General features: G+C 57.8%; 110 protein-coding genes, 1 tRNA gene and 1 riboswitch (2 of these 112 cut by a window edge). Of the genes, 39 read left to right on the forward strand and 72 right to left on the reverse strand.

From position 1 onward, the window contains the following. Positions 1-111, forward strand: partial view of an O-acetyl-ADP-ribose deacetylase gene (locus JN12_RS02040; protein ID WP_145017579.1) — the 3' portion only. It extends 408 nt beyond the left edge of the window; only the last 111 of its 519 coding nucleotides appear in the window; its start codon lies off the left edge, out of view; it ends in the stop codon at positions 109-111. A 389-nt stretch (positions 112-500) separates the two neighbouring features. Beyond that, a complete protein-coding gene (gene dtd / locus JN12_RS02045; protein WP_145017580.1) occupies positions 501-941 on the forward strand; it encodes a D-aminoacyl-tRNA deacylase in 441 nt (146 codons plus the stop codon). Between the two features lie 55 nt (positions 942-996). Here dtd and JN12_RS02050 read toward each other — a convergent pair whose 3' ends face one another. Beyond that, positions 997-1,497, reverse strand: a complete 501-nt coding sequence (locus tag JN12_RS02050) for a chemotaxis protein CheX (protein WP_145017582.1) — start codon at positions 1,495-1,497, stop codon at positions 997-999. A 110-nt stretch (positions 1,498-1,607) separates the two neighbouring features. Between JN12_RS02050 and JN12_RS02055 the strand changes: the two genes are divergently transcribed. The 5 genes from JN12_RS02055 to JN12_RS02075 all read left to right on the forward strand — a co-directional run bounded on the left by JN12_RS02055 (position 1,608) and on the right by JN12_RS02075 (position 6,603). After that, complete coding sequence (locus JN12_RS02055; RefSeq protein ID WP_145017584.1) at positions 1,608-2,471, forward strand: TIGR02757 family protein; 864 nt, start codon at positions 1,608-1,610, stop codon at positions 2,469-2,471. A 44-nt stretch (positions 2,472-2,515) separates the two neighbouring features. Then, on the forward strand, positions 2,516-3,379 hold the full coding sequence (locus JN12_RS02060; RefSeq protein WP_145017587.1) for an NAD(P)-dependent oxidoreductase: 864 nt from the start codon (positions 2,516-2,518) through the stop codon (positions 3,377-3,379). Between the two features lie 148 nt (positions 3,380-3,527). Further along, on the forward strand, positions 3,528-5,327 hold the full coding sequence (gene typA / locus JN12_RS02065) for a translational GTPase TypA (protein WP_145017589.1): 1,800 nt from the start codon (positions 3,528-3,530) through the stop codon (positions 5,325-5,327). Positions 5,328-5,461: 134 nt separating this feature from the next. After that, positions 5,462-6,205 (forward strand): outer membrane protein assembly factor BamD, encoded by a 744-nt coding sequence (locus tag JN12_RS02070; RefSeq protein WP_145017591.1) that lies wholly within the window; start codon positions 5,462-5,464, stop codon positions 6,203-6,205. Continuing rightward, positions 6,205-6,603 (forward strand): nuclear transport factor 2 family protein, encoded by a 399-nt coding sequence (locus JN12_RS02075; RefSeq protein WP_145017593.1) that lies wholly within the window; start codon positions 6,205-6,207, stop codon positions 6,601-6,603. Before JN12_RS02070 ends, JN12_RS02075 begins: the two co-directional genes overlap by 1 nt. Before the next feature lie 4 nt (positions 6,604-6,607). On the opposite strand, the gene JN12_RS02080 is transcribed toward JN12_RS02075, so the two are convergent. Beyond that, on the reverse strand, positions 6,608-8,209 hold the full coding sequence (locus JN12_RS02080; protein WP_145017595.1) for a diguanylate cyclase domain-containing protein: 1,602 nt from the start codon (positions 8,207-8,209) through the stop codon (positions 6,608-6,610). A 156-nt stretch (positions 8,210-8,365) separates the two neighbouring features. Continuing rightward, entirely contained in the window at positions 8,366-9,976 is a 1,611-nt protein-coding gene (locus JN12_RS02085; RefSeq protein ID WP_145017597.1) for an ammonia-forming cytochrome c nitrite reductase subunit c552, read from the reverse strand. Between the two features lie 264 nt (positions 9,977-10,240). Here JN12_RS02085 and JN12_RS02090 point away from each other — a divergent pair, with 264 nt between their 5' ends. Both JN12_RS02090 and JN12_RS02095 read left to right on the forward strand, forming a co-directional pair. Beyond that, entirely contained in the window at positions 10,241-10,777 is a 537-nt protein-coding gene (locus JN12_RS02090; protein WP_145017599.1) for a DUF4337 domain-containing protein, read from the forward strand. Between the two features lie 22 nt (positions 10,778-10,799). Further along, positions 10,800-12,095 carry a nitrite/sulfite reductase gene (locus tag JN12_RS02095; RefSeq protein WP_145017601.1) on the forward strand — a complete coding sequence of 432 codons (1,296 nt, stop codon included), beginning with the start codon at positions 10,800-10,802 and terminating at the stop codon, positions 12,093-12,095. A gap of 155 nt (positions 12,096-12,250) precedes the next feature. Here the strand turns inward: JN12_RS02095 and JN12_RS02100 are convergent, their stop codons facing one another. After that, positions 12,251-17,641: a CxxxxCH/CxxCH domain c-type cytochrome gene (locus JN12_RS02100; RefSeq protein WP_170241814.1), complete on the reverse strand. Its 5,391-nt coding sequence runs from the start codon at positions 17,639-17,641 to the stop codon at positions 12,251-12,253. 405 nt (positions 17,642-18,046) lie between these two features. On the opposite strand from JN12_RS02100, the gene sucC reads away from it, so the two are divergent. Beyond that, positions 18,047-19,204, forward strand: a complete 1,158-nt coding sequence (gene sucC / locus JN12_RS02105) for an ADP-forming succinate--CoA ligase subunit beta (protein WP_145017606.1) — start codon at positions 18,047-18,049, stop codon at positions 19,202-19,204. Between the two features lie 14 nt (positions 19,205-19,218). Continuing rightward, on the forward strand, positions 19,219-20,115 hold the full coding sequence (sucD, locus tag JN12_RS02110; protein WP_145017608.1) for a succinate--CoA ligase subunit alpha: 897 nt from the start codon (positions 19,219-19,221) through the stop codon (positions 20,113-20,115). Positions 20,116-20,214: 99 nt separating this feature from the next. Here the strand turns inward: sucD and JN12_RS02115 are convergent, their stop codons facing one another. The 19 genes from JN12_RS02115 to JN12_RS02210 all read right to left on the reverse strand — a co-directional run bounded on the left by JN12_RS02115 (position 20,215) and on the right by JN12_RS02210 (position 37,680). After that, positions 20,215-21,003 (reverse strand): glycosyltransferase family 2 protein, encoded by a 789-nt coding sequence (locus JN12_RS02115; RefSeq protein ID WP_145017609.1) that lies wholly within the window; start codon positions 21,001-21,003, stop codon positions 20,215-20,217. Next, positions 20,982-21,830: a glycosyltransferase family 2 protein gene (locus tag JN12_RS02120; protein ID WP_145017611.1), complete on the reverse strand. Its 849-nt coding sequence runs from the start codon at positions 21,828-21,830 to the stop codon at positions 20,982-20,984. The genes JN12_RS02115 and JN12_RS02120 overlap by 22 nt, the downstream gene beginning before the upstream one ends. Positions 21,831-21,835: 5 nt before the next feature. Beyond that, on the reverse strand, positions 21,836-22,042 hold the full coding sequence (locus JN12_RS02125; RefSeq protein WP_145017613.1) for a hypothetical protein: 207 nt from the start codon (positions 22,040-22,042) through the stop codon (positions 21,836-21,838). A 7-nt stretch (positions 22,043-22,049) separates the two neighbouring features. Further along, the gene (locus JN12_RS02130) at positions 22,050-22,418 is read right to left on the reverse strand and encodes a HepT-like ribonuclease domain-containing protein (RefSeq protein WP_145017615.1); all 369 of its coding nucleotides are present in this window, start codon (positions 22,416-22,418) and stop codon (positions 22,050-22,052) included. Further along, entirely contained in the window at positions 22,415-22,705 is a 291-nt protein-coding gene (locus JN12_RS02135; RefSeq protein WP_145017617.1) for a nucleotidyltransferase family protein, read from the reverse strand. Before JN12_RS02135 ends, JN12_RS02130 begins: the two co-directional genes overlap by 4 nt. A gap of 132 nt (positions 22,706-22,837) precedes the next feature. After that, on the reverse strand, positions 22,838-23,773 hold the full coding sequence (locus JN12_RS02140) for a glycosyltransferase family 2 protein (RefSeq protein WP_170241815.1): 936 nt from the start codon (positions 23,771-23,773) through the stop codon (positions 22,838-22,840). A 15-nt stretch (positions 23,774-23,788) separates the two neighbouring features. Beyond that, positions 23,789-25,639 carry a glycosyltransferase family 2 protein gene (locus tag JN12_RS02145; protein ID WP_211360485.1) on the reverse strand — a complete coding sequence of 617 codons (1,851 nt, stop codon included), beginning with the start codon at positions 25,637-25,639 and terminating at the stop codon, positions 23,789-23,791. Between the two features lie 229 nt (positions 25,640-25,868). Continuing rightward, the gene (locus JN12_RS02150; protein ID WP_145017623.1) at positions 25,869-28,010 is read right to left on the reverse strand and encodes a glycosyltransferase; all 2,142 of its coding nucleotides are present in this window, start codon (positions 28,008-28,010) and stop codon (positions 25,869-25,871) included. A 5-nt stretch (positions 28,011-28,015) separates the two neighbouring features. After that, positions 28,016-28,462 carry a hypothetical protein gene (locus JN12_RS02155; RefSeq protein ID WP_145017625.1) on the reverse strand — a complete coding sequence of 149 codons (447 nt, stop codon included), beginning with the start codon at positions 28,460-28,462 and terminating at the stop codon, positions 28,016-28,018. Positions 28,463-28,476: 14 nt separating this feature from the next. After that, positions 28,477-29,478, reverse strand: coding sequence for a glycosyltransferase family 2 protein (locus tag JN12_RS02160; RefSeq protein ID WP_145017627.1), 1,002 nt, complete (start codon positions 29,476-29,478; stop codon positions 28,477-28,479). A 396-nt stretch (positions 29,479-29,874) separates the two neighbouring features. After that, positions 29,875-30,261: a GxxExxY protein gene (locus JN12_RS02165; RefSeq protein WP_145017629.1), complete on the reverse strand. Its 387-nt coding sequence runs from the start codon at positions 30,259-30,261 to the stop codon at positions 29,875-29,877. 181 nt (positions 30,262-30,442) lie between these two features. Further along, positions 30,443-31,255 carry an ABC transporter permease gene (locus tag JN12_RS02170; RefSeq protein ID WP_145017631.1) on the reverse strand — a complete coding sequence of 271 codons (813 nt, stop codon included), beginning with the start codon at positions 31,253-31,255 and terminating at the stop codon, positions 30,443-30,445. A 54-nt stretch (positions 31,256-31,309) separates the two neighbouring features. Beyond that, positions 31,310-32,095 (reverse strand): ABC transporter permease, encoded by a 786-nt coding sequence (locus JN12_RS02175; protein WP_145017633.1) that lies wholly within the window; start codon positions 32,093-32,095, stop codon positions 31,310-31,312. Continuing rightward, positions 32,085-32,870, reverse strand: a complete 786-nt coding sequence (locus tag JN12_RS02180) for an ABC transporter ATP-binding protein (protein WP_145017635.1) — start codon at positions 32,868-32,870, stop codon at positions 32,085-32,087. The genes JN12_RS02175 and JN12_RS02180 overlap by 11 nt, the downstream gene beginning before the upstream one ends. Before the next feature lie 6 nt (positions 32,871-32,876). Then, on the reverse strand, positions 32,877-34,121 hold the full coding sequence (locus JN12_RS02185; protein WP_211360486.1) for an ABC transporter substrate-binding protein: 1,245 nt from the start codon (positions 34,119-34,121) through the stop codon (positions 32,877-32,879). After that, complete coding sequence (cysC, locus tag JN12_RS02190) at positions 34,114-35,997, reverse strand: adenylyl-sulfate kinase (protein ID WP_145017638.1); 1,884 nt, start codon at positions 35,995-35,997, stop codon at positions 34,114-34,116. Before cysC ends, JN12_RS02185 begins: the two co-directional genes overlap by 8 nt. Continuing rightward, positions 35,997-36,920 carry a sulfate adenylyltransferase subunit CysD gene (gene cysD / locus JN12_RS02195; protein WP_145017640.1) on the reverse strand — a complete coding sequence of 308 codons (924 nt, stop codon included), beginning with the start codon at positions 36,918-36,920 and terminating at the stop codon, positions 35,997-35,999. The genes cysC and cysD overlap by 1 nt, the downstream gene beginning before the upstream one ends. A 218-nt stretch (positions 36,921-37,138) precedes the next feature. Continuing rightward, positions 37,139-37,465 carry a type II toxin-antitoxin system PemK/MazF family toxin gene (locus JN12_RS02205; protein WP_145017644.1) on the reverse strand — a complete coding sequence of 109 codons (327 nt, stop codon included), beginning with the start codon at positions 37,463-37,465 and terminating at the stop codon, positions 37,139-37,141. Beyond that, complete coding sequence (locus JN12_RS02210) at positions 37,462-37,680, reverse strand: antitoxin MazE family protein (RefSeq protein WP_342795396.1); 219 nt, start codon at positions 37,678-37,680, stop codon at positions 37,462-37,464. The genes JN12_RS02205 and JN12_RS02210 overlap by 4 nt, the downstream gene beginning before the upstream one ends. Before the next feature lie 237 nt (positions 37,681-37,917). On the opposite strand from JN12_RS02210, the gene JN12_RS02215 reads away from it, so the two are divergent. The 4 genes from JN12_RS02215 to JN12_RS21195 all read left to right on the forward strand — a co-directional run bounded on the left by JN12_RS02215 (position 37,918) and on the right by JN12_RS21195 (position 39,329). Continuing rightward, the gene (locus JN12_RS02215; protein WP_145017648.1) at positions 37,918-38,127 is read left to right on the forward strand and encodes a hypothetical protein; all 210 of its coding nucleotides are present in this window, start codon (positions 37,918-37,920) and stop codon (positions 38,125-38,127) included. Then, on the forward strand, positions 38,117-38,494 hold the full coding sequence (locus JN12_RS02220; RefSeq protein ID WP_145017651.1) for a type II toxin-antitoxin system VapC family toxin: 378 nt from the start codon (positions 38,117-38,119) through the stop codon (positions 38,492-38,494). Before JN12_RS02215 ends, JN12_RS02220 begins: the two co-directional genes overlap by 11 nt. Positions 38,495-38,814: 320 nt before the next feature. Next, positions 38,815-39,036 carry an addiction module protein gene (locus JN12_RS02225; protein ID WP_145017653.1) on the forward strand — a complete coding sequence of 74 codons (222 nt, stop codon included), beginning with the start codon at positions 38,815-38,817 and terminating at the stop codon, positions 39,034-39,036. Beyond that, a complete protein-coding gene (locus JN12_RS21195; RefSeq protein ID WP_145017655.1) occupies positions 39,021-39,329 on the forward strand; it encodes a type II toxin-antitoxin system RelE/ParE family toxin in 309 nt (102 codons plus the stop codon). Before JN12_RS02225 ends, JN12_RS21195 begins: the two co-directional genes overlap by 16 nt. A gap of 331 nt (positions 39,330-39,660) precedes the next feature. On the opposite strand, the gene JN12_RS02235 is transcribed toward JN12_RS21195, so the two are convergent. Then, positions 39,661-39,948, reverse strand: a complete 288-nt coding sequence (locus tag JN12_RS02235) for a type II toxin-antitoxin system RelE/ParE family toxin (protein WP_145017657.1) — start codon at positions 39,946-39,948, stop codon at positions 39,661-39,663. Further along, positions 39,939-40,190 carry a CopG family ribbon-helix-helix protein gene (locus JN12_RS02240; RefSeq protein WP_145017659.1) on the reverse strand — a complete coding sequence of 84 codons (252 nt, stop codon included), beginning with the start codon at positions 40,188-40,190 and terminating at the stop codon, positions 39,939-39,941. The genes JN12_RS02235 and JN12_RS02240 overlap by 10 nt, the downstream gene beginning before the upstream one ends. Positions 40,191-40,461: 271 nt before the next feature. On the opposite strand from JN12_RS02240, the gene JN12_RS02245 reads away from it, so the two are divergent. Continuing rightward, positions 40,462-40,692 carry an addiction module protein gene (locus JN12_RS02245; protein WP_145017661.1) on the forward strand — a complete coding sequence of 77 codons (231 nt, stop codon included), beginning with the start codon at positions 40,462-40,464 and terminating at the stop codon, positions 40,690-40,692. 106 nt (positions 40,693-40,798) lie between these two features. Here the strand turns inward: JN12_RS02245 and JN12_RS02250 are convergent, their stop codons facing one another. From JN12_RS02250 to alr, 32 genes are all read right to left on the reverse strand, one after another. Next, entirely contained in the window at positions 40,799-41,227 is a 429-nt protein-coding gene (locus tag JN12_RS02250; protein ID WP_145017663.1) for a putative toxin-antitoxin system toxin component, PIN family, read from the reverse strand. After that, positions 41,224-41,487 carry a type II toxin-antitoxin system Phd/YefM family antitoxin gene (locus JN12_RS02255; protein WP_145017665.1) on the reverse strand — a complete coding sequence of 88 codons (264 nt, stop codon included), beginning with the start codon at positions 41,485-41,487 and terminating at the stop codon, positions 41,224-41,226. The genes JN12_RS02250 and JN12_RS02255 overlap by 4 nt, the downstream gene beginning before the upstream one ends. A 331-nt stretch (positions 41,488-41,818) precedes the next feature. Further along, positions 41,819-42,139, reverse strand: coding sequence for a helix-turn-helix domain-containing protein (locus tag JN12_RS02260; protein WP_145017667.1), 321 nt, complete (start codon positions 42,137-42,139; stop codon positions 41,819-41,821). Beyond that, a complete protein-coding gene (locus JN12_RS21290; protein WP_281287705.1) occupies positions 42,136-42,267 on the reverse strand; it encodes a hypothetical protein in 132 nt (43 codons plus the stop codon). The genes JN12_RS02260 and JN12_RS21290 overlap by 4 nt, the downstream gene beginning before the upstream one ends. Continuing rightward, complete coding sequence (locus JN12_RS21295) at positions 42,264-42,452, reverse strand: hypothetical protein (RefSeq protein WP_211360487.1); 189 nt, start codon at positions 42,450-42,452, stop codon at positions 42,264-42,266. Before JN12_RS21295 ends, JN12_RS21290 begins: the two co-directional genes overlap by 4 nt. 76 nt (positions 42,453-42,528) lie before the next feature. Further along, positions 42,529-43,581, reverse strand: coding sequence for a hypothetical protein (locus JN12_RS02270; protein WP_145017669.1), 1,053 nt, complete (start codon positions 43,579-43,581; stop codon positions 42,529-42,531). Positions 43,582-43,596: 15 nt separating this feature from the next. Then, the gene (locus JN12_RS02275; protein ID WP_145017671.1) at positions 43,597-44,628 is read right to left on the reverse strand and encodes a glycosyltransferase family 2 protein; all 1,032 of its coding nucleotides are present in this window, start codon (positions 44,626-44,628) and stop codon (positions 43,597-43,599) included. Then, positions 44,628-45,566, reverse strand: a complete 939-nt coding sequence (locus tag JN12_RS02280; protein ID WP_145017673.1) for a radical SAM protein — start codon at positions 45,564-45,566, stop codon at positions 44,628-44,630. Before JN12_RS02280 ends, JN12_RS02275 begins: the two co-directional genes overlap by 1 nt. Positions 45,567-45,569: 3 nt before the next feature. Then, positions 45,570-46,304, reverse strand: a complete 735-nt coding sequence (locus JN12_RS02285; protein ID WP_145017675.1) for a hypothetical protein — start codon at positions 46,302-46,304, stop codon at positions 45,570-45,572. Between the two features lie 202 nt (positions 46,305-46,506). Beyond that, positions 46,507-47,382, reverse strand: coding sequence for a sulfotransferase family protein (locus tag JN12_RS02290; protein ID WP_145017677.1), 876 nt, complete (start codon positions 47,380-47,382; stop codon positions 46,507-46,509). A 112-nt stretch (positions 47,383-47,494) separates the two neighbouring features. Further along, positions 47,495-49,150, reverse strand: coding sequence for a bifunctional glycosyltransferase/class I SAM-dependent methyltransferase (locus JN12_RS02295; protein WP_145017679.1), 1,656 nt, complete (start codon positions 49,148-49,150; stop codon positions 47,495-47,497). Then, on the reverse strand, positions 49,147-49,518 hold the full coding sequence (locus JN12_RS02300) for a RapZ C-terminal domain-containing protein (RefSeq protein WP_145017681.1): 372 nt from the start codon (positions 49,516-49,518) through the stop codon (positions 49,147-49,149). Before JN12_RS02300 ends, JN12_RS02295 begins: the two co-directional genes overlap by 4 nt. 22 nt (positions 49,519-49,540) lie before the next feature. Beyond that, positions 49,541-50,872 carry an ABC transporter ATP-binding protein gene (locus JN12_RS02305; RefSeq protein ID WP_145017683.1) on the reverse strand — a complete coding sequence of 444 codons (1,332 nt, stop codon included), beginning with the start codon at positions 50,870-50,872 and terminating at the stop codon, positions 49,541-49,543. A 131-nt stretch (positions 50,873-51,003) separates the two neighbouring features. After that, positions 51,004-51,945 (reverse strand): radical SAM protein, encoded by a 942-nt coding sequence (locus JN12_RS02310; RefSeq protein ID WP_170241818.1) that lies wholly within the window; start codon positions 51,943-51,945, stop codon positions 51,004-51,006. Positions 51,946-51,958: 13 nt separating this feature from the next. Beyond that, a complete protein-coding gene (locus JN12_RS02315) occupies positions 51,959-52,543 on the reverse strand; it encodes a class I SAM-dependent methyltransferase (protein ID WP_145017688.1) in 585 nt (194 codons plus the stop codon). A gap of 129 nt (positions 52,544-52,672) precedes the next feature. Further along, entirely contained in the window at positions 52,673-53,368 is a 696-nt protein-coding gene (locus JN12_RS02320) for a hypothetical protein (protein ID WP_145017690.1), read from the reverse strand. Between the two features lie 46 nt (positions 53,369-53,414). Then, positions 53,415-55,247, reverse strand: a complete 1,833-nt coding sequence (locus JN12_RS02325) for a beta-propeller fold lactonase family protein (protein WP_170241819.1) — start codon at positions 55,245-55,247, stop codon at positions 53,415-53,417. 195 nt (positions 55,248-55,442) lie between these two features. Then, positions 55,443-56,417, reverse strand: a complete 975-nt coding sequence (locus tag JN12_RS02330) for a glycosyltransferase family 2 protein (RefSeq protein WP_145017693.1) — start codon at positions 56,415-56,417, stop codon at positions 55,443-55,445. 192 nt (positions 56,418-56,609) lie between these two features. Further along, complete coding sequence (locus JN12_RS02335; RefSeq protein WP_145017695.1) at positions 56,610-58,817, reverse strand: hypothetical protein; 2,208 nt, start codon at positions 58,815-58,817, stop codon at positions 56,610-56,612. A 407-nt stretch (positions 58,818-59,224) separates the two neighbouring features. After that, a complete protein-coding gene (locus JN12_RS02340) occupies positions 59,225-59,962 on the reverse strand; it encodes a cytochrome c3 family protein (RefSeq protein WP_145017697.1) in 738 nt (245 codons plus the stop codon). A gap of 320 nt (positions 59,963-60,282) precedes the next feature. Continuing rightward, positions 60,283-61,383: a 6-bladed beta-propeller gene (locus JN12_RS02345; protein WP_145017699.1), complete on the reverse strand. Its 1,101-nt coding sequence runs from the start codon at positions 61,381-61,383 to the stop codon at positions 60,283-60,285. A 62-nt stretch (positions 61,384-61,445) separates the two neighbouring features. After that, the gene (locus JN12_RS02350; protein ID WP_145017701.1) at positions 61,446-62,444 is read right to left on the reverse strand and encodes a cytochrome c3 family protein; all 999 of its coding nucleotides are present in this window, start codon (positions 62,442-62,444) and stop codon (positions 61,446-61,448) included. Positions 62,445-62,474: 30 nt separating this feature from the next. Continuing rightward, positions 62,475-63,338 (reverse strand): cytochrome c3 family protein, encoded by an 864-nt coding sequence (locus JN12_RS02355; protein WP_170241820.1) that lies wholly within the window; start codon positions 63,336-63,338, stop codon positions 62,475-62,477. 299 nt (positions 63,339-63,637) lie between these two features. Further along, complete coding sequence (ccsB, locus tag JN12_RS02360) at positions 63,638-64,492, reverse strand: c-type cytochrome biogenesis protein CcsB (RefSeq protein WP_145017705.1); 855 nt, start codon at positions 64,490-64,492, stop codon at positions 63,638-63,640. 38 nt (positions 64,493-64,530) lie between these two features. Further along, complete coding sequence (gene resB / locus JN12_RS02365) at positions 64,531-65,889, reverse strand: cytochrome c biogenesis protein ResB (RefSeq protein ID WP_145017707.1); 1,359 nt, start codon at positions 65,887-65,889, stop codon at positions 64,531-64,533. Between the two features lie 159 nt (positions 65,890-66,048). After that, complete coding sequence (locus JN12_RS02370; protein ID WP_145017709.1) at positions 66,049-66,321, reverse strand: cytochrome c7; 273 nt, start codon at positions 66,319-66,321, stop codon at positions 66,049-66,051. Between the two features lie 120 nt (positions 66,322-66,441). After that, positions 66,442-66,954 (reverse strand): 5-(carboxyamino)imidazole ribonucleotide mutase, encoded by a 513-nt coding sequence (purE, locus tag JN12_RS02375; protein ID WP_145017711.1) that lies wholly within the window; start codon positions 66,952-66,954, stop codon positions 66,442-66,444. Between the two features lie 106 nt (positions 66,955-67,060). Then, positions 67,061-68,335: a phosphoribosylamine--glycine ligase gene (purD, locus tag JN12_RS02380; RefSeq protein WP_145017713.1), complete on the reverse strand. Its 1,275-nt coding sequence runs from the start codon at positions 68,333-68,335 to the stop codon at positions 67,061-67,063. A gap of 31 nt (positions 68,336-68,366) precedes the next feature. Next, a complete protein-coding gene (gene purH, locus JN12_RS02385; protein WP_145017715.1) occupies positions 68,367-69,932 on the reverse strand; it encodes a bifunctional phosphoribosylaminoimidazolecarboxamide formyltransferase/IMP cyclohydrolase in 1,566 nt (521 codons plus the stop codon). A gap of 101 nt (positions 69,933-70,033) precedes the next feature. Beyond that, the gene (locus JN12_RS02390) at positions 70,034-71,362 is read right to left on the reverse strand and encodes an ASKHA domain-containing protein (RefSeq protein WP_145017717.1); all 1,329 of its coding nucleotides are present in this window, start codon (positions 71,360-71,362) and stop codon (positions 70,034-70,036) included. After that, a complete protein-coding gene (selD, locus tag JN12_RS02395) occupies positions 71,349-72,386 on the reverse strand; it encodes a selenide, water dikinase SelD (protein ID WP_145017719.1) in 1,038 nt (345 codons plus the stop codon). Before selD ends, JN12_RS02390 begins: the two co-directional genes overlap by 14 nt. Before the next feature lie 23 nt (positions 72,387-72,409). Continuing rightward, the gene (gene alr / locus JN12_RS02400) at positions 72,410-73,558 is read right to left on the reverse strand and encodes an alanine racemase (RefSeq protein ID WP_145017721.1); all 1,149 of its coding nucleotides are present in this window, start codon (positions 73,556-73,558) and stop codon (positions 72,410-72,412) included. 137 nt (positions 73,559-73,695) lie between these two features. Beyond that, positions 73,696-73,800: riboswitch (TPP riboswitch) on the forward strand. Positions 73,801-73,860: 60 nt separating this feature from the next. Between alr and thiD the strand changes: the two genes are divergently transcribed. Together thiD and thiC are read left to right on the forward strand one after the other, a co-directional pair. After that, on the forward strand, positions 73,861-75,300 hold the full coding sequence (gene thiD / locus JN12_RS02405) for a bifunctional hydroxymethylpyrimidine kinase/phosphomethylpyrimidine kinase (protein WP_145017723.1): 1,440 nt from the start codon (positions 73,861-73,863) through the stop codon (positions 75,298-75,300). Positions 75,301-75,381: 81 nt separating this feature from the next. Then, positions 75,382-76,689: a phosphomethylpyrimidine synthase ThiC gene (thiC, locus tag JN12_RS02410; protein WP_145017724.1), complete on the forward strand. Its 1,308-nt coding sequence runs from the start codon at positions 75,382-75,384 to the stop codon at positions 76,687-76,689. A gap of 264 nt (positions 76,690-76,953) precedes the next feature. On the opposite strand, the gene JN12_RS02415 is transcribed toward thiC, so the two are convergent. Together JN12_RS02415 and JN12_RS02420 are read right to left on the reverse strand one after the other, a co-directional pair. Further along, the gene (locus JN12_RS02415; protein ID WP_246125722.1) at positions 76,954-77,934 is read right to left on the reverse strand and encodes a rhomboid family intramembrane serine protease; all 981 of its coding nucleotides are present in this window, start codon (positions 77,932-77,934) and stop codon (positions 76,954-76,956) included. Positions 77,935-78,015: 81 nt separating this feature from the next. Continuing rightward, positions 78,016-79,437, reverse strand: coding sequence for an aldehyde dehydrogenase family protein (locus JN12_RS02420; protein WP_145017726.1), 1,422 nt, complete (start codon positions 79,435-79,437; stop codon positions 78,016-78,018). A gap of 230 nt (positions 79,438-79,667) precedes the next feature. Between JN12_RS02420 and moaA the strand changes: the two genes are divergently transcribed. From moaA to JN12_RS02435, 3 genes are all read left to right on the forward strand, one after another. Continuing rightward, positions 79,668-80,645 carry a GTP 3',8-cyclase MoaA gene (gene moaA, locus JN12_RS02425; protein ID WP_145017728.1) on the forward strand — a complete coding sequence of 326 codons (978 nt, stop codon included), beginning with the start codon at positions 79,668-79,670 and terminating at the stop codon, positions 80,643-80,645. Positions 80,646-80,675: 30 nt separating this feature from the next. Continuing rightward, complete coding sequence (locus JN12_RS02430; protein WP_145017730.1) at positions 80,676-81,116, forward strand: MOSC domain-containing protein; 441 nt, start codon at positions 80,676-80,678, stop codon at positions 81,114-81,116. A gap of 62 nt (positions 81,117-81,178) precedes the next feature. Beyond that, a complete protein-coding gene (locus tag JN12_RS02435; protein WP_145017732.1) occupies positions 81,179-82,021 on the forward strand; it encodes a HesA/MoeB/ThiF family protein in 843 nt (280 codons plus the stop codon). An 8-nt stretch (positions 82,022-82,029) separates the two neighbouring features. Here the strand turns inward: JN12_RS02435 and JN12_RS02440 are convergent, their stop codons facing one another. Both JN12_RS02440 and JN12_RS02445 read right to left on the reverse strand, forming a co-directional pair. After that, positions 82,030-82,869: a DUF2182 domain-containing protein gene (locus tag JN12_RS02440; protein ID WP_145017734.1), complete on the reverse strand. Its 840-nt coding sequence runs from the start codon at positions 82,867-82,869 to the stop codon at positions 82,030-82,032. Beyond that, on the reverse strand, positions 82,866-83,489 hold the full coding sequence (locus JN12_RS02445; protein ID WP_170241821.1) for a DUF1326 domain-containing protein: 624 nt from the start codon (positions 83,487-83,489) through the stop codon (positions 82,866-82,868). Before JN12_RS02445 ends, JN12_RS02440 begins: the two co-directional genes overlap by 4 nt. Positions 83,490-83,728: 239 nt before the next feature. On the opposite strand from JN12_RS02445, the gene JN12_RS02450 reads away from it, so the two are divergent. The 3 genes from JN12_RS02450 (at position 83,729) to JN12_RS02460 (ending at position 86,114) form a co-directional block, all read left to right on the forward strand. After that, positions 83,729-83,804: transfer RNA gene (locus JN12_RS02450), tRNA-Thr, on the forward strand. Between the two features lie 64 nt (positions 83,805-83,868). Beyond that, complete coding sequence (locus JN12_RS02455) at positions 83,869-85,704, forward strand: bifunctional homocysteine S-methyltransferase/methylenetetrahydrofolate reductase (RefSeq protein ID WP_145017738.1); 1,836 nt, start codon at positions 83,869-83,871, stop codon at positions 85,702-85,704. Then, the gene (locus JN12_RS02460; RefSeq protein WP_145017740.1) at positions 85,701-86,114 is read left to right on the forward strand and encodes a hypothetical protein; all 414 of its coding nucleotides are present in this window, start codon (positions 85,701-85,703) and stop codon (positions 86,112-86,114) included. The genes JN12_RS02455 and JN12_RS02460 overlap by 4 nt, the downstream gene beginning before the upstream one ends. Positions 86,115-86,123: 9 nt before the next feature. Here the strand turns inward: JN12_RS02460 and JN12_RS02465 are convergent, their stop codons facing one another. The 5 genes from JN12_RS02465 to JN12_RS02485 form a co-directional block, all read right to left on the reverse strand. Continuing rightward, positions 86,124-87,323 carry a sensor histidine kinase gene (locus JN12_RS02465; protein WP_170241822.1) on the reverse strand — a complete coding sequence of 400 codons (1,200 nt, stop codon included), beginning with the start codon at positions 87,321-87,323 and terminating at the stop codon, positions 86,124-86,126. A gap of 123 nt (positions 87,324-87,446) precedes the next feature. Next, positions 87,447-87,866 (reverse strand): nickel-responsive transcriptional regulator NikR, encoded by a 420-nt coding sequence (nikR, locus tag JN12_RS02470; protein WP_145017744.1) that lies wholly within the window; start codon positions 87,864-87,866, stop codon positions 87,447-87,449. Between the two features lie 10 nt (positions 87,867-87,876). Continuing rightward, a complete protein-coding gene (locus JN12_RS02475; protein WP_145017746.1) occupies positions 87,877-88,695 on the reverse strand; it encodes a metal ABC transporter permease in 819 nt (272 codons plus the stop codon). Positions 88,696-88,763: 68 nt separating this feature from the next. Next, the gene (locus tag JN12_RS02480; RefSeq protein WP_145017748.1) at positions 88,764-89,525 is read right to left on the reverse strand and encodes a metal ABC transporter ATP-binding protein; all 762 of its coding nucleotides are present in this window, start codon (positions 89,523-89,525) and stop codon (positions 88,764-88,766) included. Between the two features lie 216 nt (positions 89,526-89,741). Next, entirely contained in the window at positions 89,742-89,951 is a 210-nt protein-coding gene (locus JN12_RS02485) for a GSU3473 family protein (protein WP_145017750.1), read from the reverse strand. A 185-nt stretch (positions 89,952-90,136) separates the two neighbouring features. Here JN12_RS02485 and JN12_RS02490 point away from each other — a divergent pair, with 185 nt between their 5' ends. Next, entirely contained in the window at positions 90,137-91,834 is a 1,698-nt protein-coding gene (locus tag JN12_RS02490) for a methyl-accepting chemotaxis protein (RefSeq protein ID WP_145017752.1), read from the forward strand. An 83-nt stretch (positions 91,835-91,917) separates the two neighbouring features. Then, positions 91,918-92,319: a secondary thiamine-phosphate synthase enzyme YjbQ gene (locus JN12_RS02495; protein WP_145017754.1), complete on the forward strand. Its 402-nt coding sequence runs from the start codon at positions 91,918-91,920 to the stop codon at positions 92,317-92,319. Positions 92,320-92,411: 92 nt separating this feature from the next. On the opposite strand, the gene JN12_RS02500 is transcribed toward JN12_RS02495, so the two are convergent. The 4 genes from JN12_RS02500 to JN12_RS02515 all read right to left on the reverse strand — a co-directional run bounded on the left by JN12_RS02500 (position 92,412) and on the right by JN12_RS02515 (position 95,386). Further along, on the reverse strand, positions 92,412-93,716 hold the full coding sequence (locus JN12_RS02500; RefSeq protein WP_145017756.1) for a pyridoxal phosphate-dependent aminotransferase: 1,305 nt from the start codon (positions 93,714-93,716) through the stop codon (positions 92,412-92,414). Between the two features lie 210 nt (positions 93,717-93,926). Continuing rightward, positions 93,927-94,550 (reverse strand): SH3 domain-containing protein, encoded by a 624-nt coding sequence (locus JN12_RS02505; RefSeq protein ID WP_145017758.1) that lies wholly within the window; start codon positions 94,548-94,550, stop codon positions 93,927-93,929. An 8-nt stretch (positions 94,551-94,558) separates the two neighbouring features. Continuing rightward, positions 94,559-95,023: a WbuC family cupin fold metalloprotein gene (locus tag JN12_RS02510; RefSeq protein WP_145017760.1), complete on the reverse strand. Its 465-nt coding sequence runs from the start codon at positions 95,021-95,023 to the stop codon at positions 94,559-94,561. Between the two features lie 9 nt (positions 95,024-95,032). Continuing rightward, the gene (locus JN12_RS02515; protein WP_145017762.1) at positions 95,033-95,386 is read right to left on the reverse strand and encodes a VOC family protein; all 354 of its coding nucleotides are present in this window, start codon (positions 95,384-95,386) and stop codon (positions 95,033-95,035) included. Positions 95,387-95,544: 158 nt separating this feature from the next. Here JN12_RS02515 and JN12_RS02520 point away from each other — a divergent pair, with 158 nt between their 5' ends. The 8 genes from JN12_RS02520 to JN12_RS02555 all read left to right on the forward strand — a co-directional run bounded on the left by JN12_RS02520 (position 95,545) and on the right by JN12_RS02555 (position 105,802). Beyond that, a complete protein-coding gene (locus JN12_RS02520; protein WP_145017764.1) occupies positions 95,545-97,158 on the forward strand; it encodes a thiolase family protein in 1,614 nt (537 codons plus the stop codon). A gap of 7 nt (positions 97,159-97,165) precedes the next feature. Beyond that, positions 97,166-98,239, forward strand: a complete 1,074-nt coding sequence (locus tag JN12_RS02525) for a GGDEF domain-containing protein (RefSeq protein ID WP_145017766.1) — start codon at positions 97,166-97,168, stop codon at positions 98,237-98,239. A gap of 105 nt (positions 98,240-98,344) precedes the next feature. Further along, positions 98,345-99,436, forward strand: a complete 1,092-nt coding sequence (gcvT, locus tag JN12_RS02530) for a glycine cleavage system aminomethyltransferase GcvT (RefSeq protein WP_145017768.1) — start codon at positions 98,345-98,347, stop codon at positions 99,434-99,436. 78 nt (positions 99,437-99,514) lie between these two features. Then, a complete protein-coding gene (gene gcvH / locus JN12_RS02535) occupies positions 99,515-99,886 on the forward strand; it encodes a glycine cleavage system protein GcvH (RefSeq protein WP_145017770.1) in 372 nt (123 codons plus the stop codon). A 101-nt stretch (positions 99,887-99,987) separates the two neighbouring features. Beyond that, positions 99,988-101,325, forward strand: a complete 1,338-nt coding sequence (gcvPA, locus tag JN12_RS02540) for an aminomethyl-transferring glycine dehydrogenase subunit GcvPA (RefSeq protein WP_145017772.1) — start codon at positions 99,988-99,990, stop codon at positions 101,323-101,325. Continuing rightward, complete coding sequence (gene gcvPB / locus JN12_RS02545) at positions 101,316-102,755, forward strand: aminomethyl-transferring glycine dehydrogenase subunit GcvPB (RefSeq protein ID WP_145017774.1); 1,440 nt, start codon at positions 101,316-101,318, stop codon at positions 102,753-102,755. The genes gcvPA and gcvPB overlap by 10 nt, the downstream gene beginning before the upstream one ends. A gap of 169 nt (positions 102,756-102,924) precedes the next feature. Further along, positions 102,925-104,706: a DUF4388 domain-containing protein gene (locus JN12_RS02550; RefSeq protein WP_145017775.1), complete on the forward strand. Its 1,782-nt coding sequence runs from the start codon at positions 102,925-102,927 to the stop codon at positions 104,704-104,706. Positions 104,707-104,731: 25 nt separating this feature from the next. After that, positions 104,732-105,802 (forward strand): type IV pilus twitching motility protein PilT, encoded by a 1,071-nt coding sequence (locus tag JN12_RS02555; RefSeq protein WP_145017777.1) that lies wholly within the window; start codon positions 104,732-104,734, stop codon positions 105,800-105,802. 100 nt (positions 105,803-105,902) lie between these two features. On the opposite strand, the gene JN12_RS02560 is transcribed toward JN12_RS02555, so the two are convergent. Beyond that, positions 105,903-106,697 (reverse strand): IclR family transcriptional regulator, encoded by a 795-nt coding sequence (locus JN12_RS02560; protein WP_145017779.1) that lies wholly within the window; start codon positions 106,695-106,697, stop codon positions 105,903-105,905. 359 nt (positions 106,698-107,056) lie between these two features. Between JN12_RS02560 and JN12_RS02565 the strand changes: the two genes are divergently transcribed. The 3 genes from JN12_RS02565 to JN12_RS02575 all read left to right on the forward strand — a co-directional run bounded on the left by JN12_RS02565 (position 107,057) and on the right by JN12_RS02575 (position 108,522). Beyond that, positions 107,057-107,284, forward strand: a complete 228-nt coding sequence (locus tag JN12_RS02565) for a ribbon-helix-helix protein, CopG family (RefSeq protein ID WP_145017781.1) — start codon at positions 107,057-107,059, stop codon at positions 107,282-107,284. Beyond that, on the forward strand, positions 107,284-107,613 hold the full coding sequence (locus tag JN12_RS02570) for a helix-turn-helix domain-containing protein (protein ID WP_145017784.1): 330 nt from the start codon (positions 107,284-107,286) through the stop codon (positions 107,611-107,613). The genes JN12_RS02565 and JN12_RS02570 overlap by 1 nt, the downstream gene beginning before the upstream one ends. Positions 107,614-107,691: 78 nt before the next feature. Then, positions 107,692-108,522, forward strand: coding sequence for a lipoate--protein ligase family protein (locus JN12_RS02575; protein ID WP_145017786.1), 831 nt, complete (start codon positions 107,692-107,694; stop codon positions 108,520-108,522). Positions 108,523-108,575: 53 nt separating this feature from the next. Here JN12_RS02575 and JN12_RS02580 read toward each other — a convergent pair whose 3' ends face one another. Next, positions 108,576-112,175, reverse strand: coding sequence for a DUF748 domain-containing protein (locus JN12_RS02580; protein ID WP_145017788.1), 3,600 nt, complete (start codon positions 112,173-112,175; stop codon positions 108,576-108,578). 83 nt (positions 112,176-112,258) lie between these two features. Here JN12_RS02580 and lipA point away from each other — a divergent pair, with 83 nt between their 5' ends. Beyond that, positions 112,259-113,167 carry a lipoyl synthase gene (gene lipA, locus JN12_RS02585; protein WP_281287706.1) on the forward strand — a complete coding sequence of 303 codons (909 nt, stop codon included), beginning with the start codon at positions 112,259-112,261 and terminating at the stop codon, positions 113,165-113,167. A 688-nt stretch (positions 113,168-113,855) separates the two neighbouring features. Continuing rightward, positions 113,856-115,343: the 5' portion of a multiheme c-type cytochrome gene (locus tag JN12_RS02590; RefSeq protein WP_145017792.1), read on the forward strand. Its footprint extends 180 nt past the window's final position; 1,488 of the gene's 1,668 nt are visible here — the first part of the coding sequence; its start codon is at positions 113,856-113,858; its stop codon lies off the right edge, out of view.

A 115,343-nucleotide genomic window follows, 5' to 3' on the forward strand; every position in this document is an offset into this window, starting at 1 on the left:
GCCGAATCTGCACTGGAGCGCTATCAGGAACTGGAGCGGGTGGTATTTGTTCCGTTCGGCGCAGAAGCAGAAGCCGCCTACAGGCGCACGGCGCGTCATGCACCGGAATGACACACCCTGGCCACTGTCTCAAAACGACAAAAGGCCGGTCAGATGACCGGCCTTTTGTCTCGTCACCATGGGTAACGACAGACAGTGACCCAGCAGGCTCATTTTGACTTGCGGCCGAGTACAGAAACATAGAGCATGAACAGAACTCCGATCCCGCCAAAGAACGCGCAGGCCATCACCAATCCGAACTTGACCGACTCCATACCGTGTACCTCCGTCAAAGTGATTGTGTTAAATCCGACTATATCAATAACTACTAATCCGTCAATCCTAATATGCTGTTTCTATTTAAAATATTTTCACAATACTGTTTTACCTAATCACATTTTCCCGCTGGGCACAGCCGTATATCTACCAGCAACGACAGATAACAGTATTTCGGAGGCATCATGAAAGCAGTGATTCAGCGTGTCAGCGAGGCACGGGTGAAAGTGGACGGGGTCACGGTCGGAGCGATAAATCGGGGGATACTGGTGCTGCTCGGTGTTGAACGGGGGGATGAAGAGCGAGACGCCGATTGGCTGGCACGAAAGATCGTAGAACTGCGGATCTTCGAGGACCAGACTGGCAAGATGAATCTGTCGGTGCAGGAGATCGGCGGGGGGCTCCTGGCAGTATCCCAGTTCACCCTGGCTGGGAACTGCGCCAAAGGGCGGCGACCATCCTTCGATACCGCAGCCCCTCCTGACGAAGGGAAACGGTTGTACGACTACTTCGTGGACAGGGTCGGGGAAACCGGAACAACTGTGGCAACGGGGATTTTCCAGACCGACATGCAGGTATCGCTGGTGAACGACGGACCAGTGACGTTTATTCTGGAGAGCCGTTAGAGGATCGAAAAGACTGATCAGTCCTCAACTTTGGCGCACGTTTTTTCCTATTTCCTCACATATACACCATCACACAGAAGGAGATCGTCCCCTCGGTGTTCTTGAACGGAATGGTCACCCCCTTGCACTGGACATTGACACTGGGCGTCTCGGGCTCGGGCTGGGGAGGCTCGGCAAGGGGACGCAGCTTCCCGGAAACCACCAACGGCAAACCCAGGGCAACACTGCCGTACTGCTCGTGGTACTTGGTCTTGAAGGCGCCGGCGATATTGTTTGCCAGTTCGCCGAAGGCGTCGCGGATATCGTCCCCGCTCGGATCGTCGCACATGAGCATCTCTCGCGCCACGTGCTGGGCCGTATCGTTGTCCGAGGCACAAAGAATGTATCCCACCCGGTCTCCGGCCACACCGACGATGCTGATGACGTCCGATTCCACCGGTTCCAGCTTTTTTTCCACCTTTCCCGCCAGCAGGTCGATGTTCAGGTAGCTCTTGAACGTGTCCTGGGTGGCGGACATGATGGTGAACATGATCTCTTCAAAACTGATGCTGCTCACGCTCTCCCTCCTTTTACCATTGGTGCCGGTCGATTGCTTGTGATACTTTATCATCCGTCTGTTCAATGTCCATCGGCCGTTCGACGGCCAACTTAAACGAATGCAAACGAATGCATATAAAGAAACTCCTCGATGGGCTCTATGCGGCCCGCTCTCCAGCGCACCTGGCCAACGACCCGCTCGCCTTCTGCCACCGCTACCCCGACCCGGCCGATCGGGAGGTGGTCGGGCTGATTGCCGCACTGTTCGCCTACGGCCAGGTAAAGATCATCCGCAGCAATCTGGAAAAGATCTTCGCGCCCATGGGGAGTGCGCCACGCCGTTTTCTGGAACAGCTTGAGCCGCGGAAGGCCCTCAGCATCTACAGCGGCTTCAAGCACCGTTTCAACGACGATCGCGATCTCTGCGCCCTGCTTCTGGCCATCAGGACCATACTGGAGTCGGCCGGCTCCATCGAGGCGTTCTACCTGGCGGGACACGATCCGTCGGCCCCTGATGTGACCGAATCCATGGCCTCCTTTACGGCCCGGGTCCTGGCGCTCGACTATGCCCCCGTCTTCGGTGCACCGGCCATCCCCGGCGATTCCTATTTCCCGTTCCTTTTCCCCTCACCGGCAGCGGGAAGTGCCTGCAAGCGGCTCTGCCTCTACCTGCGCTGGATGGCGCGCCCGGAGGATGGGATAGATCTGGGCCTCTGGCAGGGGATAGCCCCGGCGCAACTGATCGTGCCGGTGGATGCCCATATCCAGCGAATCTGCCGCTTCCTCGGCTTCACCGACCGCAAGCAGGGGGATTGGCGGATGGCCCGGGAGATTACCGCAGCTCTGAGGCAATACGATCCGGTCGACCCGGTCAAATACGACTTTTCCCTGTGCCACCTGGGCATCTCAGAAGGGTGCGACGGCAAGGATCTGACCAAATGCCTCACCTGCTCCATTGCCGGGATATGCAGGCTGGGGCTGGGGCAGGCCTGAAGGTACTGGAAAAGGCAAAAACAGAACTTCACAGGAGGATTTTCATGCAAACATTCGGCTTCATCGGCCTCGGCATCATGGGGAGCGCCATGGCGAAGAATCTGCTGCGGGGAGGCTTTCCGGTGACCATCTGGAACCGGTCCGCCGACAAGTGCGCCGAACTCGTCGCCATGGGGGCGCAGCAGGTGCCGACCCCGGCCCGCGTGGCGGCGCAGTGCAGCATCACCTTTGCCATGCTGGCCGACCCGGCCGCTGCCGAAGCGGTCTGTTTCGGCCACGACGGCGTGCTCGACGGAATAGGTGCCGGCCGGGGATACGTGGACATGTCGACCGTGGACGATGGCACGGCACAGCGGATAGCCACCGGCATCGCCGCCAGGGGGGGCCGCTACCTGGAGGGACCGGTTTCCGGGAGCAGGAAACCGGCCGAAGACGGCAGCCTCATCATCCTCGCCGCCGGCGACCGCTCCCTCTACGACGAAGCTTTGCCCGGCCTGGAGAAAATGGGCAAAAAGATCCTCTATCTGGGAGAGGTGGGAAATGGTGCCCGGATGAAGCTCGTGGTCAACATGATCATGGGGGGGATGATGGCCACCTTTTGTGAAGGACTGGCCCTTGGCGACAAGGCCGGCCTGCAGGCTGGCGATATCCTGAAGGTGCTTGCCGCCGGCGCCTTGGCCAACCCCATGTTTCAGCTCAAGGGAAGCGCCATCGGCCAGGGGAATTTCGCCCCGGCCTTTCCGCTCAAACATATGCAAAAGGATTTGCGCCTGGCCGTAGCCCTTGGTGACCGCCTGGACCAGCCGCTTGCCAGCGCTGCCACGGCCAACGAGGCCTTCAAACGGGCAAAGGCGGCCGGATTGGGCGACGAGGATTTCTGCGCCCTCATCAAGACGATCACGACCTGACAACGGCGGGCGCATGGCACCCCTCCAGCATCCCACTGTTTTCAAAGAAAAATTTAACTTGCTTTTTCTCCCCATTACCCCCATAGTTGCAAGGTTTTGACGGGCTCCTGCCCGTCTTTTTCTTTGTTGAACAGAAAAGGGGTATTCCATGCAGGAACTGATTCGCAACATAGCCATTATCGCCCACGTCGACCACGGCAAGACCACGCTCGTGGACGCCATGCTGAAGCACGCCGGGGTTTTCCGGGAAAACGAGGCCATTACCGAGCGGGTGATGGACTCAAACGATCTGGAAAAGGAGCGTGGCATCACGATCCTCTCCAAAAACCTGTCAGTCCACCACGGTCGCTACAAGATCAACATCGTCGACACCCCGGGCCACGCCGACTTCGGCGGCGAGGTGGAGCGGGTTCTCACCATGGTCGACTCGGTGCTCCTGCTGGTGGATGCCCTGGACGGCCCCATGCCCCAGACCCGTTTCGTGCTCAAGAAGTCCCTCGACCTGGGACTGAAGCCGATTGTCGTCATCAACAAGATCGACCGTCCCGGCGCCAGGCCGAGCGAAGTGGTGGACATGGTCTTCGACCTGTTCTGCGAACTGAACGCAACGGATACCCAGCTGGACTTCCCCATTGTCTATACCAGCGCCAAAATGGGGTACGCCAAGCTGGATATGGCCTCGGAATCCACCAGCATGGAGCCGCTCTTTGCCGTGGTGGAAAGCAACGTTCACCCCCCCAAGGGTGATGCCAATGCACCGTTCCAGCTGCTGGTGACCAACATAGACTACAACGACTACATCGGCCGGATCGCCACCGGCAAGATCTACAACGGCAAGGTAAAGACCGGCGAGACACTGTCAGTTATCAAGCGGGATGGCAGCAGCACTAAAGGCCGGATCAGCAAGCTGCTCGGCTACGAAGGGCTGAAGCAGGTGGAAATCGCCGAGGCAGTGACCGGCGACATCGTCACCATTGCCGGCTTCGACGAAGTGGGCATCGGTGAGACCCTGGCCAGTGCGGAAAACCCGATTGCCCTGCCCTATGTGGCCATCGACGAGCCGACCATCAGCATGAACTTCATCGTCAACAGCTCCCCCTTTGCCGGTCGTGAAGGGAAAATGGTCACCTCCCGCAACATCCGCGAACGGCTGGACAAAGAGTTGCGCACCAACGTCTCGCTACGGGTGGAAGACACCGACAACGCCGATACCTTCAAGGTCTCGGGCCGTGGTGAACTACACCTGTCAATTCTCATCGAAAACATGCGCCGCGAAGGTTTCGAGATGGCCGTCTCCAAGCCGGAGGTAATTTTCCGCGACGTGAACGGCCAGAAGCTGGAACCGATGGAATATCTGGTAGTGGATGTGCCGACTGAGTTCCAGGGGGCGATCATCGAGAAAATGGGACCGCGCAAGGGGGAGATGACCTCCATGCAGCCGATGGGTGAATTCATCCGCCTCGAATTCATCATCCCGGCCCGCGGCCTCATCGGCCTGAGGAGCGAAGTCCTTACCGATACCCGCGGCACAGCGGTCATGACCCACACCTTCCACGACTATGCCCCCTACAAGGGGGAGATTCCCGGCCGCAAAAACGGCGTCCTCATCGCCATGGAGCTCGGAGAAACCACCGGTTACTCACTGGACGGCCTCCAGCCCCGCGGCATCCTCTTCCTCGGCCCCGGCATCGAGGTCTACGGCGGCATGATCATTGGCCAGCACGCCAAGGACAACGACCTGGACGTGAACCCCTGCAAAGGGAAGAAACTCACCAACGTCCGGGCCTCCGGTACCGACGACGCCCTCAAACTGGCGCCACCCCGCATCCTCACGCTGGAGCAGGCGCTGGAGTTCATCGACGACGACGAACTGGTAGAGGTGACCCCCAAGTCGATTCGTCTCCGCAAGAAGGAGCTGGAGCCGACCAAAAGGAAGAGGAAAGGCTAGGAACGAGGAGCGGGGTTAAAGGACTGGCAATATCTCTTTGAATTGTATCCTTTATCCTCGCTCCTCGATTCTGTTGACTTTCCCCGTCTTTTTCACTACGTTCAGCAGGAATCCAATCCCACAACGAGGGTCTCATGCGCCATAGCCTGCTGCGGAGTAGTGTCCTATCCTTCATCCTGTTCACCCTCTGTGCCTGCGCTAGCACCGGACCGGTTCAGCGGTCGGCCCAGGAGCACTTTCAGGAGGCCGAAGATCTCTATTCCTCCAAACACTACGAGGATGCCGTTGCAGAATGGAAGCGGGTCAAGGAGACCTACGCCTCGCCCGAGCTGACCACCCTGGCGGAACTGAAGATTGCCGACGCCCAGTTCGCTGCCGGTACCTACATAGAAGCAGCCGCCTCCTACGAAGAGTTCCGCAAACTCCATCCGACCCACGAGAAAAGCGCCTACGCCCTGTATCAACTGGGGGTCTGCCAGTACAATCAGATTGCCGGTATCGACACGGACCAGACGCCGGTAACGAATGCCATATCCTACTTCGAGGAGTTTCTCCGCAAGTATCCCAAATCGGAATACGTGCAGGACGCTACGGAAAAGCTGGAGATTGTACGACAAAAGCAGGTCCAGTACGAAACCTACGTCGGCAGCTTCTACTATCGCAGCGGCAAGTACCCGGCTGCCATCAAGCGCCTTTCCGAAGCCCTCCAGCGCTTTCCCCAGGCCCTCCACGACGAAACCCTCTACTACCTTGGTGCCGCCCATCTCCGCAATGGCGACCGGGACAAGGCCCGTGACAGTTTCAACCGCCTGGCCAAGGACTACCCCACCAGCAGGTTCGTGAACGAGGCCAGAAAGACGATGGACAAGTATTACTGATGCACCGGCTGATCGCCGTGGCGCTCTTTATCCTCGCGGCCTGCAACGACGGCAGTGCCGACCGTAAGGCGGTGTCCCTTGTGGCGACCGGCCGCTACCAGGCCCTCACAACCAGAAACGTCGGTCTCTACCTCACACTCATCTCCCGAACCTACCACGACAAAGAAAAAGACTACAACGGGAAGGCCAGGGAGCTGGCAGATACCCTCGTCAACAGCGATGGCTTCGCCTACCGGGGAACGATCGAAGAGATCGACGTCACCGGCGACCACGCCGTCGTCAGGGGAGCCTACACCATGCGGGTCAGGATCAAGGGGCAAACGTTGGCACTTCAGGGCAAAGAGACGATCCGATTACAGCGGGAGGCAGGCGGCTGGCGTATTACGGGAGGATTATAGCGTGTCAGCCTTTGCGATGACAGACATGCCGGGACTTGTTCTGATACATCTGCTTGTCAGCCAGTTTCAGGGCATCGAGAAGCGTTCCCGGCTGCACGGCGATTGCCATCCCCAGAGAGAGACTCAAAAGCGCCCCATTACCGTTCGCCACCTGCTCGGAAAGACTGGAGCGGACACGCTCCAACGCTTTTGATACAGCCGCTTCGTCCGCACCGGGAAGCAGGACCACGAATTCGTCCCCGCCGATCCTGGCGACCATGTCTTCACCCCTGAAGACCGAAACGAGCACCCGTCCCGCCTTCTGCAGGATTTTATCCCCGGCAGCGTGTCCCAGCGTATCGTTAATCTGCTTCAACCCGTCCACATCGATCATCACCACACCGACGGGAAAGAGGCGGCTACGCTCCAACCGTTCCAGTTCTTCCTCGAAGTAAAGCCTGTTGTACAGGCCGGTCAGCGGGTCATGGGTGCTGAGATAGCGGAGCTTCTCTTCGGCCTGCTTCCGTTCGCTGATATCCCGGATCACCCAGATGGTTTCGGCACCGTTGAACACGGTCAGGGAAACTTCCTGCGGAAAGGTGCTGCCGTCCTGACAGGTGCCATAGGCCTCACCTCGCCATTGGCCATCCCTGCGCAAAGCCGGGATTGCTTCTTCCTCCAGCCTTTGCCGCTCCTCGTCCCCATAGAAGATATGCCAGCTTTTTCCTATCAACTCTTCGTCTGAAGAATAACCGTACAGGGCAATCTGGGCATGGTTGAGAAAGAGAATCCGTCCACCGTCGCCGGTGATCACCATGCCGTCAATGGAGCTCTCCATGGCGGCAAGCTGCTTGCGGATTACGATCTCCGCCTCCTTGCGGGCCGTAATATCCTCGCAGGTGGAGATGGCAGCTATCGGCGTCCCGGCCTCGTCATTAAGCAGCGTGGAAATGATATAGGCGGGGAAGAGACTGCCGTCCTTGCGTTGGTTGACGCTCTCACGGTGGTAACTGGCATCGCCGGACGGACCATGATGCGGCGTGTAGGGTCGCCAGGTTCGTTCAGGGGCCATGGCCCGAACATTGAGACCAATGAGCTCTTCAACGGTATAGCCATGCATGGCCGCTTCGGCAGGATTGGTAAATATGATCCTACGCTCCATGTCGCAAATCGTCACCCCGATGGGCAGGGTTTCGATGGCCTTTTTCAGGAGGGTCAACTCCTGTTCCGACTGTCGCCGCTGGCGTCTGATGTCGGCCTCGGCAAGTTCCCGCCGGATAACCGGACCGAGACGGGTCAACTGTCCCTTGAGAAGGTAGTCACCTGCACCGGCACGCATCGCCTCGACGGCAGTCTCCTCCCCCATCTTCCCGGAAATCATGATAAACGGGATATCCAGCCCTTTTTGCAGAATTATCTTGAGGGCCTCAAGCCCGCTAAACTGGGGCATGACGTAATCGGAGAGGGCCACATCCCACGACTGGCCATCCAAGGCGGCTTCCAGTTCGGTACTGGTCTCAACCCGCTCCCACACCACGGTAAATCCGGCCTTTTTCAGTTCCCAGACCAGAATTTCCGCATCGTCGCGGGAGTCTTCTATTATCAGGACACGGAGCGCAGTTTCCACTTTCCATCCAGTTCATGTTGGCACATAGGCGAGACCGGCACGTGATCAGGTGTATCAAATAATCCCCCAAAAGCAACGATCAATGCAAGAGATAAAGACAAGTGCCCGGGTTGTTACCATCCCGGGCACTTGTCTGCTGGCAGTTATGATCGGATATTACTTTGCCTTCGGCTCCATGGCGTCTTCCAGCACCTTCACCCCATCCTTGGCCGCCTTGATGGAACCGGTGAGGGTGTCGCGGGCCAGATCCGGGTTATGGAAGCCGTCGGAGTTCTCGGCGGTCCAGAATTCCCAGAGGACATGGGCCTCTTCATGCTTCCCGCGGGCCTTGGCCAGGGTCTCTTCCGGCACCCCGGCCCGCTTGGCCGTGGCATAGGTATCGATCAACTTGCCGATCCAGTATTCGGCCTTGCGCATCTTCCCCTTGGTGTAGTTCTGTATGGTCTCGATCTGGTACAGCTTCTGCTCGACCGTGTATTTCGGATGGCAGCTGAGGCACGCCTCCTTGATGTGGTTCTTGGGGCGGATCACGCCGTGGGTGGAGAACAGCTTGCCATTTTTACCCTTCTGCTTCGGCATGTGGCACTGGTGGCACTGTACCCCGGCCTTGTCGTGGACACTGCCGGCAAAGGTCTCGGCCTCCGGGTGCTGCATCTTAATCAGGCGGGCACCGGTGACGGCGTGCTTGAAGTCATAGAAGTCGAGCTTTTTGTAGTGGGCCAGCAGATCCCTGGCGTTTTTGAGCGGCATGTGGTTGGTCCGCTGGTCGTCGTATCCCACCTTTTTGCCGTCCGACCACTGACTGCCCGTTCCACAGGCATACTCCACGTGGCACTGGGCGCACATCATGCGGGAATCGGTCTTGCTCATGACGCCAATCTTACGGAAGCCCCGGAAATCCACCTCCTTCAGGTCGGTCTTGCCTCCTTTGGCAAAAATATTGCCGGCCGGGTCTTTGCCGATGGCCTGAATGAGGGCGTCACGCACCACCCGCGGCTGGGTGCCGTGGGGATCGTGGCAGTGAATACAGCCGACCGGGTTGTTGGTGTCCCTGGCCACGTCGTTAACGTTAGATGTGCGGTCCCACTTGGCCTTCGGGTCCTTGTCCCCCATAAATTTCCACTTCAGGATGTGGTCGGAGGTCTTGCACTGGATACAGGTCGGGTTGCCGGCCATGGCCGTTTCAGGGAGATTGGTCTTCTCACCCTTGTCCACCAGCACATCCCAGGTCTTGCCCGGCTTGTCATACCCCTTCCACCCCTCTTTATACTGGTAACGACCACCCTGGAAACGGTCGACGATGAACTGGTCGGTAACCATGAAGGCGTGACCGCGGGGCTCGTTATGCTCGATAGTGAACCCGTAGGGCGCCAGCAGTTTGTCCTGTTGGGGCGAGCGGCCGGTGGGCGTCCCCTTCTCCTTGCGGGCCGCCGCTTCGTGGTTCGTCTTGTAGAAACTGTCGTACTGGTCTTTGTGGCACTTGCCGCAGAGTGCCTGGTCGATCGTGGTAACGGGCTTGACCTCCCCCTGGCTTTCCACATGTTTTCCCAGGTTGCCATGACAGACACTGCAACCCAGCCTGGCATGTTTCGAACCTTCCTTCAGCGCCTTGATCTCGTCGTGGCACGTGTAGCAGGTATCTCTGCCCGGTTCCTGTGCCGTGGCAGCAGGCTTCCCCTTGGCCGCGGCAGACAGGTGAGGAATTGTCACTGCGCTGGCCAGCGCTGCTGTCCCGCATACCAGAACAAAAACCTTCTTTGCGTTCATGCTCATCTCCTTTCCGATTTTATGGACACTGACACTATACTACTTCTCAATACGTCGGGATGGTTGCACCATTAAAAGCTATCAACTTTTACCGAAATGGCAACCCATCCCAAGCGCTTTACTTGACTGCCAAAAAATTACCAATACTTCATTGAAGCACCTTTACGTAAGTCAAAAACAACCTGACGCTTCCGGCCATTTACCTGAGTTCAATTTTGTGTATAATGGCCGCATCGTTTGCGCATACCCTCTCGGAGAAAACTCATGAGTGATGACAAGAAGGACCCCTGGCTCAATTATCTTGCCCTGTCAACGGTAGTCCTGGCGGTCTGCGCTACGCTTGCCACCTTCAAGGCCGGCGGGTACTCAACCCGTTCCGTCATGAGCCAGACCCAGGCATCCGACCAGTGGGCCTATTTCCAGGCAAAGAGCGTCAAAGGATACCTTTATGAAATGAGCAGGGAAAAACTGGAACTGGAACTGAAATCCATGTGGGGCAAGGGACAACGGGGCAGATCCGCAGAGTATGAAAAGATGATAGCCGAGTATGGCAACAAGATAGCAAAGTATGACGTGGAAAAGAATCAGATACAAAAAGAGGCAAAGCGGTTCGAAAGGGTCAGGGACGACGCGCAACGCCATGGGCAGGCCTTCGGTATCGCCGTCATCTTCCTGCAGATTGCAATCCTTCTCTCCTCGATAGCTGCCCTGCTCAAACAGAAATTGGTCTGGCTCCTCGGGCTTGGCATCGGTATTGTGGGGATCGTTTCATTCACCAACGGATTTTTGCTGTTCATGTAGCTGATACCAAAGTGGAGCAATAATGCCGGGCAATCTTCGGGAATTGCGCATCAATGGAATTTACACTCAACGGGACGGCCGCTACATGCAGCGGATCAAGCTGGCTGCCGGCCGGATCACGGCCCGACAGGCCGTAACGGTGGCGGACATCGCCGATGCCTTTGCCGGCGGCAGGGTGCACCTGACGACCCGCGGCAGCATGGAACTCCACGACCTTACTGACGCTGCCCTGGCAGATGTCGGCACACGCCTGGCCGAGGCCGGCCTGGCTACCCGGGGTTCCTGCGGCGGCGCGGTCAGGGGAATATCCTGCAGTTCAACCGGCACACGGAATATCCCGACGGTACAGGCCTTCTGTCAAATACTTCACGACCACTTCACCGGCAACCCGGAGTTCGAGGATCTCCCTAAAAAATTCAAGATCAGTGTGGATGCGGGCTATTTCGGCGCCCGTCATCTGATCCAGGACGCCGGTCTGGTCCTGACGAGGACAGATGGCCCGATCTCCTATTACGATCTCTGGGCCGGTGGAGGCCTGGGGCGTGAGCCCAGGCCCGGATTCCTGCTGTTCAGCGGGGTTCCGGAGAATTCGGTCATTCCAATCATCGAGGAGATCATCCGCACCTACCGTGCACACACACCTGCCGGCAAGCGGCTCAAGCACCTTATCGCCACGAACGGTGAAGAGGGATTCCGCGCCCTCCTGAAATCTCCCCGCACCGAACCCATCCAAACCGGAGCCAACGCCACACATTCCGGTACACCGTCCCGGAATGAGGCATTGATCCGTATCGAGGTCGGCATCTTTGCGGGAGAATTGAATACGGCCACGCTCCGGGGCGTGGCCGGTATCGCAACGGGCTTCGCGGATGGCATACTGGCGGTGACCGCTGACCAGAATATCACGATGTATGTCAAGACCATCGAACAGGCCACAACTACCTGTGCGCAACTGACCGATCTGGGACTGAGCGGCACCACACCGGAAGAGAAGGTTGTGTTTCGCATCTGTCCGGGAAACCACGACTGTCGAATGGGGCTCGCCCCAACACGCACGATAGCGAGAGAGCTGATCAGTCGCATGAACTCTTCCTCTTGCCACCGTTCCTGGGCAGTGGCAGGCTGCAATAACTCCTGCTCCCAGCCACAGCTCGCCGATGTAGGCATCTATGCTTCGCGTATCGCAAAAGAAGCGGACGGCTCCCAAACGCCCCGTTTCACGGTGCTGACCCGCAACGGCGACCAACCTTTTGCCGTGCCCACCCACCGGGATATCACCTTTGATGAGCTTCTCAGCGCAGTGAACACGCTCGCCTGAGCCTTACCCGCCTTTTCTCAACCTTTTTGTTCATGCATCCGTGCGTCCCGGACCCACGTCTCCGTTGACGTATAAAAAAAACCCCCTGTCCGTTTCCGAACAGGGGGTTGATCGTTGCCGGGAGTCCTTTCGGACTCCCGGCAGTTGCGGCATTATCAGAGCCTGGTATGGCAGCTGTCGCAGGTGACGGTGGTCGAGGTCCAGGTAACCGTCTGACCGGCGTGGCAGGCCACGTTGGAGCAGCTGCCACCGCTGTACGAGGCCGTACCGAAGAGTGTGGTCTTGGCCAGGTCGTAGGAGCTGGTGTAGTTCTTGTAGCCCCTGTTGCGCGACCAACCTCCGGCCGTGGCAGCGGTGTAGCTGTCGAAGCTGCCGTTCCTCAGCTGGGCCTTGGTGGCGATGTTGACCGCCGCGAATTTCACATCGGCGCTGCCGTTCACGTGTGCCGACAGGTCGGCGATCTCGGCGTTACCTCTGAGGGTAGCGGTCGTGCCGTTGTGGCAGGTGACGCAGATGCTGTTCTTGTCGTTGTAGGATACCGAAACGGTCCTGTTGTGACAGATGTTGCAGTTAATGGTCGTGGCACGGTTGCCGGCGCCGTGGGCGGCGTTGACTGTTGGTTGATTGTACGGCGGCGCCTTCGCCAGCTTGCCGCTGGTCCCGCTGAAGGTGTTGTCGTAGTGGATGCCGACGGCATGGGCGGAGTGAGCCGCCGTGGTCGGCTGGTTGCCGTGGCAGTTGGCGCAGCGGTCGGCGTTGGTGAAGCTACCGGTCCAGACCGGAGACTTTCCGTTGGTGCCAATGACCAGCGGATTTTTGCCATCGCTGTGGCAGTAGACCACATCGCAGGTCTTGTCGCCGTTGTAGACACCGTTATTGGTGCCGTTGGTGTTCTTGTTCTTCAGGGTGCCGGCACCGGCGATCGGCGTCAGTACGACGTCGACCGTGCCGTTCATGTGGCTGGCACTTTCGGCGATCGGGTGACAGTTGGCGCAGCCAAAGCCGTACGGAGTGGTTGGTCCGCTGCCGGCGCCGGTGGACCGGTTGGCAGTGAAGTTATCGAACCCGGGGATGCTGGAGAGCGCGATCTGGCCCATGTGGCGGTTGTGGGCGCCGGAGAGGGTTGGGTGGCAACCGTCGCACTTGAGGATGGAGCCCCACTGTACGGCGACATTATTGGAGCCGGCGTTGTGGCACGAGATGTTGGAGCAGGTGCCGGTGGACTGGGCCCAGGCAAACGAGACGCCCTTGCCGGCAATGACGTTCGGTGTCTTGTTCAGGTGATAGGAGGCAGCGGTGTAATCCTTGAACTTGCTGGCGGTCACGGCATCCACCGTCTTGGCATGGCAATAAGCGCAGCCGGTGGTGGTGGTGATTCCCAGGTAGTTGACGTGGGTCGGGTGGCTGTTGGCCGTAGCGGTGCCGGCACCGCCGTTGGCGTAGTCCGGCGCCCCGAAGCCGCTGGTGCCGTGGCAGCCGTTGCAGGAGAGGGTCTGGGTGCTGTTCCATGCCTGCGGGTTCACGTAGACCAGGGCACCCGGGTTACCGTTCGAGTGACAGTAGACGTTGCTGCACTGCTTGGTACCGACGGCGTACTTGGCGCTCCCGCCGCCGCGGACCGAGGAGAAGTCGACGAACTTGTTCACGTGCTTCGTCTTGTCCGCAATCGTGGTATTGTTGCTCACGGTCTTGGCGTGGCAGTCAACGCAGTTGAAGCCGTTGTTGAGGCCGATCATGCCGTTGTTGGTCGAGTTCATGTGCTTGTCGTGCTTGCCGGAAAGCCCGGTCGCCGTGGTCCCGGTCTGCTTGGTGTCGTGACACTGGACGCAGGTCCCGGTGCTCGCAGTGGTGGACCAGGCCACCGAGGTCAGGCCGTTGCCTCCCTGACCGTTGCTGTGGCAGTAGGTGGTGTTGCAGCCGGTACCGCCGGCCGAGTAGTTGAAGCCGTTGTCGCTGCCGGCCAGGGTGCCGTAGCTGTAGCTCCCCTTCATGGTCGCCGAGGTGAAGGCGAAGAAGACCTGGGCCACGCCATTGGCGTTGGCCGGACCGTTGGCATGGATCGCCCCCTTGGCGGCGCTGTGGCAGCTGCCGCAGGAGAAGCGGTAGGCACTGGTGCTGCTTACGTTGCCCGAGTAGGTGAGGTAGCTGGCAGCCACCGTGGTAGAGGCATAGTGGATGCCGTGGGCGCCGGGCAGGACGTTGTTGGCCGAGTGGCAGGCGTTACAGGCAAGGGACGCGGAGCCCCAGGCCGGCGAGGCGGCCGTGCCGTGGCAGTAGGTGGCGGAACAGGTGGAACCGCTCCAGGTTCCGGTCTTGCCGCCGAGCGCATTGAAGATGACGTTCGGGCTGCCGTTCAGGTGGTAGGAGGCAGCGGTGTAATCCTTGAACTTATTGGCCGTAGCCAGGTCTGCGGTCTTGACGTGGCAGGTGGCGCAGCCGGTGGTGTTGGTGATGTTCAGCTTGGTGACGTGGGCCGGGTGGCTGTTGGCCGTAGCGGTGCCGGCACCGCCGTTGGCGTAGTCCGGCGCCCCGAAGCCGCTGGTACCGTGGCAGCCGTTGCAGGAGAGGGTCTGGGTGCTGTTCCATGCCTGCGGATTCACGTAGACCAGGGCACCCGGGTTACCGTTCGAGTGGCAGTAGATGTTGCTGCACTGCTTGGTACCGGCGGCATACTTGGCGCTCCCGCCGCCGCGAACCGAGGAGAAGTCGACGAACTTGTTCACGTGCTTCGTCTTGTCGGCAATCGTGGTGTTGTTTCTCACGGTCTTCCCGTGGCAGTCGATGCAGCTGAAGCCGTTGTTGAGGCCGATGATGCCGTTGTTGGTCGGGTTCATGTGCTTGTCGTGCTTGCCGGAAAGCCCGGTCGCCGTGGCCCCGGTCTGCTTGGTGTCGTGGCACTGAACGCAGGTCCCGGTGCTGGCAGTGGTGGACCAGGCCACCGAGGTCAGGCCGTTGCCCCCCTGACCGTTGCTGTGGCAGTAGGTGGTGTTGCAGCCGGTACCGCCGGCCGAGTAGTTGAAGCCCTTGTCATTGCCGGCCAGGGTGCCGTAGCTGTAGCTCCCCTTCATGGTCGCCGAGGTGAAGGCGAAGAAGACCTGGGCCGCGCCGTTGGCGTTGGCCGCGCCACCTGCGTGGACCGCCCCCTTGGCGCCGCTGTGGCAGCTGCCGCAGGTGAAACGGTAGGTGGTGGTGGTGCTCTGGTTGCCCGAGTAGTTGTAGTAGCTCCCGGTTGATACCGCAGTGGAGGCGTAGTGGATGCCGTGAGCGCCGGGGAGGCTGCTGTTCGCACTGTGGCAACTCGTGCAGTTGGTGCTCCCCACGTTACCCCAGGCCGGGGTTGTATTGGCACCTCCGTGGCAGTAGGTGGCGGAACAGGTCTTGGCACTGGTGCTGTAGGCACCGGAATAGGTGCTGAAGGTGCCGTTGAAGTTGGAGAGCCGGGCATTGACCGTCCTGTCCAGGTGGTCGTTGCTGCCGCTCACCAGTTGGCCGGCGGTGGCACTGGCCGTGGTGCGGTGGCACTTGTAGCAGTCGGTTGCCGCCGGGTTGTGCTTCTGGTGGCTGTTGGCCGTGTAGGCGCCGGCCCCGCCGCTGACGTAGTCGGGGAAGCCCTGGGCGGTGGTGGTGCCGTGGCAGCCGTTGCAGCTCAGGACTGAACCGCTGGTCCAGGTCGGCGGGGTGAGGTAGGTTCCCTTGCCGTTGGAGTGGCAGTAGAAGGTGGCGCAGGATACGTGCGAGCCGGTGGCTACGGTGCTGTGGCCGGCATTGGCGCCGGTGTAGTTGATGTAGCCGTTGGCATGGACGGTCCGGTTGGCCAGGGTCCGGTTGTCGGTATTGGTGATGGTGGCGGCGTGGCAATCCTTACACTTGAAGCCACCGCCGGTGGTCGACTTGTTCAGGTGGTTGGTATGGGCACCGGAAAGGGCGGTGGAGGAGGTGGTCTCGTTGCCGTGGCATCCGGTACAGTCGGTCGGAAGCGTGCTGCCCCAGGTCGGCGTGGTCGAAATGTGGCAGCTGACGTTGGAACAGGTACCGAAGCCGTTGCCCGGGGTGTTGACCGCCTGGCTGTAGGCGGCGGAAGCGCCCCAGGTGGTGTTGAAGCTGACGTCGATATTGCCGTCGGCATGCTTGGCCGTACCGGAGCCGGCGCCGTTGTGGCAGTCGGAGCACTGGTAGCTGTAGATGGCGATATGCTTGCGGTGCGTGCCGGAGCTCATCGGGGTGAAGGCCGTTGCCAGACCGTAGTGGCACCCCGTACAATCACTCGGCAGCGGTCCGCTTCCCCAGGTGGGTGTCTTGTATGAAGTCGCACCGCCAGTACCGTTGGGAGACTGGACGTTGCTATGGCAGTAGATGTTGCTGCAGGTGCCGTAGGCAACGCTCGGCGCCAGGTTGCCGGTGCCGCCGCTGACGGCGAGGGAGCCGCCCGAGGGGGTATAACCGCGGCTGGCTGTGCCGGAGAGGGCGGTGAGGTCCCACCCAACGCTACCGTTGACATGGGCGTTGCTGGTGATGCTGCCATGGCACTTGTCGCAGGTGAGGGAGAGACCGCCAGCGTTGTTGCCGGCGTGGCGGGTGTGGCTGCCTGCTGTCGGGGCGCTGGCTGCGGTGGTGCCGTGACAGGCGCCGCAGGCCTTTTGGGTCCCGTCGGTGACCGACCAGTCAGCAGTGCTCGCGGAACCGCCGGTCAGGGTCGAGCCGTGGCAGTACAGCGAACAGGTGGATGTGCCGGCAGACTGGTTGATCGTGGTGCCGACGGAGTTCGTGTTCCAGGTGTAGCCGTTGGTCAGGTTGGCGTTCAACTGCCCATTGTAGGTACCGGTCGTGACCGGGGTCGTGCCGAAGGTTGTCCAGTTGGTGTTATTGATGGCAAAGCCCAGTTCGATCTTCTTGTAGGTCGGTGTATTGTGCTGGGCGCCGTTGTAAGCGTTGTGGCAGGTCTCGCACTTCATGCTCAGGGCGTTGTGGGCCGTGTGGGCGCCGGACTTGGTAGCCGGAAGGGCGCCGGTAGCGGGCGATGCCAGGCCACCGGGTCCCGGAGTGGCACTTGCGGGCGGGTAGCCGTGGCAGGTGCCGCAGGATGGGGCAAACGCCGTATTGTGCGGGTGGCACAAGAGACAATCGGTATTGTTGGCCTGTTGGTGGTTCAGCTCGGTCTGACCGGTCGTGTTGTACCGGTGGTACTTGGTCTGGGTATGGCAGACCTCGCAGATCCTCTGGGAGGTGAGGTGACCGCCGGCATCATTACCGAAACCGGTCACGTTGTTGAAGACGATCGACTTCGGGGTGGTGGTGCTCACGCCGATGAAGGTCGCCATCGACTGATTCACCCGCTTGATGTTAGTGGTCGTCTTGTTGTGGCAGGTGGTACAGGTAAACTGACCGTACTTACCGCCGGTGACGCCCCAGCCACCGTTGCCGCTCCAGTACGTGGAGTTGGTGTTCAGGCTGTTGTGCGTAAGGGTGGCACCAAAGCCCCCCCCTCCCCAGAGACAGACAACCAGAACCACCAGCCATCCCATAACTCTGCTTCTGCTCTTTCCCATGATAAGCTCCTTTTTCTCGGTAACCTTGAAACACTTCTGCATACTTTGTATTCATTAAAAAATGCGTGCTAAAAAAACGTTGTATGCCGGAATCCCTGCCTGATAATTCCGTGAAATAACCGTCCACCTCTACACTGCATCGCCGAACTGTCCACCTAACACATTACAATCGCTGAATGTTTCGCGGATACAGCCAGTTGCGTGAGTACAAGAAGTAGCACGACACATGCCACCTTTTCTATAACGACAGAATGTTGGTGGTTTTTTTGAACAGGTTCTTGTGTTTACGGGTTAATCGTCTATAACCTTTAATACTTATTAAAACTAATTTTCAAAACCCGCTTGCCCAGATTGTTTTTTACTGATATTGAATTAGTTCATCCTGACTAAAAAGGAGTGAAGAGCATGAACATTCACGAGTACCAGGCAAAGGAGATCCTGGCCACGTACGGGATACCGATCCCGCGGGGCCGGGTGGCGCTCACCTCGGACCAGGTGGAACGGGCCGCCAAGATGATGGGGGGACGCTGCGTGGTCAAGGCCCAGATCTACGCCGGTGGCAGGGGCAAGGCCGGTGGCGTCAAACTGGTCCACCACCCGGAACAGGCCCAGGAGCTGGGCAAGGAGCTGTTCGGCAAACGGTTGGTCACGCCGCAGACCGGGCCGGAAGGTCTCAAAGTCCGCCGGATCCTCGTCGAGGAGGCGGTGGAGATCGCCCGGGAGTTCTATCTCTCCCTGACCCTGGACCGGGAGAGTTCCCGCTACTGCCTGATCGCTTCGGCCGAAGGGGGGATGGAGATCGAGGAGGTGGCCCAGAAGTCGCCGGAAAAGATCCACGTCCTGAACATCGACCCCTACATGGGGCTGCGCCCCTACCAGGCCCGCAAGATCGCCCTGGCGCTCGGGCTCACCGGCAGCCTCTGCGAGGACTGCGTCGAGCTGATCCTCAATCTGTACAAGGTGATGCTGGACAAGGACTGCGCCCTGGTGGAGGTGAACCCGCTGGTAGTCACCAAGGCCGGCTGGCTCATGGCCATGGATGCCAAAATCACCTTTGACGACAACGCCATCTACCGTCACCGCGAGTATCCGGACATGGTGGACTACTCCCAGTTGGACACCCTGGAGATCAACGCCGGCAAGTACGACCTGGCCTACATCAAGCTCCATGGCAGCATCGGCTGCATGGTCAACGGTGCCGGCCTGGCCATGGCCACCCTGGATGTGCTCAAGGAGTACGGCGGCGAACCGGCCAACTTCCTGGACGTGGGGGGCGGGGCGACCCGGGAGAAGGTGGCCGAGGCGTTCAAGATCATCCTCCAGGATCCGGACGTGAAGGGGATCTTCGTCAACATCTTCGGCGGCATCATGCGCTGCGACGTCATCGCCCAGGGGATCATCGAGGCGGCCTCCGAGGTTCAGTGCGCCCTCCCCATTGTCGTCCGGATGGACGGCTCCCAGGTGGAGGAAGGAAAGCGGCTCCTGGCCGAATCGGGACTCAACGTCCAGACCGGCGACACGCTGGGTGACGGGGCGGAGAAGATCGTCGGGATGTTGGGATAAAACGGAGAAAAACCATGTCCATACTGTTGAACAAAGAGTCGAAGATCCTCGTCCAGGGAATCACGGGCCGCAGCGGCCTGTTCCACACCCAGCAGTGCCGGGACTACGGCAGCAAGATCGTTGCCGGTGTCACTCCGGGCAAGGGGGGTATCCACATAGAAGGTATCCCGGTCTTCAATACCGTCGATGAGGCGGTCCGCTACACCGGCGCCAACGTCTCCATGATCTTCGTGCCCCCCCCGGGAGCTGCCGACGCCATCCTGGAGTCGACTGCAGCCGGCATCGACCTGGCGGTCTGCATCACCGAAGGAATACCGGTGCGGGACATGGTCCCGGTCAAGCGGATGCTGGAAGAGAGCAAGACCAGGCTGGTCGGCCCCAACTGCCCGGGGGTCATCACCCCGGGCGAGTGCAAGGTCGGCATCATGCCGGGCTACATCCACAAGCCGGGTAAGATCGGCGTCGTTTCCCGCAGCGGCACCCTCACCTATGAGGCGGTCAAGCAGCTCACCGACCTGGGGCTCGGCCAGTCCACCTGCGTCGGCATCGGCGGCGACCCGATCATCGGCATGAAGTACATCGATGTCCTGAAGCTGTTCAACAGCGATCCGGAGACCGAAGCGGTGTTCATGATCGGCGAGATCGGCGGCGGTGCCGAGGAAGAAGCGGCCTACTGGATCAAGGAGCATATGAAGAAGCCGGTGGCTGCGTTCATCGCCGGGGTCACGGCCCCGCCGGGCAAGCGGATGGGCCATGCCGGCGCCATCATCACCGGCGGCAAGGGAAAGGCCGAGGACAAGATCCGGACCCTTGAGGAGTGCGGTGTCACCGTCGCCCCCAGCCCGACCAAGATGGGGAGTGCCATGCAGGAGGCGCTGAAGGCCGGGCCGAGGATAAAGGGGCGAGGATAAAGGTTCGAGGTTCGAAGCAATACACAAACGGCCGTCTGCTGCAACCAGCATGGCGGCCGTTTCGTCTTTATCATTTAACCTCGTTCCTTCATCCTGCCTTCACGGTTTCAACAGCAGATACAACAGCCGCGTCCGCAGGCCGAGGAGCCGGTGGATCGCCAGGGCGACCGACCCCCGCCACCCCAGGGTAGCGGAGTGCTCCCTGGCCGTGGCCAGGGCGGCAGCCAGCTGTTCGCCGGTCCGCATACTACCCTTGGCCGCGCCGTGCACCCGGAAGTCGGCCAGTTCGTCCGGTAGCACCACCGGTTCGGCAACCGCGGCAAACCTGAGCCAGAGGTCGTAGTCCATGTCCAGGTCCTTCGCCGTATCGAGCACGCCGGCACGCTCCCACATCCCCCGGTTCCAGAAGGTCGCCATCTGGGGGACGAAGTTCTCTGTCAGGAGCTTCAGCCGGGAAAACCGCCCCCCCCGCCAGTTCTTGTACCTGACGATCAGGCTGGTAATCGGCCTGCCGCTCCCGTCGATCATCCCGGCCCGGCCGTAGAGCCAGGCCGGCCGGCCGTGATCCAGACGGCCGGCAATCCGTGCCAGCGCTCCGGGCCGCAGCCGGTCATCGGAATTGAGCCACCCGAGCAGCTGCCCACGGGCCAGTGCCATCCCCCTGTTCACCGCATCAGACTGCCCCTCGTCCGGCTCGAAGATCAGCCGCAGCCGCTCGCCGTACCCCTCCCTGAGCCTCTCCAGCAGCTCCCAGGAGCCGTCCGTGGAGCCCGGGTCCAGAACCAGGAGCTCCACCGCCACCCCATTCTGGTCGAGGACCGACCGGACCGCCTCCTCCAGGAACGGGGCCTGATTGTATGACGGCATCACGATAGATATGAGCGGCATAGAAGGTTCCAGGCGAGAACAACCCGCCGTTTGATCTGCAGCCAGGGCCTGAACTCGATCCTGAAGTCGGTCAGGCTGGCGCCATGCTTGCGGTACTGCATCGTGATCTCCGGGACGAAGGCGGTCGTGCCGATCCGCTCGCAGAGCTGGCCGAGCCAGATGTCGTGCATCGGAATCCGGCGGGGAAACGGCAGCGCCCGGTCGAGCAGATCGCGGGAAAAGGCCATGCAGCAACCGAGATAACGGTTGTCATAGAGGTTCTTCCAGAATCCCGGACCGGCCTTCAGCTTCCGCAGCACCGACGGGTGGATCATTGCCTCGTTCTCGTCCACCACCCGGGCATCCAGCACCACCAGATAGGGCCGCCGCGACTCCCCGGCAAAACAGTCCCGCACCACGGCCAGCTTGTTATCCAGCCAGACATCGTCCTGGTCGGCGAGCACCAGTATATCACCGCGAGCCTGCTTGAGGGCGAACTCAAAGTTGAAGATCGGGCTCAGGAAACGGTTTCCCGTGAAGAGGCGGATGCGCGGGTCTGCGAAGGAGCGGACGATCGCCACGGTCCCGTCCGTGGAGGAGTCGTCGGCGATCACCAGTTCGTCGCCGTCCGCCAGCTGGGGGAGGATCGTCTCCAGTTGGCGGTGGAGGAACCGCTCGCCGTTGTAAGTGGCCATGCAGACGGAGATCATGACGTCAGGGACCGGGAACGGCCGGAAGGGGAAGGTGCGAATACCGGCAGGAATTCGGCCGGCGTGAGTACCTCGACTCCCCATACGAGCCAAGGTACCACTGCCGCAGAAAGCCGTTGAACGAGTCGAGTCGGGCATATACCTCAAGCCCCCCCCCGCTGGCCCGGCGTCAGCCGGTCGCGGTAGCGGTCGAGGAAGCCGGCGCCCTGGCCCAACACAGTGCAGCCATCATCCCGCACCAGCAGTTGCCAGTCGGCGTGGGTCTGGTCCAGGAGGGAATCGAGTGGTGCAGGGAGACAGGATACCCCGCTGTAGGTGGCGAGGAGGATAGAAAGTGCGTGCTGCGTCACGGTGCTGTCATCTTTCGGGGTGGGACTCTGTCAATTGGGAAACCTGTTCAGCCATGCCTGGCAGATCATACCGGATAGTCTTCCAGACAATTTCCATGTCAACCATGAAGTAACCGTGTGCCAACGCATTACGCATTTCGTAGGCTATTACCCACGGCACTTCAGCATGTTCGGCTGCAAAATCCGGGTGGTAACGCTCCACATTGCGTGATGCTTCACCGATAATTTCAAAATTGCGGATTACCGCATCCTGGGTCTTTTCGTCCCTCAGAAACTCTTCCTCGTCCATGCTCCCGACATAACGGTTGATGCGCTCAATCGCTTCAAGGATGTGACACAGATAATCCCTGACTCGGAGTTGGTCGGCTCGGCTCATAATGGCCTTGCCTCTTTTATTACGCGGTCACGAAAGCTGGCGGGCAGAGCCTTCGGAGTCAGCACATCCACCTGGATACCGAGCAGTCTGCGCAGTTCAAACCTGATAGCGCCGATGTCCATCAAGGTAGTCTCCGGGGTAGGATCGACCAGGAGATCGAGGTCGCTCTCTTCGGTGTCGTCGCCGTGAAGTACGGAGCCAAAGACACGGATATTCAGGACGCGGTGGCTCAATGCAATGCTGCGTACTTGTTCACGATGGGCTTGCAGTGCCACGGAGGGCTTCATTGCTGAACACCTTTCCTCATATCTTTTAATCCAATGTTTATTACCGTACCCGGCTTTGGGCCACTTTTCAAGCATTCATCCCCAACAACACCTATCCAGGCTCGGCCGTCAGTCCGGTTTCACATGCATTTATCATCCTATCACCAGCCGTCCCACATTCCTGATTATGCCGGTATAAAAGAAGCGGTACTTCAAGAGGTACCACCGCCGGAGGAACCCGTTAAACGAGTCGAGCCGGGCGTAGACTTCCAGCATCTCCCGCTGGGCCGGCGTCAGCCGATCGCGGTAGCGCTCCAGAAAGGCGGCGCCCTGGCGCTGGAGCCGGGTTATTATTGCCCGCGTCTCCGGCCGGCAATGCAGCTGGCCGACAATGTCCCGCACGTTGAACGGCCGGGCACCAATGTCGTTTGCGCCGTGCTGCCGGTACAGTACCATCGGCACCGCAACGTGGCCAATTACACCAAACGCCGTTGCCGCAAGCGCCAGCCACCAGTCGTGCATTACTGCCTCGGGAGGTATCGGCAGGGCCAGCTCAAGCAAGGCACGGTTGATCATTACCGTGCAGCCGGTCACCGTGTTCTGTACCAGGAGCCGGTTCAGCGCCTTCCCGCCAACCGGATCGGAATGCTGGAAACGCCAGAGGGAATCGGCTACTCCACGCAGTGCTTCATCAACCACGGCCAGATCCGTATGTACCATCAACGGGGTCGTTTCTCCGTGGCTCTTCTCAAGCCTGCGCATCTCCGCCAGGGTCTGCTCGATCTTGTCCGGGAGCCAGACATCGTCCTGGTCGCAGAACATCAGGTAGTCGCCATCGGCCCGGGCCATGAGGGCGGCAAAGTTGCCACGGGCACCGAGACTTCGCCCTTCGCCGGGGACAATGGTTATCCTGTCGGGGAGCTGAGCCTGGTATGCGCGAAGGATTTCGGGGGTCGTGTCCGTGGAGCCGTCATCACGCGCCAATAGCCGCCAGTCGGCAAACGTCTGGCCAATGATGGAATCCAGCTGCTCTATCAGGTAGTCGGAGCCGTTGTATGTGGCGAGGAGTATGTCGATCGTTGGTTTCACAGAATAACCCAGCCCTCAGCTCCGAGCTTCTTCCCACGGCTTATCGACACGAGGCGGCCAGGCAAGGCTGAAGTCAGCCATTTCCAAGGTCAGGTTGGGATTGTAGTAAGGGTCGTTGAAGAGGAGCGCGCCCCACCGCTGCTGCATGTATTCGATCTCTTTTTCGAAGCGTGCCTTTTTTTCGGGTGTATCCTCATGGCCACGGGAATACGACTCGTGGTGATAGAGTCTGGCCATGGGGGTCCAGAGGTTGCGATAGCCGGCCTCTCTGACCTTCAGGCAGAAATCGATGTCGTTGAAGGCAACCGCCAGATTTTTCTCGTCCAACCCACCGACCTCGGTGAATATCTCCTTGCGCACCATGAGGCAGGCGGCGGTTACCGCCGAAATGCCCTGGGGCAGGATCAGGCGCCCCCAAACATCGACATAATCCTTGGGGGAGCCCTGATAGGCATGACCGGCAACTCCGCCGATTCCCAGCACTACCCCGCCATGCTGGATACGGCCATCGGGGTAGTAGAGCTTTGCACCTACAGCGCCGATCTCGGGTCGTATGGCATGCCTCACCATGGTTGTCAGCCAGTCTGCAGAAATTACTTCGAGATCGTTGTTGCAGAGGCAGATAAGGTCACCTTGCGCCTGCCGCACGGCATAGTTGTTGACCGCTGAATAATTGAAGGGGGCGTCGTACGGCAAGATCCTGATCCGCGGGTCTCTGCGCAATTCGGAAAAATAGCGGATCGTTTCCGGCTCAGCCGACTGGTTATCGACAATGATCAGCTCGAAATTCTTATAGCTGGTCTTTGCGATGATACTCGACACACAGGTCTTCAGCACCTTGACGCAATCGCGAGTAGGAATGATGATCGAGACCAGGGGAAGGATTGAGGGTAAGGGATAGGTGACGAAGTACGTAGTCGACCGGTCTCCCTTGCTCACCTCGATTTTGGGGTCGATCTTGGCGAAATGATCCTTGAGTGCCTTGATCCCTGCATTTTCGGCATATGATTTCTGGCTGGTCGAAACAGCGGTCGACCCTTTTATCGCCCGCCAGTGGTAAAGGATCTTGGTGATATGCCTGATGTTGGCGGCAGTACTGGCAGCTGAACAACGAAGACACAAGTCGTAATCCTGGCTCCCTTCAAACCCTTCCCGGAAACCGCCTACCTTGCCGACAAGCGATCTTCTGTAGGCGGCAAGGTGGCAGATGTAATTCTGGGAATAAAAGAGGTCGGGGTTCCAGTCCGGCTTAAAGAACGGCTGGAAGCGGCAACCATCTTCATCAATCTTGTCTTCGTCGGAATAGACGATATCGGCATCCGGATAGCGGTTCAGTTCCACCGCGATCATGTATAGAGCGTCGGGGGTAAGTTCATCGTCGTGATCAAGGAGCGCCACGTAGTCACCAGTCGCCAGTTCCAGAGCGCTGTTCGAGGCCGCGGATATGTGTCCGTTGTTTGTCCGAAAAATGCCCCTGATTCGCGGGTCCAGACTCTGGTACTCCTCAAGGATGGGCCTGACATGGGAAGCGGTCGAGGCGTCGTCGGCGATACAGAGTTCCCAATTGGGATATAGCTGTGCCCGTACCGAATCGATGGCCAGACGTAACCATTTTTCAGGGGTGTTGTAGACCGGCATCAGGATGGAAATCAAGGGTCTGTAGGGAAGCTGCTCAATATGGTCAGCAATCTTTTGCCGCTCGTTCTCGCCGAGGATATCGAATGTCCGCAACCATTCCGCATACATCAAATCATTTTCATTTCGTACGTTGCTGACTGCCGCAAACACGAGGCCCGTCTTGCTGCCGAGCCAATCGGCGATACGGCGCACGGGGCCGGTAACGCGCCAACTTAAGGAATCATGCATCGCATTCAGCTGCTGCTGCAAGTTACTGACACGAAACTCGCAGCATTTCAGTCGAAGCTGAGCTGATTCGAGCTGTCTTTTCAGTTCGCTGACAGTTGACGGTCCTTCTTCATCTGGACCGACATGCTTCTTATAGTTATGATTCTGTTGGGTCATAGAAGATATCGAAGGAAAACAGATTATTCTTTTTAAGAATGCTAGGCCCTACAATAGTCATAGAGGAGTTCCATCAACCCAGCAGGTTACTTTTCCTAAGAAAATAATTTATATCAGTTGCGTGATCAAAGAATTTTTCGTAGCAAATTGATTTAAAAAGATCCTTAACTTTTGTATTAAAGCTGGATCTACTGAATTGCATTGCTTTTAAAGCAGAGCCTTCTGATACTTTTTTGAGCTTAACACTGTCATTAACAATAATTACAGTATTACTGATAAGATCATAGATATCATTGAATAAATACCCTGAAACACCATGTTCAACTATTTCTTTTTGACCACCACCATTAAATACAACTGGAACACAATAATTTTGCATAGCCTCAACCGTAGTCATACCAAAATGCTCCCTCAGATGAGGATTATCCTCACTCAATCCACATGCATGCCAAAATATTTTAGATTTGGCATATAATTGCTTAAGTTCAATTAATCCCAAATTTGTCATTATATTTATTTTTAAATCTGCATTTTCTGATACTATTTTTTTCAGCTTTTCCAGATATGGATTCTCACTGATAGTTCCCCCAGCTAAACATAAGGTCCATTTTTCTTTTACATTAATATCTAAAGCGCATAATTGGATAAATGCATTGATCATTTCTAGTTGTTTCTTAGATCCGCCAGGTTCGAATCTAGCAACTGACAGAATTATATTTTCCTTGATATCCGGGATCATATCATTTTGCATATCTACAGATGGGTAAAGAAAATTATACGCTTCAATGTCCCACCTTTTAAGTGTCCACTCCGACCCATACTTACTATTATTGATTACATAATCATAGTTATCGGCATAAAAATATCTGCTACGTTCAGCATCAGGAAAATGACAGATGAGAATAGACACAGGGGATAATGGGTTTACCTGCACAGCCATATTGGCATTTACGAATATATCATACCCTGCGGAAACTTCAGAAATCGGCTCTAACGGGTTTTGTGGTGCCTGAGTTGCCAGATTTGGGTCAATGATCTCATCCCCGAGATTGTCGTAATAAGGCAAATGAATAATCTTCAGCTTAACACCCTCAAGTGACAAGCCATACCATCTTTCCAAGTCATGTAGAGCAATTTCGCGATTCCCGATATAGGTGACGTTGTAATTCTCCTTGTTCAGCTCTTCGGCAATCGTTGCGGCATAACGTTGGCCGCCTCCAATAACATGCATGACATGGTCATAAATCGCAACCTTGATCGGTCTATTAAAATGATGAATTTCAACCCGAGCAATGATCTGCTGAATATCTTGCGGGTTAATAAACTGTTGCAAGTACTTATTGATCTGCAATAAACCGGTCCTTAATCTATCAACATCATCTACTGCAAATAATTTGACAATAATCAATGGCATAATGTCCTTGATTATCTCCATTTCTCCATTCAGGTGTAGTTGGGAGTTTAAGAGAGATTCCCCCAATTGATCCGAATGATACCTCGCTACATACAGAAGTCTATTTCTATTACTGAGCAGATAGGCAAGGTAGTTGTTTCCGCTGCCATGAAATTTATGATAAACAACGCTTTTATAGCTATACATCAGTTTAAAACCACTAGCCATACAACGCTGAGCAATTTCTACATCCTCATAATACATGATATAATCTTCATCATAGAGGCCTAATAGCTCAAGACACTTTTTATTCCACAGAATTGATCCGCCACATATTCCATCACTGACACAAATTTTATCATATTGTCCCTTGTCAATTTCGTTAATACCCAGATCCATATAATAGTAATCACCAAGCGCTTTATGGCCAACACTATTGATAGTTTTACGATCTTCGAACATTATCTTACTTCCTACAGCGGCAACGTTATCAAATCTATAAAAAACTAACACCATTTCCATAAGCCAATTTTTGTCAACTTCCATGTCGTTGTTCAAGAAACCAACATAATCACCAGATGCAGATTCAATAACTAAATTAAGAGCCCTGGCAAAATTATTGTCGCAATTAATTATTTTTACATTATTATAATTTGAAGCCATAAATTCCACAGTTCCATCAGTAGAGCCATTATCAACCAGAATTAGTTCGAGCCTCTCACTTGGGTAATTAATATTACCCAATGACTTGAAGAGCTTATCGAGATATTTCTTGCCATTGTAATTTACAATACCAATCGTACATACAGGAAATGATTTCATAAATGTTACCGCTTATGACTTTCTAGTTGTTTTTTTATTAACTGCACTTCTTGATATATATCGTTTATTTTAATTTCAACCTCAGACGTCAAAACTACTTGTTTATTATTGATATTTGACAACAACATATTTATTTCATTCAGTGCATTTAATATTTCTACATTAAACTGTCTTTGCCGATCAGTCATAAAACTCAAAAAATATAGAATAATTTCCCCTGTAAACCGTGCCACATATCCTAATATTCCAGAAAAGCCAGCCATAGGTGTCACTGTTGCACCAAAATCTGAAATTGTGCTTGCATGATTCAAGATATCGTTAATTTCAGCAATAACTTGCTGTGTATCTAAATTAATATCATTTTTCAAATTACTGCCGATGATTTTTCGTTGAGTAACGGCGTCATTATATACACGTTTGAGCAATTCGAGTTTAATGTCATGATTGTTCATTTAGTTACCCCGCTTTAAGGTTTTCTGCAAAACATTAAACATTTATCAACTATCTTCCTGACAGGTTCGGTAAGTTTCCAACTTAAAGATTGCTCCATAGCACTCAAAGAGTGTTCCACATAATTCAACTGCACAGAAAGTTCAACACACGTTTGCTCAGCAGTTTGTAGATTCGTATTTGTTTCATTTAATTGTTTATACGAGTCGCCCAGTTTTCCATGCATCAGCTTTAGTTCATTCCATGCGGCCCAGAGTTGTGGCTGTAACGCGGACAACTCTTCCACATAAGAAATTAGCTTATCCCTTCCTTCACTCCCCCCATGTCTGTTGATCACCAAGCAGGCGTCCACAATGGACTTGGGGGCTTGAGCATGGGTCTTGGCATCAGCATGGACGAGACTCACTGAAAGATTCTCAGGGATGGGAACGAATACAAATTTTTTGGCAATGCGAAGCCAGAGATCGAGATCCATCGCCAGGTGCAAAGACTCGTCGAGCGGGCCGCATTGTTGCCAGGCTTCCCTGGTAAATAAGCAAGACGGCTGGCAGAAGTAGCGGTCAACGAACCGATACAAGGATTCGAGTGTCACCGGAAAGGGCTCAACCAGGTTAACCTTCCCCGTCTCTTCATACAGCATCTCCCCGGCTCCAACCACCGCCCCGGCATCGGGATTGGCGGCAAACGCTTCCGCAACCGTCTGCAGCGTCCCCGGATGATACCAGTCATCGGAATTCAGCCACCCGAAGATCTCCCCGGTCGCCCGCGCAAACCCCTTGTTGATGGCATGGCTCTGCCCCCGGTCCGGCTCGCTCACCCAGTACGCCAGATGCTTTTCGTACTTTCTGATGATCTCCACCGACTCGTCCGTGCTCCCGCCGTCGATGATGATGTACTCCAGGTCCGGGTACCCCTGTTCGATCACCGACAGGATGGTCTTTTCCAGGTACTTCCCCTGGTTGTAGGAGGGGGTGACAATCGAGATTTTGGGATAACGATCAGCCAGATCCTTGTCCATCAGTTGGGTTACTCGTCCTTCCCGTTATTGAATTTCTTCTTTAACTGCAAGGACCTTGCCTTCGCCTGCAGTCCTGATGCCATCTGACAAAACAGCCCGAATTTGCGTGGCTTTCCACGTACGTGTCCAGCCTGATCAGTGATCCACTCGCAAGATTGCAGGATAGTTAATGATCCAGCAACGAAAAGCACGCAGCACCTTCCGCGATATTGCCGATAACAGCGACGTCCGACAGTATCAACCGCAAATGGACGCCAATGAACGCTGATAACACACATGCTTCGAGTGCCAGTGAAAAGATCGGCACCATATGGTCACGTACGATAATGATCTCTGGCTCATTCGCGTGAATCTAGCGTGCATCAGCGGTCAAACCCGCCCCAAATGCTGATTCTATTACACTGAATCCACCAATGTCTGCCTAAAGTCGTTCACGATCCGTTTTATTTCAACTCTGGTTCCACCAAAATTTATCAGCAAGCAGACTGAAAGCCTTGTAGCCTTCAGGTAATTGATACACTGTGCAACGTGGACTGGGTCAATAGCCTTGACTGATTTCAGTTCAACCAGCACGGTAGAATCTACCAGAAGGTCGGCAATGTAGTCCCCAACAACGATCCCGTCATACAGCACTTGAATTGGCTGTTGCTGACGAACAGGGACGCCCGCCTTCATCAACTCATGGGCAAGCGCATTTTCATATACCTTCTCCAGAAACCCTGTTCCCAGGGTATTGGCAACTCTGTAAGCACAGCCAATTATGGTTTCAGTACTATCGCTCATAAATATTTTCCATTAGCGTGAATCTTCCGTCCGGTTCGTTTAACCGCAGATGAACGCGGATGAACGCCAATAGGTAAAAACATTAAACCGGACGACGTTACCCTCAGTGACCACGATGATAACCTCGGCCTCGCTTAGATCTGACATTAGCGTGTATCTGCGTGCATCAGCGGTTAACTGTCTATAAAACGTCCGCGAAGTGCGGCCGTAACCTCCGGAACACCACCGCGCCGACCACGAAGATGCAGCCGGTGACGGCCCAGTAGTAGAGGGTCAGCATGGGGTGGCTCTGCCAGAACCAGGTGTGATAGATGAAGCTTTCCCGGTACCCTTCCACGAGGTAGTAGACCGGGTTCAGCTTCACCAGATTGAGGTATTTCACGGGGAGCATCTTGGCGGACCAGAAGATGGGGGTGACCCAGAAGGCGAACTGGAGGGCCATGGAGACGATCTGCCCCATGTCGCGGAAGAAGAGCACAACCGAGGAGGTGAGCCAGGAGAGCCCGAGCAGGAGGACGATGGCCGCGAACAGGTAGTACAGGATCTGCAGGACATGAAGGGTGAGGGGTAAAGAGTAGAGCAGAAACATCACGACAATGACGACGACAAAGAAGAGATGGAGGACGAGTGCGGAGAGGATCTTGACGATGGGTAGCATACCGACACTGAAGTTCATCTTCTTCAGCAGAAAGGCATTGTCCAGGACTGCGCTGGTGGCACTTGCCAGGCATTCGCTGAAGAAGAACCAGGGAATGATGCCGCAGAGCATCCAGAGCACGAAGGGGGTATTGCCCGCTGGCTGGGACTTGAACCCCACCTGGAAGACGAACCAGAGGATGACGATATAGACCGTAGGATGAACGAAGGCCCAGAGTATCCCCAGGTAGGAGCCGAGATACTTGGTCTTGAAGTCGCGCTTGGCCAACTCCAGAATCATCTGGCGACGGGAGAGGAGTTCGGTGATAAAGGCAGAAAATATACGGATGAATGGCATTGTGTTGAATATAGCCCGCGCCTCTAGCGGGAGTCAAGGCAGATTCCCCTCAAGTTACCCCACTCCCCAGCGCCGGTGGACAAATTCCTCACCCATCCGGAAGAGCAGACGGTCGGTTATCAGGCCGATGCCGACAATGATCAGCATTGCCGCGACCACCAGGGCCATGTCGTGCAGTTCACGCCCGGTCATCAGGGTGGAACCGATGCCGGTGGTCACATAGAGGAGTTCGGCAGCCATGAGAGACCGCCAGGCAAAGGTCCAGCCGAGCTTGGCCCCGGTCACGACGGAAGGAAACGATGCGGGAAACAGCACATAGCGGTAGAAGCGCCAGCCAGTTGCCCCGAGGATCGGGGCGGCACGTAGATAGGGGGTCGGAATTGTCCTGACCCCGTCACGCACGGTTAGGGTAACGGCCATGAGCGACCCCATGATGATGACAAACTGCATGGCCGCCTCGGAGAGGCCGAACCAGAGCACTGCCAGCGGTAGCCAGCAGATGCTCGGTAACGCCTGCAGCCCGATGGCCAGGCTCCCCACCGTGTCGTCCAGCAGCCGGATACGCCCCAGAAGCAGGCCGAGGGGGATGCCGATCGCGAGCGAAATGCCGTAGCCGATGCCGAGCCGCACCAGGCTGGCCAGCACAGCAGTCGGGAGGGTCCCGTCGGCAAGACCGCCCCCAAGGGCCAGCACCACCTCCGCCGGCGCCGGAAAGATGAGCTCGTTCCAGATCCCGGCAGAGGCCAATCCCTGCCAGATACAGACCAAAAGGAGCAGAAAGGCGGAGCGGACAACACCCTTCCGCAACCGGTCCCGCCAGTACCATCGGTCACCGGCCATTGACACCTCCGGCCTCTCCCGCCCGAAGTACTTCCCGGCGCAGGTCGTCGCGAATCACTGAGGCGATCGTCACCACCTCCAGGTCCTCCAGGTAGCGGTTGCGGGGAAGGCCGATCGGATACTCCCGCAGGATACCGCCACCCTGTGCCGCCATCAGGACCACCCGCGTACCGAGTCGCACCGCCTCCCGCACGTTGTGGGTCACAAACACGATGGTCTTGCCGGTCGCCTGCCAGACCTCTTCCACCGCCTCGTGGAGCATGTCCCTTGTCTGGGCGTCCAGGGCGGCAAATGGTTCGTCCATGAGCAGGACATCGGGGTCCATGGCCAAAGCGCGGGCCAGGGCCACCCGCTGTTTCATCCCGCCGGAGAGCTCGGTCACCCAGGCATTGGCGAACCGGGCCAGATGCACCGTCTCCAGCAGTTCCATCCCTTTCGCATGCTGGGCAGTCGGTTCGACGCCCGCCATCCTGAGCCCGAAGATCACGTTCTGCAGGACATTCAACCAGGGATAGAGTGCCGGTTCCTGAAAGATAACGAACCGGGACGGGGACGGGCCACTGACCCGCACGCCGTTCACCAGCACCACGCCGTCGGTCGGGGCCTCGAACCCGGCAATGACGTTCAGGAGGGTGGTCTTGCCGCACCCCGAAGGGCCGACGACACAGAGAAACTCGCCGTCGTTGATGGTGAGATCCACGCCGGTCAGGCCGTGGACCGGTCCGGACTGGCCTTGATAGGTCTTGGCTACCCGTTTCAGTTCAACCAGAGCCATGAAGGTTCAATTCCCGCGGACCGCGGGGAGCGACCGCGCTTTCAGGAGTTCGTTGAGGAGGGTCACATCCACCACCCCCCGGAGCCCCACGCCAAGGTCGGTCCCACGGGGGAGGTAGCCAAGTTCGAGGGCCCAGCGGGCGGAAGTGGCAAGCGGTCCGGCCAGGGGGTCATGGGTAATCTGCACGCGACCGAGCGCCTCGGTCAGGGTCTGAGGGGGGAGCGGCCTGCCTGCCAGCCGGGCAAGCTGCTCGTTCAGCTTCTTTCCGGCCTCTGCGGGATGCCCGTTGATCCAGGCCGTCACCTCCAGATGGGCATCGAGAAAGCGCCGGACCTGTTCCCGGTTCCGCTCGTAAAACGCCTTTCGCACCACAACCACGGCGGTCGGAAACCTATTGTCGGGCCAGAGGGAGCGTTCGTCGAGAAAGATCCGTCCCCCTCCCTCCCTGATGAGCCTCGTCACCCACGGTTCCGGGACCCAGGCGCCGGCAAGTTTCCCCTGCCGGAACAGCATGAGGATGTCGGCATTTTTGATCGGCGCCACCTGGACGTCTTTTCCCGGCACCAGTCCGTTACTCTTCAGCCAGCGCCGCAGTGCCACGTCCTGCGTATTGCCGAGTTCGGGCGAGGCGATCCGCTTCCCCCTGAAATCCTGCGGCCGGCTCACGGTGGAAGTGGCCGGCACCACCAGTGCCGCGCCGCCGCTCGCGGCGCCAGCTATGACCCGCAGCGCCTTGCCTTTGGAGCGGAGGAACAGGTTCACCGCCGGGTTCGGCCCCACATAGGCGATGTCCAGCTGACCGGCAATCAGGGCCTCCATGGCGGTCGGCCCGGCGTTGAAGACCTTCCAGTCAACCGGGTTCCCCAGCCGCTGGTCGAATGTGCCGTTGGCCCGCCCGACCAGGGCCTGGGCATGGGTGATATTCGGGAAATGGCCGATCCGCACCGGTTCGACAGCCGATGCGCTGCCGGCAACGATGCAGGCCAGCATGAGCGCCAGGATCAGCGGAACCGCTTTCAGCCATGACGCGAGCCCTTCCCGACCCCCTGAGCACCGGGCGTCCCGTGGAGCGACTGTGCCCGAGCACCAGCCGCTGTAGGCGAAATGAAGCAAAGCCGGCCCATCGTGTCTGAACCCGTCAGGGTGAGTTGATGGGCCGGCGCGAAATGAGCCGTACAGCGGCGGGGCGAGTGGCACGCGGAGCGCAACGGGACGCCTGGTGCTCACGGACCCATGCAGCAGCTTACCCATGAAGAACCCCCTCCAGCCGCTCAAGCAGCAGGGCAACACCCTGCTCCACCGAGTATGTCTCCGTATCGATCGTCAGTTCCGGCTGTTCCGGCGGCTCATAGGGTGCGGAGATGCCGGTAAAACCGGGCAGTTCGCCGGTACGGGCCTTGCGGTAAAGCCCCTTGGGGTCACGACGTTCACATTCAGTAATGCTCGTGCTGAGAAAGGTCTCAACGAACCGCTCCGGGCCGATGATCTGTCGCGCCATCTCCCGGTCTTCCCGAAACGGGGAGATGAACGAGGTAATCACGATGAGGCCGGCCTCGTTTATCAGCCGTGCTACCTCCGCAACCCGGCGGATGTTTTCCGCCCGGTCGCGCGGCGAAAAGCCGAGGTCGCGGTTGAGTCCGTGCCGCACGTTGTCGCCGTCCAGCACGAAACAGGGGTGCCCCGCCTCGATCAGCCGGCGCTCCAGGGCAAAGGCCAGGGTCGACTTCCCGGCACCGCTGAGTCCCGTGAGCCAGAGGGTGATGGGGCGCTGCCTGAGCACTGACTCCCGCAAGGCCGGTGTCACCTGCCCTTCGTGCCAGACCACGGTGCGGAGGGGAGGAACGGACCGCTCCGTTTTCAGTTCCGCATCGTAATCGGTCCGGTCGACGATGGTGGCTGCCCCCAGGGTATCCCCGGTGGAGACGGACACTACGATAAAGGCGCCAAGCGCCCGGTTCTTCCGGTACTCGTCGGCAAAGAGAGGCCGATTGAGGGAGAAACGCGCCCGGCCGATGTCGTTAAGAGACAGGCAGTCCATTTCCTCTCGCCGCAGGCTGTTGGGGTCAACCCGGTAATGGATCGCTTCACAGCGCCCCTTCACCCAGGTAGTGGCCTGCTTGATCCAGTAGACCTCACCCGGCTGCAGCGGCTCGTCGCCGGTCCAGACCAGCATCGCCTCCAACTCCCGCCGCTCCGGCGGTACATTGCCGGGATGGACCAGGATATCCCCCCGGCCCACATCCAGATCATCCTCCAGGGTCACGGTCACCGACTCTCCCGCTACCGCGCGGGAGGCGGAGTTCATGCCGACGCCCACCGTTGCGATACGGGTGCGAAAACCGGAGGGAAGCACCATCACCTCGTCGCCGGCGCGGAGCACCCCCGAGGCTACCCGGCCGCCGACACCGCGGAAACTGCCGGAGAGATGGATCACCCGCTGGACCGGCAGGCGGAAGTCGATCAGGTTCCGGTCACCGGCTACGTACACCTCCTCCAGATGTGAGAGAAGCGGGGGACCGGCATACCAGGGCATGTTCCCCCCCTTGTGCACCAGGTTCTCCCCGCTCACGGCACAGACCGGGATGAACTGGAGATTGGCCAGCCCCAGCCGGACGGCGAACTCCCGGTATTCTTCCTCGATCTCCCGGAAGCGCTCCTCGCTATAGCCAACCAGGTCCATCTTGTTGATCGCCACCACGAAACGGGGTATCCCCATGAGGGCACCGATGAAGGCATGGCGTTTGGACTGGGTGGAGACGCCGAGCTTCGCGTCGATGAGCAGCACTGCCAGATCGGCCTGGGAAGCGGCTGTGGCCATGTTCCGCGTGTACTGCTCGTGGCCCGGCGCATCGGCGATGATGAAGCGGCGGCGGGATGTGGCAAAATAGCGGTAGGCCACGTCAATGGTGATCCCCTGCTCGCGCTCGGCCCGCAGGCCGTCGGTCAGAAGGGAGAAATCGAGCTCCGCGTCCAGGTCGGCGCCGGGCCGCCGAAGGGAAGCCACGTGGTCGTCGTACAGGGCGCCGGCGTCGTACAGGAGCCGTCCGATCAGAGTCGACTTGCCGTCGTCCACGCTGCCGGCCGTGAGAAAGCGGAGGATCCCCTGGTCGTGAGTCTGCGCCGTCATCAGAAGTACCCCTCCCGCTTTTTCCTCTCCATGGAGCCGTCCCGGTCGTGGTCGATGACCCGGGTGGTCCGCTCGGACAGGCGCACCTCTTCCAGCTCCCCGATGATCTCCTCGACGGTGGCGGCCGTCGACGCCACGGCCCCGGTGCAGGGGTAACAGCCCAGGGTGCGGAACCGGCAGAGCCTGATCTCCTTCCGTTCACCGGGGTTGAGCCGGGTGCCGTCCCCTATCGGGATCAACTGGCCGGACCGCTCCACCACCTCCCGCTCGGCGGCGAAATAGAGGGGAACCACCTCGATCCGTTCGCGGGCGATATAGCGCCAGACGTCCAGCTCGGTCCAGTTGGAGAGGGGGAAGACCCGCATGCTCTCCCCGGACTGCAGGCGGGTGTTGTAGAGCTGCCAGAACTCGGGCCGCTGGCGGCGCGGGTCCCACTGGCCGTGGCTGTCGCGAAACGAAAAAACCCGTTCCTTGGCCCGTGAACGCTCCTCTTCCCGCCTCGCGCCCCCCAAGACCATGTCATATCCACCATCCCGCAGGGCATCAAGCAGGGCCTGGGTCTTCAGGAACCCGCAGCAGCGGACCGTCCCCATATCCCACGGGTTGACGCCTTCCGCCAATGCCTGGCGGTTTGTGTGGACACGGAGATCAAAGCCGATCTCCCGCGCCATCCGGTCGCGGAAGGCTATCATCTCCGGGAACTTGAGGGAGGTATCCACGTGGAGGAGCGGAAAGGGGACGGAGGCAGGGTAAAAGGCCTTACGGGCCAGGTGGAACATGACCGACGAATCCTTGCCGATGGAGTACATCATCACCGGCCGCTCGGCCTCGGCGGCCACCTCGCGGATGATCTGGATCGCCTCGGCCTCCAGTTCGTCAAGCAGGGTCAACGTAAGTCGTTCGTTCAACACGGCTCCCCTCATCGCGCAATTGGTGAAATACGTACCGGTTGAATTGACGCCGAATCGTGCAGGTGGTCGAAGTTGGAAGGCCTGAAACTGTTCAGACGGTCATGATTCCCGCTCCGTACCTGGAGAGCCGGGCATCAACCGTTACGAGCATCATCCCTTCGGCCCGCGCCCGGGCGATCAGAATCCGGTCATCCAATGTCCTTCAAAGCGCCGCTAAAGCGACGTGTGTGCTAATCAGCCACCCCTACCCACAGGGCCAACAGCCTGGTGATCTCGCTCATCTGCTTTTCAGTCAGTCTGCCGATGACCTTCACCGCCTTTCCCCCGGGGACAGTCATGATTTTGTCTAGTTGAACCTGTGACGCCTCCTGAAGGCCATTCTCATGCGACGGCTCAACAGGATAGCGAAACAATGGTGTCTGCTGCAGATGTGTTGTCAGAAAACAGAGCGTAATACTCGGATGTTCTGCAAACAGACGCGACTGGACGATCAATGCCGGCCGAGGCTTGCCGTAATCGCCGGGAGTTGCAACCAGCACCAGCTCTCCCCGCCTCACTCCTCGCCCCAGTCGGCAATTTCGGCCAGCATCTCAATATCTATCAGCTCATCACGGTCGTGCTCGATCATGCTCGACTGCCGGCGACATTCTTCGGCAAAGCCAGGCAGGGAAGGATCAGGCACCCATATCTGCACCGGTTTCAGCCCGGATGATTTAAGTCGTTCCCGATAATTTCTAACTCGCTCCCTTACAGGATTTGAACGCATTGCCATCACCTTTTCATGCCGCTATTGTTAAGACCACCCACAAGTTACATGTAACAGTGACCAACCTTCCTGTCAACCAATCTCGAGCCGAACATCTTCCTTCATGATCCTCTTCGCCCTATCCCCCTTCACCGTCTGATCGCATCAATAATTTTCCTCAGCGGCGCGGTCAGGCGCCAGGAGAGGGATTTGACTATCGTTCCGACTACGGGTATAGTCGTTGGGCACAAAGGAGAAATCGTCATGCCTGCAAAAGCCAATCAACTTGACCTTACACCTCTCCCTGCATCATTACGGCGCGAAATAAGGGATTTTTATCAATTCCTGCTTGCCCGTAGCGGGCAAAAAAAATCTCTTCAAGCTCCCAAATACTCATTCAGTGACATCTGCGGGCAACTCTCCTGGAAAGGCGATGCGGTAGCAGCCCAACGGAACATACGAGATGAGTGGTAGCCGCCGGTTTGTACTCGACACAAACGCAGTAGTTGCGCTTCTGGCTGGGAACCGTGATTTGGCGCATCGTCTTGAATCCGCTGAGTATGTCGGGATATCAATCATCTCCTATCTGGAATTCCTCGTATTTGAAGGACTTACCGATACCGACCGTAACTGCTTTGCCCGTTTTTGCGAACGGGTGGAAATTGTGCCTCTCTTACATGACAAAGCGCTAACCGGGTTGACGATCGATCTCCGTCAGGAATACAGGCTAAAACTACCGGATGCGATCATTGGTGCCACCGCATTATTCAAGCGTGCAACCTTGCTAACCAATGACACCCATTTCAGCACCATAGACAGGCTGTCCATTCAGGCATGTTAAGCCTCGCCCTCCTCCCCGTAGTCTCCAATTTTGAATCACGAATCCAGAGTCACGAGTAACAGCCTTTCCAGTAACCAGTCACAGATTCTACGCAGTGGCGCGGTTCAGGCTGCGGATTCCCCGCACACCACATCTGCGTGTATCAGCGTGCATCTGCGGTTAAATGCCCTTCTTACGCGACTCCCGACTTCGGGGAGTGCCCCTGGATTGTGACGAGAATGGCAGAAAGTCTAACCTGCCCCCAAGGGATGACCCCGCCCCTTCACAGATCCATCGACATGTGATAAAGTTTAATGCATTCAGCTTGTAAGGAGATCCAAATGCAAACAATTAACCCTCAAGAAATTCTTTCATTGAGCATCCCTGAGCGGATTCAACTAGTAGAAGACCTTTGGGATAGCATAGCTGCGGACCAGAATGCCGTTGAAATCACCGAAATGCAAAAACACGAACTGGATAAGCGACTTGCAGACTATGCTCTCAACCCTGATGATGGCGACACCTGGAACGAAGTACGAAAAAGGCTATGGCACGCGTTGTGACCTACACCGTCATTGTCAGAAAAGCTGCGGAAGCTGACATGGGGGGAGCTGCACAATGGTATGAACATAAAAACCAAGGGCTTGGAAGTGAATATCTTCGTGCAGTCGAGAGTTGCATCGCCTCCATATCCAGACACCCTCAACAATATCCAATTGTTTACAATAATATTCGTAGGTCGCTGCTCAGGCGATTCCCGTTCGGCATATTCTATCTGACCACATCAAAATCTGTCATTATAGTCGCCTGCCTTCACGGAAAGAGGCATCCAGCCACGTTTAAATCCAGGACATAATTCATCCCGATCGTAATGTCCCCACCATTTCAGTTTTCCCATCCCCCATTCCGCCTGTCTTCACCCTTCACCGCCTTTCCCAGTCACGAGTTACCAGTCACAGACTTTCCGCAGTGGCGCGGTCAGGCGCCAGGAGAGGGAGGATTCGAGCGGCTCTGGACGCTCCGGCCGCTTTCGCAGGGCGGCGATGGTGGCGTCGCGGCTTGCACCCTCGAAATTTCCGGAATTTTCATGAATGTCCCCGGAATCGCCGCGATCATTATCCGCCCTGTTCAACGGTTAAAATAAATCTGGATGTCCCGGTTTCCTCAGTTTTCTCGATTGGCATCTATTACGGGAAGTTTTGTATGTCTTGAGCTGCGTGGAAGACGCGCAGGATAAAGATGACCTCTTTGTCGATTGAATATATGACAATGTAGGGGAATTCTGGAAATATCAGTTCACGTGTTCCGTTAATCCGTCCGGGCTTCCCACTGGATGGATGCTCGGAAAGCTGATCAAAGGTTCTCTTTACTATCTTGAGTACGGTTTTTGCGGCAGCGGCAGGGTTATCTTGAGCAATGTACCGTTCGATAGCATCAAGATTCCTTTCAGCTCCGTTAGTCCATTCTACTCGCAAGCCTTTGCCTCCCATTTGGCAAGAACGGTTTCATGGGAGGTTGTCTGTCCTCTTTCCACCTCATTCAAACCTTCAAGGATGCTTTTAATCTGCCATTCATTCAGTTCGAGGTAATGGGTTATGGCTTCTTCAATAACAAATGTTTTGGAACGTCTGGTTGCCGCGGCAAGAAGCTCGATTCTTTGCTTCATCCCTGCCGGGAGCCTGAAGGATATGGTGTCTCTTGCTGTTGACTTTTGCATGAGAGAGTCTCCTGAATGGGTTACTGCATTACAATGCAATACACCTTACCAAGATACACTATATACGTCAAGAATCCTTGGTTCTTTCCAACCGCGGTTCCCTTACGTGCTCATCTGCGTTTATCAGCGTCCATCGGCATGTCGGTAAAAGGCGTGACTACGTCAGGCGCCAGGAGAGGGAGAAGTCACCATACCGCCGGTTGCTTTGAGACCTTATGTATTGTAAAGTGGTCGTCAGAAGCGAACTATCTCCTTTAAGGAGGGCACAAGAATGCCGGTAAAAGACATCGCCTCGTTTGAATCTGATGCATTAACGCTCCCGGCCACACAGCGGGCCATACTGGCCAAACACCTTCTGGCAAGCCTGGATGATCTTGAGGAACGGGAAATCGAACAGATGTGGCTTGATGAAGCAGAGCGCAGATACCAGCTTCACAAAGATGGATCATTATCGTCACGTGACGCCTTTAAAGCGATAGCCGAGGCACGGAAGCGCTTGTGAGCAAATTCTTACGCGACTCCCGGCTTCGGGGAGTGCCCCTGGATGGTGACGAGAATGGCAGAAAGTCTAACCTGACCCCAAGGGATTCTGCTCCGTGATGTCCGGATCAGGGATGCAGTTTTGTCTGGACAAGAAACTCTGCCGGGGTAACGATTCTTATGCCGCTGAAGGCCTTGAGGTCGGTCAGGTGATGGTCACCGGAAACGATGAAGTCGGCCCGACCCTCCACGGCGCAGATTAGGTATTTGGTGTCGTCGGGATCTGCGGCAAGTGGTGCAATCGGGAGGGTGCCGTCGGTGAACAGCGCCACTGTCCGAATTTTCGCCATGAAATGGCACAACTCTTCGGCTGACGCAGCAATACGACAGCTTATCTTGGGATAGGCGAGAACCCGCAGAATTTCGTCGCAGATCGCCTCGGAAATTACCAGCAGCAGTTTCTCCTCGCGCACCAGACGCATGATGACATCCGGTGTGGAGCCGGGCTTGAGCAGTGCACTGATAAACTGGTTGGTATCGAGCACAACCCGGATCATTGTCGGGCTGCCTCGAGCGCCTCTGCAAGATCTTCGTCAATAGTGCCCGCATCGCCGCTGACGCTCCCCTGAAGCGCCTCGTACAGACGGAAAAACTCCTCCCGTTCCTGCTTCATACTGAGATATTTCTCAATCGGTATGATGGCGACCAGCGGCTTCCCCGCCCGTTCAATGATATACTCGTCCGACTTGAGCACGACCTCGTTCATGACCTGACCCAGATTCTGACGTGCCTTGATGGCGGAAACTGTTTTCAGCATAGCTGTCTCCTATGATCATAATGGTTGATATAACCATACCAAAGGAATGTTCACGGAGCAAGTAAATCAATTTGCAACAGAGCTGTCGGATCATTCCCCATTAGCGCGCATCGGCGGTCAACTCTGCACGCCAAGCCTTTCTTCACCATCCCGTTCCCCTCTCCTCGATCCAGCCAGCGCCATAACGCCCGACAACTTTCACCACACGCTGAAATTTTGTCCCCAGATCCCTGCCCTGCTTATATCCCTACCAATTGTGTGCTGCAAAGTGTCAAACTTCGGTGTCCCGGTTTCGTTCCCTGTCTGGCCCCGGAATCTGCAGTGGACATTGCTATGTCGCCAGTTGCTTTAGCCGGGTCAGCGTGTCGGGGAACTTGCGAACCAGCAGTATGAGGGCAGCGGCCTGGTCGTTTGGCTTGGCCCGCCCCTGCTCCCATTTTTCAAGGGTGCGGGGGGAAACATGCAACTGATCCGCGAAGACCGGACGCGACAGGTTGAGTTTCTCCCTCGTGTCCCGGATGATCTCCGGCGTAACCTCCGGCATGGTCCTCTGTTCAACGGAGTACGTCTTGAGGGTGATCTTGCCGTCAAGATGCCGATTGATCTCATCGATCCCCTGCACCAGTTCGGCAAACAGATTACGCTTTTTCATCGGCTCCATGCCTCCACCAGCTTTTTGAGCTGTTCTTTTTCCTTTGCCGTCAGATCGCTTACTTCATTCTTGCCGTAAATGTTCAGCAGATAGATGTGGCCGTGGCCGGTTCTCCAGTAGCAAATCACCCGCACCCCGCACGTTTGCCTTTCCCGTGCGCACTCCACCGGATTTTCCTGATTCCGCCGGTTCCCTTGATGATGTCGCCGGCATCGGGGCGATCCTTCAGGTGGGCTTGCAGCTCGCCGTGCTCTTCATCGGAGAGGTACTCGGCAACTATGCGGCTGTAATGTGCCGTCTCGATAAATAGCATAATTCACTATACCCTTTTAGCGTACCCCAGACAAGATAGTTCAGCGTTCCCCGCCCCTTACTCTTCAATCCTCGTTTCACCGCCGTAACGCATCGAGGATTTTCCGTAGCGGCGCGGTCAGGCGCCAGGAGAGGGAGGATTCAAGCTGGTCGAGGCGTTCCAGGCGTTTTTGCAGGGCGGTGATGGTGGCGTCGCGGTTTTTCTCAGATTCACCTTTCAGATCTTCAACCGAACATTTCAACGTTTCGATTTCTCCAGCAGCAGCGCAACATTCTCTTCTTCTGTCAATCATGTACCGCCGCATCGATTCAAACTGATGCATGCCGATAGTTACCCGACTGCCATTTGCTCCCTGACAATCAAAAACAACCCGACTGGCATTATCAAGAATGTACTGTAGAACAACAAAACTAAAAATGGTGATTTCATTTGATCTCGACACTTCCAACAAACCTGTTGCCAGTTCCGGATCGAGGTCGAATGACTCTGATATTTTTTGTATTTCACGTATCAGAATCTTACCAAATTGTTGAAAATGATCGGGTGCCCATTTGGTTTCGTGCCAGACATGGTAAGCCAGTGGCGAGACTATTTCCTTGCACGGAATGCCCCGGATCAATGGGACCATCGGCGCCCAATAATCCCACCATGGTGCGCCAAGACAGAATTCCGACGGTGGATAACAGGCAAGAATAGACCGGTCGAAAAAGAAAAAATCGAACCCTACGAAAAATATCTCGCCGTCGCTGTCTTCTGGTGACGTGACATCAATCCGGGAGCCAAAAAGAAAAGAACCGCGTGACTCTCTGCTGATGAACTCTTTGAAATCTCCGTCAGCACGCAGAAAAATGTCTGAATTGATAATGCCACAAATGTCAGCACCTGATTCAGTCAAAGCCCTGCATACGTCGTCGAAATAGACAAACGGCTTGCCGGTAAGCTGCTCTGCTGTTCTGTCTGCTGACACAAAGGAAACAGAAGGGAAATATTGTTGAACTGCTTTGATCTCAGAAGAAGAGTTGATGGAAATGACATCAAACCCCAGAGCCTGCCAACTGGCAATGGCTGACTGCTGGAGTTCGATATTGCGGGGAACGATGCTGGTGGCAACAACTAAGCGTGTTGGCATATAGACACTCACTCTTCACAGCTTTTTAAACAGATCCAACATCTTTCTCATCGGGGCAGTCATGCGCCAGGAGAGAGTTTGTGTCAATTTTTCTGCTAACATCAGTCTGTTAGACAATTCTTCAAACTCAGTCCTTAACCTTGAAGTCACTATTTCCAATGAATCTTTTTCTCTCTGAAGGAAGGAATAGGTCTGATGAGATGAAAAATTCGGCCGCTGACCGGGAGGCAACAGTTCATTGTAGAAATCCCTCATGGCTGCATAATCAATTTCAACAGGAGATGCCGCATCAATGATCGTACCAGTCCCTTCGTTTGTTACCACAGATGTTTCTTCGCGGACAACGGCGTCAACCTCCTCCAGGTATCTGTCCATTGAATTTACCGCCTTCTGGTTCCCATGGCTTCTGTACCCGCCCAGAAGGGCGTTAACAGAATAGATCCGAGCATATCTCGAAAACCTGACCCACAACTCAAAGTCTCCGGCATATCCCAAATCCGAACGGATATACCCACCTGCACGCTCCCAGAGCGAGCGGCGCCAGAAGGTACTCTCCTGCTGCATCCAAGGCACATCGTTTCTCATTTTCAGAAACTGATCGCGGCTGTACGTCATTAGTGAGGCACTGAGGCCGATCAGCTGTCCGTCCTTGTCCCAACAGGTATGCCTGCCGGTGAGCCACTCTATTTCAGAATGATCGGCAAAAACATACGCCGCCATGAACAAGGCGTTTGCATGATATTTGTCATCCGAATTCAACCAGGCCATGACCTCGCAGGAGCTACGGCAAAATCCGTTCTGTATTGCGGCATACTGGCCGTCATCGGGCTTGCTCTGCCAGTAAGTGAGGTATTTTTCGTATCTTTTGATGATCTCTACGGAACCGTCGCTGCTGCCGCCGTCCATGATGATGTATTCCAGGTTGGGGTAGTTCTGGGAAAGGATTGAGTCGATGCACTCTTCGAGATACTCTCCCTGATTGTAGGAGGGGGTGACGATTGTGATGGTAGGAAGTTGGCAAGTTGTCTGTTGAACGCCTGATTTCATTAGCCGGCTCGAAATCGGGTTTTTACTTTAGTAACCAGACGCTTGAACTTGGAGAGAGTCCGCTCGTTTTCGCCAAGAAAAATTTCACGTTGTGAATACCCTTTCTTCTGGCATTCCTGCAGATACAGGTCGTGAAAAAAGTAGTTGTAATTACAACCGCACGACTTGTTCGGGCATTTTTTCATGTCGCGCAAGAGGTAGTGGGAAATTCCAGGGAATCCTTCTTCGACCAGCGAAACGTTATTCCCTGTCTTTCTTGTTGTACACCACAAATCATATTTCAAAGTCCCGTTAGCCTCTATCAGGAAATAGAAATACCCCAGCGTGCATCGCTTGCCCAGAGAACGATTAAAGCTTGCAGAGGATATTTTCTCTCCATCGACAACTTTGCCGTTATCAGTCCAGGGGGGAATGAAGGTCTGATACTGTATGGTCAAACCGGTTTCGTTCTGAATCCGGGCCAGTTCAGCAAGATCTTTGCTGGTGAGCCCGTTATCAACCTGGGAAATAGTTACGGGTAGTTTCTGTTTGTATTCATTGACAACCGAAATAATATTGTTTATTTCCCGCTCACTTCTTAGTGCAACGTGAAGGCTGACCCCAACCTGTGAAACATACGGCGCTATTCGTCTGAACCTATCAACAGCCCGCAAGTTTGTGATAAGGCGAATCTCGATGTTGCCAGCGGCAGCAAGCAGACGAACTGCCTCCTCAATTCTTACGGCGACAGTCGGTTCTCCTCCGGTTAAATTAACAATGACTTTTTCAAACTCCTGACTGACATCGACCAGTTTTTGAGCAACTACAATCTCAGCCCCAGGCCTATAAAGCATTTTAAGAGAGTTTTTGTGTGAGTACTCTCCCTTATTCACACAATATGGGCACCTGAGATTGCAGTTATCAATAACAACCCATTCAAAAAAACCCAAAGGTCGCACTAGTTACCTCTTGAAAAACTTTCTTACAAGTAAATTAAAGAGTGCCTCTTTTTGATATTCACAGCACCATACCTTTTTCACTATTTCATCAAGATATTTTTTGTCGTTCTTGATTTCAGAAGGGTGTCGCAGTGGGAAATCCATAGATTCCGATTTCAAACGTGCCGTAGGGTAATTCGGATCATGCGTATGCGTTGCGTTCTCACCGAAGCCGACATTCGTGACCATGTTTTTTGAAGGTATGATTGAAAGCATATTGTATTTCAGCTGATGGTAAACCCATTGGTAATCCCATGTCGCAAATCCGTCGAGTAACCATGAAATTCTTTCATCCCAGTATTGTATCCAGTTGATATCCAGTTCAAAGTAATTGCCGACATTAAGTTTTCGATACAGCCATAGCTTCCTGAATTTCATTTTTTTCCAATACAGCAAGTCATAATCGATCTTATTAGCCACCCTCCTCCAGGTAGCCCAACCCCACATGTTCATGAACCGCGAAAAGCAGTAGCTGAATTCACATCCGGAATAGGCTAGATTGCTACCGTTTATAGAGTATATCCTGTTGTCATTGTGATAACGGTTCAGCAAATCTTCACAATACGTGAAAAAGCTGTGGTCAGGAAGGCAGTCGTCCTCAAGGATAATTCCCTTTTCAACGTTTTCAAAAAACCAGCTTATTGCGGTGGACGGGCCAAAGCGGCAACCGAGATTTCGTTCCTGGAATAATGTTTTCACGTCACATTCCCAGTCAATTGATGAAACGACCTTTCGAGTCTCTTCACAACGTAACCTGTCAGTCACAACAGCATCCCGTGGGCCATCAGCGGCAATGAACAATTGTCGAGGTTGTGCCTGGCGGATCGCTTGGAATACTTGTGAAGCTGTTTCTGGGCGATTGAATATGATGAACAATATTGGAGTTGATAACATCGGTAGCTTAGGTGTAACCGAGGGATTTTAAAAATTTCCCATAATGTTTTTGAATATAAACTGTTTCTTCATCTTTAAAATGTTCTTTCCATCTACCAATACTGCTATCATCGATGCTTTTCTTATGTTCAAGGTCGTATGTTCCAGCTTCCCACTTTGGGAGCGTATGATTAAATTTACTGTAATTTAATATTTCAGGTTCAAAATCAACCCCGATGAAATCGCATACTACTTTCAAAGTACTTTCAGGCTTAGTAACAAGGTCTTCATACTTGATTCTTATTTTTATTTTATCTTTTTCATCGAGCAGTTTCCTTATCTTCAGCTCCCAGTCGTACCAACGCTTAAAAGCATTTAAATGGTTCAATTCACCATAATCATCTATTGCTCCAAAGACTTGACTCTTATTTTCCACTAGAGAACAGGCTGAATCTCTTCCATCTCTAAAGATATGTATATATTTAGAGATGGGGTATAAAGAAAGGAGAAATTCTAGATATTTTATATCTTGCGGTGTCTTTAACACCAGGATATCTTTATTCTTATTACGAATTATTGGAGTAAATATTTCAGATATAAAACATCTTGTGGCATGCAGTATAATATTTTCATCAACATCAGGCAGATTTTGCACTGGACCCCATTTATCATCTACAAGAAACTGAGATAATTGTCGTACTGAGTTATCGCCATAACCACCAAGTATCCAAGGTGTTTCTGATGGCGCTACAATTTTGCTGTGACTGTCAAGGATAATTCTTAATAATGTTGTTCCAGACCTAAGAACTCCGATAATAAAAATCGGGACGAGTGGTTTATTAATAATATTAGTTTTCAGATGATCTATATTAATTTTTTTTCGCGATCTAAAAAAACTGATCATATCTTCCACCGTTAAAAGGTTAAATTAATTTATTCCTGCGACTATCTCTTGCGCAATCAAAACAATTAACTAACTACAATCTATAAATAGCATCGATAACTATATGATATGTCTAAATATCAAGTCGCCCCAGCAATGTAACCCTGCGTTTCTGACTATAGTCGTCTAAGTGTAACAATCCTATTGGTACGGGGTCTGGTATTGTCAACTCCTCTAGCTTGAATCCTAGACCTTCCAGTACTGACACCAATCGCTTCAGACTCGGCACTTTTTTGTAACTAGTTTCAGCAATGCCATCGAATTTCCAACCACCTGGCTCTTGAATATATTTTTCCTCCTCTTCAACCCTCGTATCAACTAGAATTGCTTCACGAGTCATCGACCGTAGAAACTCTAGTAGGTTCTCATAATTGGGAATATGATACAAAATCCCACAGCAGAGAGTGAAATCAAATGGACCACGTCTACGAATCTTATCCCAAGTTTCCAGATCACAGACATTTCCATGAATAAATTCCCAATCACCTTGAGGTAAAATACGGTTTTGTTCCCAGAAGAGTTGTCCCTGACGCACTGTGTCCAAACGGCCTTCAACCCCTAAAAACCGCGAGGCGCCTAACTGCACGTACTTTGATGACCAGTACCCACAGTTGCTTGCGATATCAAGAAGAGATTTCCCGTGGAAATCATATCGCTCCTTTACCAGATCAATCCATATTTTACCCATATACTGTACACGGCTTCTCAAGCCTTCTGCTGACTCCCTAGAACCTATTCCTGGCACGACTTCAATGCCAGCAATCCTAAGAGGATAATACCAAGGATTCAGTGCCTCTATTTGCCCTTCAAGCGACTGCCCAACCGGGATAGGATGCATGTATTTGACTTCCTCTGGCGGGAAGACGGACTCAAAGTAATTACGATGAAACGTGTAGACCTCCCTTTGAGTTACATCTTGTGGCAGCGCTTTGGTAAACTTCTCATCCCAATCACGACCGTAATGTTCAAGAAAGTAGTTCGCTGCAAACTTCCTTGCGCTATCTTCGTATTCTTGACGACTCACCACATTTTTAGTCTTCCCATAAGTGGTGCCTCCGAGATGTTCAAACTGTACAATGTCGCAATAAGCCAGTGCCCATTTCCCTGTAGAATAAATTTTATATGATAATTCGTGAATAGCTCCCCAGCAGTAACGAAAATCTGGATTTAAGAAACCGACTTCTCGTAACACCTCTCCACGCACCATAAGTGACAAATATTCACAGACAGCGACTTTGCGAAAATCTTGCCCGATTTGAGGACATGCGCCGGGATATTCCTTTCCTACACCCACATTGGTTGGGCTCATAAGCCCCAACTCAGGATGTTCTTCCATAAGTTTCACCATGCGAGTCATGGCCAACGGTTGGCCATCAAAACGAAGGTCATTCATCATCACCCAATAGTAACGATAGTTGGCAGCTACTGCTGCTTGGCGAATGCCAACGTTGTGTGCGTAACATTTCCCACGGAAATGGGTATCTTCATATTCGATTGTTGTATAGGGGCTTCGTCCTTCGGGTTGCGAGCCGATATCGACCACATAAAGGTCAAATGTCAGATTACTTTCATTGCTGAATGCGAGGATCTGCGCGCAAAGGTAATCGGTCAAATCGCGCCGATCACGATTGACAATAACAAATGCAACATCCTTGACAGGTTTTTCTGCAAAAGAAATGGGCAGTAACTGTCCTTTTGAATCCCAAATCCTGCTAGCAATATTAATCATGAAGGCTCTTCCTCCCGGTGAACCACTTTATTTGCAACGTCTTGTTCTTTGAGTTGTCTGGAAATCTCCTCAACCAGTATATAACTCCTATGTCGCCCTGAATTACAACCGAATGCAAAAACCTGTGACTGATCCAATGGAGCAAGCATTTTTATAAGAGGCACGACATATTTTAGAAACTCTATAACTGAAGGTTGCTGCAAAACGTAATCACGCATTTCATCATCAGGGACTGCAAAAAAACCCCATTTCGATTCTCTTGCCGGATTCTTGATAAACCCAACATCGAAATAGTAATTAGCATTAGGGATACCATATTTAAACCCGAATGACATAAGCTTCACAGATACTTTGCCTTTTCTTGACATGTTTACCGCCCTGAATATGTTTTCAAGAATGAATATTTCTTACACTGACCTTTGGCTCGAGATTCACTATCGAACTTGGATGTTGTAAGCAGTCACCTACCACAGTAAATAAAATTTGATCATCTAGCAAATCATAATTAGTTTCGACTGTCCCTAAACCAAAAGATAAGAAATATTTTCCCGGTGCCAACCACATACGGATGTCAACTAAGCTTTCAAGTAGATCTCCATGTTTTAGTTGTCTTATTTCAATTTTTTGAATATAGCTATTGACACCAAATAAAAATAATCCCTTAACGTCTTTAATTGGGTACCCAAAGTATATTGCATCAAGATCACCATAAACAATTGCTCTCGCAAACAAAGTATAGCGATCCCCTGTTGTTAGAGTAGTAACTAATTCTCCATGTATGTCTCTTATTCCTGCATCGATAATTTCGGCCTTTTTTGTTCCATTCCAGTTTTTTAACTTTTCTTCTGCTATCCGCTTTACTTTTAAATCGCAGGCTGCCACCGCTGTTTCTCTAATATCCAAACTATAATTATCAACTCCACAAATACGCTCAAAATTGTTAAGTTCGTTTTCAAAATTATCGACTTTATCTCTTACTATGTCATCACCGAGCATCATTTCCTGATAGGTTCTAGTGACAGTTTTAGGCACTCCATACATCTTAATAGCCCCACTATCCATTAATAGTGCTTTAGAACAAAGCATATTTATGCTATTGATGTCATGTGAAACAAATAATATGTTTTTCCCCAAATTAGAGAACTGCTCAATTTTTGAATAACACTTCCTCTGAAACTTTATGTCGCCAACACTCATCGCCTCATCCACAATCAAAATATCCGGATCTACATTGATTGCCACAGCAAACGCCAACCTAACGAACATTCCACTGCTATAGGTCTTTACCGGTTGATATACGAATTCGCCGATATCGGCGAAGGAGAGAATAACATCTAACTTCTCTTCCATTTCATCACGCGTGTATCCCATGAGCATGCCATTGAAGTAGACATTCTCGATTCCAGAGAGCTCTGGGTTGAACCCAGCGCCAAGTTCTAATAGGGCTGATACCTTGCCGTTTACAGTAACATTGCCGATAGAAGGTGTAAGCACACCGGTTAAGATTTTCAGCAACGTAGATTTACCAGAACCATTTTTGCCGATGATGCCTACGGATTCACCTTTATTGACCTCGAAACTGACATCTTTTAAGGCATAAAAATCGTGGTGATATTGCCTACGCAAGGGGTGAAGTGATTCCTTCAGGCGATCAACAGGGGTGTTATAAAGTTTGTATACTTTTGAAAGACTTTCTACTTTTATTACAGTGTCTTTGGACATCAATACATCCAGTCTTACGGCAATAATAGTCCTGAAATCAGGCTTCTCATGTCACAGAATCATAAGTTGGGATATAACATGACCTATTTGGGGCTACAAAGGCGAAGGAGAAAATTTGTACACAATGGATTTTAACGAAAACGCTTCCAGTATGAAGCATCCCATTTATCACCAGACTTGAGAACCAGATTACGATCTTCCGCCCAAGCATTAGAATCAATACATTCTCTGCATGGAGATTCCTTTTCCAATATACTGCGACTTCGTGTCTCTTCCCAGGCTTTGGATTTGAATAACTCTTCAAGAGTTGCATCGTTGATGTTTCCAATAGTCAATTCCATTTCAGTGTCTAGATTGCATGGGGAAACATTCCCTTGCCAATCTATTGCGGCAAAGCGCTGACCCCAAACATTGCAAGGATGAGGTTTTAGAAGTGGATCAGAGATCTTGCCCCCATAAGTCAACAAACGTTTGGCTCTTAATTCATCCATTGTGCCAAATAATGGAACCCACTTCTCAACATACAAAGGTAGTTCATCAATATTAATTGAACTTACTGTATAGACATGCCTGGTTGATACATGATTTGAAAGAGAATGCCACCATCGAACTTTTTCATCGATCAGGTCTAGGCGGTTACCTTCATATCTAGTCCCCTCTAAATCTAGAGCGAATTCTGCAGGACGTACAATTCTATAAGTTTCTTGTGTTGCAGCATCTACACTAAAGCGAACTTGGTTGAAAGGAACATCAATTAATGCATTTAGTATTTCACGTGTGGCACATGACAAATTGGTATTGATTGATAGGTAAAGGCTACTTCGTTTAGCCTTCATATATGCCAAGATATCCATAAATTGAGGATGAAGCATTGGTTCGCCAAAAAAAGCTATGCATAATTCTTTGGTATTTTTCTGGCAATCGTTAAATATTTTCTTGAATAGATCAACGCTCATATTGCCAATCGCCCTATCGAGACTTCTATGAGGACAACTGTAGCACGAATAGTTACATTGGTTAGTGATTTCAGGGGTAACCAAGTCAATTATAAATTTACTATCAAATACACTCACTAATATTATCCTTTTAAGCTTTAACTTTTACCAACACTGCATTTCTCTCTACTTGATCAATCTGCTGATACCTGCCTGATGCTAATGCTTCATCAACTATCTGCTTAGGGCCTGTAAATGGCGGTAATGTGTCGTGTATAGCAATTATTCCACCTACAGGAACAAACGATTCCCAACAATCAAAATCAATCTTTGCACCCTCGTAAGTATGATCGCCATCGATCCATAATAATGAAATCGGCTTAGAGGTGTCCCATGCCTTTGAAGCTTCTAAACTAGACAAATTTACAAGACGAATAGTTTCAACTACATTTGCTTTTAACATATTACGAAAAAATTGAACTCGGTCTTTAGAGCCAAATTCGTGTCCAAATATTCCTTTTGAATAATCATGCGGCTCAATACAATACACTGGTATTGATAAACCTGTCGCTTGGACAGCTAAGGCCAAGGCTACGCTTGTTCGGCCATGATAACTTCCAATTTCTACAATACAGCCCTTATTTATGTTACGAGCTAACGTATAGAGATTTGCGCACTCTGCAGCAGAAGTATTACTATGCTCAATAGACATGATTATTTTAAGATATTGTTCCAAGCAATCCTCCTTTGGAAATAAAACTGAAGATTGACCACTTAAAAAGGGGAGGCTTCATAAGCCCTCCCCTTTTTAGTATTAAAGCACAATTTTTGCACTATTAGCATTAAAACACAAATAATTACACTATTAATATGCTGTGAATGCTGTCCTCATCCATGAGTTAGTAGCTGTACACAGGTACAAGAAACCGGTTGACGGACTAAGTATCATGTCACCAACAGTACAAGGGGCGTTGCTTGCCGGAGCAGCAGGTTGATTCGATATTCTCAATCTGCCATCACTGGTGATCCTGAAGCGCTCCAGACGGGTTGCAGCATTTGAACCTGTCCAGAATGACATCGCCGTAGGAGCTACCCCATTGCTAGTTGCACCGTCTACCCCGAAGATAAATGATGCTGTAGGCATATACCAGTTGCCTGAAAGGTTAGTGGCATCATAAGGTTTTGCATGAAAAGCAGCTATATTGTCACCATTTTGAAGATTTGAAGGAGTTGCCTCCAAGCCTCTACTTCTATTAATTGCAATAACGGCAGCTGCAATATCAGTAGTGTGCTGTGCAATCGTTAGGCCTCGTGTTAGACCTGCGGTAGGTGCTGATTCGGTCAAATGCAACGCAGACAAAGGATTTAACGTTCCGAATCCGAAGGTCTTGGTGCTGTTATTGAACACCATATTGGGTCCAGTTACGTTTCCAGCATCATCCACCTTAAACACCGGCGTCCCGGTAGAGTTATTCACAATCAGCTTATCCACCGCCGAGGCAGTGCTCGCGATGCTCAGCAGTGCCACCAAAGTGAGTACCATTTTCCCGACTGTCTTCATAACGTCCTCCCTTTTGTTCCGATCTAGTATTTAGTTCTTCGTGAGATTACTGGATCACAATCATGTCGGCAACGATAGCGTTGCTCTGGATGGTCAACGAACCAAGTCGCGTGTAGTTGCCGGCGGTCCGGGTCGCGAAGCCCATGTCGTCCCAGCCGCCGCTCAGGGTCACCTGGGCCGTACTGTAGTTGGCCACAATGTTGTCAACCAGATAGAGCGTGTCGTAATTCTTCACCACTTTGATGGTCTGGCCGTTCGCTGCTGCCTGAAGGGCCGCGCCGATGGTCCCGATATACGCACCGGTCTCGGCGATCATGACCTTGTCCTGCGGCGGCTTGTTCTGGAAGGTGATCTGGACGTTCGTTGCCGCATTCAGTGTAACGGTACAGCTGCTCACAAACGGGGAGACACCGGCACAGGCCCCGCCCCAGGAGGCGATGGAACGACCCGGATACTGGGTGAAGTCGGCGTTAATAGTCACCTGGCTGGCGGTGGGGTACTCGGCTGTCATGATGCCGCTGGTGATGTCGATACCGGTCGGAGTCGTATAGACCCGTCCGCCGAGGTTCATCAGCTCAACGGTGAGGGGCTGCACATTCTTGCTGGCAGCAGTGGCGAACTTGACCACCAGGGTCTGGTTGGCGGTGATATTAGTGATGTCAATGCTGGTCCCCGCCCCCTTGGCAACACCGTTCAGGGTGACGCTGTCGACAACGGAACCGACTGCCGGAGTGAAGTAGAAGGAGCGACCATAGGCGGTCACCGGAATGGCGCCAACACCCGGGGCTACGGTTCCGGTACCGGTGCCGGTGGCGTCGATACTGGCATTCACCACATACGGATAGGCCGGGCTCATGAAGTTACCCATGCTGGTCGGCTTGACGCCAACCGGCACCGAGTTAAGAACGCTACCGGTTACCGCATCGAGTACCGATACGGTACCGGCCTGGTAGTTGACGATGTAGAGCTTGCTGCCGTCTGGCGTCACCGCAGCTCCCCAGGGCTGAGAACCAACCACGGGGGCAGGGGTGGTCAGAACCGTGTCGTTAGGCGTTGACCCGGTATTAATGAATGTCACCTTGTCAAGGACGCTGCTCGGGGTATAGGCAAACTTGTTGGCCGCCACCGGGTTGACAGCCACGCTGACCGGGGCCGTAGCAACGCTGAGTTTGACCTTGAGCGCCCTGGTGGCGGTGTCGATCACCGCAACGCTACCGGAGTTAAAGTTGGCCGCATAGAGCTTGGCACCGTCCGGACTGAGCGCCATCCCCATGGGGTAGTCGCCCGGATCGAGCGCAATCTCGCCGGCCTTGGTGTAGACGTCGGTGACGTCGTTGGCATTGACGACCGCAACCTTGCCGGTACCGGCATTCGCCACGTAGACCGTGTTGCCGGCGGCGTTGATCACTACCCCTTCGGGCACCGATACGGCCACCTTGCTGTCCAGCGTGACCTTGGCCACTTCGGCTGCGGCACCGGTATCGAACAGCTTGCTGACATCGATCACGGTCAGGGTGTTATTGTTGTTGTCAGCCACGTAGAGACGTGTTTCCGCGGCATTCACCGCCAATCCACCAGGCTTGAGAGAAGTGTTCAGCGTCTTCACAACCGTGTTGGTGGCAGTGTCGATGACGGCGATCTTCAGGGAATCCTGGCAGGTGACATAGGCATGGACACCATTCGGGCTCACGGCTACGGCATAGGGATAGCTCGGGGTCGGCAGCGGAATTGTGGCTGTCGCGACGGGCGGCACGGCACCAGTATCGATCACCGTTACGGAATTGCCCCCACTGTTTGCGATGTATGCAAACGGGGCGGCAGAGGCAAGGCCCGCATACATCAGCAGACTAAACATGGTGACCAGTAACCTGAAATACATAGCGTCCTCCTCAGGCATAGCGAAAATACGCTCTAATCTTTTCAACATTTCAGCAAAAATTACGCCAAGCCAATTGACTGTTCACCGCTCACGTGAGACGGCTAATTTCCCTCGACATTTTGGCCGGCCCGGCAACTGCATTGAAGCAAAATCTCTCCGAATGACCGCAAAGCTACGTCAAATAACGTGGCCGTTTCACAACCTCGGTTGTCCCAACGCCTTGACAACCCTGAGTTGCACCGCCCGTTCTCCGTTGCCGTCCCGCTCATACCGGGGACAGCAGAGGCCGGCAACCATCCCCGCCCCATAGCAAAGATGAAGTGCCGGCAGGGTCCAGAGCAGATGCAATCCGCTGCCGACGAGGCGAGCCGCGCATCCGGCCACGACCGCTTGACAGGCAACCAATGCCAGGTAACCGACAAGCGGCCACCAGACGGGCCACGGCGACATACTAAATAAAAGCGTTATAATGTATACCAGAAAGAATACTGGAAGGAAACTGGCAATTTTGCCTTGCCGGGTAATGCGGGTCTGTTCCCCCCGGCCCCGGCCATAGGTGTACAGCTGACGGAGATAGGCACCGGCCGTGGCCCGCTGGCTCCGATGTACGGCCAGGTCGGGATCATGGAGCAGAGCGTGCCCCCCGGCCTTGAGCCGGTCCATCAGCTCGTTCTCTTCGTTGGGGTAGAGGCGCTCGTCCAGACCGCCGGAGTCGATGAAGACCTTCTTCCTGAAGGCAAGGTTGCAGAGGATCAGCTCGGAGTCATCGGTACGCCGCACCATACCGGTCCGGCGATAGCGATTGCGCACGCTCCCGCCGCCGAGCGGCGATGAAAGCGTCAGACCGAATGCCTGTTGCAGCGGGGAGTCGTTGTCCGGCGTGAGCGAAGGACCGCCGACCGCTGCCACAGCTGGATCGGTGAAATGACGTGCGAGCCTCTCCAGATTGTCCGGCTCGACGAGCGAATCGTCGTCGAGAAAGTAGAGTATCTCGCCCCGTGCCTCGGCTGCCGCCCGATTCCGCTGGCAGCTGGGCCGTCTCCCTTCCGCGATAATGACCTCGTAGCGGTCGGCCGGATACGTGACGTCACGCAGAGGTACGAGTGCCCGGACCGTACCGCCTGGTTTGACCGGAAGAATGATGGAGATGGTGGGCCGGCTGTCAGTCATGAAGGGCATTGGTAACGCAAGACCGCAAGGATATCCCCCCTCATAACCCCTCCCTGCCTCTCCTTATCTTAAGGGGAGGTGGATTGCATTCCCCCTCTTAAGTTAAGAGGGGGTGAGGGGGAGTTACGCCGCATGTATAGAAAAACGGCCGGGATTACCCGGCCGCCTCGGCTTCTCTGTTGTGCCCAACCGTCAGAAACTCTTTTTGAGCGCTGCCGCGAGGCGGTTCTCCACGCGCTTGTCGGACGAACGTTTTGCATAGGTGTAGTCGACCGTTGCGTCGAGCAGCTTCATGTTCGCAGCGAGACCGAGCCCGTATGCCTGGGTCAGATCTCCGTTCTGAAGAGTGTAGGTGGCGCGGCCGTTCAACGAGATACGGGCATACAGGTAGTAGGTGCCGGCCAGGGTCAGGGCCTTCCTCGGTGTCTCACCGTTGTTCTGGAGATAGGCCATCTCCTCGTAGAGGTCGGCCACTTTCCGGCTTACGCCGCGGCTCCCCCAGATATAGTAGGTCAGCCGCTGCGCGGCATCTACAAACTTGTAGGTGGTCCCGGCGCTCTCCCGCTGATTCTGTTGCCCGCGAAAAGTGGCCTCCACGGTCCGGTTGGGCTTGTAGACAATTCGCGAATTGAATTGGATATCCTTGTCCCCGTTATCCTGCATGGCCACGGATCCGCCCAAGCTGGCAGCATAGGTTGGCTGCGTGTAACTGACGCCTGCGGAGACAGAGTTGGACATGGTGTCATTGCCGTTGGACTCGAACTGGAGATAGTTCGTGCCTGACAGGTCGGCGGTAAAGCGGGCAACCGGTGTCCAGGCAACGGAAGCCGTTGTGGACAGGCGCAGGAAATTCGAGGACGGGGTAGTCAGGTTGGTGACGGTACTAAGGGGGTTCTGGCTCTGGGCAACCGTGGAACTCGTAAAGCTGGTGGTGGAGGCAGCGTCGTTCTTCCCCTGGGTGATAGTCTCCCGAAGGGAGAGTTTCCACTGGGATGACGGTTGATAATAGGTGTGCATAAGCAGGTCCTGGTTATAACTGTACTCTCCGTTCCCCCGGTTGTATCGGGTGCGGAGCGCATAGCTGCCCGCCATGTTCAGCGTTCTGGCAAAACGGGAGGTGCTGACGGTCTCCAGGGTCAGGTCCCCGCCAACCTCACCCCCTCCTGCGGAATCCGATTTATTGATCAGAGAAAGGATAGATGTCAACGTGAAAGGACTGCGCTTGAACGTATTGAGCCGTGCGGACAGATTGTCCTCACTCGACCGGGATTCCTGCGATACCCCTCCACCGGAGTGCTGCTCGGTGGCCGAAACGGAAAAACTCCAGTCGGTGTCCGCCCCCAGAACACCATTGACGTAAAGCGGCAGCCGCACTATCTCTTCGGGTGCCCCTCCTCCGACAATCTTGCGGTTGTAGTTCGAAAAGAACTTGGCCTCCCACAACCGCCGTGTGGCCATGCCGAAAATGTTCAGGTCGAACTCTTCCTCGTTCTTGTCGGAAGCACCGTATTTTACCTGCTCGAAACGTGCGTCTGCCGACAACTTGATCCAGTTGGTGAACTGTATCCATTTGCGACGCTGATACTGGTTTATCGTCCCGAACAGGATCTTGGTTCTGTCATAACTATTATCAGGGTGGTAGTTATCGGTGAAACGGTTGCTCTGGTAATGCAGCCAGGTATCGCCAATGCCGCCGGCGGAAACGCTGAAGCGGTTGGAGCGCGAATCGAGCCTGGCCCCCCCTTGCGTGTTACGGCTTACCAGGTCCCAATAGTTGACATAAATGGCCGGAACTCCGGCCAGGAGGTCGCCGAACGTGCCCCGGGAGCGCCCGTCCTTGTTGGCGATGACAAGGTTCACCCCGCTCTCGATATTGGTTCCGCTTTGACTGATATCCGTCGGAAGATTCGGCGCAATAATCCGCCTACCGTCGCTCAGCTCCGGCAAGGTGTCGTTTACGAAACTGTTGTTATTAATATCGCGGCTGTATGCTGTGAGCTCGAACGGCGAGGTGGGGGGGTTAAGGGTAAAAGTACCATCAAAGAGGGGCCGGCCACTGCGCACGGACTGGTCGGTCCCGCCGCCGGGGTGGCTGAGCGAGGCATCGATGGACGACCATTCATAGCCAACGGAAAGATTGTAACTGGCGTGGCTCTCGATGCGCGCCTTGCCGTTCATATGATACAGCAGGGAATACTTCTGGACAAAAGTGCTGGCCTCCAGCACCTTGCGGCCGTTCTCCGCGGCATCGTAGCTGACATAGCCGAGCTCTGCACTGCCGGAAAGCCCCTGACGTGTCACATGACCGTCGCCAACGCGGGCACTGACGGGCATTGCCACGATCATCGGCACGGTGAGCCCGCCAATCAATACCAGCGTCGCACGTTTGAGCATCTTCATTGCCATCCTCTCCACACCTCAAGGCTCGCAGAAGAATAGTTCCGGCTACTTGCCGCGTTACTGCCATCAACAGTGCAACGACCATACCCAACGAGTACCATCCGCAGCGACTTCATCTTTTCCCCATTACTGGCAAGGGATTCCCGCTCACTAAAACGAGATAATGAGCCTCTTCTTAGCCGCAATCCGTTCTTTTCACGGACCATTCCGGCAAAAGCCCGACCCCGGCGTCGCATGTTCAGGTGCAATGCGCCACCAACCAGGCTGCCGGATAAAACCGTACCGGGCAACCAGCTACGACAAGGCGGAGAGGATGTAACACGATTTGCCGGTGGAAGCAAGAAGTCTAACAATAAAAAGGAGGGTGGTTGCCCACCCTCCTTTTCGACATCCAGCAACTGCCCGGCTTACTTGTTGTGGCAGCCCAGGCAGAGCTTGGAACCGGCGTTGGTGTCACGCAGGAACGGGTTGTTGTAGTCGTCGTGAACCGAGTGACAGCTGGAGCACTCAAAGCTCTGGGTCGCGGAACGGGCCGACTTGTAGAGCGGGAATTTGGTGCCCTGGAGACCGTTAATCCAGTTTGTGGTAACAGTGGAAAGATCGCCACCGCCATTTTTGTATTCAAAGTTAACCGGGTGGGTGGTCTTCAGCACGGAACCATCGGTGCCGCCTCTGAGCAGGTTGGCCTTGGCAGTACCGGGGAGACCGGTCGTAAAGGAGGTAAGCGCAGTTGCTTCCACTGTGGGAAGGGCAGTCGGGATGTTGACCAGCATGGTGCCACCCATGGAACTACCGTCATGACAGCTCATACAGAAGAGGGAGATACTGTCCGAGGTGAAGCCGGATTTGTTGGAAATGTTCTGCATGCCGAGACCGGAGTACAACTGATAGGTAATGGTGAATTGGGATTGATTGCGGTTCCAGATCGGGCCGCCGGCAGTGGAGGAGTTGTGCGGGGTGTGGCAGTAGATACAGATCTGGGTACCGGTTGTGCTGTGCAGGTTGCCGGTACCGGTCTTGGACAGGTTGTGCTTGGAGTAGACAATCGACTTGCCCGGGGCGGTGTTCGGGTCGATGGCCAGGGCTGCGGTACTGGCCATGGCGACGAGTGCTGCGGCTGCGATGAGTGCTAGTGCTTTCTTCATCTTCTTCTCTCCTTTTTTGTTTTTGGCCTTGGTGGCCCACCTTATTAATGCTGGTTCAGATTCAGCAATCCGTATGCCAAACGTCCCCGCCTTAAATAACCCGCTATATCGCTATTGTCTTAGCACAATTAATGCCAGCCAACCACAACCAGACTATCTACCTATAATCACTACAGCCGCCAAGATGGAGCAACTGAGTCAGTGCGTAAAGGTACGCAGTATGCTCACCACCTACCGCCAAATCACCAACCCAAAAATTAGCCAACACAAATTTGAGCATTCCAAATAGCGTCTCCCCGGCCGCTTAATGACGGAGCGGGCTACTTCAATTCGAAGCCGGGTATCGGATTTTTCCTGATGAAGTCGTCGGACAGGTACTGGATGACCTGGAACCGCTTATTCATGGAATCCACCACATAGATGACGTCATTGGCGTCAATCGTGATCCCCTGTGGGATGAGAAAGCCGTATGGCACGCTGCGTCCCGTTTCCAGCACGGACCCGCGGGCACCGACGGTGAGCAGATAGTCGCCGGTTGTGCTGAAGACCTCCACCTTGTTCCCTTTGCCGTCAGTCACATAGACATGGTCCTCGGAGTCGACAGCAACGGATTTGATCTGTTGGAACTCACCCGGGTTATCGCCGCGCACCCCGAACTTGCGCAGGAACTTGCCGTCGCCGTCAAAGACCTGAATACGGGCGTTGAACGCATCGGCAATAACGATCTCCCCTTTACTGTTGATGGTAATAGAGGAGGGGCGGTTGAACTGACCGTCCTGATCGCCGGACTTGCCGAAACTGCCGATCAGCTTCCCCTCGGAGGTCAGGAAGTACACCGTATCCCCCCTGGTATCGACACAGAGAAGTCTCTTGCGCTGCCGGTCCCAGGCAAGCGCGCCGCCGCTCTTCATGGTGTTGGCGTAGGCGATTTCGCGGACCGGCCGTTCGGCGCCGTCAAAAACGGCTATCATTTTCCGGTCCACATCCAGCACGTAGAGGTTGCCGCTGTCGTCCAAGGCGATGTTGGTAGGCCGTACAAAAAGTCGTTGCCCTTTCTCTTCACCCAGCAAACGGACATTCTGTTTTTTAAGATCGAAAATCACTACTCCCGGAAGGGATGTGTCGGTGATGAATACCCGCCCATCCGGGGCAGCCTTGATGTCGAGCGGACTATCAAGGGCAATGCCGACCTCCTCGCCGACAACATTGGCAAGGAAACTGCTCAGGCCGCCTTTTTTCTGAAAGGCGCTGTCATCCATATAGGCGTTCAGCCATTCAAAGCGGGGCCGCTCCGGGAGACGGGGGAAGAAGTATCTTCGTTGCTGCACCTGCTGGGTTGTGGTTGCGCATCCGCCCAGCGTGCCGGCCAGTACGACTGCGACCGCACCATACAGCATCAACCTGAAAAGTATGTTTCTCATGGCGTTCACTCCTTTTCGTATCTCGCGCTTCTATGCTAACGGCTTCATCGTACATTGGTCGGTTATTTGCGGTGGCAGAACTGACACAGCATCATCCGGTCGTCGGTATTGCTCTGGAAATAGTAGCGGACATCAGCTCCATGGGGGTTATGGCACGACGCACAGGAAAGCGTCTTCCCCTTCCGGTTCGGATTGAGGTCCTGACGCTCACCCAACGGGTGTCCGCTAGCCCCCCCCAGCGACATGGTGTTGACATGGGGCGTTCTGCCGATCTCTTCGTGACAGGAGAGGCAGAGCTGGTTGATCGGCTGCCGAAGCTGGGCCGGGTTCGGGCTTCCATGGGGATCGTGGCAGACCTCGCAGTAGCCTGCAGCAACCGGGCCGTGCAGATATTTCCATTTTTTGAGTTTAGCCGCCATATCCATGTGGCATTCTCCGCACAGGAGCGCATCCCGCTTGGTGGCTGCGTAACGGGGTTGCCCCTGCAGCGAGTGGCAATACACGCAGGAAAAGGAGCCGACAGGGCCGTGAACCTGTTTCTGGTCCATCATGCGGCGATGGCAGGTGAAGCAGGGATTGTTCCGATCCGGACCGGCAGTTGCCTGGGCAGCTGTCGGCCGCATGTTGTGGCACGGCGTACAGAGGGCGTCCTGCTCGGGCAGGTGGAGAATGCTGTGCACATATTCGGCCGGAATCGGCAAGGGAACGTCTTTTGGCGTATAGAAAATCTCGGCGGTAGCGGTTTCGAGCAGGCGGTCGCCGGCCAGCAGGTCAATCCGCAGCGTATTCTTTCCTTTGTCCCACAGCGGCTGAAGGATCAGGAAATCCCGGAAAAGCCTCTGGTACTCCGAGCTGCCTACGTTCAGAGGCTCGCTGGTAATGCCGTTCACCGTCACTTTGACATGGGTAGCATCCAGGGTATTGAACTTGATGACCAGATGATCGGCCCGGTCCACCCACCCCTTGTCCCTGGGATAGATGAGGGACACCGTTGAGTGGGCTACTCCGGCCTGCAGCATCAACAATACGGCACATGTCAGTATGCGAACTATCCGCCCCATGGATTCCTTCTGTTACCCCAGATTCGATAGCTATTCGTTCATAACCGGCGAAAGACGGTCGTACATTCTGGTCTTGTGGCAGCCAACCATACAGGTCCCACCGGCCACCCCCCTGGTATAGGAAAGGGGAATTTCCCATCGGCCATACCCGGTAATCCTCCGCTTGAGGAGAGATGGCTGGGAGGAGGCATGGGGATCATGACAGACTTTGCACGAGCGACCATGGTCGGGCAGGTTGACATGCGCTGCATGGAGGTTCAGGTCGCCATTGCGAAAAGCGGTCCGGCTGAGGGTGCGCTCCTCCTGGGCCAGTAAAGGGGTATGACAGCCATAGCAGAGGGCATACTGGTCGTCTCTGTACGGAAGATACATTCCCTCCGCGTAATGACGGACCAACAACCCTTTTTCGGCGGAAGCATGCGGCGTGTGACACCCCATGCAGTCGCCTTCGGCAACCGGCTGGTGGACTGATTCGCCCTCGGCGATGGACTTCCTGTGACAGTTGAAGCAGAGAGAAGCGCCCCGTTCCTTCAGCAGGCGACGGTTGGAAGAGTGGTGAGGTTCGTGACAGCCCAGACAGTCACCCGCGGCAACCGGGGCATGGACAACCTTGCCGGTGATCGCGGCGTGATGACAGGTGACGCACAATTCCGTTACCGGCGATTTGAGTAATTTTTTGAAGCGGGAGCGGTGGACCTCATGACAGGCTCCGCATTCTCCGGCAGCAACGGGATTATGCACGCTCCTGCCGGCGAGGAAGGTGCTGTGGCAGGTTTTACAAAGCTTTGTTCCGCCTTCGACCAACTGCACCGAAGCGGTCATCTGAGGGTGCCGCCTGCCCGGCACCAGGGCGTGACACCCCAGGCATTCACCAGCCGTCGCCGAGGGGTGCACCGAAACTCCGGAAACCTTGTCCGGATGACAACTCCTGCAGACAGGCTCTTCAGCTGCCCCGACTGAGGGCACCAACACAAGGATCAGTGCAACCACTAAAAGCAGCTGTAGCGCAGAGACGCCAAGGCGCAAAGACAACCTGCTCGTTCCGATGGCCGGACGGTGCATCCAGTCGGTTAATCCGCCTTGCATCTGATCTTCTGTGCGTCTCTGCGTCTCTGCGTCATTAATCTGCCGTATGATGTGCGACACTGCAAATGTACCACTCTCCCGATCCGTTTTCGCTCTGCTGCTCCCGGCTATCTCCCGCCGCCGTAGCTATGCAGACCGGAGAGGAACAGGTTGACCCCCAGGTAACAGAAGATCGTGGCGGCAAACCCGATGATCGAAAGCCAGGCGGCACGCTTGCCGACCCAACCGCGGGTGATCCGGGCATGGAGAAACGCTGCGTAGATGAACCAGACGATCAGGGACCAGGTCTCCTTGGGGTCCCAGCTCCAGTACGTACCCCAGGCGTAATTTGCCCAGGCAGCACCGGTAACTATTCCCAGGGTGAGCAGCGGGAACCCGATCATGATCGAACGGTAGTTCAGGTCATCGAGAATTCGCGTCGAGGGGAACATGGCGATAATGCCGCCGGCCGACGGATTCGCGGCCTCGGTCTCCTGGCCGGCCTTGATCAGGTACATGATGGAGATGCCGCAGGCCACGGCAAAAGCGGCATAGCCGAGGAAGCAGGTGATGACATGATAGAGGAGCCAGTTGCTCTGCAGCGCCGGCACCAGCGGCTCAATGCCGCTGTTGAGCCCGAGCTGCGCCCAGGTCATGCCGAAAAGCGCGAACGGCACGACAAAAGCGCCCACCACCCGGTATTTGTACTTCATCTCGATGACGCCGTAGATCAGGATGATGGTCCAGGAAAAGAACACTACCGATTCGTACAGGTTGGAGAGCGGGGCATGACCGTGCCCCAGGTCGTAGGACTCTTTCCAGCGCAGCAGGATGGCCGCCGTCTGGATGAGCCAGCCGGCGTAGGCGACGAGGCTTCCCGCCAATCCCACCCCCTTGCTCTTCGTGGCGAGAAAGGCGAAAAAGACCAGCATGGAGACCATGTAACAAATGGTCGTAATGTTAAAAAGCATGGAACTGGACATCCGTATTTCCTCCCGGTGTTGAGGGTCTGAAGTATGCGCTACAGCTGCTTGATTCTGCCGACAAGGGCCTCGAATTTCCCCTGAAAGGCTGCCGGGTTCTTGCTGGCGCTCCCGCCGAGGACCACGCGCCCGCCGTCAATCCTCACCCAGTAGCGATCGTGGGACATGAAGAAGGCCATACCGATGCCGGCAACCATAAGTGCACAGCCGAGCCAGACGATCCAAACCCCCGGGTCCTTGGCCACCTGCAGACCGGTGTAGAGTTTAACGTCACCCCCTTCATAGGCAATGAGCTGGCTTCCGCCCCGCTGCTGCTCGACCTCGGGATGATCGCGGAACACGATAAACGTTTCCGGCTGCTTACCCGGCAGCGTAACCTCTACCTTGGCGGCGGGGCCGGAATACTGGGGCATGAATTGGGTGACATTCTGGGTTGCCTCGACAACGACCAGGTACCCCCCGCCCGGCAGGGAAATCCGCTCCCCGGTCCGCCCCATGATTTTCACCGCCGGCCCGCCGCTCCGCGACTGTACCGAAAGGTGATGGAGCGCCCCCTCCTCGGCCTGGCCGTAGCTGGACTGGTAGAAGGTGATCCCTTTGTAGGAGAGCGGGTCGTTCACGATAACCGGAATATTGACATACCCCGGAACCGGCTTCCCGTTTTCCAGGATGGTCAGCACGCTCTTGAACTCCCTGGGTGCCCCGGTGTTGTAGTACGAGACGGTAAACTTCTCGCAACGGACCGCAAAGCCGAGCGGGACCGGTTTTTCGGTGCGGGTGTACACGGTATCGGCGGCAACTCCTTCCGGAATCTGGACAAAGGCCTTGTAGCCGAAGAAGGAGCCGATGAGCGCCCCGACGAAGATGAAGATGATACTCAGGTGGGTAACATAGACACCAAGGCGGCAGTAGGGATTTTTCTGGGCAAAGAGATACAGCACCCCATCCCGTTCTGTGAGCACCGGTTGCGAGGCCTGGCCCCGCAAGGCAGCCTTCAGCTTTTCAGCGATCCCCTTTGCATCACCCTGCATCTTGAATTCATGGGTGTTGGCCAGTGAGCGCTCAAAGTTCTCGTCCATGATCAGCGTCGGTTCGGAAATGATCTTCCAGACCCGGGGCAGCCGCTTGATGGAGCAGGCGATCAGGTTGACGGTGAACAGGTAGAGCAGGAGGATATACCACCAGGAGTGGTACATGTCGAAGAAACCGAGGGTTTGATAGACTCTCAGCTTGGTTTCGCTGATGGTCTGCAGGTACTCGGGAGGGATGTTTCCCTGTGGAATTATCGTACCGATGATGGAGGTGATCGCCAGCGAGATGAGCAGGGATATCGCCAGCTTCAGGGAACAGAAAAAGTCCCAGAGAGATTGAAGGAAGCCTTTCTTGCCGGTGGTCAATGCCGTCTCCTTACCATAAAGTTAATGAGGCCCCTGCCTCGACACAAGCAGCGATTATATAAGAAATTGATCCGAAAAAGAAATCAGATTTTTGTGGCACAAAAAAAGGGATAACTTTCGTTACCCCCTTTTCGTGCAACCGTTATTATGATCAGACGATTACTTCTTGTGGCACTCGCCGCACTTGGTCGGGCCCTTCTTCCCTTCTTCATGGCACCCCTTGCAGGTCTTGTGAGCAAAGTCCTTGCCGAACCCTTCGATCTTGCCGGGACCCTTTTCGTGGCACTTCTTGCAGTCCTTGAGCAGTTCCTGGTGCTTTTTGTGCGGGAAGGAAACATTGCCATTCTTGGCCGGGAGGCTGATGACGTCGGCAGCCATGGCGTTGACGGCGAAGGCGAGGGTCAGGGCGAGTGCGGTTACCATTTTCTTCATAATTGTGTTACCTCCTTGCAGATGACTTGAATGATTAAAGCGTGCAAAATTTATACATGGTGCTGGTGTTTGTCAAGAAAAAAACCTTAAAATATCGCTAAATCAAGACATTAAGATTCGTCACGGGTACTTTTGCAACCGAACCTGCAGTTCGCTGTCCCTGGCCTCCACCTCGGCAGCCATCCGCTGCCGGTATGCATCCAGCTTCTCCAGCAGAGCGGGGTCTGCAATGGACAGCATCTGCACGGCAAGAATTCCGGCGTTCTTTGCGCCGGCCTTGCCGATGGTCATGGTTGCCACCGGAATGCCGCCCGGCATCTGCACCATGGCGTAGAGGGCATCGACGCCGTTCAGCGCCCCGCCGCCGATCGGCACACCGATGATCGGCAGCACGGTTTCCGCCGCCACCACACCGGCCAGGTGGGCGGCCATGCCGGCACCGGCGATGATCACCTTGATCCCCTGTCCAGCCGCCCCCGCGGCCAGGGCAGCCGTCTTGCGGGGCGAACGGTGGGCCGAGGAAACATGCATGGCGTAGCCGACACCGAATTCGGTCAGCACCTTGGCCGCCTCCTCCATGACCGGCAGGTCGGAGTCGCTTCCCATCAGAATAAGTACTTGTGCATTGTTCATCCAGATTACCTCGTGAATATATTCTGTGAGACGTAAGACGCTGGATGTAAAACGTGAAAGTCCGTTACGTCCAACGTCTTGGGAGCGGCCTTGCGGCTGGCGATAGTTACGAACGCCCCAGGGCCTTTTTACCGATATCCCCGCGAAAGTGGACCCCGTCCCAGCTGATGGCCGCCACCCCCTGGTAGGCCCGATCGATTGCCCCCTGTACCGTGTCGCCCAGGGCAGTCACCCCCAGCACCCGGCCGCCATTGGTGACGAAGTTCCCATCACGCTCCGCGGTTCCCGCATGGAAGACAAAGAGGTCGGAAATCTCCGCAGCCGCATCGAGCCCCGTGATCGTGTCCCCTTTCCGGTAGTCGCCGGGATATCCCGGCGCGGCCATGACCACGCAGACCGCCGCCTTGTCGTGCCACTCGATGGAGACACCGGAGAGATCGCCATCGGCAATCGCCAGCAGGACCGGAACAATGTCCGATTTCATCCGCATCAGGAGCGGCTGGCACTCGGGGTCGCCGAAGCGGGCATTGAATTCAAGGGTCTTGACCGAGCCGCCGTCGATCATGAGGCCGGCATAGAGGACCCCCCGGTACGGCCGCCCCTCGGCCGCCATGCCGTCGACGGTGCGCCGCATCACCTCGACCATGGCCTTCTCGTGAATGGCCGGCGTCACCACCGGCGCCGGTGAGTAGGCTCCCATCCCCCCGGTGTTGGGACCACGGTCCCCATCGAACACCGCCTTGTGATCCTGGGCACTGGCCAGGGGGATGATGTTCCTGCCGTCGGTGAAGGCGAGGAACGAGGCCTCCTCGCCCCGCAGAAACTCTTCGATCACCACCCGCGAGCCCGCATCGCCAAAGGCATTGCCGGAAAGCATTTCCCGCACCGCGGCAACGGCCTCGTCCCGGGTCTGAGCCACCACCACCCCCTTGCCGGCAGCCAGGCCGTCGGCCTTGACCACGATGGGTGCTCCCAGCCTGTCGATGAAGGCAATGGCCGGCTCCACCTCGGTGAAGACCTCATAGGCGGCGGTCGGCACATTGTATTTGTGCATGATCTCCTTGGCAAAGGCCTTGCTGGCCTCGATCCGGGCCGCGTTACGCCGGGCTCCGAAAACCTTCAGACCGTACTCCTCAAAGAGGTCGACCAGCCCCAGGGAAAGGGGGAGTTCGGGGCCGACCACGGTCAGACCGATCCCCTCCTGCCTGGCAAAGGAGAGCAGCCCCGGCAGGTCATCCACCGCAATGGGGACATTCTCGGCGATCCGGCCGATCCCAGGATTGCCGGGGGCGCAAAAAACCTTGTCCACCAACGGAGACTGGGCGATCTTCCAGACCAGGGCGTGCTCACGCCCGCCGCTGCCTATTACGAGTACTTTCATCGGTATCCCCCGTCTCCTGTTTTCTTAATCATCAGTGCCTGAAATGCCGCATGCCGGTGAACACCATGGCCATCCCGTGCTCGTCGGCGGCGGCGATCACCTCGCTGTCCCGCATGCTGCCGCCCGGCTGGATGACGGCGGTGATGCCGGCGCCAGCCGCATTGTCGATGCCGTCGCGGAACGGGAAAAAGGCATCGGAGGCCATGACCGCCCCCTTGACCTCCAGGCCGGCGTGCTCGGCCTTGATGGCGGCGATACGGGCCGAGTTGACCCGGCTCATCTGGCCGGCACCGACGCCGACGGTTGTCCGGTCCTTGCCGTAGACGATGGCGTTGGACTTGACGAACTTGGCCACCCGCCAGGTGAACAGGAGGTCCTGCAGCTCTTTTTCGGTCGGCGCCCTCCTGGTCACCACCTTCAGCTCGCCGGTGAGGGAGAGGTCGGCTTCCTGCACCAAAAGGCCGCCGCAGACCCGTTTGAGGTCGATACGCGATGCCGGCTTGGCCGACCACATGCCACACTCCAGGAGCCGGACGTTCTTCTTGGCCGCCACCACCTCGATGGCCCCCGGCAGCACCTTCGGCGCAATGATGACCTCGACGAACTGCCGGTCGACGATCGCCTTGGCCGTTGCCTCGTCCAGGTCGCAGTTGAAGGCGATGATGCCGCCAAAGGCGGATTCGGTGTCGGTCGCATAGGCCCGTTCGTAGGCCTCCAGCACGGAGGCACCAAGGGCCACGCCACACGGGTTGGCATGCTTGACGATGACGCAGGCCGAACCTTCGCCGAACTGTTTCACGCACTCCAGGGCCGCATCGGTGTCGGCGATGTTGTTGTAGGAGAGCTCCTTCCCCTGCAGCTGGCGGGCCGTGGCCACCGACGCCTCGCCGGCCTGTCGCTCAACATAGAAGGCGGCCGACTGGTGGGGGTTTTCACCGTAGCGCATCCCTTGCGCCTTTTGGTACTGCAGGGTCAGGGTGGCGGGATAGGGATCGACCCCCTCGCCCAGGCGGCTCCCCAGCCAGTTGGAGATGGCACCGTCATAAGCGGCGGTGTGCTGGTAGACCTTCACTGCCAACTGAAAATTGATGGCCTTGCTGACCGTGCCGCCGTTGTCCGCCATCTCGGTCAGGACCCGCCGGTAATCGGCCGGATCGACCACCACGGTCACATCGGCGTTGTTCTTGGCGGCCGAACGGAGCATGGTCGGTCCGCCGATGTCGATGTTCTCGATGGCATCCTCCATGGAGCAGTCGGGCTTGGCCACGGTTGCCTCGAACGGGTAGAGGTTGACCACCACCATATCGATCGGCTCGATGCCATGGGCTTGCATGGTGGCCACATGTTCCGGATTGCTCCGCATCCCCAGAAGACCGCCGTGGACCTTGGGGTGGAGGGTCTTGACCCGGCCGTCCAGCATCTCGGGGAACCCGGTGAACTCGGAGACGTCCTTGACGGTCAGCCCCGCCTCACGCAGGAGCTTGGCGGTACCGCCGGTGGAGAGGATCTCAACGCCGTAGCGGGCCAGCTCCTTGGAAAACTCGATGATGCCCGTCTTGTCCGACACGCTGATCAGGGCTCGGGAGATCTTTGCCATCGTTCTCATGCTCCTTTTATCTGGTAGATAGATTCTTGCGAAATGTGAACTGATGAAATGAGGTCCACGAAATAGTTTTGGTTACAACGTCTGGCGTTTATTCAAACTGGTTCGAGCCGGGGAAAGTTCATCTCGGCGAGAAAGCGCCGCTCAAATACCGGGTTCCCGGAAAGGGGGATGATTGTCAATGAAGCGGCAAGTTGTTCGACAGCTGCACAAGACGCAGAACGGAGGGTTTCCTCAACACCGGCAAGGGCACCCTCCGTCACGAATCGGGCCACTTGTACCATGTTTTCCGTGAAAATTCCAACGCTTTTTAGCCCAACCGGGTTGAGGGAAACGCCGAACGAGCCGGTCAGAACCACCTCCGCGAGGTCTGCGGCCTCTATCCCCGCCCGGTCCAGCAAAACATCGATACCGGCCCGAATGGCAGCCTTTGCCAATTGCACCTGCCGGATGTCCCCCTGGGAGAGGTAGACCATGGATGCGGCGTCCCGGTAGACGACAAAGGCGGACTCTCCCCCCAGTTCCACGATCCGGTTCGCCAGGTTGGTCCGCACCTCGGCCGGCAACAGGAGCTGCCCCGTTACATCCACCACCCGTTCGGTCAGGAGAAGCATCATGGTGTCCAATACACCGGAACCGCAGAGACCACGGGGAGTGCCGTCCCCTATCGTCTCCCAAACCAGGCGTGAGCCGGCCATTCTGACCGAGCGGATCGCCCCGTCGAGGGCCGCCATGCCACAGGCAAGGTTGCCTCCCTCAAAGGCCGGCCCGGCCGCCGCGGAGGTGGCATAGAGCCGCCCGCCCGCAAGCAGGGCTATTTCGCCGTTGGTGCCCAGGTCTAAGAAAAGCCGTGACTGGTGACTGGTGACTGGTGACTGGTCCTCACGACGGCCTCCTTCACCCGCGTCGGTCCTCGCTCCTCGTACACCGAGGCCGTGGAGAAAGGCCACCAGATCGCCTCCGACGAAACCGCCCGGCGACGGGAAGACGTACAACGGGACGTCCAGGCCCCAGCCGAGCGACCGGGCGGGAACCCGGTGGCTTGAGGTCACCCGCGGGCGGTAGGGGGGAAAGGCGAGACTCTCCACCGGCAGATCCAGGAGAAGATGGGACATGGTGGGGTTGGCGGCAATCACCACCTGCGTCACGGCCGTTGCCGGCAGCCCGCTACGGGAGAGCAGTTCCTCGATCAGCCGTTCCAGCTCGGCGTTGACCAGGCGGGAAAGGGTCCGGCGCTCGGCCTCGCCCCGGCAGGCATACTCCAGGCGGCTGATGACGTCGGAACCATAGGGGCGCTGGGGGTTCATGCCCCCCTCTCTGGCCAGAATCTCGCCGGAAACCGTATCGAGAAGGGAGGCGGCAATGGTGGTGGTGCCCAGGTCAACGGCAACGGCCAGAGAACGGGATGCGTCAGGCGAGCTCAATGGCGGCCTCCCCCAGGGGCACGACCTCCCCTATAGCGACGGCGAAGAGACCCTCGTCCCGGGCAACGGCCAGGAAACGGTCGGCATCGGCCGGGGCCAGGGCGATCAGCAGGCCGCCCGAGGTCTGGGGGTCGTAGAGGGGGAGCAGACGGTCGGCTCGACCATCGCCGGCAACGAACCTGGCGTAGTGGTCCCGGTTGCGGTAGCAGCCGGCCGGCACCATGCCGTCGGCCACCAGGGCCGGCAAACCGGTCATGAGCGGCACCTGGTCGATTGCCAGCCGGATCGTCACCCCGCCGCCGGTCGCCATTTCAAAGGCATGGCCGATGAGCCCGAAGCCGGTCACGTCCGTGGCCGCATGGGCCCCACATGCCGCCATCAGCTCCGCGGCCCGGCGATTCAGGGTGGTCATCCAGCGGATAGCCTCGGCCTCGGTATCCGCGTCGACCATCTCCGCCTTGATCGCCGTGGCAATGATGCCGGTCCCCAGCGGTTTGGTGAGGATCAGCCGGTCACCGGGCAGCGGGGTGGAGTTGCGGACGATCCGACCCGGATCGATCAGACCGGTCACGGCCAGGCCGTACTTGAGCTCGTCGTCCTCCACCGTATGCCCCCCCACCAGGCAAACCCCGGCCTCCCGGAGCATTTCGGCCCCGCCGGCCAGGATCTCCCGCAGGACCGTACCGGGCAGACTGCAGGCCGGGAAGAAGACCAGATTCATGGCCGTCACCGGCCGTCCCCCCATGGCATAGACATCGGAAACCGCGTTGGCCGCAACGATCCGGCCAAAGGTGTGCGGGTCGTCCACAAGCGGCGTGATGACATCCACGGTCTCCACCAGGGCGCAGTTCTCCGTCAACCGGTAGACCCCGGCGTCATCGGCCGTTTCCGGGCCGACCAGCAGATCGGGGTCGCCGGACCGGCCGATTCCCAGCAAAGCATCTTCCAGGCCCGCCGGGCCCAGTTTTGCCGCTCAACCGGCCGCTTTCACCATGGCAGTGAGTTTTATCTTCTTGCTGGTCATTTGAAACCTCAGTGTCTTGTGTCTTACGGCTTATAAATTCTCGGCACCCGCTTGCTGATGCCGCAGAATATCTCGTAGGGGATGGTGCCGGCCCAGGCACCCAGCTCCTCTGCCCTGACGACGTTACCGGCGCCGTCCTCCCCCATGAGGACCACCTCGTCCCCCACGGCCACGCCGGGGATCTCCGTCACGTCCAGCATGATCCAATCCATGCACACCGTGCCGGCCACCCGGGCCCGCTGCCCCCGGACCAACGCCTCGCCCCGGTTGGTGAGGGCGCGGGGGTAGCCGTCCGCGTACCCCACCGGCACGCTGGCGATCAGGGTCCGGCCCGGTGCCCGATACCTTCGGGCGTAGCTGATGCAGGTTCCCTCATCCACCCATTTGAGCAGGGCGATCCGGCTCTTCAGGCTCATGACCGGCTTCAGGTCGAGTCGGCCGGCAAAGTCCGTGGACGGCACGGAACCGTAGAGGGCAATCCCGGGCCTGACCAGGGTGCAGTCGGGAAGAGACCTGCTGAACAGGCCGGCGCTGTTGGCGATATGGACGAAGGGGGGTGAAAACCCGGCCGCACTGGCCGCCTCCAGTGCCTGAAAGAACAACCCGGCCTGCTGCTCGGTGTAGCGGTCGCCGTCCGCGTCCAGTTCATCGGCAGAAGCGAAGTGGGACACGATCCCTTCCAGCTCCAGGTTGGGAAGATCCCGCAGGGCGGCAAAGAACTGGGCCGTCTCACCCGGCGATATGCCGAGCCGCCCCATCCCCGTATCCACCTTGACGTGCACCCTGGCTTTGCGGTAGAGCCGGCGGGCCACCCCGTCCAGGGTTTCGGCCTGCTCCAGGGAAAAGAGGGTGGTGGAGAGGTTGAAGCCGACGCACTTCTTCTCCTGGCCGGGGTAGATCCCCCCCAGCACCAGGATCGGCCGGTCGATGCCGCTTTTTCGCAGCTGAATTCCCTCGGCCAGAAAGGCGACACCAAAGGCGGTCACCCCCAGGCGCTCCAGTTCCTGGGCAATGTCCATGAAACCATGGCCATAGGCATCGGCCTTCACCACCGCCAGGATGCCGCATCCTGCTGGCACCGCCTGCCGGACTTGGGCAAAGTTGCCGCGCAAGGCCGCCAGATCGATCTCGGCGTAGGTGGGACGGCTGTCACTGAGAAAATCGTTGATCATTGCTATATCCAAGAAGAGAGCGAATGGCGTTCGTACACGGACGATTTTTTCTACCACCACCGCCTTCCGCTGTAAAGGCAAATTCCCGAAAAGCCGTTGACTTTACACTGCGATTCCAGTAGGGTACCCTCACAATCGATGCCAGCTGGGGGAGTTCGCAAGAACTGAGATGGAGCCACGGCCCCAAACCCTTTGAACCTGATCCGGTTAATCCCGGCGTAGGGAAGCGGCCAGAAAACCTCTACCGTTCGTCTATTTCTGGAAGCCGCGACCCGCAATCGCGGCTTTTTTTGTGCCATCTAATGAATACACCAGCAGACGCCATACGGGGACTTTACCTCATCACCGACCACGGTGACAACCTGGTCGCACGGGTCGAAGCGGCAGTTCGCGGCGGTGTGCGGGTAGTGCAGTTCCGCTCCAAGACCCACGCCCCGGAGGAACGGCTCACTCTCGGCAGCGCCCTGGCCCGCCTCTGCCGCGAGCAGGGGATTCCGTTCATCGTCAACGACGACCTGGAACTGGCCTGCCGGTTGGATGCGGACGGCGTCCACCTCGGCCAGGACGACGGCGACCCGCGGGCTGCCCGCGCACGGCTGGGTGCCGGCAAGATCATCGGGGTCTCCACCCACAATCGGGACGAAGCCCTGGCGGCCGAAGCGGCCGGCGCCGACTATATCGGCCTGGGGGCCATGTACCCATCGGGCAGCAAGGATATCGAGCATCTGGCCGGACCGGCGGCCGTGGCCGTTGTGAAGGCGTGCGTCACCATCCCGGTGGTGGCCATCGGCGGTATTACCCGTGACAATGCCGCGCCAATCATCGATGGCGGTGCCGACAGCCTGGCGGTGATCTCGGCCGTCCTGGGAAGCGCCGACCCGGCCCTGGCCGCGGCCGAACTGGCGCTGCTCTTCAACCGCCGGCAGCCGTTCCCCAAAGGGAGCGTGCTGACCGTGGCCGGGAGCGATTCCGGCGGCGGGGCCGGCATCCAGGCCGACCTGAAGACCATCACCCTGCTCGGCTCCTACGGTGCATCGGTCATCACCGCCCTCACCGCCCAGAACACCCGGGGGGTCACGGCCATCCACGGCGCACCTGCCGCCTTTGTGGCCGGGCAGTTGACAACGGTACTCAGCGACATCCCGGTGGACGTGGTCAAGACCGGCATGCTCTTCTCCTCCGAGATCATCGCCACGGTTGCCAGGCAACTTGCCGCCTTCCACAAACGGTTGGTGGTAGTCGACCCGGTGATGATCGCCAAGGGGGGGGCAAGTCTGATCGATACTGACGCCGTGACGACCCTGAAGCGGGAACTGCTCCCCCTCACCTACCTCCTCACCCCCAACATCCCCGAGGCAGAGGCATTGACCGGGCTGGCCATCGGGGATGAGACGGGAATGGAGGCGGCCGGCCGGGCGATTGGCGGCATGGGGGTCGCAAATGTCCTGATCAAGGGGGGCCACCTGGCCGGTGCCGAGGCGACGGACCTCCTTTTTGACGGACAAGAGTTCAAACGCTTCACGTCCCCGCGCCTGGCCTCGACCAACACCCACGGCACCGGCTGTACTCTGGCCTCGGCCATCGCCACCTTCCTGGCACGGGGAGAGCCGCTCCCCATGGCAATCGCCAGGGCCAAGGAGTTCATCACCGCGGCCATCCGCCTGGCCCGCCCGCTGGGAAGCGGTCATGGGCCGGTGAACCATTTTGAAGCAGCACGGGAAGCAAACCTCGGGAGATGCTAGACGCTGGATGTAAGACGTAAAGGCTTTTACACCTCGCGTCTCACGTCTCGCGTTTCACTGATTCAAGACAAGGAGTATCACATGGCAACCACGCAATTGGAATACGCCCGCAAGGGGATCATCACCGACAAGATGACGCAGGCCGCTCTTGCCGAGGGGGTTACCCCGGAGTTCATCCGCGACGGCATCGCCGGCGGCAGCATCATCATCTGCCACAACGTGAAGCATGCCAACGGCGTCCCCCTGGCAGTGGGGACCGGTCTGCGCACCAAGGTGAACGCCAACATCGGCACCTCGGCCGATGACCTTGATATCGCCAAGGAGCTGGAAAAGGCCCGCGTTGCCGTGAAGCACGGCGCCGACGCCATCATGGACCTCTCCACCGGCGGCCCGGTGGACGAGATCCGGCGGGCCATCATCGCCGAGACCAACGCCTGCATCGGCAGCGTCCCCCTCTACCAGGCAGCCCTGGATGCGGTCCGGACCAAGAAGAAGGCCATCGTCGATATGACCGTGGACGATATCTTTGCCGGCATCATCAAGCATGCCGAAGACGGGGTCGACTTCATCACCGTCCACTGCGGGGTGACCCGCAGCACGGTGGAGCGGATGAAGAACGAAGGGCGGCTGATGGATGTGGTCTCCCGCGGCGGCGCCTTCACCGTGGAGTGGATGGCCTACAACAACAAGGAAAACCCGCTGTTCGAGCACTTCGACCGGCTCCTGGAGATCGTCAAGGAGTACGACATGACCCTTTCCCTTGGTGACGGTTTTCGGCCCGGCTGCCTGGCCGATGCCACCGACCGGGCCCAGATCCACGAGCTGATCCTCCTCGGCGAGCTGACCCAACGGGCCGTGGCAGCAGACGTGCAGGTGATGATCGAGGGTCCCGGACATGTCCCCCTGCACCAGATCCAGGCCAACATCCTCCTCCAGAAGCGGCTCTGCCACGGCGCCCCGTTCTATGTGCTGGGACCTCTGGTCACCGACATCGCTCCCGGCTACGACCATATCACCTGCGCCATCGGCGGGGCCATTGCAGCGGCGGCCGGCGCCGACTTCCTCTGCTACGTGACCCCCAGCGAGCACCTGAAGCTCCCCAGCGTGCAGGACGTGCGTGACGGGGTCATCGCCTCCCGCATTGCGGCCCATGCCGCCGATATCGCCAAAGGTGTGAAGGGAGCCATGGCCAAGGATATCGCCATGGCCAAATGCCGGAAAAAGCTCGACTGGGAAGGGCAGTTCAACCTGGCCCTCGACCCGGACAAGGCGAGGCAGCTGCGCGCCGAATCGGGCGTTGCCGACCACGGCGCCTGCACCATGTGCGGCGAGTTCTGTGCCTACAAGGTCATGGACGACGCCATGGAGCGCCAGCGGGTGAACGGCTGAAGGACGAATTTGTCAGATTGCGTCCCGTAGGACCCAAGGGCCTAAAGGACAGAATGCCCGTAGCCCGGCGATTTATCGCCGGGTTTTCGTGAATGGCTCATGATTTTCGTCACGTACGTGACTGAAGGGACGGTAATCCATTACCGGGGGATGAATCCCCCGGCTACATGCATTCTGTCCCGATGGGACGTACGCGAATGAGACAAAGCGGATTAGCAGCTTCATCGCGTAATGCATTGTTTTTTTGTCACGTTACGGCATACGTCAGACATAGACGATCGCCACCCCCCAGGCCGCCACCACGGTGCCAGCGCCGGCCAGCACCAGCAAAGCGTTGACCAAAGGGCCGGGCCGGCCATACCTATTGATCAGAAATTCACCCCCCAACCCGAAACCGATCCCGAACAGAAACCCGAAGAAGTGCGCACCCAGATCGGTCTGCGTCCCTTCCGTCCCGAGCAGACCGAGGAGCGCCAGGGCGGCAGCCGCCGGCAGGGTCCACCGTTTCGACGGAAACTGCCGGTAGCGGACCACGCTGATGGCGGCCAGGCTCCCGACTGCGGCGAACACGGCAGTCGAGGCCCCGACCGAGACATGATCCGGCTGCTGCACCAGGGTGTTGGCCGCGTTGCCGAGGATTCCCGAGCAAAGGAGCAGGCACCAGGCAACTCCCGACCCCAACTCGCGGCAGAGGCAGACGATGAAGAACCCGCCGATGGTAAGGTTACTGAAGAGGTGCAGCCAGTTGGCGTGCAGGGTGAGGGCCGTGACGGCCCGCCACCACTCGCCGTCCAGCATCCTGGCGGCATCGGCGCTGCCGATGGCGTACCAGTCGACGTAACGGTAACCGAACCGGCTGGCATCCAGCTGAGTGATATTGTGGAAGGTTGCCAGGAGCAGCAGGACCGACAGGGTCACCAGGGTGTTGTTGTACTGGACGGGCGTGACCGGGGCAGGAGGTGGCCAGTTGCGGTTCCGCTCCTCGTACTGGCGTAGTTCGCCGAGGGCCAGCGGGTACGCTTCAAGCGGCACCAGCAACTGCCAGCCGGTTCCACAGGGGGCGGACCGGTAGGGGACAGTGCGGGCCTGAAGCACCAGTGTCCAGAGCTGCAGCTGCCGTTCGGAAAGGATGGTCCCCCCGTCCTCGCCCAGATCCGCGGGTATCGCCCGCCATCCGTCCTCGCCTGTTCCGGGGTCACCGGTCACCGTCTCCATGACGGATACTATAATGACTGCTTCGTGCATTTACCATGGCACGGGCAAAAAAAGAGCCAATTAGGGCAAATCCCCCCTCGTCCCCCTTTCTTAAAGGGGGGGAACTGCCCGCTACCTGAACTGCATCGCCTTGACCTCCAGGAACTCTTCCAGCCCGTACCGTCCCAGTTCCCGGCCGTTTCCGGACTGCTTATAGCCGCCGAACGGGGCGAGCGGGTTGAAGGAGCCGCCATTGATATCAACCTGGCCGGCCCGGAGTTGCCGGGCCACCCCTTCTGCCCTGGCAGCGCTGCCGGACCAGACGGCACCCGCCAGGCCATAGACGGTAGCGTTGGCGATCCGGATCGCGTCCGCCTCGTCCCGATAGGTCATGATGGACAGGACCGGGCCGAAGATCTCCTCGCGGGCGATGGTCATTCCCGGCACGACCCGGCCGAAGACGGTCGGTTGGACAAAATACCCCTTTGTCAGTCCTGCCGGCGGTTCCAGGCCGCCCAGGAGGAGTTCCGCCCCTTCCGCGATCCCGCTCCGGATGTACCCCAGCACCCGCTCCCGCTGGGCCGCTGAAACCAACGGACCGAGCTTGGTCTGCTCATGCAGGGGATCGCCGGGAGTGTAGGCGGCTGCGGCCTCTGTAGCCAGGGCCGCTGCCTCGGCATAGAGAGACTCCGGCACCAGGAGCCGCGTGTGGGCGGTACAGGTCTGCCCGGAATTGAGGAAGCAGGCCCCGACCGTACCCTTGATCGCGGCTGCCAGGTCGGCATCATCGAGCACGATGGCAGCCGATTTACCCCCCAGTTCCAGAGCAACCCGCTTGACCGTTTCCGCAGCCAGCGCGGCAACGCGTTGACCGGCCCGGACGGAGCCGGTGAAGGAAACCAGGTCCACCTCCGGATGACGGGCCAGCGGTTCGCCAACGGCTTCGCCGGTGCCGCTCACCAGGTTGAAGACCCCGGCAGGCAGGCAGGCCTCCTGGATGATGTCGGCCAGGATGAACGCCGAAAGCGGTGCGACCTCGCTCGGCTTCAGGACCACACTGCACCCCGCCGCCAGCGCCGGAGCGACCTTGGCTACCACTTGGTGGAGCGGATAGTTCCACGGCGTGATGCAGGCCGCCACCCCGGCAGGCTCCCGCACCACCAGTGAATTACCGATCCGCTCCTCGAAGCGGTACTCGGCCAAGAGCTTCACGTAGCTTTCCAGGACAACGGCCGGCAACCCCGCCTGAATGCGGCGGGAAAGCTTGAGCGGCATCCCCACTTCGTCGGTTATGGTCCGGGCGATCTCATCCTGGCGCGCAATAAGCCCCTGAAGTATCTTCCCGAGCACGGCTGCCCGCTCCGCTACCGGCGTTCGCGCCCAGCCGGCGAAAGCGGCGCGGGCGGCAGTCACGGCCCGGTCAACCTCCCTGCTCCCGGCAGCGGGAACCCGGCCGATCACGGTTTCACTGGCAGGATTTACCACCTCGATCTGCTGCACGGACCCGGGAGTTTCCCAGATGCCGTTGATGTACAGTGTGGAACGGTTCTGCATTGCGTCGCCCTCCTCGAAATGGTTTCTTGCCCAGCAAGCCTTAAACAATATAACATAGGGTATGAAAAATTTCAGAATACGGCGCGATGACGACTTGCACAAAGCGACCATCCCCATTGTACCGCAAAAAGATCAGATGACTTTATTGTTCTAAACTGGTACTGTAATACCATTAATCACCTGGGACTCAAAAAAGGTACGATCCGAAAGCATGAAAGGAGTGGCTACCCATGCGACTCATTGATTCATTTGGACGGAAAATCAACTATCTGCGGCTCTCCGTTACCGATCGCTGCAACCTGCGCTGCAGTTACTGCATGCCCCATGAAGGAATCCACAAACGCCCTCACGCCGAAGTGCTGAATTACGAGGAGTTGTTCACCATCGCCCGGGCCAGCGTGGAGATCGGCATCGAAAAAATCCGGATTACCGGCGGTGAACCGCTGGTCAGAAGGGATATCATCCCGTTTCTCTCCCGCCTGGCAGCAATTCCCGGTCTCAAGCAACTGGTCCTCACCACCAATGGCGTTCTGCTGGACGAGATGGCAGTTCCGCTCCGCGATGCCGGGGTCCAGCGCCTGAACATAAGCCTCGACTCCTTTCGGCCCGAGATATTCTCGCGCATCACCCGTCGCGGAGACCTTGCCCGCGTGCTGACCGGCATCAAGGCCGCCGAGGCGGCGGGATTCCCGATCAAACTCAATGCCGTGGTGATGCGGGGGATCAACGACGACGAACTGCTCGATTTTGCAGCCCTGACCCTTGAACGCCCGGTCAAGGTCCGCTTCATCGAATACATGCCGACCATCAAGGAACCGGGCTGGCAGAAGCTGGTCGTCCCAGGGGAGGAGATCATCAGCCGGGTGAGCGCCCGCTACCCGCTGAGCCAGCTCGCACAGGGAGAGCTCTCCGGGCCGGCCCGTGAATTCAGTATCGATGGGGCAAAAGGAACCGTCGGCATCATTACCCCGCTCTCCAGCCATTTCTGCGGCGAATGCAACCGGATCAGGGTCACGTCGGCCGGAATGGCCAGGAGCTGTCTCTTCAGCGACAGCGAAACCGACCTGAAACCGTATCTGGCCGACAGCGATCCGACCCGGCTGACCGAGGCGCTACGGTCCATCGTCGGCGCGAAGCCGGGGAGCCATCGCCTTTCCCTGGACGAGAGCGATCACAGTGCCTTTACCATGGCCGCCATCGGCGGCTGATTCATCACGCACAATCAGGAGATGTTACCTATGTCAGCAAGAGTAGTCGCCGTTTGTATCAGCGAGAATAAGGGTGAGAGAAAGAAACCGATTGCCGTGGGCACGTTGCTGGTAGAGCATGGACTGGAAGGTGACGGTCACGCGGGCGACTGGCACCGCCAGGTCAGCCTGCTCGCCCAGGAGAGCATCAATACCATGCGGGCCAAGGGACTCGACGTCACCACCGGTGATTTTGCCGAAAACCTCACCACCGAAGGGATCGACCTCCCCTCGCTGCCGATCGGCACCCGCCTGGCAGTTGGGGAAGAAGCGATCCTCGAAGTGACCCAGATCGGCAAGGAGTGCCACACCAGGTGCGCCATCTATTATCAGGCCGGCGACTGCGTCATGCCCCGGGAAGGGATCTTTGCCAGGGTCATCAAGGGCGGAACCGTGACTGCCGGCTCGCCGATCCGCCGCCTCGACCCGTAGAGTGCCCGACAAATCACCAGCAGAGATATCTACTGTGCCCCCGCCGGGCAGAGGATGATGAAATGTCCGATATCCACACCTTTCTGAAAGAGCACGCCAGCGGCGACCTGGTCGCCTGGTCCGCACAACAGGAGGCGGCCGAGCGGTTCAACCTGACCCTGGCGCAGATTGAGGCCGCAATCCTGGAGTCGGGGCTGCTGCCGGCCCGCTACCAGCGCAACCGGCAGACGGTCTCAACCGCCGGCCAGTTGCAGCTGTTTCGCAGCCGGGTGGCAGTGATCGGCTGTGGCGGCCTGGGCGGCTATGTCATCGAGGAGTTGGCCAGGCTGGGAGTAGGCCAGATCGTGGCCATCGATCCGGACCGGTTCGAGGAGCACAACCTGAACCGGCAGCTCCTCTCCAGCCCGGCCGCACTGGGTGAAGCCAAGGTAACGGCCGCAGCCCGGCGCGTCGGCGAGATCAATCCCGCTGTCCAGCTGACCCCCGTGGAAAAGGCATTCGCGGCCGACAACGGCCGGGAGCTGTTGGCCGGCGCCAGGGTTGTCGTCGATGCCCTGGACAGTATCGCGGTCCGTCTGGAACTGGCCGACACCTGTTCCGCCATGGGCATCCCCCTGGTGCATGGCGCGATCGGCGGCTGGTACGGCCACCTGGCCACCCAGCTCCCGGGGGACGACACGCTGCGCCAGATCTACCGCTCCTGGAGCAGCGGCAAGGGGATCGAGCAGCAGTACGGCAACCCCTCGTTCACCCCGGCGGTAGTGGCAAGCCTGCAGGTGGCCGAGGTCTGCAAACTGCTGTTGGGCCAGGGAGAACTCCTGACCGGCCGTCAACTGACAATCGACCTGTTGACGATGGAAATTCACGAAATCCAGCTCAGGAAGGCAGATCGTTCCCCGGCATAGCCCCCGGACTAACAGCCCCCATTAAGCATCAACCCGCCCCAGATGACCAATCCCACCCCTGCGACGCGGCTGATTGTGCGCCCGGCGGGGATAATTTTTTCCACCAGCATAAAAACGGTCAGCAGTGCCATCCAGATCAGGTTCATCACACCCAAGCCAAAGCATATCAGCATCAAAAGCCAGCAGCACCCCACGCAATACAGTCCGTAGCGGCTGCCGAGCCTGAGCGCCCCCAGGCGGCCCGGTCGCCAGTGGGTGAGCAGGAACCCGAGGGGGTTGCGGCATTTCTGCATACAGGCATCTTTCCAGGGGGTCCATTGGAAAAGCCCCGCACCAATCAGCAGGAACCCGCCGAGGACCGGCCCTGAAGCCAGGCTGACGGGCGACAGCAACGCCGTCCGCAGGAGCCCCCATTGCAAGGCTGTGACCGCTACACAGTAGAGCGCCCACGCGCCGAGGTAGCCCGCGGTAAAGGCTCCCACCGGCACGAGCACTCCGCTGCGTCCGTTCTGCCGGTTAACCACGGCAAACGCCAGCACCATGGGAATAACGGTCGGCAGCATCATCGCCGCCATCATGACCCCCCACATGACAAAGGTCATCCAGGCTTCCGTCACTCCCCAGCTTGCCAGATGGGGCATGACGGCGGAATGCATCGCCCCGTGTCCGGCCGGGTGGTGAGCGCCATGTCCCATGGCCGCCGCAGCGGACTGCCCGGTCGCCCCCATGCCTTGTGCCATCCTGATGGTATAGGCCCAAGACAACGCGGAAACGACAACCAGTCCCCCCACAACCCCCAACCGTTCTCCCGCTGGCAATCCGGCCAGCTTCCCTCCCTCGCCGCTCATGGGCCGTTCCAGGAAAAGTGGGAGTACAGGGCATGGGTACCATCGGTGGCAAAACCCAAACCACTATCGGTGCAGCGGGAGAAGCCTTTCGCCAGCACATGGGTTTTGCCATGGATCGTATTGTAGAGGTTGTCCATGACCGGGTCACTGTCCGGGTCAGGCCCCCGCAACGTTTCGATCCTCGTCTCAAGCAGCCCCTCAACGGTGAGACTCTTTTTGCGCCTCTCGTCCACGAACGTGAACGGCACTGTCTGCGTGTCCAGCCAGGTAGCAACGAATTTCGCCAGGATTGCCCAGGGGCCGCCAACACCGCCCTTCAGGATCGCCTCCAGCGCTTCCCGCTGCGGTGCATCGGCCCGCTCATCCAGATACAGCCTCTCGATCCATCCGCCGTCGTACATCCGTTGCGGAGTGTCAAAGAGCACCAGCGCCATCAGACCCTGCAGAGACAGATCACCGTAGGCACCGTCCCCGAACCGGATAGCCCAATAACCTGTACACCGCTCGTGGGTGCAGTTCTGCTTGAAGGAGAGGTGTGCGGGGCAGATCAACTGGCAACTGCAGTTCTCGAACAGAAGCCCTGTGCCCCACCATTTTTGCGGATTGTCATTGTCGCTCATCGCCATCCTCCTTGTTTCCCTTCCGGGAAGAATGTGCCCTGTTCGGCATTATACCAATATTCCCCTATAGTTCAGGCAGCAGCGGAGCCGGACGTCCCGGTGACAGACTCTACACGACCCTGCTCCTTTTGAAAAGGTTTCGGAGATGCCCCCGTCTCCGGCGTAACGCTTGACACCGGCAGCGTCATAGGGTAAATACAGAGACGCTGCAACGACACACGCACGCCAAAACATTGTAGGCCATCTTAGCTCAGTTGGTAGAGCAATTGATTCGTAATCAATAGGTCGCCGGTTCGATTCCGGCAGATGGCTCCACAAAAGTCACAGAAGGGTTTGGCACACAGCCGGACCCTTTTTCTCTTTCCCCAAAGGGGCGTCCATGCACTTTCTCGAGCTACTCACGGAACAGGTACTGATCGGCGACGGCGCCATCGGTACCATGCTCTACGGCAAGGGGGTCGGTCTCGACGCCAACTTCGAGCACCTGAACCTGGTCCGTCCCCAACTGGTAAGCGAACTCCACCTGGAATACCTGGCCGCCGGCGCCAACCTGATCGAGACCAACACCTTTGGCGCCAACGTTACCAAGCTCCAGCCGATCGGCCTGGAGAAGAAGGTGCGAGAGATCAACCGCCGGGGAGCGGAGCTGGCCCGGCAGGCGGTTGCCGCGGCCGGCAACGGCTATCCACGGTTCGTTGCCGGCTCCATCGGCCCCCTGGCACGGCTGAAAGGGGAAGAACGGGAACCGGACCGGGAGACCGTCACCGCCGTCTTCCGGGAGCAGGCCGAGGCCCTGGCCGAGGGGGGAGTGGACCTCTTCATCCTGGAGACCTTTGCCGACCTGGGCCAGCTCACCTGCGCCCTGGAGGCGGTCAAGGGAATAGGGCTGCCGGCCATCGCCAGCATGGCCTACCTGGAAGGGGGCCGGACCGGCGGCGGTGTGGAGGTCGAGACTGCCGGCCGGGCGCTGGCCGATGCCGGCGCGGCAATGATCGGCGCCAACTGCGGTGCCGGGCCGCTGGAGGTTTTACGGGTCGTGGAGCGGCTGGCGCGGGTCACGGACCGTCCCCTGGCAGCCTTTGCCAACAGCGGCTTTCCGGAGTACGTGGATGGCCGCTACCTCTACCGCTGCACGCCGGACTACTTTGCCGAAAAGGCGCTGGAGATGGTGGCTGCCGGCGCCGGACTGATCGGCGGCTGCTGCGGCACCACCCCGGACCATATCAGACGGCTGGCCGAACGGCTCGCCGGCATGCGTCCCGCCCCGCGCCGTGTCGGCCAACCGGTACGTGTCAGCGAACTGAAGCCGGCAGAACCGGCAGCGGCGACCGGTTTTCTCTCGTCGTGGGGCATCCGGCCGGTCATTACCGTGGAGCTCGACCCGCCCCGGGGGCTCGACTGCGGCAAGATCCTGGCTGGTGCCCGCTTACTGAAAGAGGCCGGCGCCGATGCCATCAACCTGGCGGAAAACCCCCTTGCCCGGGTGCGCCTCGGCAATATCGCCCTGGCCAGCCTTATCCAGCGGGAAGTGGGCATCGAGGTGATCGTCCACATTACCTGCCGGGACCGGAACCTGCTCGGCCTCCAGTCGGACCTGATGGGAGCGAGCCTGCTGGGCATCCGCTCCATCCTGGCGGTGACCGGCGACCCGGCCCGCCTCGGGGACCAGGCGGCCGCCTCGTCGGTCTTCGACCTGAATTCCTTTACCCTGATCAAGCTCCTCAGCGACCTGAACCGGGGGGTCAACGCCCTGGGGCATCCCATTGACCATGGAACCGGCTTCACCATCGGTGCCGCCTTCAACCCCAACAGTCCGAAGATGGAGGTACAGGCCGCCAGGCTGGCGAAGAAGGTCGCCAATGGCGCCGGGTTCGCCCAGACCCAGCCGCTGTACGACACCGAACGGGTCCTGGCAATGCTGGAGGCAACCAGGGACCTGTCGATCCCTCTCCTGCCCGGCATCATGCCTTTGGTGAGCGAACGGAACTGCGAGTACCTGCATAACGAGGTGCCGGGCATCGTCATTCCGGACCGGATCAGGGAACGGATGCACGGCAAGGAAAAGGAGGCTGGCGTGCGGGAAGGACTGGCGATTTCCAGGGAATTGATCGACACCATCAGGGGAGAGGTCGGGGGCTACTATCTCATTGCCCCCTTCGGCAGGGCCGAAATTGCCGCGGACCTGGTCCGCTTCATCAGGGAGGGGCAACGATGAGCTGGAAGAGTGTAACCAGGGGTATGTATGCTGCGCTCATGGTGCTGGCCCTCTGTGCCGCCTGCCACAGCCTGACCGGCACCGGCGAAGACCTGCAGCGCAGCGTCCGCGAATACAGCCGCATGCTCCGCTGGCAGGAGGGTGGCGAAGCGGTTACCCGCTTCGTGCAGCCGAGGCATCAGCCGGATTACCTGAAACGCCCCAGCGGAGAAGGGGCGCCTCACATCGTCGATTACCGGGTGGGCACGGTATCGTGGCTCTCGCCCGGCAGTGTGGCAGTGATACCGGTCGAACTGGACTACTACCTGCTCCCGTCGGCGACGGTAAAAACCGTGGTGGACAGCCAGGAATGGCGCTATACGGAAGGCCAGGGGTGGCAGATTACCAGCCCGCCACCGGAATTTCACTGATGCCGGAATCTACCACGGCTTCCCCTTTGTACCATCAATACGGGTAGGCACGGCTATGTGAAAGGTCGTTCCCTCAGCCGTCACCGAGTCGTACCAGATCCGCCCGCCGAGACGGCGAACCGTAGCCTTTACGTAGGCGAGCCCCATCCCTTCACCTTTTACATCCTGATGGCCGGCCCGGCGAAAAATCTCGAAAACCTTGTCGCTATCCTCCGGTGCAATGCCGCGGCCGTTGTCGCTGATGTGAAAAATGGTCTCCGTCCCCTCCTCTTCGGCACTCACCCGGATGACCCCGGGTCGTGCCGGGTCCAGGTACTTCACCGCATTGTCGATCACATTCCCCAGTATCTGTTCGAGTGCAGCATGGTCTCCCACAAGGGTCGGCAACGGACCAACCGTCACCACTGTCCTGGCACGCTCCAGCTGGTGGGCCATGGTGGCGAGTAGGTCGTTGACGAGAAGCGCGGTATCAAGCGATTCCGGGTTCAGTTCGCGATGTCCCAGGCGTGAAAGTTTCAGGACGGCGTCAATGAGGGCATCCATCCTGTTGACCGATGACGTGATGAAGCCGATGGCCTCCGGAATATCCGTCCGAAAAAGTTCATTGAGACGGGAGCGGTCCCGCTCATCAATGGTGGCGGCAAAACTCCCGAATCGCCCCTGCATCTCGGTCAGCAAGTTGGAGAGTTCGCCGGCAAACCCTTTGATGTTCACCAGCGGCGAGCGGAGGTCATGGGAGACGATGTTGGCAAAATTCTTCAGCTCCTCGTTGGTCTGTTGCAGCTCATCCGCAAAGCGCCTGAGCCGATCTTCGTCTTCCTTGCGGCGCGTGATGTCGTGCCCGACACAGACAATGCCCCGCATGGTCTCGTCCGGGTTCCACATGACCACGCCGGAGAATTCCACGGCAATCCGACGCCCGTCTTTGGCCAGATAGACCCGCTCCTGATTGCTGATGACCCCTTTTCGGGCCAGTTCGTCGAATGGGGGATCTGGAATGAGGGCCGACAGGGAAAGACCAACCGGCTCGCTGTCATAGCCGAGCAGGGTGCAGGTGGCGGCGTTGACCCGCTCGATTTTCCCGTCCGGCGTTGCCACGATCAAGGAATCCATCAGGGAGTGAATGATATCGTCCAGATAATTGCGGGCATCCAGGAGCTCGTCGTGAGATCTCTTCAGATCTGCGATGAGCTTGCTGCGAATATTCATCATGGTTCCTTGAAAATGGAAGTTCGGTAACTGCCGGATGGCTGCGACTATCTGCAGGCTATCGGCAACAGCCGGAAAAGCTGAAGGAGGGGGATCTAAGAGGCGTCGGCCGGAAAGAGCGGGTCAGGGAAGTTCCCCTGCCGTGGTGGTCATCACCAGCTTACCGTGTTTGACCCCTTTGACACCGATCAGCCCATCGGCAATCCTCTTCACATCCCTGGCCTTTCCCCGTACCACCAGCACCTCCAGACAATTATGGGCATCCAGATGAACATGCAGGGCAGAGACGATCTGGTGGTGGTAGGTGTGCTGGTGTTCGGTGAGCCTGTCGGACAGGTCGCGGACATGGTGGTTGTAGACCAGGGTAACGGTACCCACCGTCTCTTCGTCCCCCCCTTCCCATTTCAGTTCCACCAGAGAGGAGCGGATCAGGTCACGGATCGCCTCGGACCGGTTCATATAGCCTTTTTGCTCGATCAGCCGGTCGAAGCTCGCCAGCAACTGGTCATCCATGGATATACCGAAGCGTATGGTCTCTCCCATCGGGTCCTCCTCACTCCTTACAGCGCCGGAAGGCGTATGCCGCCACAAAGAGCACGGCATTGACGAGCACGATTACCCCACCGGTGGGGAGGTTAGCGACGAACGACACGAATATCCCGCCAACCACGGAGACAACTGCACAGACAGCCGCTATCACGATGGTGCTCCTGAAGCCTCTGGCCACCTGCAATGCGGTTACCGCCGGGAAAATGAGCAGCGCCGATATCAGCATGATCCCCATCACCTTCATGGCCAGGACCACGGTCAGGGCGGTGAGCAGCACCAGGAGGCGGTTGATGGCGGCGACCCGGATACCGGAGCTTCGCGCCAACTCTTCATCAAAGATGATGGCAAACAGGTCGTGGTAATACAGGGCAATGGCCACGAGGACGATGAGAAACAGGGCTGCGGCAATCCAGGTTTCCATGGGGCTGATAGCCAGGATGCTGCCAAAGAGGTAGCTGAACAGGTCGACGTTGAAACCGCCGGCCATACTGGCCAGGACAACGCCACTGGCAATACCGAGCGAGGAGACGATCCCGATGGCGGTATCGCCATAGATCCGGGCTTTGTCCGTCAGACGCAGGATGCCGAGGGACGCGAGCATGACCAGCGGAATGGCTGCCAGCGACACGCTCTGGGCGCCGACGCGGGTCAGCAGGAGAACGGCGACACTGCCAAAGGTCACATGGGCAAGGCCGTCGCCGATGAGCGACAAACGTCGCAACACCAGGAACACGCCGAGAATGGCACAGAGAACTGCCACCAGGGTGCCGGCAATGAGGGCTCGCTGCATGAAGCCGTAGCTGAGGATTTCGGTAATGGGCATGAATCAGGGACCTATTGTTGAGGTAGGGGCAGACTGCCCAACATCAGGGCGAACACGCGGGTGCGCCCCTACTGGTGGTGCCGGTGGCAGATCAGGTGCTGCGCGTATTCACCGAAAAATGCCGTCATCTCCTCGGAGCGGCAGAAATCATCGAAGTCCCCGTCGAACACCAGCCGTTTGTCCAGATAGATGAGGCGGCTGGCGTAGTGACCGATGCTCCAGGTATCGTGGGTTACCAAGACGATGGTAACACCGTGGTCCCGGTTCAACTGCTTAAGGACGGCGTAGAAATTCTCCCTTGTCTCCGGGTCGAGGGCGGTGGTCGGCTCGTCAAGGATCAGCAGCGAAGGCGACCCAACCATGGCCCTGGCCAAAAGGACCCGCTGCTGCTGGCCGCCGGATAGCTCGCCGAGACGGCGCGTTCCGAGACCGCCAATCCCCATGACATCCAGGACATTGTCCACCAGCACTGCGTCCTCCCTGGACCGCCGCCGGGGAAACCCCTTGCCGGCCAGGAGCCCAAGACTCACCACCTCGGCCACGGTGCCGGGGAAATTGGGATTGAAGTTGCGTAACCGCTGGGGCAGGTAGCCGATCCGCTGCCACGAGGTAAATTGGCCGACTGGGGTGCCGAAAAGAGAGATCTCTCCCCGTTTAGGGGTCACCAGCCCGAGCATGAGCTTGATCAGGGTACTCTTTCCCGAACCGTTCGGACCGACTATCCCCAGATAGTCGCCGGCCTGCAGCCGGAAGGAAATATCCTGCAGGATCTCGATGCCACCACCGTAACTGAACCACACCCCCTGGATATTCAGGAGATCTTCCGGCATTCCGGCCCCTTTCCCGCTCGTTTCGAATTAAAGTGCTCATGCCCTAAAGCATCCGTCCGGGTCAAACGGACAAATTGGCACGCACGGGACAGCGTGCAGCAAGGATTAACCAGCGGAGGGCTCCTGTCAAGGATTGATTGTCGGAGAGAGATTGCCGGGGGTCGTAAAAAGTGCCGACTACCGGGCGGCAGTGGCAAGTGGGACAAAGAACATTGTTTAGCCAAAATAGGTGGTGAGACCGCCGCCCTTTCTACGCTCCGGGCCCTCGTACTCCCGTCTTCCCTGGCGTACCGGACCCCTGCCGATGGTCACCCAACCGTCGGACCGGCAAAAAGCGACGATCCGGCCGGAAGTTATGAGGCCTTCCAGCAGATAATTCTTGACCATATCGGCAGTATTGTCGCTGTATATTACCTTGATCAGCATGGCACAGTCCTCCCTATTTTATGGCGAATCGATTATACAGCACTAATCTTTATTGTCCACCGCCATAAATAGAGTGGCATTTTTCCCAGCCAGGACTGATGATTAAAAAAATCTGGTTGCATGTGGCAGGTATCCGGGTAAAATAAACGCCTTGGATTGCTTCTATATCTCTTTCAGGACTTGGCATGGCACGTAACCTACGGTTTGGTTCTCGCCTGATTCACCTCCTGCTGCTCGTGGGCTTTGCCGTTTCAGGCATCGGCCTGCTTGCAGCCAGCAATATCCTCATCGTTATTCCCCCGGAACAGTTCGCTTTTTTCTGCAGATCTGCCTTTGGTGCCTGCGCCATCCTCTTTGCGCTGGTTGTCCTGATGTTAATAGCCCGCGGCTTGGCGAAGAGGATCAAGACTCTTGCCTCGGCACTCAGGAGAGGTGCCGAAGGCGACCTGACCATCAGGGTTCCGGTAACCACCGGCGATGAACTTGGGCAACTGGCGCAAAACTTCAACGGCATGCTGGCCAGACTTGGCGAACTGGTAACCAACACAAAAAAAGCCATCATCGAACTGATACGCATTTCCGCTGAAAACAGGGCCGTCGCCGCAACCGTCATCAACGCGGCGGAGACCCAGTCAAACGAAGTTGCAACGGCATCGGACGCGGTCAAACGGATCAATGGTTCGGTCGCCAAGGTATCCGACGGCGTCCAAAACCTGACCGCTTCAGCCCGAAAAAATACCGGTGCCATCGATGAAATGGCTGCCAGCATCAACGAAGTGCGTCACAACGTGGAAATTCAGGCCGCATCCATCGAGGAGGTCAGCTCCGCCATGGGCCAGATGGCGGCAGTTGTCGAGGAGATCGGCGGCAACGTGGAAAGCCTGATGCAGGCCGCCGACAAAACCACCTCCTCGGTGGCCGAGATGGACGAGACCATCAAGCAGGTCGAACAGAACGCCCGGGAAACGGCGGCGATTTCCGACAACGTCCGTCACGACGCCGAACTGGGAAAGCAGTCCGTTGATGCGACTATCGCCGGGATTGACGAAATCCGCCGTTCCTCCAAGGCGACCCTGGCATCCATCGCCAGCCTGACCGAACGGGCCGAGGCAATCGGTTCCATCCTCTCCGTCATCGACGAGGTCGCCGAGCAGACCAACCTCCTCGCTCTCAACTCCGCCATCATTGCGGCCCAGGCGGGCGAGCACGGCAAAGGGTTCGCCATCGTCTCCAGTGAGATCAAGGCGCTGGCCAATCGTACCCGTCAATCCACCATGGAGATCGGCGAGTTGATCAAAGGAGTGCAGGAAGAGACCGGCAAGGCCATGACAGCCATCAGCCAGACCGAACAGAAGGTCGCCGAAGGGGAACTGCTCTCCCAGCGCTCCGGCGACGCCTTGGCCAAGGTGGTCTCCGGTGTCGTGATGGCATCCCGGCAGGTCGGCGAAATCGCCGATGCTACCGTTGAGCAGGCGAGGGGGAGCCAGGAAATCCACGGCGCCATGCAGCACGTCGCTGAGATGGTAGCCCAGATTGCCCGCTCATGCCAGGAGCAGGTCGCCACCAGCAAAGGTGTCATGCGGGCCGTAGATCTGATGAAGGATTTTACCGGCCAGGTGCTGGCCTCCACCGACAGGCAGCATACCGTCGGTGGGGTCATCGCCACGTCAACCGGTCAGATGACCGACATCATCCAGGGAATTCGGGATGCCTGCCAGGAACAGACCGCGTGCAGCGAGCAGATCGACCATGCCATGGCAAGTGTCCAGAACTCGGCCAACTCCAACCTGGACTCGGCACGCATCCTGGAACATGGTGTGGAAAGCCTCTCGTTCCAGATTGACGTCCTGCGGCGGGAAATGGCAAAGCTTCAGGTGGAATGAACGGATCATCACGGCCGGAAGGCCAGAGCGGCTGCACGTTCATGAAGGAAAGCCGTTGACGGGGCATCCGCCAGGAGTCTGCCATGGTGCGCTACATCGAGGTAAAGAGCCGGAACCGGACGGAGATGATCGACATCACCGCCGAGGTCCGTGAAGTCATCAAGGCCTCCGGGGTCAAAAACGGTCTCTGCCAGCTGTTCGTCCTCCACACCACAGCCGGCATCACGGTCAACGAAGGGGCCGACCCGGCGGTACAGCGGGATATCATCACCTTCCTGAACCAGCGGGTTCCGGTCGACCTCTACTACACCCACCGCGAAGGAAACTCGGACGCCCACATTAAGGCGACCCTGACCGGCAGTTCCCTGTCACTCATTGTGGATGGGGGCAAGCCGCTTCTCGGCACCTGGCAGTCCGTCTTCTTCTGCGAGTTCGATGGTCCCCGGCCGCGCAAGGTGGCGGTAACGGTGGTGCAGGAGGTGTGATCGCGGAGGCATGAAACAACAGCATGCACACAAAAGAAAAGAGCGGTAGGGTCGTCCCCGCCGCTCTTTTCTTTTCCGAAAGTCGAAAAAAGTCACGAATTAAGGTACTGGTCGATCTTCTGCGCCAGGGTGTGGTAGATCCGCTCGCACTCCTTCAGGTCCCGCTCCAGGAGGGTCACCCGGAATCCCTGGAGACTGGTATTGAAGGAGGAGAGCGGCACAACGCAGATGCCGGTATGGGCCAGGATGTAATAGACGAAGCGCTTGTCAGGAGAGACATTCGCCCCGCTCACCAGGGACTCCACCAGCTCCTTTACCTCGGGCTTCTCGATGGGAAGGGACTGGCGGCTGTTGAGGAGCCCGTCGTGAAACGCCACCGACATGTAGAAGGCGCCGTTGGTCCGGTTGACGTTCAGCCCCGGCACCTCCCGGAGGAAGTTGTAGGTGATGTTGCTCAACTGCTCGTAGCGCCTGATCCGTTCATCCAGGTAGACCGGGTACTCCGGGTGGCTCATGATGGCCGGAATGCACTTCTGGGGGAGGGTGGTGGAACAGACCTCGTTCATCTTGGTGGTGAGAATGGCGCTCACATACTTCCGGAACCGCTCATCCCTGTCCGCGTTGTAGACCTCGATCCACCCGCAGCGGGAGCCGGGCCAGGGGAACTCCTTCGATATCCCCTTCAGGGCAATGGCCGGGACGGTGCCGATCACGTCGGAGATCGGCACCGTCTTCTGCCCGTTGTAGACGATATTGTTGTACACCTCGTCGGCAATGACGAAAAGGTCGTACTCCCCGGCAATGGCCACGATCTTCCGGAGGGTCTCCTCGGGATAGACCATGCCGGTCGGGTTATCCGGGTTGATCAGCATGATGGCGACGATCTGGGGATTGTACCTGACATGGTTGCGCAGGTCCTCCAGGTCCGGGGCCCAGTTGTCTTCGGGATTCAGCTGGTAGCAGATCGGCGCGGCGTGGGCGTTGCCGGACTCCCCGAGGGTATGGGTGGTATAGGTCGGGGACGGCATCAGCACGCGGCTCTCCGGACGGAGACAGCCGTAAACCTTTGCAATGGCGTCACCAAGGCCGTTGAAGAAGATGATGTCATCGGGGGTGATGCGTACGCCGCCCCGCCGGTTGGTCAACTCGCAGACATACTCCCGTGTTTCCAGCACCCCCCGGGTATGGCAATACCCCCAGGTGTCGTTGTCCATGGCCTCCCTGGCCACGATTTCCTTCATCCACTGGGGGATCAGTTCCCCCTTGACGATCGGGTCGCCGATGTTCTCCCAGTTGATGGCAACCCCGTGCTTCTGAAGCTTTTCCGCCACATTGACGATGTTGCGGATTTCATAGGTCATCTCGCCGGCACCGGGCCTTACCAGATCTGTACGCATGCTGCCTCCGTTAAAAATATGCTTGAAATGGAAAGAGGCCGTGGGGAACTCCCACGGCCTCTGGTATGCTTGAACTCAGTCGTCAGTTCATGATCGGGCAGCGGGCAGACCTGCGGCGTAGATCGCCGCGGCGATGGTAGCTCGAATTGCTGCACTGATGCCGGATACCTTGAACATAGCTAACCCGAATACCATATAGCCGGCAGTTGGTCAACGGTTTTGTGCCGTTTTTTGCTCCGCCACGGCAATGAGGAAGCGGCCGTCACGGTCGCGCCAGCGAAGCCAGCCGATCCGCGTGTACTCCACCATCACCTGTGCCCAATCGTCGTCCACCCGCAGGACCCTGAACTGGGAGCCCCGCCCAGGCGTTGCCAGTTCGGGGGCAGCATCGTCGGCCTCCTGCCGGACAACGCCGAAACCTTTGCGCAGTCCCGGCAGGAACCTGACGAAACGCCCTTTGAGGAACCGTTCCCAGGGCAGGAACTGCCAGGAACGGGGCCGCTCCAGCCACCCCTCACGATCGGCGTCGTCATATATGATCCGGCACCACTGGTCGCGCACCCCCATCACCACGGCCCGCCTCTCCCCCGCCGGCGTGACCATCACCGCATCAAGAGCGGGAAGCCGTGCCGGCGGGATCTCGACGATCCGGTCGATTCCCGGTTTCCGGTACAGCGGGATCGGGCCTGCGTCCTCATCGGGCACAACGGACCGGACGACCAGCAGGCCGATGCCGGCAAACGGACGGGGGGCCGGACGCTGGCTGGCACCGGCCAAAACCGCTACCGCGAGAACGGTCGCCAGCAGTATGGCTATGAAGGTGGACCGACCCATCGCCCGCCTCAAAACAGTGCGGCCAGGCCTGACAGATAGGGAGCCACGTCGGCAGTACCATCCTCCGGCGCCCAGACCGCCTTTTCCCCGTCCGCCAGCGGCAGGTAGGGGCCTGCCTTTGCCTCGAAAAAGACCGTACCAGGTGCCAGGCTCACCGCGGCATGAAAGATGCCGTGCGGGATATCGACCGCCAGGGTATCGCCGTCCGCCGACAGAAGGATCTTTTTGGCCACCAGACCCGCCTCGTCGAAAAAGATTACTCCCAACCGGCCGCGCACGATCACGAAGGTCTCGTCCTTGGTCGGGTCCAGATGCCGATGGGGTCGGATGTAGGAACCTGGTTCAACGGCGTTCAACAGCCGGTGGCAACAGAAGTCGTCGCTTGGGTGGATATTCCAGTTCTTGCGCAGCCGGGGATTCTCCCGAGCCTGAGCAGAAAGCTGATCGAGCAGTCTGCGATCGACAATTTTCATCGGCCTCTCCTATCTGTCCACCAGGGCGACCTGGTTTCCGTCCGGGTCTTCCACCACCGCCATGGTGCCCCACGGCGAGCGTTCCGGCGGTTCGGCAAACTTCACGCCGCTTGCTTCCAGTTCCCGGCAGAGCCCTTCGATGTCGTCCACCCTGAGTGTCACGCCGGTATGCCGGCCAACCAAGGGAAAGGCAGCCTCATGCACGGCCAATGCCACCCCGAAGGTAGTCCCGCCCCCCGGAAAGAACTCCATCATCATCTGGCTCTCCTGGGCAAGCGGCAGTTTCAGCCGTTCCAGGTAGAAGACCTTGGCTGCTGCCAGGTCACGGACGAATACCACCACATTCTTCAACTGCACCGCCATAGCGAGCCCCCTTGTGCTGTAATCAGTTCAGAAATTAACAGAGTGCCCGCCCGCTGGCAAGTCCCGTCTTGCCGCACTTGCCGCCACGGCGTTATTCGGTACACTGGATGTCATCCGGCATGCCTGATGATCCACACACTAGAGTGCGAGGAGATCGCATGGAACCTGCATTCACGCCGAGAAAGGTCTACGTTGCCGCCTCCTGGATGGCGCCGGTCGGACGGTACACCGCGAAAGAGCTCGGCGCCTGCACCTTCCTGGAGCTGGCCGCCCGGGTCGATGCCATCTTCGGCGACAGCCCGATCCGCCGCCGTGAGATCGACGCCGTCGTGGTCGGTTCCCAGAACCCGGCCGCCTTTTCCGGGGTGGACAACACGGCCGCCAAGATCTCCGGCGTGCTCGGCATCTCCGGGGCAAAGTCGGTACTCATCGACACCGCCTCGTCGTCCGGGGCCTCGGCCCTCGAAGAGGCGTACCTGCAGGTAGCTTCGGGGCGGTGCGACCATGTGCTGGCCATCGGCATCCAGAAGATGAGCGATGCCCCCACCCCGGAGGCGACCCGGATCGTCGCCGGGGTCATCGACCGGGACGAGGCCGAGTTCGGCCTCACCATGCCCGCCTGCGGCGCCCTGGTGGCCAGGGCTCTCATGGAGCGGCTCCGCCTCACCCCCACCGAGTGGACCGCCTTCTCGGCCATGCTCACCGAGCGGGCCCACCGCTTCTCGTCACGCAATCCCGAGGCCCACCTCCGCTTCGAGATCCCGGTCGCCGACTATTACCGCCAGATCGTCACCGGCAGGAATTACCGCTACTGGTGGCCGCTCCGCTACCACGACTACTGTCCCATGTCCGACGGCGTGGCCGCAGTCATCCTCACCTCCAGCCCCCAGGAGACGCTGGTGGCCGGCGTGGGGAGCGCCACCGACATCCCCACCATCGCCGACCGGAACTATTTTTACTCGTTCCCGGCCACTGTCCGGGCCGCGGCGGAGGCGTACGCCATGGCTGGGATCAGGAATATCCGCAGCTTCGCCGGCAGGCTGCACGTGAACATGCACGACCCGTTCAACGGTTTCGGCCCGATCAACATGGTCGATCTGGGACTGCTGCCACGCCACCGGCTGCTGGACGGGCTCCTGGACGACCGTCTCACCGGCGAGCAGGGGATGTTCCCCACCAACCTGACCGGCGGCCTCAAGGGGCGGGGTCACCCGCTGGGCGCCACCGGCATGATCCAGGTGGTTGAAAACCATCGCCTGATCCGGGACGGTCGGTTCCAGGCCGGGCTTTCCCACTCCATCGGCGGCCCCATCAACAACAACGTGGTCATCCTCCTGGAGCGAAGCTCCCACCATGCGGCAAGGAATCCGCACCCGTACCGGCCGTGGGGGCTCCCGCCCCTCGGCTCCCTGAAGCCGAAGGAGGTTACCGTTGACCATCTCCTGGCCGTCTCCGGGGCAGTGGAGGGGAGTTTCGTCACCGCCTCCACCCGTTTCGACTACCAGAGTGGCGATCCGCAGGCCACGGTCATTATTGTCGCCTGCCAGGCCAAGGGCCGGAAATTCCGCTTCCTGTTCGGCATCGGCGGCGAAAACTACCCGGAGGTAATCAAGATCCTCCCGGGCGACCTGGTCAGGCTGGAACAGGGTGACGGCGGCCTCCTGCTCAACCGGATGCCGGTGCGCAAGTTCTACCGCCGCACCCTGGACGGCCTGGTGGACATCGCCGGTACCAGCTGGCGGTTTATCACCGGAAAGGAAGAGGTTCGGTAACACACCCATGGATCGCCTGCACGGAACAGAGGAACGGAACATCTCGGCCAAGAACCGCTTTGCCGGTTACGACCGGATTATGGGTAATATCTCCTGGCTGCTCATCGCCCTGGTGGCGCTCCACATCAAGCTGCTCCCGCCGGACGACCGGGGAGTGATGCCACTTATCCTCCTCAGCCTGCTGCTGTTCATCTACAACGCAGCGGCCCGTTATCTGGTGTTCCCGGGCCGGTCCGGCCGGATCAAGACCTTCATCGACCTGATGGTTTTTCTCGCCTTTATCGTTGGCATCTGCTGGTTCAGCGGCAGGGTTTCCAGCCCGTTCATCTCCCTCATCTACCTGATCCTGATGGCCACAGCCCTGACGCAGGGTAAAAAGATCACCTATTTCATGGCCGCCTTGACCATCTGTTCCTACGTTTACCTGGCAACCGGCAACCTGTCAGGCTGGCTGGACGAATACCGCTCCCTCTCCCACCTGCTTCAGCTCTTCCCCTTCATGCTCATCGCCCACCTGGGGGCGATGCTGGCCGGCGAGGCGGAATCCGCCCGGGAAGAGGTGGAGCGGCTATCACTCACCGATGAGGTGACCGGGCTCCACAACATGCGCAACTTCACCAACCTGGCAGTCGTCCAGGAAAAGCTGGCTCAGCGTCATCAGAAGGCCTTTGCCGTCTGCATGCTGGACGCCGACAATCTGAAACAGATCAACGACCGCCACGGACACCTGGCAGGAACGGCCCTGATCCGCCACGTGGCGGACATCATCCGCCGGCACGTCCGGGCCAGCGACATTGCTGCCCGCTATGGTGGCGACGAATTCATTATCCTCTTCAACGAGACAACGACCGATAACGCCCGGGTGCCGGTGGAGCGGATCGTAACGGCCCTGGCAGAGACGCCGTTCACCGTGGGTGGACTCGAACTGCGCTCCACCCTCTCGGCCGGCATCGCCTCCTTTCCCGGGGATGGCAACGACCTGCGGGAAGTGATGGCCAAGGCCGACGAGGCGATGTACACCAGCAAGCGCCTGGGGAAAAACCGTCTGACGATCTTTGGCCGGGAACAGCAAACCCCTTGAGATAGGAGCAGTTGGCCCTGCTAACGGCTCCCTGAAAATCAGTTTACAAAGGACGGCAAATATTCTACAGTGTGCCCCACTAAATCCCCGCCGGAGCGCCTCCATATGGACGATCTGAAGTATACCCCCCTCTGCGCCGCCCATAAATCATTGCATGCCCTCATGGCCCCGTTCGGCGGGTGGGAAATGCCGATCCAGTATACCGGCATCATCGCCGAGCACCGCTGGTGCCGGGAACGGGCCGCCCTCTTCGACATCTGCCACATGGGCGAGTTCATCTTCCGGGGCGATCTGGTGGCCGATGGCCTGGAGGATCTGTTCACCTTTTCCGTCAAAAGCATCCCGGTCGGCCGTTCCCGCTACGGCTTTCTCCTGAACGACCGGGGTGGGATCATCGACGACCTGATTGTCTTCCGCCTGGCCGAGGACGAGGCGATGGTCGTGGTGAACGCCGCCACCAGCGACAACGATTTCAACGTAATCCGGTCCCGGTTGAAGGGAGGCGCCGACTTTACCGACATCTCGGCGACCACCGGCAAACTCGACCTGCAGGGACCGAGCAGCCGGGAGATCATGACCGCCCACTTCGGCCCGGCAGTGGGCCAGCTCCCCTACTTCAAGTTCATGAAGACCACACTGCTCGGCGTCGACGCCATCATCAGCCGCACCGGCTACACCGGCGAACTGGGCTACGAGATCTTCCTGCCGGCGGACAAGGTGGTCGAGCTCTGGGACCTGCTGCTCGCCGACGAGCGGGTGAAACCGGCCGGCCTCGGAGCCCGGGACGTGCTCCGCCTGGAGGTGGGATACAGCCTCTACGGCAACGACCTGGATGAAACCATCACCCCGCTGGAGGCCGGCCTGGAGGCATTCGTCAAGTTTGACAAGGCTTTCATCGGTAAAAGAGCACTCGAGGCCCAGCGGGCCGCAGGGCTTACCCGGGTCAAGGTCCCCTTTGCCGTCTCGTCCCGCCGCTCCCCCCGCCACGGCTACGGCATCGCCAGCGGCTCCGATACAATCGGCGAGGTGACCAGCGGCGTCTTCTCCCCCATGCTCGGCTACGGCATCGGCCTCGGATTCGTCCCGCCGGCACTGGCGCAAGCCGGCACCTTGCTCACCGTCAGCCACGACAAGGTCACCATGGAGGCAACGGTGTGCGACCTGCCGTTCTTTAAGGGTGGCTCGCTGAGATCGTAGCGGCACCCATAGCAGGATAGCAACCAACTGAAGCCACAATAGATTTTGCCAATACTATCAATTCCATCAGGAGGGAATATGGAAATTTTCTTCAGCAAAGAACACGAGTGGGTCAAGGTCAAGGACGGCATTGCCACCGTCGGCATCAGCGAGCACGCGGCCCATGAACTGGGAGACATCACCTTCGTGGAGCTGCCGGCAGTGGGCAAGAGTGTCAAGCAGTTCGAGATCCTGGCCGGCATCGAGTCGGTCAAGGCGGCCAGCGACATCTACGCGCCGGTTTCCGGCAAGGTGGTGACGGTCAACGAGGCACTGGAAACCACCCCGGAAATTGTCAACGACGCCCCGGAAGACGCCGGCTGGATTGCCGTAATGGAGGCAACCGACCTGTCCGAACTGCAAAACCTGATGACCAAAGCCCAGTACGAGGAATACCTTAAGAATCTGTGACTCGTGACTCGTGACTGGTAACTGGTGACTCGTGCTTCGGAGAAGTTTTTCCCGAGTTACGGGTCACCAGTTACAAATCACGGTTTCCAAAGGAAACAATTATGAGCTATTGTCCACACACTGTCGACGAACAGCAGTCGATGCTCGGCACAATCGGCGTCGCCAGTGTTGCCGACCTGTTCAAGCCGATCCCGAAGAAGCTGCGGGCCAAGTCGTTCGACCTGCCGGCCGGCATGTCGGAATTCGAGATGCTGCAGAAGATGACCAACCTTGCCGCCAGCAACGCCCAGGGGGTCATTCCGTTCATCGGCGGCGGGTTCTACGACCATCTGATCCCCACCGCGGTCGATCACCTGTCCGGCCGGGCCGAGTTTTACACCGCCTACACCCCTTACCAGCCCGAATGCTCCCAGGGAAGCCTGCAGGCCCTCTTCGAGTATCAGACCGCCATCTGCCGCCTGACCGATATGGAAGCAAGCAACGCCTCCCTCTATGATGGCGGTACGGCCCTGGCCGAGGCGGCTCTCATGGCGCTGCGGATCACCGGCAGGAACCGCCTGATCCTGGACGGTTCGGCCAACCCGTTCTACCGCGAGGTGCTCAAGACCTACCTGGCCAACCTGGAGGTGGAGATCATCGAGCTTTCTCCTCTGGACGGGGCCACGAACAAACCCGACTGTCTGGCAGCCCTGGACGACACGACCGCGGCGGTCATCGTCCAGAACCCCACCTTCTTCGGCGGGTTCACGGATCTGACCGATGTGGCCAAGGCGGCACACGCCAAAGGTGCCCTGCTCATCACCACCGTCTACCCCGTTTCGCTGGGACTGCTCAAGAGCCCGGGCGAGATGGGGGCGGACATCGTGGTGGGAGACGGCCAGAGCCTGGGGAACCCCCTCTCCTTTGGCGGGCCATCCTTTGGCTTCATCGCCACCCGGAAGAAATACATCCGCAACCTCCCGGGCCGGATCATCGGCGAGACTGTTGACCGGGAAGGCCGGCGCGGCTATGTCCTCACCCTCCAGGCACGGGAACAGCATATCAAGCGTCACAAGGCGACCTCCAACATCTGCAGCAACCAGAGCCTCTCGGCCCTGCGCGGTCTGATCTTCCTGTCGCTCATGGGCAAACAGGGGCTTGCGGAGCTGGCCCGCCTCAACTATGAAAAGGCCGAGTACGCCAAGGCGGTGCTGGGCAGCATCCGCGAAGTGGCCGTGCTGGCGGGTTCCCCCACCTTCAACGAGTTCACCCTGAGCCTGCCGATGCGGGCCACCAAGGTGGTGGAAAAGCTTCTGGCCAAGGGAATTGCGGCCGGCGTACCGCTGGGGCTGTACTACCAGGATGCCGACAACTACCTGGTGGTCACGGTTACGGAAAAACGGAACAGGCAGGAGATCGACCTGCTGGCAAAAGAGCTGGAGAGTGTCCTATGGAGCTGATTTACGAGAAATCCGTTGCCGGCCGAAAAGGGGTGCGGCTCCCGGCCAGCGATGTGCCCAAGGCCAAGGCGTTACCGAAAAAACTGCTGCGCAGTGAAGCGGCCGGCCTTCCCGAGCTCTCGGAACTGGATGTGGTCCGCCACTTCACCAACCTGTCGCGGCTCAACTACTCGGTTGACACCAACTTCTACCCGCTGGGCTCATGCACCATGAAATACAACGCCAAAGGGCTGGAAGCGGCAGCAAACCTCTTCGCTCCGTTCCATCCCATGACGGCGCTCCTGCCGGGCGGCGAGAAGCTGACCCAGGGCTCCCTCGGACTGCTCTTCGAGTTGGGAAGCCTGCTGGCGGAAATAACCGGCATGGACGAGGTGACCACCCAGCCGCTGGCCGGCGCCCACGGCGAGATGACCGGCATGCTCCTCATCGCCGCCTATCACCGGGCCAAGGGGAACCGGAAAAAATACGTCATCGTCCCTGATTCGTCCCACGGCACCAACCCGGCCAGCGCCGCCATGGTCGGCTACGAGATCATTACCATCCCGACGGCTCCGTACGGCGACATGGACCTGGACGCCTTCAAGGCCGCCCTGAACGACGAAGTGGCGGCGGTCATGATGACCTGCCCCAACACGCTGGGCCTCTTCAACCCGCACATCAAGGAGATCTGCGACCTGGCCCACGGCGCGGACGCCCTGGTCTACTACGACGGCGCCAACCTGAACGCCATCATGGGCAAGGTCCGCCCCGGCGATGTCGGCTTCGACGTGGTCCACGTCAATCTGCACAAAACCTTCGGTACCCCCCACGGTGCCGGCGGTCCCGGAAGCGGTCCGGTCGGCGTCAAGAAAGGGCTGATCCCGTTTCTGCCCATCCCCCGGATCGTCAGGAAGCTGACCGGGGCCTACACCGTGGAACACGAGAACCCGGAAGGGATCGGCCGCACCGCCAACTTCTTCGGCAACTTCGGGGTCATGGCCAAGGCCTACGCCTACATCCTGATGATGGGAAAAGAAGGGCTCATCCAGGTGAGCGAACAGGCGGTCCTGAACGCCAACTACATCATGAGCCGACTCAAGGATCTCTACGAGGTTCCGTACGACCAGACCTGCATGCATGAATGCGTCCTCTCGGCCAGCCGGCAGCTGGCCCACGACGTCCATGCCATCGATATCGCCAAGTTCCTGATCGACAAGGGGTTTCACCCCCCCACGGTCTACTTCCCCCTGATCGTCAAGGAAGCAATTATGATCGAGCCGACCGAGACCGAGTCCAAGGCGACCATGGATGCCTTCATCGCCGCCATGCGCGAGGCGGCGGAACTAACGGAGAACGATCCGGATATTCTGAAACGTGCCCCGGTGACCACCCCCATCTCCCGCCTGGACGAGACCAAGGCGGCCCGGGAGCAGAACGTCTGCTGCCAGTAGAGACGCACAATGTTGCATCTCCACCTCCCAACCCATTGAGTATCTGCACGCCCCTCTCCGTCAACCGCCGGACAGGGGCTTTTTCTTGCAGCCGCGCCAAAATGGAATATAATCCTACAACCTGTCGGAGTTGCTGCATCAACAGTTAGTGAATGGAGAGGGTACCACCATGTCCTTTGTCGGCGATTTAGAGCACATGCCCATAGTCGATGTGATCCAGCTGCTCCATTCGACGAGAAAATCCGGCATCCTGAGCGTGAAGAGCCGCAAGGGTGAAAGCAGGTTGGTCTTCAAGGACGGCTACATCGTCAGCGCAAATCACCTGAACAACATGTTACGCATCGGCAATATCCTTGTGGAACGGCAGCACGTTACCCCGGAAATCCTCGCAGCCGCCCTTCAGGAGCAGGAAAACGCGGGGAAGGATCGCAAACCGTTAATCATAACCCTGGTACAAAGCGGGCGCGTGAGGGAAAGTGATGCCTACCAGGCACTTGAGCATCTCATTGAGTTGACGGTTGTCGAGATACTGACATGGAAGAGGGGGACGTTCAGCCTGGATGTTGCCCAAGCCCACGTTTCCGATGACTACCGGTACTATCCGGAACGGATGAACCAGGAGATTAACATCGACACGCAGGGGGTATTGATGGATGCCCTGCGCATTTACGATGAAAAGCTGCGGGACGGTACCCTCCCGGAAGAAGAGTCATATGACGGGGATATCGCACCCGGCGAGTCATGGGCAGTCACGCCGGAAAAGCCGGCCATCACGGCCGACGTCCTTGGCCTGGACAATCTCGATGCCCTTGACAAGGTGATCCCGGATGTATTTTTGGGGGTAAAGGCGTACGATCCGGCCGAACCCCATCGCCAGGCGCTGGCAGACGAGTTGCAAAATCTGCCGCTTAGCGAACAGGAAAAACTGTTATCCTTCCTGGTGGCTTTTTCGCAACCACTAAAGGGGTCAGACCTGGTGCCAGCCGTTGGCCCGGCCCTGGCGGTCATCCTGCTCAGTCGGGATGTGCTCATAAGGCATGCCGTCATGACGGTGTGCAGGCATGAAGGCCTGTTTGCCTTCACCACGGACGAGGAGGCGAACATCGACCATATCGTCGACCAGTCTCACGCCAGGGATCTGCTGCCGGTTCTCCTCGTTGACTCTCCGGAACGGGCCGCCGAGGGATTTTCGGCGGACAAGATCGTCGCCCTGTGGCACCGGGAAAAGGCACGTTATCCACACTTGTCGATCGTGCAGCTAGCATCGCCACGGGATCACACATTTGCGCTCCAGGCGGTTGAGGCGGGACTCAGCGTGATACCCAGACCCTGCAGCGAAGAACGGAAAGAGACCATTGCGACCGATGCCATCGGCTTCATGAAGGCCCTGCAGGCCTGGCTGGCACACGCTCCGCCACATCCGGACCAGCAGATCTTACGGCAGTTCGCTGAACGGGTTCGTGAACTCGGCACTCTTTCGACAGCGCCGGACATCTCCTATGCGCTCCTGAGATTTGCCTCTGTCATGTTCGAACGCGCCATCACCTTCGTGGTCGTCAAGACGGAACTGATTGCCGAACGTGGCATCGGCATCAATGCGGACAAGAGCGCCGGCCCAACTCCGCCCCTGCGCTTCATGCTCCCCCTTGACCAACCGTCGGTTTTCCGGGAAACGATCGCCGGCGGTCGTTTTTTCTACGGCCCCAGCAGCGACCCGCTCCTGGCGAAACACCTCTATGCGGAGATTGGTGCCCCGCGCACCGCCAAAATACTCCTGGCCCCCATCAAAAGCCTTGGCCGCGTGTTCGCCCTCACCTACTGCGACTTCGGCACTACGTCCGGCAATCCGGTGCGGGCCGACCTCATGGAAACCCTGGCGCACCAAGCCGGCATAGTACTGGACAACGCCCTTTACCTGAATAAATCCGAAAACCGGGTACAATCACCCTAAAACGCTACCTGCACAAAGGATCGTTATGGACCTGAATATCCTGCATCAGATCCTGGAAATCGCCTTCCAGAAGAGAGTTTCCGATCTCCATTTCGAGGTGGACAATCCCCCCTTTTTCCGGGGACGGGGGCAGCTCATCCGCTCGAAGATGCCGAACCTGGCGGCCGCGGACACCGAATTCATCGCCGCACAGATCCTGGAGCAAAACGGCCAGCAGCTGAGCAATGACCTGAAAGAGCTCGATGCCTCCTACTCACTGCCGAGCGGCGGCCGGTTCCGGGTCAGCATCTTTCGCCAGCGGGGCCATTTCGGCATCGTCATGCGCGTCATCCCGCCCCATATCGGCACCTTCCAGGATCTGAACCTGCCACCCGTGCTCGGCGAGATCGCCAAGGTGCCGAACGGTCTGATCCTGGTCACCGGCCCCACGGGAAACGGTAAATCAACAACCCTGGCATCCATGATCCGCTTCCTGAACGAGCAGTACAGTTACAACATCATCACCATCGAAGATCCCATCGAGTTTCTCTTCACCTCGCAGCGGAGCTGTATCATCCAGCGCCAGGTCGGCATCGACACGAACAGTTTCAACGCTGCCCTGACGGCCTCCCTGCGCATGGACCCGGACGTGATCATGGTAGGGGAGATGCGCGACAAAGAGACCATCGATGCCTGCATCAAGGCTGCGGAGACGGGCCACCTGGTCCTCTCGACCCTGCACACCCAGGGCGCCGTATCAACGATCAACCGCATCGTCGGCAACTTCCCGCCCGAGGCACAGGAGATTCTCCGGCAGAGACTGGCGGACATCCTGGTCGCCACCGTCTCCCTGCGTCTGGTCAAGGGCAAATCCGGCGAAAGCATCATCCCTGTGGTCGAGATCATGCGCGCCACCACAACGATTCAGGCGTGCATCCGGGAAGGGCGTCTGGACGAAATCGAAAAGCACATCGAAACCGGCAATTCCCTCTACCAGATGCAGACCCTGGACCAGCACCTGCTGCAACTGTGCAAGCAGGACCTCATCACGGTGGAGGATGCCAAGCGCATCTCCCACTCCATGGATCTGGAACGCAAGCTGATGTTCGACAATTAGCCCACTGCTAGGGGGAGATGCGAAGGAGTACGAGCCGGAACGGAAGCCCGGCCGACTTGCTTGAGACAGTGCGGGGAGCGGGGCAGTAGCCCGGGATGGTTCAGATCCTGTCCAGCGCTTCCTGCACGTTGGTAACCAGATTCAACAACCGGGGGCCGATATCGTCCTCCAGCATATGCCGGCGTAACTGAAAGGCGGCGCCGGCGCAGTTGAAGACAAGAGTCCGCGAACCGTCCGCTGGAACCAGGGCGGTCGCCACCGCGTGTACGTCCTTTTTCCAGTCCCCCAGGGAAAAACAGAACCCCCGCTCTTCGTAGTCTTTCCGTGCCTGCAGGAACCCGGCCTCTATCTTCGGCCACTGCTCCCCACTTCGTACCCGGATCTGCTCAAGAAGCTCCACTCGCTCCGGCTCAGGCAGGGCACAGAGGAGTGCACGCCCCATGGAGGTGGTTGCAATGGGGATCTGCGAGCCCACATCGAGGGTAAGGGTGACCGTTGAACTGCTCCGGTATGCTTCGACGTACAGCATGTTCATGCGATCCTGCACACCGATCGACACCGAGGCCTGGGCATACTCGGCCAGTTCCCGCATGAACGGCCGCGCGACCTTGCGAACATCCATGTTGGCCAGCATGGTATATCCCAAGGCCAGCACGGAGGTCCCCAGATAGTATTTTCCGTATTTCTCCGAATAATTGAGATACCCCAGACCGGTCAGTGTGTAGGTCAGACGTGAGACGGTCGGCTTTGGCAGACCGGTGCGCTGGGAGATCTCCTGGTTCCCCAGAAACCGGTCGCCGGGCCTGAAGCAACGCAGGATCTCCAACCCCCGTGCCAAAGCCCGTACCGACTGGCGCTCGCTCTCCTCACCCGATTCGACACCATCCGTCGCCATGTTAACTCCTGTAATCATAGTAAGTTGCCGAACAAAGTTTGCACAAAGGGCGATGGAAGTCAAACGGAAAAACTCCCACGACATGTTTCGTGTCATGAAACAAGCGTATCACCTTTTCTGCAGGATCACAAACGTAGCGAACCCCATAACCTATGGCTCGCAGCCAAAATAACCCTATTATATCTTCAATAGGCAGTCATTTTTTTTGTTTACACTTTGCGCATTATACGCTAATGATAGTTCCAGCTACGAGAACTATGTTTCGCTAAGCGAAATCAAAAACAAGTTCCTGTTATTACGACGTACGCCCGGCCAACCGGGCAAGCTTGAACAGACACCACCGATGAGGAGTATAAGAAATGAAGAAAATCCCCAAATACAACGTGGTATCCCTGCGCATCAATGATGATGAAAAAAAGGCATTGCAACTGGTCAGCCGGGTCACCAGAAAAAGCGTGTCACAGGTCATGCGGGAGGCGATGCTCCAATACTCGCACCACGTCAGTATCAGCGGTCTCAAGAAGGAACCAAGATCGCGCTCGTCACGCAGAGCCAGGCCCCTGTCCGTGGGAGCAGGAGACGAGTAATGATCAAGGAAAAGCACATGCAGACGGTCCAAACGACTGAGAAGGCGCTCATGCTCATGGATATCCTCGCCGAAGGGAACAGCAGCATGAGCATCGGCGATCTGGCCTTCAGTCTGCGGTGTACCCGGAGCGAAGCACTGCTCCTCTTGATAGCACTGGAAAGCAGGGGACTGGTTTCCTGGGATGAACGGAAAAAGATCTACCGCCTCGGCGATGAATCAAGGCGCCTCGCCGTCAAGTTTCTGGACACTGCCGACAAACCCAACAAACGGGTACCCACTCCCCTCACCCTCAAAAAGGGGACACAACTCGCCACCGCCGTGCAGTGAGTTCCCCGACTCCGGCATGTACTCATCCCCCTGAGTGTGCTATTAAGGAAACTATCCTCACGCGCACAGGGGCACGTCATGCCCGACACACGAAAAAACGGTCCTCAACGGTGGCGCTGCATTGACACCGGTCCCGCTGACGGACCGACCAACATGGCCATTGACGAGGCACTTCTCTCCAGCTTCGACCCGAACGGGTCACGCCCCGTGCTCCGCCTGTACGGCTGGGCCCCGGCAACGCTGTCGCTGGGACGGTTCCAGAATGCGGAACAGGTCCTCGACCTGGATCGCTGTCATGCTGCCGGTGTCCCGGTTGTCCGCCGCATCACCGGCGGCGGTGTCATCTACCATGCCGCGGAACTGACCTACAGCCTGGTCTGCGCCCCCCACCACCTCCCACCAGCCGCTTCCATAAAGGAATCGTTCCGAATTCTGACCTCCTTCCTCCTCTCCCTGTACCGGCAGCTCGGCCTCGATGCCTCCTACGCGGTCGATCGCCTTCCACCCGGCACAGTTCTCGGTGAACGGACGCCGTTTTGTTTCGCCGGCAAAGAGAGCTACGACATCCTGATAGGCGACAGAAAGATCGGCGGCAACGCCCAGCGCCGGCTGAAAAACGCCATCTTTCAGCACGGCTCCATTCCGCTCAGGAACATGACCGACGTAGGGGTACGCTTTCTGCGGGAAGCCCCTGTCGGAGTGAAAGAGGGAACCACGAGCCTGTGGGAAGAGGGGATTCGGCTGGAAGAGGGGTCGTTGAAAGATATGCTGAAAGCAGCCTTTCGGGAGAACCAGGGGGGGACACTAGAAACCGGCACGATCAGTTCCCGGGAAGAGGATGTTGCCGGAGAGCTTCTCGTCAAGTACCGCGGGGCCGCCTGGAATCTTGGGGAAACGAGCGGGGGGTAATCCCGAACCAGCCCGTTATCCCGCAGAGAAGGTATCCCACGACGATCGCCTCCTTACTGGGCAACCGCGCCGAACTCGACCCGACTGCCTGACATCTCCTGCTGTTTCGGGGGGGCGAAGATATCGCCGCTCTTTTCGAAAATCCGCTCCTGCGGCAGTTTGACGTCGTTTACCAAAAAGGTGCGTACCGCCATTGCCCGTTCCCGTGCCAGTGCCCGCAGTTGTTGCTCTCCCACCACGGTGTTGGCCAGGATCAGCTTCTTCATCTCCGCATCGGGCAGGCTCTTCAGGGTGCCGATGATCGTGCGCGGCTTCGGAAACTTCTCCTTTTCGTACACACTCTTCAACAACACCGAGGACTCGGCCGGCAGGATCTCCGCACTATCCGTGGTCTGGCCGGCAACGTCCCGCTTCTCCTTTACCAATGCCAGCAACTTCTCGGTCTTCATCTTCTTCAGGAGCAGTTCGCTCCGGTACCCTTCCGCGTCACGCTCCCGGTCGACAAAGCCGGTCAATTCCAGCTTGATGGCCGGTCGGTCCAGCAACGCCTTGGCAAGATTGCGCAGTTTCCCCTCCTCGGCTGCGCTCAATCTGCTCGTTCCCGGGGCAAAGGCAACGCCGCTGAAGTCGTCGCCACCGCCGAACATGGACTGGAGAAGGGAGAAGGGGGACGTTGCCGCCTTGACCAGCAGGTTCTTCAGTATCTGCCAGACCACTCCCCAGATGCTGAAATCGGGATCATCGGTACGGCCGGCCACCGGCAGGTCGAGCCGGATCTCACCCTTCCGGTCTTTGAGCAGGGCCACGGCCAAACGGACCGGCAGCCTGGTTGCCTTGTCGCTCTCAACGGCATTGCCAAAGGTCAGCTGGTCCATGAACACCTTGTTTTCCGCCTTGAGACGCTTCTGCTCGATCAGGTACTTGAGGTCAAGCGTCAGCTTCCCCTTGTCCACGGTGTAGCCGAGATAGGTGCCCGAGTAAGGGGTCATGGGGGCCAGTTCGATATCGCTGAAACGGATCAGGATATCCAGGAACAGATCACCCTTGAGCGGATTGATCCGGCCGGTAATGCGCAGCGGCGACTGGTTCTCCAGATTGCCCCGCAGGTCCACGTCAGCAACCTTCCCCTCCTCAGAGGTCAACCCGCTCACCCTCCCCCCCAGATTGACCATGGTGGTGGAAAATTCCCGGCTCAGGTGGCGGTCGGTGAAATTGAGGACCCCGTCCTGAAGGGTGACGGTATCGATCCGGATACTCTTGTTAGGAGGAGCCGCCGCGGCAGAAGCCGGCGCCGCCGAAGGCGCGGCTACCGCTGGAGCCGCTACGGGCTTGGTGGCCACGGCTGCTGCTGGATCGGGCCGATAGAGATCCTGCAGGTTGACTACGCCCTGCCGGTTGATGATGACCCTGGCGTAGTAGTTGTTGAGCGAAACGCCGGCCAGCTGCAGGGAGAAGGGAGCAAGGGTGCCGCTCACCCCATCGAGTTGCAGGCTCTCCCACTTGAGCAGGTCCTCGTTCTCCTCGGCGTCGAGACTGTAGAAGTTGCGCACCCCCAGGCTCCCCTTGAAACTGCCGCCAATCCCGGCTGTACGGGCGGTCAGGTCGAGAGCCAGGGTCGCGTCCAGCGAGCCGTCGGCCAGCACCACGTTCACCCCGTCCGGCAGGTACGGATCGGCATCCAGCACCGGAATCCGCGCCAGCGCCACGTTTCCCTTGAAAAGGAACGGGACCGGACAGATGCGGCCGTCAACCTTGAGGGAACCCTTCTGGCCATAGCCGGCAGCAAAGCGAAACGGCATGGAAGTCATCCGGGGCCCGCGCAGGTCTGACAGGGAAAGGCTCGCCTTCTTCAGGGTAAAGGTCGGTGCGTCTTCACGGGTATGGTCGGTAAACGAGGCATTAAGGCCGCTCATCGTTACCTGCTTCACAGTAAAGCGCAGCGGCGTGCCCTTCTCATCACGCGTTTTCTGCTTCGCCGGCAGCGGCACCGATGCGGCCGGCTGCGTTTTGAGCAGGCGCGCTGGCGAAAAAACGCCGCTGGCGTCACGGGAAATAACGACCTCTCCCCCCTGCTGTGTCACCTTATCAACCGTGAGGGACTGCTCCTTCTGGCTGTAGGCCGCCCCGTTCACCGCCAGGAGCGGGATTCTGATCCCTTCCCGCGGGGCGAATGAAAGTGCCAGCTGCCGCAGCTGCAGGTCACCGCCAGCGATTCGCAGCCCCTCTTCTGCCGAGTAACTCAGCTCGCCGCTGGCATTGAGCCGCCCGGAAATCGGCGCGGTGAGATAGTTGGCAAGGTAGGGATAGGAAATCTCCACAACCCCGTTGGTGAGAACCGGACGGACGGTGAACGCCAGTGGAGTGACGCACAGGGTGCCGCTGGCGGCGAACTGTTCGTTGCGGGGGGTAGTGAACCCCAGGGAGAGGTTGGCGATTTTCCCCTGCTCGCTGGAAAAACCGGTCACCGTAATTGCCAGCTGCCTCGCCTCGGCCGTGAACCCACCGGGTGGGACGGCATCGCTGAAGCGCACCGTGCCGTTGGTCACCCGCGTCTCGCCAACGGCTATGAGCGGCTGTGCAGCCTTTCCTGCCGTCTGCCCCCGGGTCTTGCCGGCTTCAGTAGAGTGCTTGCCAGAGTTACCGCGGTCCGTCAATCGCTGGAAATTCCACCCTCCCTGCCGATTCCGGGCTACGGTAACCACAGGGGTATCCAGAGAAATGCTCGCGGCCCGGTATTCGCCACTGAGCAGCCCGATCCGGGCAATGGCCAGCTTCCCCTCTGACAGGGTAAACAGCGGCTCACCGCTACGTTCCCTCAAATCGATCCCGTTCAGGGTGACCGTTCCGGTTGCGGCGATATCGGGCTTTTCCCCTTTGGTCAGGCGGTGGTTGACAATAAGATCCGTGGAGAAACGGCCGGCCGTTACCCGCAGCGGCAACTCCTTGGGGAAATAGGCGGCGTAAAAGGGGATCTCCAATTCGCGGAGCTTTATGGCGACAGATGCCTCCATCCCCTTGGCAAACGGCTTCATCTTCCCCTCGAAAGCCAGGGGCGCGCCGTTGACCAGAGCGGTCAGTTTCGGCGCCACATACCGGTCGGCCAGGTAGGGGATGTTGCTGACAAAAGGGATCTGAATAAGGAGCTGCCGGACGGTATGCAGTTTCGGGGTCGACAGGGCATCGTCCCGGAAATCGATCGAGCCGTTGCTCAGGACGATATTGTTGAGGGAAAATCGGGCCGGTTCGCCCGGTTCCTTTTTCTTCTCTTCAGGCTTTTTCTCCAGCAGATCGCTGAAATTGAACCGATTCGGACCGGTCCTGACGATGCGCACGCGGGGTGCGGCCAGGCTGATGTCGTTGAGAACCGGCGCCAGTCGCCAGACTGAAGCGGGGCTCACCCGCACCCGGGCGCTGCTGAAGGAGACGAACGGGAGGCTGCTCCCCTTTTCGCTCAGCCTGACTCCCTCCAGCCCCGCACTCCAGGTAAGAGGGTTTATGGATATCCGGCCGACGGTGAGGGTGCGGCCGGTCGCACGGCTGACCTGCTGTTCCAGCTGGCTCCGGACGATGCCCGGGAGTATAAAGGCAATGAACCCAGCGCACAGCAGAGCTGCCACAAACACCCCGATCAACCATTTGCGCCAGCGTGCCATTGTGTTCTCCATGTGTGCTGTTCTGAACTGCTATCGTAAGACTATAACGCCGGGGAGCGTCGAGTCAAACGGATAGATTCCGGTTGCGCCTCGTCCCGGATCAGGGTAGAAAAGGGCAGAAGGGGGTATTAATGGAAATCCGGAGAAAACCGTCCTGGCTGCAGAAGAAGGTCTCCCCAGCCGCCAATGCCGACATGGAACGGCTCCTGGCAGGCCTTTCGCTGCACACGGTCTGCCAGGAGGCCTCCTGCCCGAACATCAGCGAATGCTTCCGGCAGCGGCAGGCCACCTTCCTGATCCTGGGGGCCATCTGCACCCGGCACTGCACCTTCTGCAACGTCGGAAAAGCGTCCCCCCTGCCGGCCGACCCCCAGGAGCCGGGGCGCGTCGCCGATGCGGTGCAGCGGCTGGCCCTGGCCCATGTGGTGGTCACCTCCCCCACCCGGGACGACCTTGCCGACGGCGGTGCCAACCACTACGCCGCAACGGTGGCGGCCATCCGGCGCTCGGCACCGGAGACCGCCATAGAACTCCTGATCCCCGACCTGCAAGGGGACCGGAAGGCGCTGGAAACGATCCAGCATGCCGGGCCGAACATCCTGGGGCACAACCTGGAGACGGTTCCCCGTCTCTACCATATCCGGGCCGGCGCCGATTACAACCGCTCACTGGAACTCCTCCGCATGGCACGGGAGATCGCCCCGGAGATCCCGACCAAGTCGGGGGTCATGCTCGGACTGGGAGAGACGGAAGAGGAGCTGCTTGCCGTCCTGACTGACTTGCGTGGCGTCGGCTGCGCCTACGTGAGCATCGGCCAGTACCTGGCACCCAGCCGCCGCCACCAGCCGGTGGTGGAGTTCGTCCCGCCGGAGCGTTTCGAGCAGTTGAAAGCGGCAGCCGAGGGGCTTGGCTTCGCCCATGTGGAGAGCGGCCCGTATGTCCGCAGCTCCTATCATGCGGACCGGTATCATGCTGCAGATGCCCGCACGTGAGCTGAGCAAAGGAAGTTGAAGCCATGCGTGTTCAGCAGCCGGAATGGATCGTTCAGGGCGCCTCGAAGGGAGATGGCATGACATGCCTCCATTCTGGCATTTCTTGCTGGTGGCTGATACCATCCTGAATCCATTAAGCCTCTACGACGTCTTAGCCCACCTCTCGGATTGCGACATATATCCACCGGAAGGTCGCAGTGTCGCCGTCCGGATATCGTTTCACACGCCCACCAATCAAGGTAACTCATCGCCGACGCAACCGTTTTCAGTAAGATATATCCACCTACTGTAAATTCTCCTTACACCCCTTTATTAGCCGCAAATAATCAATTTCTTTTCCGATCAACGGATAAAGCGACCTGATATCGCACGAATATTTCCCCCCAACACTGCCCGAACAACCAATGGCACCAAATTTGCCTGGAGCACCTTAGCGGCAGGGTAGCACAACCATCAACTCACAATGCAATCACGGGCGCATGGGGCGAGTCGTGAAAAGGAACTTGTTCCAGTGCCGTCGCGCTCGGATGGAAGAGGTTGCCCATGAATAATGTACTCCATAAGATCAACTGAGGGCCTGCATTGATGGCCCTTTTTTATTGCAATCACAAACTGTTTTACTCAACTTTCATTCCACCGCAGAACAGGAACACAATAAACAACTGCTAAGGGTACTAGGGGGAGCGTCATGAAAAAAATAATTTTCACTGTATCCATCCTTTCGCTTGTTTTCATCCTGAATGGCTGCGTCGGCAGCGATCCCGGGGGCTCGGCGCCCGTAGCGGGAAGGGTCTCAGGCGCCGCCACCGGCACGTATGCCCTCATCGCCTGGAACGACCTCGGCATGCACTGCATTGATCACGACTATTCGGTCTTTGCCATTCTTCCCCCCTACAACAACCTCCATGCCCAGCTGATAGACCGCCTCAGCGGCAAGCTGGTCACCTCGGGCGTGACCCTCACCTACGAGGCAACTCCCGACACGCGCGGCTCGCTCAACACCACGAGCCAGGGGAAAACGAATTTCTGGCAGTGGGTGTTCTCCCTCTTCGGGGTGACGCTCCCGACGGACAGGGGACTGGCGGGAAATCCCGTGCCGAGCCTCACCCCCGCGCCCATGGCCTACGACCCTGCCCTCGGCTTCTGGAAGGCAGAGGGGCTGCCGATCGTTCCCTATGACGACGCAGGGAACACCAACTACTACCCGATGGTGAAGGTCGTGGCAAAGGACGCCCGCGGGAAGGTTCTCGCCACCATCGTAACGGTCCTGCCGGTGAGCGACGAGTTGGCGTGCAGCCACTGCCACGCCTCGGGTACCGGCGACCCCGCGGCCCAGCCCTCCCCGGCCTGGGTCTACGACTCCAATCCCGAAAAGGACTGGAAGCGGAACATTCTCCGGCTCCACGACAATAGGAACGGAGCCAACCCGCTCTATGCCACGGCCCTCGCCTTCAACGGCTTTTCGTCGGCAGGTCTCCTGGCGACCTCAGACAGTGGCAGACCGATTCTCTGCGCCAGCTGCCACCCCTCCAACGCCCTGGGGACGAAGGGAGTAGCAGGGGTGAAGCAGCTCACCACCTCGATGCACTCGTGGCACGGGGTCCACGCCATGGATGACAACACCGGCATGCCCCTCGACCAGACCATGGACCGAACCGGCTGTTACTACTGCCACCCGGGATCGACTACCCAGTGTCTGCGGGGGGTGATGGGGATCGCCAAGAACCCGGACGGCTCGGCCGCCCTCCAGTGCCAGAGCTGCCACGGCCCCATGTCTGTCGTGGGGGCCTTGGGGAGGAAAGGCTGGATCGATGTGCCGAAGTGCCAGTACTGCCATTACCAGTCCGCTGACGGCACCTACGTGCGGGACAACAACGCCTTTGACGGTTCCGGCAATTTCCGCCAGGCAACAAGCATCTTCTCGACGGGCGCCGCGCTCTACAAGCTCGGCGCTACCCACGGAGCCATGCAGTGCGAAGCATGTCACGGCTCGACCCATGCCGAGTACGCAACTTCCGAGGCAAATGACAATGTCCAGAGCACACAGCTGCAGGGATACCCGGGGACGGTTGCGGAATGTACCGTCTGCCACCTGCGGGAACTGCCGCAGAGCGATGCGGGTGGTCCGCACGGTCTCCACACCCTCGGCCAGGGCTGGGTCTATACCCATACTCGT

Source organism: Geobacter argillaceus, from assembly GCF_007830735.1.
Classification (GTDB): domain Bacteria; phylum Desulfobacterota; class Desulfuromonadia; order Geobacterales; family DSM-12255; genus Geomobilibacter; species Geomobilibacter argillaceus.

Bases quoted from the DNA above. Each gene is read 5' to 3' on its own strand.
- dtd (WP_145017580.1), top strand. From the start codon at position 501: ATGAAAGCAGTGATTCAGCGTGTCAGCGAGGCACGGGTGAAAGTGGAC.
- JN12_RS02055 (WP_145017584.1), top strand. From the start codon at position 1,608: ATGCATATAAAGAAACTCCTCGATGGGCTCTATGCGGCCCGCTCTCCA.
- JN12_RS02060 (WP_145017587.1), top strand. From the start codon at position 2,516: ATGCAAACATTCGGCTTCATCGGCCTCGGCATCATGGGGAGCGCCATG.
- typA (WP_145017589.1), top strand. From the start codon at position 3,528: ATGCAGGAACTGATTCGCAACATAGCCATTATCGCCCACGTCGACCAC.
- JN12_RS02070 (WP_145017591.1), top strand. From the start codon at position 5,462: ATGCGCCATAGCCTGCTGCGGAGTAGTGTCCTATCCTTCATCCTGTTC.
- JN12_RS02075 (WP_145017593.1), top strand. From the start codon at position 6,205: ATGCACCGGCTGATCGCCGTGGCGCTCTTTATCCTCGCGGCCTGCAAC.
- JN12_RS02085 (WP_145017597.1), bottom strand. From the start codon at position 9,976: ATGAACGCAAAGAAGGTTTTTGTTCTGGTATGCGGGACAGCAGCGCTG.
- JN12_RS02090 (WP_145017599.1), top strand. From the start codon at position 10,241: ATGAGTGATGACAAGAAGGACCCCTGGCTCAATTATCTTGCCCTGTCA.
- JN12_RS02095 (WP_145017601.1), top strand. From the start codon at position 10,800: ATGCCGGGCAATCTTCGGGAATTGCGCATCAATGGAATTTACACTCAA.
- JN12_RS02100 (WP_170241814.1), bottom strand. From the start codon at position 17,641: ATGGGAAAGAGCAGAAGCAGAGTTATGGGATGGCTGGTGGTTCTGGTT.
- sucC (WP_145017606.1), top strand. From the start codon at position 18,047: ATGAACATTCACGAGTACCAGGCAAAGGAGATCCTGGCCACGTACGGG.
- sucD (WP_145017608.1), top strand. From the start codon at position 19,219: ATGTCCATACTGTTGAACAAAGAGTCGAAGATCCTCGTCCAGGGAATC.
- JN12_RS02115 (WP_145017609.1), bottom strand. From the start codon at position 21,003: ATGCCGCTCATATCTATCGTGATGCCGTCATACAATCAGGCCCCGTTC.
- JN12_RS02120 (WP_145017611.1), bottom strand. From the start codon at position 21,830: ATGCCCGACTCGACTCGTTCAACGGCTTTCTGCGGCAGTGGTACCTTG.
- JN12_RS02130 (WP_145017615.1), bottom strand. From the start codon at position 22,418: ATGAGCCGAGCCGACCAACTCCGAGTCAGGGATTATCTGTGTCACATC.
- JN12_RS02135 (WP_145017617.1), bottom strand. From the start codon at position 22,705: ATGAAGCCCTCCGTGGCACTGCAAGCCCATCGTGAACAAGTACGCAGC.
- JN12_RS02145 (WP_211360485.1), bottom strand. From the start codon at position 25,639: ATGCATGATTCCTTAAGTTGGCGCGTTACCGGCCCCGTGCGCCGTATC.
- JN12_RS02150 (WP_145017623.1), bottom strand. From the start codon at position 28,010: ATGAAATCATTTCCTGTATGTACGATTGGTATTGTAAATTACAATGGC.
- JN12_RS02155 (WP_145017625.1), bottom strand. From the start codon at position 28,462: ATGAACAATCATGACATTAAACTCGAATTGCTCAAACGTGTATATAAT.
- JN12_RS02160 (WP_145017627.1), bottom strand. From the start codon at position 29,478: ATGGACAAGGATCTGGCTGATCGTTATCCCAAAATCTCGATTGTCACC.
- JN12_RS02165 (WP_145017629.1), bottom strand. From the start codon at position 30,261: ATGAGCGATAGTACTGAAACCATAATTGGCTGTGCTTACAGAGTTGCC.
- JN12_RS02170 (WP_145017631.1), bottom strand. From the start codon at position 31,255: ATGCCATTCATCCGTATATTTTCTGCCTTTATCACCGAACTCCTCTCC.
- JN12_RS02175 (WP_145017633.1), bottom strand. From the start codon at position 32,095: ATGGCCGGTGACCGATGGTACTGGCGGGACCGGTTGCGGAAGGGTGTT.
- JN12_RS02180 (WP_145017635.1), bottom strand. From the start codon at position 32,870: ATGGCTCTGGTTGAACTGAAACGGGTAGCCAAGACCTATCAAGGCCAG.
- JN12_RS02185 (WP_211360486.1), bottom strand. From the start codon at position 34,121: ATGGGTAAGCTGCTGCATGGGTCCGTGAGCACCAGGCGTCCCGTTGCG.
- cysC (WP_145017638.1), bottom strand. From the start codon at position 35,997: ATGACGGCGCAGACTCACGACCAGGGGATCCTCCGCTTTCTCACGGCC.
- cysD (WP_145017640.1), bottom strand. From the start codon at position 36,920: ATGAGGGGAGCCGTGTTGAACGAACGACTTACGTTGACCCTGCTTGAC.
- JN12_RS02210 (WP_342795396.1), bottom strand. From the start codon at position 37,680: ATGGCAATGCGTTCAAATCCTGTAAGGGAGCGAGTTAGAAATTATCGG.
- JN12_RS02215 (WP_145017648.1), top strand. From the start codon at position 37,918: ATGCCTGCAAAAGCCAATCAACTTGACCTTACACCTCTCCCTGCATCA.
- JN12_RS02220 (WP_145017651.1), top strand. From the start codon at position 38,117: ATGAGTGGTAGCCGCCGGTTTGTACTCGACACAAACGCAGTAGTTGCG.
- JN12_RS02225 (WP_145017653.1), top strand. From the start codon at position 38,815: ATGCAAACAATTAACCCTCAAGAAATTCTTTCATTGAGCATCCCTGAG.
- JN12_RS21195 (WP_145017655.1), top strand. From the start codon at position 39,021: ATGGCACGCGTTGTGACCTACACCGTCATTGTCAGAAAAGCTGCGGAA.
- JN12_RS02240 (WP_145017659.1), bottom strand. From the start codon at position 40,190: ATGCAAAAGTCAACAGCAAGAGACACCATATCCTTCAGGCTCCCGGCA.
- JN12_RS02245 (WP_145017661.1), top strand. From the start codon at position 40,462: ATGCCGGTAAAAGACATCGCCTCGTTTGAATCTGATGCATTAACGCTC.
- JN12_RS02250 (WP_145017663.1), bottom strand. From the start codon at position 41,227: ATGATCCGGGTTGTGCTCGATACCAACCAGTTTATCAGTGCACTGCTC.
- JN12_RS02255 (WP_145017665.1), bottom strand. From the start codon at position 41,487: ATGCTGAAAACAGTTTCCGCCATCAAGGCACGTCAGAATCTGGGTCAG.
- JN12_RS02260 (WP_145017667.1), bottom strand. From the start codon at position 42,139: ATGAAAAAGCGTAATCTGTTTGCCGAACTGGTGCAGGGGATCGATGAG.
- JN12_RS21295 (WP_211360487.1), bottom strand. From the start codon at position 42,452: ATGCTATTTATCGAGACGGCACATTACAGCCGCATAGTTGCCGAGTAC.
- JN12_RS02270 (WP_145017669.1), bottom strand. From the start codon at position 43,581: ATGCCAACACGCTTAGTTGTTGCCACCAGCATCGTTCCCCGCAATATC.
- JN12_RS02275 (WP_145017671.1), bottom strand. From the start codon at position 44,628: ATGAAATCAGGCGTTCAACAGACAACTTGCCAACTTCCTACCATCACA.
- JN12_RS02290 (WP_145017677.1), bottom strand. From the start codon at position 47,382: ATGATCAGTTTTTTTAGATCGCGAAAAAAAATTAATATAGATCATCTG.
- JN12_RS02295 (WP_145017679.1), bottom strand. From the start codon at position 49,150: ATGATTAATATTGCTAGCAGGATTTGGGATTCAAAAGGACAGTTACTG.
- JN12_RS02300 (WP_145017681.1), bottom strand. From the start codon at position 49,518: ATGTCAAGAAAAGGCAAAGTATCTGTGAAGCTTATGTCATTCGGGTTT.
- JN12_RS02305 (WP_145017683.1), bottom strand. From the start codon at position 50,872: ATGTCCAAAGACACTGTAATAAAAGTAGAAAGTCTTTCAAAAGTATAC.
- JN12_RS02320 (WP_145017690.1), bottom strand. From the start codon at position 53,368: ATGAAGACAGTCGGGAAAATGGTACTCACTTTGGTGGCACTGCTGAGC.
- JN12_RS02325 (WP_170241819.1), bottom strand. From the start codon at position 55,247: ATGTATTTCAGGTTACTGGTCACCATGTTTAGTCTGCTGATGTATGCG.
- JN12_RS02330 (WP_145017693.1), bottom strand. From the start codon at position 56,417: ATGACTGACAGCCGGCCCACCATCTCCATCATTCTTCCGGTCAAACCA.
- JN12_RS02335 (WP_145017695.1), bottom strand. From the start codon at position 58,817: ATGAAGATGCTCAAACGTGCGACGCTGGTATTGATTGGCGGGCTCACC.
- JN12_RS02340 (WP_145017697.1), bottom strand. From the start codon at position 59,962: ATGAAGAAAGCACTAGCACTCATCGCAGCCGCAGCACTCGTCGCCATG.
- JN12_RS02345 (WP_145017699.1), bottom strand. From the start codon at position 61,383: ATGAGAAACATACTTTTCAGGTTGATGCTGTATGGTGCGGTCGCAGTC.
- JN12_RS02350 (WP_145017701.1), bottom strand. From the start codon at position 62,444: ATGGGGCGGATAGTTCGCATACTGACATGTGCCGTATTGTTGATGCTG.
- ccsB (WP_145017705.1), bottom strand. From the start codon at position 64,492: ATGTCCAGTTCCATGCTTTTTAACATTACGACCATTTGTTACATGGTC.
- JN12_RS02370 (WP_145017709.1), bottom strand. From the start codon at position 66,321: ATGAAGAAAATGGTAACCGCACTCGCCCTGACCCTCGCCTTCGCCGTC.
- purE (WP_145017711.1), bottom strand. From the start codon at position 66,954: ATGAACAATGCACAAGTACTTATTCTGATGGGAAGCGACTCCGACCTG.
- purD (WP_145017713.1), bottom strand. From the start codon at position 68,335: ATGAAAGTACTCGTAATAGGCAGCGGCGGGCGTGAGCACGCCCTGGTC.
- purH (WP_145017715.1), bottom strand. From the start codon at position 69,932: ATGGCAAAGATCTCCCGAGCCCTGATCAGCGTGTCGGACAAGACGGGC.
- alr (WP_145017721.1), bottom strand. From the start codon at position 73,558: ATGATCAACGATTTTCTCAGTGACAGCCGTCCCACCTACGCCGAGATC.
- thiD (WP_145017723.1), top strand. From the start codon at position 73,861: ATGAATACACCAGCAGACGCCATACGGGGACTTTACCTCATCACCGAC.
- thiC (WP_145017724.1), top strand. From the start codon at position 75,382: ATGGCAACCACGCAATTGGAATACGCCCGCAAGGGGATCATCACCGAC.
- JN12_RS02415 (WP_246125722.1), bottom strand. From the start codon at position 77,934: ATGCACGAAGCAGTCATTATAGTATCCGTCATGGAGACGGTGACCGGT.
- JN12_RS02420 (WP_145017726.1), bottom strand. From the start codon at position 79,437: ATGCAGAACCGTTCCACACTGTACATCAACGGCATCTGGGAAACTCCC.
- moaA (WP_145017728.1), top strand. From the start codon at position 79,668: ATGCGACTCATTGATTCATTTGGACGGAAAATCAACTATCTGCGGCTC.
- JN12_RS02430 (WP_145017730.1), top strand. From the start codon at position 80,676: ATGTCAGCAAGAGTAGTCGCCGTTTGTATCAGCGAGAATAAGGGTGAG.
- JN12_RS02435 (WP_145017732.1), top strand. From the start codon at position 81,179: ATGTCCGATATCCACACCTTTCTGAAAGAGCACGCCAGCGGCGACCTG.
- JN12_RS02440 (WP_145017734.1), bottom strand. From the start codon at position 82,869: ATGAGCGGCGAGGGAGGGAAGCTGGCCGGATTGCCAGCGGGAGAACGG.
- JN12_RS02445 (WP_170241821.1), bottom strand. From the start codon at position 83,489: ATGAGCGACAATGACAATCCGCAAAAATGGTGGGGCACAGGGCTTCTG.
- JN12_RS02455 (WP_145017738.1), top strand. From the start codon at position 83,869: ATGCACTTTCTCGAGCTACTCACGGAACAGGTACTGATCGGCGACGGC.
- JN12_RS02460 (WP_145017740.1), top strand. From the start codon at position 85,701: ATGAGCTGGAAGAGTGTAACCAGGGGTATGTATGCTGCGCTCATGGTG.
- JN12_RS02465 (WP_170241822.1), bottom strand. From the start codon at position 87,323: ATGAATATTCGCAGCAAGCTCATCGCAGATCTGAAGAGATCTCACGAC.
- nikR (WP_145017744.1), bottom strand. From the start codon at position 87,866: ATGGGAGAGACCATACGCTTCGGTATATCCATGGATGACCAGTTGCTG.
- JN12_RS02475 (WP_145017746.1), bottom strand. From the start codon at position 88,695: ATGCCCATTACCGAAATCCTCAGCTACGGCTTCATGCAGCGAGCCCTC.
- JN12_RS02480 (WP_145017748.1), bottom strand. From the start codon at position 89,525: ATGCCGGAAGATCTCCTGAATATCCAGGGGGTGTGGTTCAGTTACGGT.
- JN12_RS02485 (WP_145017750.1), bottom strand. From the start codon at position 89,951: ATGCTGATCAAGGTAATATACAGCGACAATACTGCCGATATGGTCAAG.
- JN12_RS02490 (WP_145017752.1), top strand. From the start codon at position 90,137: ATGGCACGTAACCTACGGTTTGGTTCTCGCCTGATTCACCTCCTGCTG.
- JN12_RS02495 (WP_145017754.1), top strand. From the start codon at position 91,918: ATGGTGCGCTACATCGAGGTAAAGAGCCGGAACCGGACGGAGATGATC.
- JN12_RS02500 (WP_145017756.1), bottom strand. From the start codon at position 93,716: ATGCGTACAGATCTGGTAAGGCCCGGTGCCGGCGAGATGACCTATGAA.
- JN12_RS02505 (WP_145017758.1), bottom strand. From the start codon at position 94,550: ATGGGTCGGTCCACCTTCATAGCCATACTGCTGGCGACCGTTCTCGCG.
- JN12_RS02510 (WP_145017760.1), bottom strand. From the start codon at position 95,023: ATGAAAATTGTCGATCGCAGACTGCTCGATCAGCTTTCTGCTCAGGCT.
- JN12_RS02515 (WP_145017762.1), bottom strand. From the start codon at position 95,386: ATGGCGGTGCAGTTGAAGAATGTGGTGGTATTCGTCCGTGACCTGGCA.
- JN12_RS02520 (WP_145017764.1), top strand. From the start codon at position 95,545: ATGGAACCTGCATTCACGCCGAGAAAGGTCTACGTTGCCGCCTCCTGG.
- JN12_RS02525 (WP_145017766.1), top strand. From the start codon at position 97,166: ATGGATCGCCTGCACGGAACAGAGGAACGGAACATCTCGGCCAAGAAC.
- gcvT (WP_145017768.1), top strand. From the start codon at position 98,345: ATGGACGATCTGAAGTATACCCCCCTCTGCGCCGCCCATAAATCATTG.
- gcvH (WP_145017770.1), top strand. From the start codon at position 99,515: ATGGAAATTTTCTTCAGCAAAGAACACGAGTGGGTCAAGGTCAAGGAC.
- gcvPA (WP_145017772.1), top strand. From the start codon at position 99,988: ATGAGCTATTGTCCACACACTGTCGACGAACAGCAGTCGATGCTCGGC.
- gcvPB (WP_145017774.1), top strand. From the start codon at position 101,316: ATGGAGCTGATTTACGAGAAATCCGTTGCCGGCCGAAAAGGGGTGCGG.
- JN12_RS02550 (WP_145017775.1), top strand. From the start codon at position 102,925: ATGTCCTTTGTCGGCGATTTAGAGCACATGCCCATAGTCGATGTGATC.
- JN12_RS02555 (WP_145017777.1), top strand. From the start codon at position 104,732: ATGGACCTGAATATCCTGCATCAGATCCTGGAAATCGCCTTCCAGAAG.
- JN12_RS02560 (WP_145017779.1), bottom strand. From the start codon at position 106,697: ATGGCGACGGATGGTGTCGAATCGGGTGAGGAGAGCGAGCGCCAGTCG.
- JN12_RS02565 (WP_145017781.1), top strand. From the start codon at position 107,057: ATGAAGAAAATCCCCAAATACAACGTGGTATCCCTGCGCATCAATGAT.
- JN12_RS02570 (WP_145017784.1), top strand. From the start codon at position 107,284: ATGATCAAGGAAAAGCACATGCAGACGGTCCAAACGACTGAGAAGGCG.
- JN12_RS02575 (WP_145017786.1), top strand. From the start codon at position 107,692: ATGCCCGACACACGAAAAAACGGTCCTCAACGGTGGCGCTGCATTGAC.
- JN12_RS02580 (WP_145017788.1), bottom strand. From the start codon at position 112,175: ATGGCACGCTGGCGCAAATGGTTGATCGGGGTGTTTGTGGCAGCTCTG.